Origin of the sequence: Mesorhizobium sp. ESP7-2 (genome assembly GCF_020164715.1) — a bacterium.
Lineage (GTDB): Bacteria > Pseudomonadota > Alphaproteobacteria > Rhizobiales > Rhizobiaceae > Mesorhizobium.
Map to the genome: position 1 here is coordinate 56,402 of NZ_JAIUGQ010000006.1, position 114,565 is coordinate 170,966.

The following is a 114,565-nucleotide window of genomic DNA, read 5'->3' on the forward strand; positions in this document are numbered from 1 at the left end:
CGTTGCGAGCCGCGCGGCGCGATGGCGACCGCCACCATCGACTTTGGCGGGAGCGATGTCGATGTCGCCGCGATCCATTTGAGCTGGCCCTGGCCGAAGGAGCAATACTGGCAAATCGGCGAACTGGCGCAGCCACTGGCGGCGCTCGGCGAGACCGCGATCATGGCCGGGGATTGCAACGCCGTGCAATGGAGTGCGGCGGTGCGGCGGGTCGCGGCTCTCGGCGGGCTGAAACTCATGCCTTCAGCCGGTCCGACCTGGATCCACCGGACACTGCCCGACTTCCTGCGCCGCTATGCAGGCCTGCCGATCGACCAGGTGTTCAGCAAGGGCGGGCTGACCATCCTGTCTTCGACGCGGCTGGAGGATACCGGCTCGGATCATCTGCCGGTGCTGGTCGAGTTCTCCGTCCGCACGAGCGACAAGCAACCCCATGACGAGCATGAGAGCGCGCTCGCGGCACGCGACGTTCCAAACAGGCCGCGCGGCTGATCCGAAACGGAGCCAACGCTCGCAGTGCGCACCAGTCAAGGCTTGGTCAGCGCGTCGACAAGGTGCTCGACATGGCCGCCGCCACGATGCTCGCGCGCGTCGAAAGCGTTCTGCTTGGCTTCGTATTCGGCATAGATGGTGTTGATGCGCCGCCTCGCCTCGAGGTGTGTGCCCGTGCAGAACCAGTTGTCCGGACGCTCCAGGCCGGCAAGCGCAGTCTCGGTGGCCCGCATCATGCCTTTCGCAATCCGGCCATGGGTGTGCTCGTGCTTGCGGACGCCGGCCATGAAACGGTCCCAGCGCTTGCGCAGACCTTGGCTTGTCGGCGAGAGCCGCGGGAAGGTGTAGGTCAGGTCGAGTGTGCCGTTGGCCTGTCGCAAATGACAGGCCCCATCCTGGCGGCTGATGTCGAGATCCCAATGTACGGTGTAGCCGGTTTCGGCGATAGCGCGCGTCATATAGCCGTGCTTGGGTCCCTGCCGATCCATGGCCTCGATAAGGTCGGCCCCGGTCTTTCCGGCAACATCATAGCTACGCACGTGAACGACGAGCCTTGTGCCCGCCGATGCGGCTGACACACAGGACAGCACACAGGCCGCGGTGAGCATCGTCAGGCTGGTCAGGCGCATGTCCGCCTCCCCTTTGTCAGTGGCCAAGCAGACCACACTCGGCGCTGCGCTTCAACGGGCTTGAGCGAAGCCGCCCGTTTCGCAACGGCGAGAAACAGATCCGCTGCCGCTCGCATGGCCGGTATTTCTTCCGCCGGGTCGAGACGGCCTGCCGGCGCTCGGCTCACATACCTTGGTAGACCGGTCCTTCACCGCCTTGCGGCGGCACCCAGTCGATGTTCTGGTTCGGGTCCTTGATATCGCAGGTCTTGCAGTGGACGCAATTCTGCGCGTTGATGACGAAGCGCACGTCCTTGGCTTGCGGATCGGCGGCGGCGTTGCCATCCTTGTCCACCCACTCATAGACGCCCGCCGGGCAATAGCGCGTGGAAGGTCCGGCGAAGACATCGTGCTCGGAGCGTTGCTGCAGAGCCATGTCGCCGACGATCAGGTGCACCGGCTCGTTTTCCTCGTGATTGGTGTTGGACAGGAACACCGAGGAGAGCCGGTCGAAGGTGAGCACGCCATCCGGCTTCGGATAGGCGATCTTCTTGTGCTGGGCGGCAGGCTCGAGCGTGGCATAATCGGCCTTGCCATGCTTCAGCGTGCCGAAGGGCGAGACGCCGAACAGCGTGTTCAGCCACATATCGAGGCCGCCGAGGCCGACGCCGATGATGGTGCCGAAGCGCGACCAGAGCGGCTTGACGTTGCGCACCTTCTTCAGGTCCTTGCCGATGTCGGTCGCCCGCCAGGCTTCCTCGTAGGCGGAAAGCTCGTCATTGGCACGGCCGGCGCCAATCGCCTCGGCAACATGATCGGCCGCCAGCATCCCCGACAGCACCGCATTGTGGGAGCCCTTGATGCGCGGCACGTTGACGAAGCCCGCCGCGCAGCCCATCAGCGCGCCGCCGGGGAAGGACAGTTTGGGCACCGACTGCCAGCCGCCTTCGGTGATGGCGCGCGCGCCATAGCCCAACCGCTTGGCGCCTTCGAAGGTACCCTTGATCGCGGGATGCGTCTTGAAACGCTGGAACTCCTCGAAAGGCGATAGATACGGGTTCTTGTAGTTGAGGTGGACGACGAAACCGACCGCCACCTGATTGTCCTCGAGGTGGTAGAGGAAAGATCCGCCGCCGGTCTTCATGTCGAGCGGCCAGCCGAAGGAATGCTGCACCAGACCCGGCCGATGGTTCTCCGGCTTGACCTGCCAGAGTTCCTTGAGGCCGATGCCGTATTTGCCCGGCTCGCGGCCATCGGAGAGTTTGTATTTGGCGATCAGCTGCTTGGCGAGCGAACCGCGCGCGCCCTCGCCGATGAGCACATACTTGCCCATCAGCGCCATGCCCGGTGCGAAGCCCGGACCGTGCGTGCCGTCCTTCTCGACGCCCATGTCGCCGGTGACGACGCCGGTGACGGCGCCCGCCTCGTTGTAGAGCAGGCCGGTCGCGGCAAAGCCTGGATAGATCTCGACGCCAAGCGCCTCGGCCTTGCCGGCCAGCCAGCGGCAGACGTTACCCAGCGAGACGATGTAGTTGCCGTGGTTGTTCATCAGCGGCGGCATCAGGATGTTGGGCAGGCGGAACGAGCCGGCGGGGCCGAGCACCAGGAAATGGTCCGCCGTGACCGGCGTCTTGAAGGGATGACCATCCTCCTCGCGCCAGCCGGGCAGCAGCCGGTCGATGCCGATCGGATCGACGACGGCACCCGACAGGATATGGGCGCCGACCTCGCCGCCCTTTTCCAGCACGACGACGGAAAGCTCGGGATTGACCTGCTTGAGGCGGATGGCCGCGGCAAGGCCGGCCGGACCGGCACCGACGATGACCACGTCGAATTCCATGCTCTCGCGTTCGATATCGCTCATCAACCCCTCCGCACTGGCTTGCCGCAGTTGGCGTATCTTGCTGGCTCCCGCGCTGCATAGCGCATCAATTGGCGACAGGAAACCGGCGCATACGTGACAATGCGGATTTGGCCAAAAAGTCGCGCATTCCGCGGCAGGCAAGCCGTTTCCGCGCGGCGCGGCCCCTCAAGCCCATGTTTTTTATTGTTCGACGGCTTGCTTATCGGCCATACTTCCCGCCATGCGCATTCCCGGGCCAGGCGGCTTCTCTTCGACGCGCTTTCCATCAACGCCCGGCCGGGCCTGCCGGGCGATTACTTTGGCCCTTCTGGCTTTGGCGCCGGGTCATGCCGTCGCGGATGAAGTGAAGGTCTGGGCGACAGGCGCGTACTCGTTCTCCGACGAGCTTGGCGGTTTCCGCATCACCGGAGCCTCCGGCATCGGAACCAAGGACGATCCGCTGGTCATCACCGAAGAGCTGAATTCGGCGACACCCGTGACGCTGACCATCCGCACCACAAAGCCGATCCAGACATTCGGCAAGGCGGGTGAGTTCGCCAACGGTATCATGTATATGCGCCTTGACGTGCTCAACAACAGCGGCCAGGCCTGGATCGAATTCCAGTTCGAGCTGCAGGAAATACTGGACCAGCCGAGCGTGTTCGGAGACGGGCTTTCGTTCGACCAGCGCAACAAGACGCCCGACAATATCTGGTCGAGCAATTTCGCCGATTTCGATCGCGAGTTCGAACCCTATGACCGGCTGCTGTTCAAGAACGGCAAGGTCGATCCTACGAGGACCGCCAGCTTCGAGTTCCTGATGACCGACTACACGCCGCGATGGACCTTCTATCTCGTGCAAGATCCACGCATACCCACCGGCTAGGCCGCGACGTCGCCTTGGGATTGGCTATCGCCACGCCTTCCGAGGTTGCAAATCGATGCCGCCCGGACGATGGTGCGGCCATGACTGCCGCCTCTCCCAACAATCCGGTCGATCTCGCCGATCTGCTCGCCTTCTATGCCAGCGCGGGTGTTGACGAGGCTTTGGAGGATGCGCCGGTCAACCGGTTCGCGGAGGCCGCGCCGAAGCCGGCGGAGCGCATGCCGACGGCGACGCCACGCGAAAGCAGCGCACCGGAACCGCCCTTGGCTCCGCCGCGCCTCGATGGGCGCGCAGTGCCGGATGCTCCGGCCCCGCGCCCGTCGACCTCGGCCGTGCCCGACGAAGCGCAGGCGGCGCTGGCGCGCCAGTTGGCCACCGCGGCAGTGTCCCTCGACGAGCTGCGCCAGCACATGGCCGCTTTCGAGGGCTGCAATCTCAAGGCCACCGCCAAGAACCTCGTATTCGCCGACGGCAACCCACAAGCCGCTGTCATGCTGGTCGGTGAAGCCCCCGGCCGTGACGAGGACATTGAAGGCCTGCCCTTCGTTGGCCGCTCGGGCCGCCTGCTCGACCGCATGCTGGCTGCGATCGGGCTCGACCGAGGCTCGGTCTACATCGCCAATGTCATTCCCTGGCGGCCGCCCGGCAACCGCACGCCGACGCCGCACGAGACCGAGATCTGCCGGCCGTTCATCGAGCGTCAGATCGAGCTGGTCAATCCCAAGGTGCTGATCAATCTCGGCGGTCCGTCGGCCAAGACCTTGCTCAACACCTCGGAAGGTATCCTGCGGCTGCGCGGCAACTGGCGCATCCACACCACGGCGTCCGGCATTGCCATTCCGGCCATGCCGACATTGCACCCGGCCTATCTCTTGCGGACGCCCGCACACAAGAAGCTGGCATGGCGGGATTTTCTCGAGGTGAAGGCGAAGCTGCGGGCGCTCTCCTAGCGATGACTTCGCAGGTAATTGAAATGCTTTGGCCCGCAGCCTAACCATTCTCCCATGACAACGCCTCAAACCTCCGCCGGCAGTCTCATCCGCGAATGGCGTACGCGCCGCCGCATGAGCCAGCTCGATCTCGCCATGGAAGCGGAAATTTCGCAGCGGCATCTCTCCTTCGTCGAAAGCGGTCGCGCCGCGCCTTCGCGCGACATGGTGCTGCATCTGGCCGAGCAGCTTGCGATCCCACTGCGGCAACGCAATCAATTGCTGCTGGCCGCGGGCTTTGCGCCGAGCTTCGGCGAACGGTCGCTCACCGATACGACGCTGGCACCGGCGATGGCGGCGGTCGAGATGGTGCTCAAGGGGCATGAGCCGTTTCCGGCATTGGCGGTGGACCGGCATTGGAACCTGGTTAAGGCCAACGCGGCAATCGGGCCATTCCTGGCCGATATTTCCGAGCCCTCATTGCTCCAGCCACCCGTCAATGTGCTGCGGCTCAGCCTGCACCCAGGTGGTGTCGCGCAGCGTATAGTGAATCTCCTGGAATGGCGCACTCACCTGCTCGAACGGCTGAAGCATCAGAACGATGCCGCTGGCGACCCGGTGCTGGTCGCATTGGAGCAAGAGCTTCGCGGCTACCCCTCCGGCCTGAAGAGCAGCCGGCCGGCGCCGGTCGAGCCGAATGCCATCGTCCACCCGCTCAGGCTTGCCCATGGCGACACGGTGCTTTCCTTCATCAGCACCATTACCGTGTTCGGCACGCCGCTGGATGTCACGCTGTCGGAACTGGCGATCGAGTCGTTCTTCCCGGCCGACGAACAGACACGGGCGGTGTTGGTGCGGTTGGCGAAAGAACGGTCGGAACGGTCGTGATCACCCCTGTGGCAGGGCCGCCTTGCGGGTCCTCGTGCGTTCCAGACCCAGCTGCCGTTCGCGCCAGATGATGAAAATGCCGGCTGCCACCACGATCGCACCACCGATCAGCGTGCCGGACGAGGTCACGTCGCCGAAAACGAAATAGCCGACGACGACACCGAGGATCATCGAGGTATATTCGAAAGGCGCCACCACCGAGGCTTCGGCATGGCGATAGGCCGCGGTCATGAGAATCTGGCCGAGGCCGCCACAAAAGCCGGCCATGATGAGCAGTGCTGCTTGCGCCGGCGTCAGCGATTGCCAGCCGAAGGGCAGCGTCAGCAGCGAGAGCACGCTCGCGGTCGACGAGAACCACAGCACGATGGTGGCCGTCTTCTCCGTCTGCACGAGATTGCGCACCAGCAGCATGGCGACAGCCGAGATTGCCGCGGCCGCCAGCGCGGCCATGACGCCCAGGACCTCCTGGTCGTCCAGCCCTCGATCCGAACTGAGCAGTGTCAGTTCCGGCCAGGAAATGATGAGCACGCCAATGAGGCCGATCGCGACGGCGCTCCAGCGATAGACGCGGATCGTCTCGCCGAGGAACACCGAGGAGAACACCACGACCAGCAGCGGCTGTGCATAGTTCAGGGTGATCGCCTCCGGCAAGGGCAGCCTGGTTAGCGCGAAAAAGCCGAGCCCCATGGCACCGACGCCGACGACGCCACGCGCGACGTGGTTGAAAGGACGTTTCGTGGCGAATGCCGTGGCCAGATGTCCTTTCAATGCCAGGAAGGCAATGATCGGAAAGATGGCGAAGAAGGAACGGAAGAAGACGATCTGCCCGGCAGGCACGTCGCCCGCCGCCTTGATACAGGTTTGCATGCAAACAAAAACCGCCACGGAGACGATCTTCAGCACGATGCCTCTCAGCGTACCGTGGCCGCCGGTGGTTTCTGGCCGCGCCTCCGCCCTTGATGTCACTTTGGCCGCGCGTCTCTGCCCGCGATCGAGGGCACGTAGCGGGTCTCGAAATGGCAGAACGGGAAATTGTCGGCGCGCCGAACGAAAGCGCCCATCCCGAATTTCGGTGTGACGGCGGTCATGACTGCCTCGCGACGGTGAAAGGATGGCCTGAATTAGGCTCTGCCGCAGTTTTGTCGAGGGGCTGTTTCGTGTAAAGAGCGCGGACTTTGAATTTTTTGGACCAGTCAAAACATGTCCGGTCCCCGGAAAAGACAGGAAAAGCCAGGGAATGCGCACCGACACAGGCCAAGTCTTCAAACTCGAGGACTATCGCCCCAGCGACTACCTCATTCCGGAGACCAACCTTGACTTCCGTCTTTCGCCACAGGCCACGGTCGTCACCGCGATACTGACCGTCGAGCGCCGCGAGGGCATATCCACGTCGGCTCCGCTGGTGCTCGACGGCGACGGGTTGACGCTCAAGCGCGTCGAGATCGACGGCAAGACGGTGAGACCGGCCGATCTGCTGGCGAGCCCCGACCAACTGACCCTGCTCAAGCCGCCGGCCGCACGTTGTTTCCAACTGCTGATCGAAACCGAACTGGCGCCGGCCGGCAATGAAGCCCTGATGGGCCTTTACCGTTCGAACAACGTTTACTGCACGCAGTGCGAGGCGGAGGGCTTTCGCCGCATCACCTATTTTCTTGATCGCCCCGATATCCTGTCCGTCTACACGGTGCGGATCGAGGCGCGGCGCGACGAGGCGCCGCTGCTCCTGTCCAACGGCAATCCGGTCGAGAACGGCGATCTCGCCGATGGCTGGCACTACGCCAACTGGCACGATCCCTTCCCCAAGCCGTCCTACCTGTTCGCGCTGGTGGCCGGGAATCTCGGCCAGGTCGCCGACAGTTTCGTCACCATGTCCGGCCGCAAGGTCGAGCTCGGCATCTATGTCGAGCCCGGCAAGGAGGCGCTCGCCGGCTACGCGATGGACGCGCTGAAGCGTTCGATGCAATGGGACGAGGAGGCCTTTGGCCGCGAGTACGACCTCGACGTCTTCAACATCGTCGCCGTGTCGGATTTCAACATGGGCGCGATGGAGAACAAGGGCCTCAACATCTTCAACGACAAATACGTCCTGGCCGACCAGGAGACGGCGACGGACGCCGATTTCGCCAATATCGAGGCGATCATCGCGCATGAGTATTTCCACAATTGGACAGGCAACAGAATCACTTGCCGCGACTGGTTCCAGCTTTGCCTGAAGGAAGGGCTGACGGTTTTCCGCGATCATGAATTCTCCGCCGACCAGCGCTCGCGCGCGGTCAAGCGCATCGCCGAAGTGCGCACGCTGCGTGCGCACCAGTTTCCCGAGGACCAGGGTCCGCTGGCACATCCGGTGCGGCCGCGCCGCTACCGCGAGATCAACAATTTCTACACGGCCACGGTCTACGAAAAAGGCTCCGAAGTGGTGCGCATGATCCGCACCATTCTCGGGGCTGAGGCCTTTCGCGCCGGCATGGATCTTTATTTCGAACGCCACGACGGCGAAGCCGCGACCATCGAGGACTTCATCAAGGTGTTCGAGGAGGCGTCCGGCCGCGATCTTTCGCAATTCGCGCTCTGGTACCATCAGGCGGGCACACCCAACCTGACCGTGAGCTCGACGCACAATCCGGCCGCACAGGAATTCACGCTCGAGATCGAGCAGTCGGTGCCGCCGACACCGTCGGAAAGCCGCAAGCGGCTGATGCATATCCCGCTCGCCTTCGGCCTGATCGGCGCCGGCGGCGAGCCGGTTCGATACAGCGGCGTCGAGGGCGCCAGCGTCGAGGACGGCGTCATCCATATTCGCAAGCGCCGTCACATGGTGCGCTTTTCCGGCGTTGCCGAACGACCGGCGGTGTCACTCAACCGCGGCTTTTCGGCGCCGGTGACGCTGTCGGTCGAGCAGAAGGCGGCCGACCAGTTTTTCCTCGCCCGCCACGACAGCGACGCCTTCTCGCGCTGGCAGGCCTTCAACACGCTGCTCACCGATGCGCTGATCGCTGCCTTCCGCCAGATCCTTGGCGGCAAACAGCCGGACTTCGCTCCGCGGCTGACGGAGCTTGCCGGCAGCATCGCCAGCGACGAGACACTCGAGCCAGCCTATCGAGCTCTGGCTCTGGCGCTGCCCGGCGACGCCGACATCGCGCGTGACATCGGCAAGAACATCGATCCGGACGCCATCCATTCGGCTCGCCAGGCGCTTGCGCTGGCGATCAGCACGGTCAATGGCGAGGCATTTTCCCGCCTCTACGACAGCCTTGCCGACCAGACCGCCTTCAGCCCCGACGCGGCAAGCGCCGGACGACGCGCCTTGCGCAACATTCTGCTGGATTATCTCTCGCTGCTGCCCGGTGGAGCGGCATTGGCGGCCGGGCATTTCCAGTCCGCGACGAACATGACCGACCGCGCGGCCGCATTGGCCGTGCTCGCGCATCGTCACCACGGATCGCCGGAGGCGGAAAAAGCGCTGGCGGCTTTCGAAAAGACATATGCGTCTGACCCGCTGGTCATGGACAAATGGTTCCAGATCCAGGCCAGCGTGCCGGGGCCACAGGCGGTGGACACCGTTCGCGCCCTGACCGCTCATCCGGGTTTCTCGATGGGTAACCCGAACCGTGTGCGCTCGCTGATCGGCACATTCTCCAGCGCCAATCAGACCGGCTTCCACCGCGCCGACGGAGAAGGCTACCGTTTCTTCACGCAGACTGTGCTCGAGGTCGAAAAGCGCAACCCGCAAGTGGCGGCAAGGCTGGCGACCGCGCTCAGGTCCTGGCGTTCGCTCGAACCGGGCCGGCAAGCCAAGGCCAGGGAAGCGCTGGTTTCGATCGCCAATGCCGAAGACCTGTCGGCGGACCTGCGCGACATCGTCGAGCGCACGCTGGCGTAGGCGCCCTGTCCTTCCCGACGGGGCAAGGCCGAGCCGCCGCACTTCCAGAAGCCCGCTATTTTAGTCGATTTTTAATCTTTTTTCGCCGGACCACTGGACAAGGCGAATCACCTTTGATTCTTTAATGGCGATTCGGAAGTGCGGTGTTGCCGGATCACCAGCACATAGAAATGCGGCATACTGGAAATCGGGGAGTGCCATTTATGGCGAAGGCGGACGCGTGGGGCGCGCCCGGAGGGATAGCTTTTGCGCGCCGTGAGACGCGCGGCGACGGCCTTGCCGGGAATACGCGGCTCATTGCCGAACCGGCCTACAAGCGGCTTCTGGCGGCCGAACCGCTCCTGCGCCGGTCGATACCGGCCCTCATCATCATCTTCCTGATCGTCATCGCGGCGCTGCGTGTGCTCTCGCTAATGAACGAGCGTGATGATGTCGAGCGCGACGCCAAGGCGGTCCTGACGCTGGCCGCCGCGCAGCTCGCCAGTTCGCTCGCCACCACGTCGGACACGCTGCCGGGCGCCACCCAGGACCTGCTGGAGACTACCAGCCGCCAGGGAGCGATGGGCCGCAGCCATGTGCTTGTCATCACCGACAGCGCCTTCAGGATCACCGCGGTGACGCCGCGTTCGGTGCCCTGGCAAGGCCATTCGCTCGACAGCCTCGTCCAGGGCGGCCAACCGCTGTTCATGTTCGGCGATCGCGCCGGTGTCATGGAGGTCAACATCGGCGGGCAGGACTGGTATGCGGCGGTCAGCCTGTCCAGGGACAGGAAGGGAGCCGCCGCGGCGCTTGTGCCGCAGGAAGCGGTCTTCGACACGTGGCGCAAGACCGTCTCGTTGAATGTCACGCTGTTCGTGCTGACGGGCGGCGTGCTGATCATCATCCTCTATGCCTATTTCGGGCAGGCGGCGCGCGCGCAGGCAGCCGACCGCATCTATCTCGAAGCACATCAGCGTATCGACATGGCGCTGGTTCGCGGCCGTTGCGGCCTGTGGGACTGGGACATGGTGCGCGGCAAGATGTACTGGTCGCGCTCGATGTACGACATGCTCGGCTACGAACCCTGCGAGACGATGCTGTCCTTCGGCGAGGTCGACGAGATCATCCATCCCGAGGACGGCGACCTGTTCGAGCTCGCCAACAGGATCGTAGCGCGCGAGATCGACCACATCGACCAGGTGTTCCGGATGCGGCATGCCGATGGCCAATGGGTGTGGATGCGCGCCCGGGCACAGGTCATGGATCCGGAAGCGCCGGAGATCCAGCTGATCGGCATCGCGGTCGACGTCACCGAGCAACGGCATCTGGCGCTGCGCTCCGAAGCGGCCGATCTTCGCCTCAGGACCGCGATCGAGAACATCAATGAATCTTTCGTGCTGTGGGATTCGGCTCAGCACCTGATCATGTGCAATTCCAAATACCAGCAGGACAACGGGCTCTCGGATCGCGACGTGATGCCAGGTGTGACGCGCGCGTCCCTGGAAGAGCGGATGCTGGCCTTTGCTTCGGAGCGCCGGCTTGCGAACAGCAATGGTCCGCAGGGCGGCGCCACGTTCGAGCGGCAGCTGTCCGACGGCCGCTGGCTGCAGGTCAACGAACTCAGAACCAGGGATGGCGGCACCGTCTCGGTCGGATCCGACATCACCCAGATCAAGCTGCACCAGGAAAAGCTGGTCGACAGCGAGCGCCGGCTGATGGCGACGATCCATGATCTCAGCCTCGCACGGCGGGCCGAAGAGGAACGGTCGCGCGAACTGGTCGACCTCAACCGCAAATACATGAAGGAAACCGAGCGCGCCGAAGCGGCTAACCGGGCCAAATCCGAGTTCCTGGCCAACATGTCGCATGAATTGCGCACGCCGCTGAATGCCATCATCGGCTTCTCCGAACTGATGGAACAGGGGCTGTTCGGCCCTCTGGGCTCGGAGCGCTACGAGGAGTACGCCACCGACATCAACAGCAGCGGCAAATACCTGCTCGGCGTCATCAACGACATTCTCGACATGTCCAAGATCGAGGCCGGCCAGTTCTCGCTGGACCAGGAGCAGATCGACCTCGGTCCGCTGATCAGTGAGACGGTGCGTGTCGTCTCGCTTCAGGCGGCGCAAAAGGCGATCACCGTGGAAACGCGTATCGCCGACGCGCTGACGCTGTTCGCCGATCGCCGGGCGATCAAGCAGATCGTCATCAACCTTCTGTCCAACGCTGTGAAATTCACCGGTCAGGGCGGCCACATATCGGTCAGAGCCCGCAACACGTCGGGCGCGCTGGTGCTGACGATCGAGGACAATGGCTGCGGTATCCCGAAGGAAGCGCTCGGCAAGCTCGGGCGTCCCTTCGAGCAGGTGCAGAACCAGTTCTCCAAGAACCATGCCGGCTCCGGCCTCGGCCTTGCCATTTCGCGCTCGCTGGCCGAGTTGCAAGGAGGCGCACTGAAGATCCGTTCCACCGAAGGCGTCGGCACGATCGTGTCGGTGCGCATTCCGCTGAAGAAGGCAACATCGACGATCAAGGTTGCGGCCTGAGCGGCAGGCCTCGGCTGACGGCGCCGGAGCCTGCGTCAGCCAGCCTCACGGCATGCCGTTTTCGTCGTCGCCTCCTTTACGATGGCGGCCAAAGCGCCCGCTCTTCGGCAGCTCGCGGTTCTCGATCTTTCCGTCGTTGTTCTTGTCGAGTATCGCGAAAAGCTTCTTTTCGCGGCCCGTGATGTCGTCTGATGTCAACGTGCCGTCGCCCTTGCTGTCGTACCGGGCGATGATGCGCCTGGCCATGCGTTCGAAGCGCGCCTTCTCCAGTGCGTCGGCGAGTTGGGCGACAGTCAGCTTGCCGCCATTGTCGGCGACAAGCTTCTTGAGCCGCGCGTCCACGACATTGGAGAACTGGTCGAACGTGATGGTCCCGCCATTGTCCTTCATTGCCTTGTCGAGCCGCATCATGGTGCGCTCACGCATGTTCGCGCTGTCGACATTCTCGGCATAGGCACCGCCGCCGACGGCTCCGGCCAGGGCGATGAAGGCAAGTGCGAGCTTGGTTGTCTTTCTCATGGTTTTCTCCTGTTGCATCGTCACCCCCGATGCGGTCGAACGCTCGTTGATCACGAACCCCCGGCACGAAGCAAAAGGTCGAAATCCTTCCTGACCTTTTGCGACGTCTCCTTGAGGTGTGCCTCCAGCACACCGAAATCCGGCAGGTCGGTGACCGCCAGAAGCAGATCCGAAAGCCCCGGCGGAACGTCGTCACGTTCGAAGGGTCCGGTAAGGCACAGCCGCGTCATCTGGGTCAGCGCCAGATACAGGGCGTAAGCATGGCCAAGGTCCTGCCTGATCCCGGCATTGGCGAAACGGGGCGTCAGGCGGGACAGGATCTCGGCCGTGCCGGTGACGCGCGGCCCGGCCTCGACCTGTCCGGTGATGACAGCCACCTGTGCTATGAATTCGAGATCGATCAGACCGCCGGGAATCAGCTTGATGTCCCACAGGTCGCGGGGCGGCTTTTCCTGCTCGATCATGGCACGCATGTCCGACGCCTCGGCCCTCACCTTTGCCGCATCGCGCGATTGGCTCAGCACCGCGGCAACTTCCGCCTCGACCTCGCCGCACAGGCTGGCGTCACCAGCAATCGGCCGCGCCCGCGACAGGGCCATGTGTTCCCACGTCCAGGCCTCCTGGCGCTGGTATTTCTTGAAGGCATCGATGTGGGTGGCGACCGGTCCCTTGTTGCCGGAAGGCCGCAGCCGCAGGTCGAGTTCGTAGAGCACTCCTTCCGCCGTCGGCGCCGACACGGCCGATATCAGCCGCTGCGTCATGCGGGAATAATAGTGCGACGGCGCCAGCGGCTTGTCGCCGTCGGAGTCCTCGGCATCCGCATCGTGGTCGTAGAGCAGAATGAGATCGACATCCGATCCGGCGGTCAATGCGCGGCTGCCGAGCTTGCCCATGCCGAGCAGCGAAACCACGCCGCCGGCGATCGTGCCATGACGCACCGCGAATTCGGCGGTCACCGCTTGCAGCGCAGCCGCGATGGTCAGGTCCGCCAGATCGGAGAAAGCGCGGCCGGCGCGGGCCGGATCGATCGAGCCCGCGAGCAGCCGCACACCGATCAGGAATTTCTGCTCGGAAGCAAATATGCGCAGCCTGTCGAGCACCTCCTCATAGGCCCTTTCGCCTTCGAGGAAGGCGGAAAGCCGTGCCGAGAGATAGGCGCGGTCGGGAAGCTCGGTCAGCAATGCCGGGTCGAGCAAGCCGTCGAAGACATGCGGCCGGCGGGTGATGATCGCCGCCAGCCGGGGTGCCGCGCCCATGATCGTCGCCATCAGCCTGAGCAGTGCGGGGTTCGACTGCAGCAATGAGAACAGCTGGATGCCGGCCGGCAGGCCAGCAAGGAACTCGTCGAAACGGACCAGCGCCTCATCGGCCCGGCGCGTCTGGCCAAAAGCCTTGAGCAGTGCCGGCGTCAGTTCCGTCAGCCGCTCGCGCGCCTCCGCCGACCGGGTGACGCGATAGCGGCCGAAATGCCAGCCGCGGATGACACGGCAGATATCGCTTGGCCGCTGGAAGCCGAGACCGTGCAGGGTCCGCAGCGTGTCCGGGTCGTCGACGTCACCGGTGAAGACCAGGTTGCCGATGCCGGCCGAAAGCTCGGGCGCGGTTTCGAACAGCGCGGCATAGTGGCGCTCGACCTGCTGTAGCGAGGCACGGAACACCCCGGCAAACGCGGCCGCGTCGGCAAAGCCCAGCATGCGGGCGATGCGCTCCAGCCCTTCATCCTCTTCCGGCAGCATGTGCGTCTGCTCGTCGGCAACCATCTGGATGGCGTGTTCGACCCGGCGCAGGAACCAGTACTGGCGGGCGAGCGCGTCACGCGCGTCTGATGTAATCCAGCCTCGGGCGGCGAGCTGGCCGAGCATCGGCACGGTTTCGCGGCCGCGCAGCTCCGGGAAGCGGCCGCCGGCGATGAGCTGCTGGGTCTGGACGAAGAACTCGATCTCGCGGATGCCGCCGCGTCCAAGCTTGACGTTATGCCCTTTCACGGCGATCTCGCCATGGCCCTTGTGGGCATGAATCTGGCGCTTGATCGAATGGACGTCGGCAATCGCGGCGTAGTCCATATATTTGCGCCAGATATAGGGCTGGAGCTCCTTGAGAAAGGCATCGCCCGCGGCGAGATCGCCGGCGACCGGGCGCGCCTTGATCATCGCGGCACGCTCCCAGTTCTGGCCGCGCGCCTCGTAGTAGCGAAGCGCGGCTTCAACCGGAATCGCCAGCGGGGTCGAACCGGGGTCGGGACGCAATCTCAGGTCGGTGCGGAAGACATAGCCGTGCTCGGTGCGATCCTGCAGGATGCGCACCAGCCGGCGCGTCAGGCGCGAGAACAGGTCGGTAGCGTCGAGAGGATCGACCACGGCGGGCGCCTCCGGATCGAAGAACACGACGAGGTCGATGTCGGAGGAGAAATTCAGCTCGTGCGCGCCGAGCTTGCCCATGCCGAGCAGGATCCAGCCCGATTGATGCGACGGGCTGTCCAGGTCGGGCAGTTTGAGCTTGCCCTGGCCGTGCGCGTCACGCAGCAGGAAATCGACGGCCGCGCGGGCGCAGGCGTCGGCGAGATCGCTCAACCGCCTTACAGTCAGCGAGGTTTCGGCCTCGCCCGAGAGATCGGCGAGCGCGATCAGGAAATGCGCCTCGGCCTTGTGCTGGCGCAGTTTCATCATCAGGCCGGATTCCGAGACCGTTTCGGCCAGCGGCGCCTGGTCGATCGCGGCGGTGATCGCCTTCAGGCGGGCCTCGATCGGCAGGTCGAACAGGCCATCCAGGATTTGCGGCCGGCGGCGCGCGGTATCGCGCAGGAACGGCGAAAGGTCGAAGACGGCGGCCAGGAAATCCTGCGCCGTCCCCTTGCCGGCCAGGAATTTGGCCGCGCGTATCAACCCTTCTTCGCGCGCTGCATCCGCGATTTCGGACAGTTCCTGCCGTGCCCGGCCCTCGTCGAGCGGAGCAAGCGGGGTTTCCAGGCTCAGCAGCCAGCCTGTATTGCTCCGCTTGGCAACGGCCGCCATCAGTGGTCCTCCCGCGCGGGGAAACTCATGACCACGGATAGTCCCGGATTGCCAGACAACAGGTCAAGCCGGCCGTAATGGAATGTCATGACCGCCTTGGCGAGACTGAGGCCAAGGCCCGAACCAGGCTGCGAACGGCTCTTCTCAAGCCGCACGAAGCGTTCCGTCGCTCGGGCGCGATCGGCATCGTCGGGAATGCCCTGGCCGTTGTCGGCGACGGAAAGCCTGATCTCGCCATGCGTGCGTTCGAGCGCCACACGGACCGCCGGTTTGGACGTCGAATCGGTCGAATACTTGATCGCATTGTCGACGATGTTGGAAAGCGCCTGACCGATCAGTTCGCGGTTGCCGTCGACGACAAAAGCACCGTTCACCTCGGCGTCCAGCGAAACGCCAGCCTCCTCGGCCACCGGCTCGTAAAGTTCGACCACATCACGCACGGCCTCCGCCAGATCGACGCGGCTGGTGTGCTCGGAAGAATACCCAGCCTCCAGCCGGGAGATCATCAGGATGGCGTTGAAGGTTTTTATCAGCTGGTCGGACTCGGCGATGGTGCCTTCCAGCGCCTGCCGATAATCCGATGTTTTCTGCTTGCCGGAAAGCGTCGCTTCGGCCCTGTTGCGCAGCCGGGTCAGCGGCGTCTTCAGGTCATGCGCGATGTTGTCGGATACCTGCTTCAGCCCTTCGTTGAGCGTGGAGATCCTGGCCAGCATGACATTGAGGTTTTCCGATAGCCGGTCGAACTCGTCACCGGCGCCGGTCACCGGCAACCGGCCACTGAGATCACCGCCCATAATGCGCCGGCTTGCCTCGGAAACCCCGTCGATACGCTTCAATGCCGCGCGGCCAACAAAGAACCAGATCAGGATGCCGCCCACCCCCATCATGCCGAGCGCCAGCACCAGCGAACGGCGGATGACGGCACGGAACCGCTCCGGTTCGCCGAGATCGCGGCCGACCAGCATGATCATCTGATTGGGCAGCCGCAGCACCAGGGCAATGGCGTTGTGGCCCTTCTCGCCCTGCGCCTGCGTGTCGCTCTGGTCGGGCTGTGCCGTCCCCTTGTCGGCAGGCAAATTGCGTAGACGATCGAGCTCTCCCTCGCCAAAGCGCTGATATGAAAAAGGGCTGGTGGTCCAGCCTTCGTTTTCGAGAACTCCCGGCTCCAGACTCTGCACGTTACCGGTCAGGATCTGGCCGTTGGCATCGGCGATCAGATAGAGGTTGGCGCCGGGTTGGCGCGAGCGGGCCTCGACCACGCGGACCAATACCGGCAAGCCACCGCGCTGATAGGCGCGCGCAAGGCCGAGCACTTCGTCGTTGATGGTCTCCTGCGTCTGCGCGGTTAACATGCGCGCCGAGAGCGAAGTCATGTAGAGGACGAGCAGCACCGCGCAGAGTGCGAAGAGCAGGAGATAAAGCGCCGAAAGCCGTGCGGCCGTCGTCTTCATGATGGCGGGCACGGAAAGCGCCATGCTGCCGCCTAGCCGCCCTTCAGCATGTATCCGGCGCCGCGAACCGTATGCAGGATCGGCTTGTCGAAGCCCTTTTCGATCTTGCCGCGCAGCCGCGAGACGTGGACATCTATGACATTGGTCTGCGGATCGAAATGATAGTCCCAGACATTTTCGAGAAGCATGGTGCGCGTCACAACCTGGCCGGCATGGCGCATGAGATATTCGAGCAAGCGGAATTCGCGCGGCTGCAGCGTGATCTCGCGTGCCGCCCGGCGGACAGAATGCGACAGCCTGTCGAGTTCAAGGTCGCCAACCCGGTAGACGGTCTCGGCCTCCTTGGCGCTGGCGCGTCGGTTCAGCACCTCGACACGCGCCAGAAGTTCGGAAAAGGCATAGGGCTTGGTCAGATAGTCGTCGCCGCCGGCGCGCAGCCCGGTGACACGGTCATCGACCTCGCCCAGCGCAGACAGGATGAGCACTGGCGTCGTGTTGCCCCTGGAACGGAGAGCGGCAATAACCGACAGGCCGTCGCGGCGCGGCATCATCCGATCGATGACCATCACGTCATAATCACCCGCATCGGCAAGCGCGAAGCCGGTCTCACCGTCACCCGCGACATGCGCGGTATGACCCGCTTCCGTGAAGGCTTTCTGCAGATAATCCGCAGCCTCGCGATCGTCTTCTATGACGAGAATCTTCATAGGGCCGTTATACGCGATTTCGCTGGAAGGTTGAGTAGCCGGCATCTGCATTTTAGCCTTTGCCAAAACGCATCGCGATCAGGATGATCGAGAGCGTACGCGATAAAATCTTTGTTCCGTGGCGTCGTTACGCCGGACATGCCAGTTCCCGGTCATGTCGTCATCCCGCAACCACCGAACCGACCGGCTTCGGGCACGAGGGCGTGATGGGCAGCCATATGCGGGGCGCGGCAGCGGGCGATGGGAAGCCCGCTGCCGCTGAAGAAGAGCGCGATGACTGACTAACGGGCTCTCCTTCTTGCTTTCCCATGCGGCGACTCGGGGGTGTTGAAACCGCCGCATTGGAAAGGTCGTCTCAGCCCTTGGCCACCGGCACCGCGACGAAGCGGTTGTTGTCGTCACGGGTGATCTGCATCAGCACCGCCTTGCGTCCGGATTTGACCGCATCGGCCATGGCCTTGGTGACGTCTTCGGTGCCGTTGACCTCCGCCGAGTTGACCGCGGTGATGACGTCGCCCGGCTGGATGCCGCGGTCGGCGGCGGTGCTGTCGGGGTCGACGTCGGTCACCACCAGACCCTTACCGTTTTCGGACTTGGTGACGGTGAGGCCGAGATCAGCCAGCGTGTCCGGCTTTGCCGGAGCGGCGGGTTGCTGCTGCTGCTGATCGCCCGACGCCTGCTTGTCGCTGGCGGGCAGCTTGCCGAGATCGACCTTGACCGTCTGGCTCTTGCCGTCACGCCACACGGTGACGTCAACCGATTTGCCCGGCGAATAGGCGCCGATCAGACGGGCGAGTTCCTTCGGCGAGGCAACATCCTTGCCATCGACCTGGGTGATGACATCACCTGCCGTGATGCCGGCCTTCTTGCCGGGGCCATCGTCCTGGGCGCTCGAAACCAACGCGCCATTGTTGGACTTCAGACCGAGCGATTCGGCGATGTCGGAAGTGACCGGCTGGATTTCGACGCCGAGCCAGCCGCGCTGGACCGCGCCGTTCTTCATCAAGTCTGCGACGACCTGCTTGGCGGTCGTGGCGGGAATGTCGAAGGCGATGCCGACGCTGCCGCCCGAGGGCGAGAAGATGGCGGTATTGATGCCGACCACCTGGCCGTTGAGATTGAAGGTCGGGCCACCCGAATTGCCGCGGTTGACCGAGGCGTCGATCTGGAGGAAATCGTCATAAGGGCCGGCGCCGATATCGCGGCCGCGCGCCGAGATAATGCCGGCGGTGACGGTGCCACCGAGGCCGAACGGGTTGCCGACAGCCACGACCCAGTCGCCGACGCGAACCTTGGAATCGTCGGCGAAGTCGACATAGGTGAACTTGCCGCCGCCATCGACCTTGAGCACGGCGAGGTCGGTGCGCGGATCGGTGCCGACCAGCTTGGCGTCGAGTTCCTTGCCGTCATTGGTCACCACGGTGAAAGCGGTGCCCTCGTCGACGACGTGGTTGTTGGTTACGAGATAACCGTCTTCGGAAATGAAGAAGCCCGAGCCCTGTGCCACCGGACGCGGCTGGTCGTTGTTGCGATCGCGGTGACCGAAGCGGCGGTGACCTTCGTCGTTCTGGCCACCCTGGTCACCAAAGCCGCGGAATTCCTTGAAGAAGCGGCGCAGCTGCGGATTGTTGGGAAGATTGTCGAAACCGCCCTGATCGCCCGAACCGTCATCGGCTGTCGGTTGCAGCTTGGCCTTGACCTTGACGCTGACCACGGCTGGCGAAACGCGCTCCACGACATCGGCGAAGCTCGGAACCTGCGGAGCCTCGACACGTACGGCGTCAGCCAGAACGGGGCTGGTTCCACTGGTCAGCGCGCCAACACCGATCGCACCGGCGACAGCGACGGACGCGACGGCAGCCAGAAGACGCTTGCGGGTGCGGGAATATGAATTGGGGGCAATATTCATGGATCTCTTATCCTCTTTCAAGCGGACGCGCCTTGATCGGCATCCTCAGGAAACGAGAATTAGAACGGCGGACATTACAGCGCCATTTCCGACACATGAAACTTTGGTAATGTTAGCGGGCGACTGGGCGGTCAGTCGCGGTGCAGGATCGCGTCCAATGCCGCCTGCTCGTCGGCTGACAGGGATTTCGTCGCCAGCGTCCGGCGCGATCGCGCGCTTAGAGCAATGAACACACCTCCCACCAGCAGCAGCAGCACCGGCGTGCCCCAAAGCAGGGCATTCCTGAGATCAAAACGTGGCTTCAGAAGCACGAACTCGCCGTAGCGGGAAACGACATAGTCCATCACCTGCTGGTCGGTATCGCCGGCGACGAGGCGCTGGCGCACCAGGATCCGCAGGTCGCGAGCAAGGTCGGCGTCGGATTCGTCGATCGACTGGTTCTGGCAGACCATGCATCGCAAGCCTTCCGATAGCGCCCGGGCTCTCGCCTCGAGTGCCGGGGCCGCCAGCATCTCGTCAGGCTTCACCGCCATTGCCGTGCCGGCGAAGAGCAATGCCAGCAGCAGGACAATCGACATCAGTGAAAACCTTGCCTTCATGACAGGCCCGCCGGCACCACCGCCTGCTTGCGACGGCGCGATGGCGCGCCGACACGCAGGCGTCTGTCCATCAGCGACATGGCCGCACCCACCATCATCACCAGGCCGCCGCCCCAGATCAGCGTCACCAGCGGCTTCCACCACAGGCGCACCACGACCGAGCCGTCCTTGCCCTCGTCGCCGAGCGAAATGTAGAGCTGGGAGAGGCCGATCGTCTTGATGCCGGACTCCGTCGTCGTCATCTGCCGCACGGGATAGAAACGCTTGGCGGAGCTGATTTCGCCGACAGCGCTGCCGCTGACGCCGATCAGCTCGAAACGGCCGCGATCCTCGCTGTAGTTCGGTCCCTGGGCAGGATAGAGGCCGACGAAACGAACCGTGCGGCCGGAGATTTCGACGGTTTCACCAGCATGCATGGACAGGATCTTCTCCGTGCCAAAGCAGAGCGTGCCGACAATGCCGAGCACCGTCAGGCCGAGGCCAAGATGCGCGAAAGCGGTCCCGAACACCGAGCGTGGCAGACCAACCAGGCGTCTGACCAGGACCGGCGCGGCGACATTGCCGACCCCGGCTTTGACGGCGATGTCGGTTAGCGCACCGAGGATCAGCCAGACGGCAAGGCCGACGCCAAGCGCAGCAAGCACCGAAGCGCCGTCGATGAACAAGGCGGTGACCAGCGTTGCCAGAAGGGCGGCCGCGAACGCCACCATCAGACGCTGCGCGACGCCAAACACATCGCCGCGCTTCCAGGCCAGCAGCGGCCCAAAGGGAACCATCACCAGCAGCGGCACCATCAGCGGTGCGAAGGTAAGGTTGAAGAACGGCGCTCCGACCGAAATCTTGTCGGCCGAAAAAGCCTCGACCGCCAGCGGATAGAGCGTGCCGACCAGCACGGTGGCGGTCGCCGTGGTCAGGAACAGATTGTTGAGGACGAGTGCGCCTTCGCGCGAAATCGGATGGAACAAGCCGCCTGCCGTCAACTTCGATGCGCGCAGCGCAAACAGTGACAGCGAGCCGCCGATGAACAGCGTCAGGATGCACAGGATGAAGACGCCGCGCGTCGGATCGGTGGCAAAGGCGTGGACGGAAGTCAGGACGCCCGAACGCACCAGGAAGGTGCCGAGCAGCGACAGCGAGAAGGTCAAAATGGCGAGCAGCAGCGTCCAGATCTTCAAAGCCGAGCGCTTTTCCATGACGATGGCCGAATGCAACAGCGCGGTGCCCGCCAGCCACGGCATGAAGGAAGCGTTTTCGACCGGGTCCCAGAACCAGAAGCCGCCCCAGCCGAGCTCGTAATAGGCCCAGTACGATCCCATGGCGATGCCGCCGGTCAGGAACATCCAGGCGACCAGTGTCCATGGCCGCACCCAGCGCGCCCAGGAGGCATCGATGCGCCCCTCGATGAGGGCCGCGACCGAGAAGGAAAAGCAGATCGAGAAGCCGACATAGCCGAGATAGAGCAGCGGCGGATGAATGGCGAGGCCAAGATCCTGCAGGATCGGGTTGAGATCGCGGCCTTCGATGGGCGCCGGGTTGAGGCGGATGAAAGGATTGGACGTCACCAGGATGAACAGGAAGAAGGCAGCGCCAATGGCGCCCTGCACCGCAAGCACGTTGGCGCGCAGCGTCGCCGGCAGGTTGGAGCCGAAAGCGGCGACAAGCGCGCCGAAGAAGGTCAGGATCAGCACCCAGAGCAGCATCGAGCCTTCGTGATTGCCCCAGGTCCCGGTGATCTTGTAGATCAGCGGCTGAAGCGAATGCGAGTTCTCCCAAACGTTCGCCAGCGAAAAATCGGAGCTTGCATAGGCGCTGGCAAGGGCTGCGAAGGACAGCGCGGTCAACGCAAAACCAGTCACCGCGACCGGACCGCCGACTGCCATCAGGCGCTGGTTGTTCAGCCGCGCGCCAAACAGCGGCACGATGGTCTGCACCAGTGAAAGCGCGAACGCCAGAACCAGGGCGAAATGTCCGGTCTCAACCATTCCCGCGACTCACGCTTGCTCTCCCACCGGGGTTACTCACTCTTGCTCTCCTGCCAGACACCCTTGGCCTTCAGCCCGTCGGCAACTTCCTTGGGCATGTAACGCTCATCGTGCTTGGCCAACACGCTGTCGGCGACAAAGACGCCGTCGGCGCCGAAGGTGCCCTCGGTGATGACGCCCTGCCCTTCGCGAAAAAGATCGGGTAGGATGCCGGTATAGCTCACCTTGACCGATTTGTGGGTGTCGGTGACGGAAAAGGCGACCGTCGCGCCCTGGCCGCGCTGGATGGTGCCTTTTTCGACCAAACCGCCGAGCCTGATGCGCTGGCCGGGCTGTACGCTGGCAGTGGTCAGATCGGCCGGCATGTAGAAATAGGACGCTTTCTGGCCAAGCGCGTAGAAGGTCAGGCCGGTGGCGGCGGCGAGGAAAGCCAAGCCGCCCACAATCACCGACAATCGTTTCTGCTTGCGCGTCATGTCAAGTTCTACTCCGTCGCCGTCAGGCCGAGCGAGGCGGCAAAGGCGGTGAATTTCCTGGCTTCGTCGCTGTTGGCTCCAAAGACCGCAATGGCGCGGCCCAGCGCATCGCGTGCCTGATCGGTCTTGCCCAGCACGACATAGGAACGAACCAACCGCATCCATCCTTCCGGGTCGCGCGGATTTTGACGAAGTTTGTCGTCGAGGCCGGCGACCATGGTGTTGATCATGGCTTCCCTGTCCTGCGGCGACATGGAGGATGCCGCGTCGACATCGGCGGCATCGGGGCTTTTCGCGGCCACGCCGGAAGCGACTTCGGGGCCGCCGGATTTGGCCAATGCCTGTTCGACGGCGCCCCGCCACGGCGAATTCGGCGGCAGCCTGCCAAGCATCGCTTGCCACGCGGCGGCCGCTTCCTTGCCGCGGCCCTCCTGTGCCAACGCCATGGCCAGATAGAAACTGGCTTTCGCGTTGGCCGGATCGAGCTTCAAGGCCGCCTCGAAGGCATGCTGGGCATCGGCCGAAACGATACCGCCCGCGGCACCGGCTATCGCCTCGCCGAGGCCGGCCTGGCGGGCGGCATTGTCGCCGTCCAGGCGTATGGCGTTGCGGTAGGCCGCCGCGGCGTCGGCAAAGCGCTGCATGCGCAGATAGACCGGCGCCAGCACATCCCAGCCCCGCCCATCGGAAGGATTGGCAGCAAGATGGGCTTCTGCGCGCGCCACCAGCTCATCGACCGAGCTGTCGGCCGGGTTCTTGGCCAGCCGCTCGCTGAGCGGCTGCGACGGCAGGTCAGGCGAGCCGATCTGGCTATAGAGCCCCCAGCTGACCAACGGCACCACCAGCACGGCGGCGGTCGCGACGAGCCGTGCCGTGACCGATGCTGATCTGCCAGATGTCTTGTCCGCCATATCCGCGTTGCCCAGGCGAAGGATGCGGCGGGCGATCTCGGCGCGCGCCTCGGCCGCTTCAGCGGGCCCGATCAGGCCGCGTGCGGCGTCGCGGTCGAGTTCGGCCAATTGATCGCGATAGACTTCCAGATCGTGATCGCCGCTCGATGACGCGTCCTTGGAGGCCCCAGCCAGCGGCAAAAGCACCGCCAGGCTGGCGCCCAGCGTGAGAATTGCGGCTATGACCCAGAACAGCATGGTTCTTCCAATAAAGGCAGAGCCTTGCCCTGCCAACACAGGCATCCTGCGACGCTTTGACGGCAGGCGCGCCGAATGTCCTTGATCGACATCAACTGGCCGGATCGCAACCGGATCCGGCCGGCTAGGTCAGTGGTGTCCAACTGCCGTCGGCATTGCGGCAGGCCGTTCCGTGCGCCGTGACACTGGCGCTGCCGGTGAATACCGTCTGCGTGTACTGGCGGCAATCCTGCGAACCAACGCGGTAAGGCTGGGCTGGAACGACCTCGCCATGGCGCGAGGCCTGATCGCCCTTCCACGTCACCTTCTGGCCGCTGGTGTTGTATTCGAGCGCCTTGTATTCGGCCTCGAGCGCGCTGCGCTTCTCCGTGTCGCTCAGGCCATTGCCGATCGACCCGCCAATGAGACCGCCGCCCATGGCGGAAATGATCGACTTGGTGACGACCTTGCCGCCCGCCGGGGGCGTCGAGGCCGGTGTCGCCGCCACGGTCGAACCCTTGCCGCTCAAGGTGGTGCAGCCCGATACGGCCAGCAAGGCGGAAACAAGCGCGACGCGAATCTTCATGCCAACAACCGGTATTCCTGAGTTGGAGCCTGCCATGGATGCGCGGCGAGCATCATCTGAGAAGTGGGCGTGGCCATAGTGTTGATATTTGTCGGAAATTTGGCCGCCGCCGGCCAGTACGAAGTCAATCGATATGCCGCCATAGCATGCGCCGCCCATCGGTGTCGATTGGCCTGGGGAAACGTCACTGAAGGCTCCGCAATCGCACCACTGCCTTTAGTCCGCCCATGCCGGAGCGTTCCAGCACCAGGCCGCCGCCATATTCGTTGACGAGGTCGGCGACGATGGCGAGGCCGAGACCCGTTCCCGGTTTTGTCTCGTCCAGGCGCCGTCCGCGCTTCATGGCTTCGCGCGCCTTGTCCTCGGGAATGCCAGGGCCGTCGTCCTCGATGCTGATCTCAAACAGGTTGTCACCGCTGCCGGTCAAGGGTGCAACCGTAACCGACACCGCGCTCCTTGCCCATTTCATCGCATTTTCGAGAAGATTGCCAAGCAGTTCCTCGAGGTCTTCGCGTTCGCCGGCAAAGACGATCTCCGTGGCCGGCAGCGACACCGACAGGTTGGTTTGCGGGTTGAGCTTCTGCAAAACGCGCACCATGCGCCGCACCAGCGGTGTCACCGGCGTGCGGTAGACGACGCTGTCGCGCTGCGCCGCGACGCGGGCGCGCTGCAAATAGTGGTCGATCTGCTTTTGCATCGAGGCGGCCTGCTCGGCGATCAACTGTCCCTTGGCGCCACCAAGCGCCCGGCCCTCGTTGAGCAGCACGGCGAGCGGTGTCTTCAGCGAATGGGCGAGGTTGCCGACCTGAGTCCGCGAACGTTCGACAATGCGTTTGTTGTTTTCAATCAATGCGTTGGTTTCGTTGGCTAAAGGTTCGATCTCGGCCGGAAAGCGGCCATCGAGCCTCTGCGCGGTGCCCTCGCGCACCATGGCGAGTGCGTTGCGGACCCTGCGCAGCGGCTGCAGCCCGAGCAGGATGGCGATGGCGTTGATGGCGATCATGCCGATGCCGAACAGGCCGAGATAGGTTAGCAAGCGGCGCTGGAAGGTCCCTATTTCCTGCTCCAGTTCGGTCTTGTTGCCCATGACGCGGAAGCGCGCGGCGCGGTTCTTCGCATCGAGAACGAATTCGCTCTCGAACACGACCAGTTCCTCGCCGTTGATGCCTTGCGCGGCATAGCTGCGCTGGAAATTGGCATTGAAGGGAACATCCGCCACGCCGGGCGACGGGATGGTCCGGGTCATGGACGAAGAATGAAGATCGCCATGCACCCCTTCCGAAGCGGGCTCGACGGACCAGTACCAGCCCGAATTCGGTTCCGAGAAACGGAGGTCGCCAAGATCCGGCGAGCCGGTCAGCGCGCCGCTGTCGGAAATGCCGACCGAGCCGATCAGGTTGAACAAATGCGCCGACAGCAGGCTGTCGAAGCCTCGCTCGCTGGCCTGGCGGTAAAGCGTGGTGATCAGGGTGAAGATGACGACCAGGGTGAGGATCGCCCACACCGTGGAGAAGGCGATGACGCGGAACGTCAGCGAGCGCGGCCAAGCGCGCAGCGAAAGCCGTCTGCCCACGGTTGGGTTGGTAGGGAGCGGTTCCGCCTTACGCCTCCGGCTCACGCATGCGGTAGCCCATGCCGCGCACGGTTTCGATCATGTCGATGCCCATCTTCTTGCGCAGCCGCCCGACAAAGACCTCGATCGTGTTGGAATCGCGATCGAAATCCTGGTCGTAGAGATGCTCGACCAGTTCGGTACGCGAGACAACCTCGCCCATATGGTGCATCAGATAGGCAAGCAGCCGGAATTCGTGCGAGGTCAATTTCAGTGGCACGCCGTCGACATCGGCCTTCGAAGCCTTGGTGTCGAGGCGCAGCGACCCACAGGTCAGTTCCGACGAGGCATGGCCGGCGGCGCGGCGGATCAGAGCCCTGACCCGTGCCAGCACCTCCTCGATGTGGAACGGCTTGCTGACGTAGTCGTCGGCGCCGGCGTCGATGCCGGACACCTTGTCGCTCCAGCGGTCACGCGCCGTCAGGATCAGCACTGGCATCTTGCGGCCGCCGCGACGCCAGCGCTCGACCACGCTGATGCCGTCAATCTGCGGCAGGCCGATGTCGAGCACGACGGCATCGTAGGGCTCGGTGTCGCCGAGGAAATGACCCTCCTCGCCATCGAAGGCACGGTCGACGACATAGCCGGCATCGACCAGCGCATCCGAAATCTGGCGGTTGAGATCCTTGTCATCCTCGACGACGAGTACGCGCATGCGGGGACCAATGCCTGTTGGACTGAAGTTGCAGATATAGGCCGATTCCGCCGACCTGGGAAACGGAGCCCTGTAGGAAGGGAAGACTGCGTCAGTTCTGTGGAACGACGATTTCGGAGCGGCGCGGACGCTGGCCGTCCTTGCCGGGCACGAGCACGACGATGACGCAGACCGGCTGGCCGCCACGCGTCGACGCCGAGGCCTTGGCGAGCGTCCCGCCATTCTGCTGGGCCACCTGCTGACCGATCGCATAGCAGTCGGATGCGGCCAAGACGATCGGGCTGGGCTGGTCGGGCGCGATCACCGGTATCGCCATTGCCTGCGACGCAAACAGCCCGGCCGCACTAAGCGCCAGGGTCGCGGTTCGGAAATGGGAGCGAAGCGTTTTCATGACCGGCGTTGTAACGCATCGGTGCTGAACGTGAAATGAACGGTGAACGGCCCTGAAACCATGCTCGCCACACCCCTGCAACGCGAGACAGACAATCCGGATTTCACCGCCCCACCAGTGAAACCCGCGAAAGCGCAGTTTAGACTCCGTTTCGATGATATTGAAAGCGCGTCAGGCTTTTTCCTGCGTCAGCGCACGGAATCGCAGCAGACCGTGATGGACAAGCAGTTCCTCATCATAACGCGCCTCGGTGAATTCCAGCGACAGCCGCGTCTGGCCACGCGGGCCGATCACCAGCACCGCGTCAGCAAGGCGTGCTTCGATGGCGGCCATGATGGCAAGCGTTTCGGCTTCGCCATGGGCCTTCGACCAGACATGCAGCGTGATCAGCTGGTCGTCATTGTTCTCGGCGCCGGTATCCCAGTCGAAGGCAGAGGTCTGGCCTGAAGTCACATAGGGAAAGGCGGCGTTATCGGTTGGCCGCTCGAGCAGTCCGGCGCCGCCCAGCAGCGCCGACAGCGACGCGTCGCTTTTCAACCTGAGGAACAGGGCCTGCTGCAAATCACCGGGCGCGGTCATATGTCATTCCCCTCGCCTGTCGCGGCTGCACCTATCGCAACCTAGTCGCCATGAACGGATTCCGCCAGAGTTGGAGCAACGGCAAGCTCTGGATCAGCTGATCCTATCGACAACGCCAGCCATGGCGTGAGTCCCGGTGTAAAATGTGAACGCTTTTTCCGATTAACGAGATGCGGCATGGGCACGCTCCGATCTGCTATCGCAGGCAGATCACCTGTCTTTGGAGACGGCCCATGAATGTCGTACCCGCTGGCGCCGGCAATTGCGCCCTCCTCGATACGTCGCGCCTGTGTGTCTGCACGGACCGCATCCAGGAGACGAGCGACGTCGTCACGCTGGTCTTCGAGCGCGTCGACGGCCGGGGTTTCGACTTCCGTGCCGGCCAGTCCACCACCATCCGCTTCGGCTGGAACGGTGAACAGTTTTCCCGCGTCTTCACCATAGCCTCGCCACCAAGCCGCCCGCAGCGTATCGCTTTGACGATCAAGGCCGCCAAGGACGGCAAGGCAACTCGTATCCTCCACGATCATTTCGGCGCAGGCGCGACGGCCGAGATCGGTGAAGCCGGTGGCATGTTCACGCTTGAGGGCCGTGCCTTCCAAAAGGCACTTTTCCTTTGCGCGGGCAGCGGCATCACCCCGTTCATGTCAATGCTGCGGTCGCTCAGCGATGCCGGCAGCGATCTCGATATCTGCCTCATCCAATGTGCGCGAACGCCAGGCGATCTTCTTTTCGAGGACGAACTGCGAAGCTTTGCCCAACTGCCTGGGCTGCGTGTGGAGACCGTTTGCAGCCAGCCATCCGGCGCCTTTGGCGCCGGCGGCCGGCTTGACATGACCAAGCTGGCCGAACTCGTGCCGGACGCGGCAGAACGGAGCGCCTTTCTATGCGGGCCTACGGCGTTCATGGAAGCGATGCGCCGCGACCTTCTTGAGCTTGGGGTACCGGCACGCGAGATTTTCGAAGAAGCCTTCGGCCCAGCGCCGTCGGGCGCCATCAAATCTGCAGCTGACCGGGGACAAGGCGGCGAGGCAAGAAGCATTCTTTTCCAGCGTTGCAGCATCAATCGTGTGGCCGGCGCCGGTGAGACCATTTTGGATATTGCCGAGGCCGCCGGCATCCATGTCGAGACGTCCTGCCGAATGGGCCTGTGCGGAACATGCAAGGTCATGCTGGCAAGCGGCGCGGTGGACATGAACGAGATGGGGGGCCTTTCAGATGCCGAGCGCGAGGCAGGCTTTGTCCTTGCTTGCTGCAGCACACCGACCAGCGACATCGCTGTCGACCTGTAACCACCTGCGTCGCGGCGCCTATACCGTCATTAGCTTGAGCGCCTTCAGCAAGCGGGCATGGGTGTGTGAATGATGATGCCGCACGTGCACGGCGGAATAGATCAGATGGGAGATTCTTGGCGCGTCGGCGACGAGCTCCGCCACCTTCTCCTGAAGCAATTTCGTCGCGACCGCCGCGGTGACGAAGGCCGTACCGCCCTGGCTTCTCAGCAGATGGGCGACAGCGCCGCCGTTTCCGGTCGAAACCGGGCTGCTTTCCAGTTCGGGCAGCATCTGTTTGTGCGCGCGATCGAAGGATGCGGAGTAGTTGGCGCGAATGTAGTCCGCCGGCGTGATGTCACTGAACGCCACGCCGCGCGTGGAGACCATCACGAAGCTCTCCTCGGCGATCTGCTCATAGTGAATGTCGGGAAGATGCTGCGGCGAATAAAGGACGGCGAGATCGAGGCTGCCGGTCGTGAGGTCCAGGATCATCTGGTTCGAGTAGTCGATCTCGACATAGATTGCCAGCTTGGGCATCGTCGCCCTCACCCAGACCAGCCATTCCTGCAGGACGCGCTCGTAAAGCTCGAACTGAATGCCGATGCGGATGAGACGGTCGAACTTGCCGACCGACTGGATTTCGCGGCGCGCATCCAGCCATCTGAGCTTTACCGCGCGCGCATGCTGCTCGAAGCGTACACCGGCGGCGGTGGGCTCCGTCCCGCTCTTGTTGCGAATGAAGAGCTGTTTTTCCAGCAGCGTCTCGAGCGTGCGAATGCGGCTCGAGACGGTGGACTGGGTGATGCCAAGCCGCTCCGCGGTCCTGTTGAAATTCCGGGTCTCGATGAGATCGAGGAAGGTATCGAGCAATTCTATCTGCATTCCGGCCATCAGCGAACGAGGCGATCCCAATCGGCTAGCGCCTTTCTGCCCTGGCAGGCAATGGGTAATCGGATTCTTCGATTAAACTTCGGCCGGCGACTGCGTTGCGGCCGACTGCGCCGAAGTCCACTGTTCGTGCATCCAACCCTCCTCGGCAGGTGATGCATCAATGTTTATCGTCGACACGGACGTGCACAACTACTGGTCCAGTGCTGAAGTCCTCCTGCCCTATCTCGAGCCCTACTGGCGCGATTTCATGGTCCGCGGCGAAAAGCCCGGCCCGGCGGGCAGCTTCCCGCATGGACATCGCCCGTGGCTCCATCCCGAAGGATTTTCCCGGCATGACATCAAGCCGCAGACCGAGGACGACAACTACCTGATCATGAAGGAGAAGCACCTCGATCTGTACGACATCGACGTTGCTATCCTCACGGCCGACGAACCGCTGGAAGCCTCGACACTGGCCAACTACCACTATGCCAATGCGCTGGTCAGCGCCTATAACGACTACATGATCGATTGGTGGCTGCCCAAGGACAGACGCTTCAAGGGATCGATCATCATCTCTCCGACCGATCCACATGGGGCGGCGGCCGAGATAAGGCGCCTGGGCGGACACAAGGACATCGTCCAGGTCCTTGCAAGCCACGGCTCGCAGCGCCCCTACGGCGATCCGTTCTACCATCCTATCTTCGAGGCTTGCGCGGAGGTCGGCCTGCCCTTCGCCATTCATTTTGGCGGCCAGGGAGGCGTCAATCACAATGCCGTCGCCAGCGGCCCGACCGCTTACTACTGGGAGACGCATGCGCTGCTCAGCCAGCCGGCGATGACCCATGTGGTCAGCATGATCTCCAACGGCGTGTTCGAGAAATATCCCGACCTCTATTTCGTCGTCATCGAATGCGGCGTCTCTTGGGTGCCTTCGTTGATGTGGCGGCTCGATGCCAACTTCAAGGCCCTACGCAAGGAGACGCCATGGCTGAGGATGCTGCCGTCGGAATATTGCCGCCGCAACATCCGCTTCAGCACCCAGCCGCTCGAGCAGCCGCAGAATGTGAAGCACCTCTGGGAGACGCTCGAGCATATGGACGGTCAGAACACGCTGCTCTTCGCGTCCGACTATCCCCACTGGGACTTCGACGCACCGACCAATCTCCACATCCCGCCGGCATGGCGCGACAAGGTGATGGGGCTAAACGCGCTTGAAGTCTACAAGCGTATCGAGGCACCGGCGGCAACCGCGAGGGTCGCATGATGGAGGCAGCTGTAGCCCCCTCCCGGACTTTTGCCTGCAAGGTCGCCGAGGTAACGACCGAGCGGCCGAAGATCGTCACCTTCGGCCGTATAAGCGTCGGCATCTTCGAACTCCACGACGGCTATGCCGCCCTGCTGAACATATGCCCGCATCGCGCTGGACAGCTTTGCGAAGGGCCGGTCTGCGGAACCACCAGACAAACCAACAAGACCGAGTTCGTCTATGAGCGGGCCGGCGAACTCGTTCGCTGTGCCTGGCATGGATGGGAGTTCGAGATCCGGTCCGGAAAGTGCCTCGTCGACGACCGGCTCAAGGCACGAACCTTCCCCGTCCACCGGGACGGCGAAGATCTTTATGTCGAACTCGGTCGATAAGCCGGATGAGGTGTTCGGCGGATCGAAAACAATGCAACGCGGCGACTGATTAGAGGCACCGACCATGGAAACCGTAAAATTCACGCAGATGAAGGATGGGGACCGCGAGGACTACGCGTTTCTCACCGAACACGAGATCGAATATGCCGATGGCACTGCCGATCGGCTGCTCGCCGCCATGGTCGAGCTCGACAGATCCCTGTCGGGATACAAGGTAACGCGGCTCGGCCACTCCCTACAGGCAGCAACCAGGGCCTGGAATGCCGGAGCGGACACCGACTGGGTGGTATCGGCCCTGCTCCACGACGTCGGTGACATCTATGCCCCCTACAATCATGACGAATATGCCGCGGCCATCATCCGGCCATTCGTGCGCGAACAGTGCACCTGGGTGGTGGAGAAGCACGGCGATTTCCAGCTGCTGTACTATGGCGAACATGTCGGGGCCAATCCGAACAAGCGGGAAACTTTCCGGGGCAGCCCATACTTCGACGACTGCGCCGAATTCTGCGAGAAATGGGACCAGTCGAGCTTCGATCCGGATTATCCGACCCTGCCGCTGGCGTTCTTTGCCCCGCTAGTGAAAGAGGTGTTCGCGCGCAAGAGCTACGACCCGGCGGTGACAAGGGCCGCGGTCCGCGCGCCCCTGTCGGATGAGCGCGCCGCTGCCGCCCGGTCCGGGACGTAGTTTCTGCTCACCACACTCGACAAGCGAAGCATGGATGGACTCGTGCTTGCCTGGTCATGTAGGCTAACCACCATGGCATGGCCAACATAACGGAATGTTCCCTGCCGGCTTTGATCGGCAGCGAGCTATTTCTTCGATTCCCGGAGCTGACCATGCTCGATCCAGAAAAGGCCAGGGCCGCGTCGCATCTGCTGGTAAGTCATTGGGACAACGGCACCCATCTCGCCGCTATACCCGAAGGGCTGCGGCCGAAGACACGGACCGAAGGCTATGCCATCCAGGCCCATGTCATGGATCGTTCGGCGGCCCCGCTTTTCGGCTGGAAGATCGCGGCAACCAGTCTTGCCGGTCAAAGGCATATCAACGTCGACGGCCCGATGGCCGGGCGCCTGCTGGCAGAGAAAGCGATCGAGGTTGGCGGGACCGTTTCGCTCGCGACGAGCAAGATGCGTGTCGCCGAGATCGAATTCGCCTTCCGATTCGGCCGCCAGCTCCCACCTCGCCCGGCACCTTATGAAATCGCAGAAGTGATGGACGCCGTGGCGAGCTTGCACCCGGCGATCGAAATACCGGACTCGCGCTACGACGATTTCTGCGCCGTCGGAGCGCCACAGCTCATCGCGGACAATGCCTGCGCCAATTTGTTTGTCATCGGCCAGCCCACGCAAGACGAATGGCGCGACGTGAACCTCGCAAAGCACCCGGTGGCCGGAATTGTTTCGGACAAGTCGCGACACGACGGAACCGGCGCGGCAGTCCTCGGCGACCCCCGCATCGCGCTGACATGGCTGGTCAATGAGCTGTCGGGTCTAGGTATAGCGCTTCAGCCGGGACAGGTGGTGATCACCGGCACTTGCGTGACGCCGATACGCGTCGAGGCCGGTGACGAGGTCATTGGCGATTTGGGCAGGTTTGGCAAAGTCTCGGTGCGGTTCGTTTAAGGCTCGCCGCGCTGCCGGACCACGACGCTTCTCACCGCCAGAACCAGCACCGTGATGATGATCAATATCACGGAAAGCGCCGCGATCGCCGGGTCGATGTTGTCACGCAGGCCCATCCACATCAGACGCGGCAGCGTGATGGCGTTGACCGAGGTGATGAACAGGGTGACGCCGATCTCTTCCCAGGAGAGCACGAAGGAGAGCAGTGCCGCGGTGACGATGCCGAATTTGATGTTGGGCATGATGACGCGCGTGGCGCGCTCCCAGACACTTGCGCCAAGACCCCGCGCGGCGAGGTCGATGCGGCGGTCGAGCTGGCTGAGCGAGACCAGGATCAGCACGGTCGCGAACGGCACCGTCATCACCGAATGCGCCATGGCGACGCCGAGCCAGGTGTCGTAGCCGAAGAAGGAGCTGACGCCCGAGATCGAGGTGAGCAGGAAGTAAAGCGTCACCGCCGAGACCACCGGCGGCACCACCATCGGCAGCAGCACGAAGCCGACAAGGGTCGCGGTGAAGCGCGGCTGGAACATCCAGACGCCGAGACTGAAACAAAGCGCCAGCACGGTTGAAAGGACGCTGCTGACGATTCCGACCCGGATCGAAAGCAGGATCGACTGGAGCCAGCGCGGATCCTCGATCAGCGAGCGGTAGTGGCGCAGCGACAATTCGCCCGTCGGCATCGCCAGCATGCGGCTGGGCGTCAGCGACACCGGAATGACGGCCAGCAGAGGCATAAGCAGGAACAGCGCCACCAGCACGGCGAGGATCAGCGAGACGGGTCCGGGGCGATAGGTCGGCATCAGATCAGCTGCTTCGGTCTGACATAACGGAACAGGAGCGCCATCAGCGCGCCGACGAACAGTACCAGCACGACGCTGATCGCAGCCCCCAGCCCCCAGTCCGGGCTCTGGAATATCCGGAGATAGATCAGCTCGGCGATCATCACGCTGCGGCCGCCACCGAGGATCGCCGGTGTGACGAAGAAGCCAAGCGAGAAGACGAAGACGATCATCGCGGAGCCGATGATGCCGGAGCGCGTCATCGGCACGAACACCGTCCAGAAGGTGCGCATGCGGCTGGAGCCGAGGCCGCGTGCGGCGAGCAGCACGCGCTCGTCCAGGCTGCGCATGGCCGAGGCCAGCGGAAAGACCGCGAACGGAATGAGGAAATGGGTCATGCCGACAATGACGCCGAACTCGTTGCGCACCAAAGTCAGCGGCTCGGAGATGAAACCGATCGACTGCAGCCAGGTGTTGATCAGGCCGCGATTGGACAGAAGCGCCACCCAGCCGAAGGCTCGCGTCAGCACCGAGATCCAGAACGGCACCAGGATGCAGAATTCGGCGACGAGGCGCTGCGCCGGGCTGCCGCGGACCCAGACGACCGTGATGGCATAGGCGGCGGCGACCGACACAATGGTGACGATGGCGGCGATACGCAGCGTGCGGATGAACACCGACTGCACCAGATCGTCGGTGAGCAACGCCCCGTACTGGCCAAGCCCAGGCGTCGGCAAGGTGAAGCTCCACTTCACCACGCCGAGAAACGGCCAGGCATAGGCAAGGCCGAGAAACAGGAGCAGCGGCGCCATCAACAGCGCCGCGCCCATCCTGTCGGAGAGAACGCCTCTCATGTCAGTTCAGCATCCCCGAGGGTCAGGCGGAGATGATCTTGGTGTATTCGTCGAGTGCGGCACCGTAGTTCTTGGCGTACCAATCCATGTCGAGCGGGATCTGCTTCTTCATGTTCTCGGGATCGACGGGGTTGATGCGCTTCTTGTCGGCGGGGATCAGCGCGTCGGCGGCCGGATTGGCCGGACCCTGGCCGAGCTTGTCGAACATGACGAGTTGCTTTTGGGGATCCTGGGCGCTGGCGATGAACTTCATCGCGGCGTCCTTGCCGCCAGGGTTGTTCTTGAGCACGGCAAGCGCGCCGGGCGAGATCAGGCCCTGGTCCCAAATGAACTTGATCTTGCCGCCGGAATCCTGCTCGATCAGCGAGGCGCGCGTCGACCAGACGATCGCCATCGAGGCTTCGCCATTGAGCAGCACGCTCTGGCTCTCGGCGCCGCCGCCCCAATAAGCGACGACGTTTTCCTTGAAGGCGGCGATTTTGTCATGCGCCCGCTTCAAGTCGAGCGGGTAGAGCGACGCCGGCGCGATGCCATCGGCCAAAAGGGCAGCTTCCCAGCTCGACACGCCCCATTTGTAGAGGGAACGCTTGCCTGGGAATTTCTTCACATCGAAGAAATCGGCCATGCCGGTCGGTGCATCCTTGCCGTATTTCTCGGAATCGTAGGCGATGACATAGGAGAAGAAATAGGTCGAGGCGGCATAGTCCCAGCCGAAGCCCGGCCGCATCTTTTTCTTGTCGACGATGTTGTAGTCGATCGGCTCGAGCATGCCTTGCGCGCCGAGCGTGATGGCCGAGAACGGGTCGACATCGACCAGGTCCCAGGTCGGGGCGCCGCTTTTGAACTGCGCGGCGATCGCGCCTTCGGTCGGGCCCGAGCCGTCCATCTTGACGGTGATGCCGGTGTCCTTGGTGAAAGCCTGGCCATAGGCCGCGTCATAGGCCGTGATGGCGTCGCCACCCCAGTTGACCAGAACCAGTTCCTTCGCAGCGGCGAATGCGCCGCTCGAACGCAGCAGCAACGGCGTGCCGGCGAGCACGAGCGCCGCCAACTGCGTGAACTGCCGGCGCGAGATCTCACCGCGTATCGTCCTTTCGGACAGCGTTTCGATGGCCTGTTTCTTGGTGTCGTTCATGTCAGTTCCCCTTTGTTTTCGTTGATTTTAATCCGGAAGCCGGTGCGGCGGATCAGGCCGCGCCGGCGGTCATTGTCCTCCGTCCGGAAGGAGGAAACCCTTTTCAGCCGGCCATGTCAGCCAGACGGAATTGCCCTTGCTGAGAGCAGCCGCCGCGACCTCGTTGGGCACCGAGACGGTCACTTTTGCACCCTGGCGCGTTGTGAGGTCGAGCTTGGTTGCCGCCCCCAGATAGGTCGATGCTATCGCCGTCGCGGCGATACCGTTCTCTCCGGCGGCGGCCTCGCGCGCTATCGACATGTGTTCGGGGCGGATCGCCAGAATGGCGTTGGCACCGACAGTGGCCGGATTGCCACGCAGGCTGACGGCGCGGTCTTCGCACAGGCCGGTGGCGCCATCATCGGCGCTGCGCACGCCTTTCAGCGGCAGCATGTTGATCTCGCCCAGGAATTCGGCGACGAAGCGATTGTCCGGCCGGTCGTAGACTTCGTCCGGCGCCCCGACCTGCAGCAATTTGCCATGGTTGAAGATGGCGACGCGAGAGGACAGTGCCAGCGCCTCGCTCTGGTCGTGGGTGACGAAGACGAAAGTGGTGCCGGTCTCCTGATGCAGCCGCTTCATCTCGGCCTGCATCTGGCCGCGCAGGCTCTTGTCCAGCGCCGAAAACGGCTCGTCGAGCAGGAGCACGCCCGGCTCGAACACCAGCGCGCGGGCAAGCGCGACGCGCTGCTGCTGGCCGCCGGAAAGCTGCGACGGCAATTTCTTCTCGTGGCCGATCAGACCGACGCGCTCGATCATCTCGCCGACGCGTTTCTTGATCTCGACGGCCGGTTTCTTGCGGACCTTGAGCGGGAAGGCGATGTTTGCCTCGACGCTCATATGCGGGAACAGCGCATAGCCCTGGAACACCATGCCGGCGGCGCGCTGCTCTGCCGGGCGGTCGGTGATGTCGGCGCCGTCGCTGAAAAGCCTGCCCTCGCTCGGCTGCACGAAGCCGGCCAGGATCATCAGGAAGGTGGTTTTGCCGGAGCCGGAGGGGCCGAGCAGTGTCAGGAACTCGCCGCGGCCTATATCGAGCGTCAGATTGTCCAGCGCACGGAACGAGCCAAAGCTCTTGCCGATCCCAATTGCCTTGATCTCTGCGGCCCGGCCGGGTTGCTGCATCCTGCCTCTATCCTTCCGTTGAGCCAAATCGTAGGCAGGGCCGAAGCTCACCGCAACCGAATAGTTTTCGCCTGATCGGCAAATTTGATTCACGTCTGGCGGGTTTTACGAGATAGCGGGACGGCGGAGCCGTCAATTTCGCTCGTGGCGGGATCGGCCGACCTCAATACGTCGCCAGCCTGCTTTCCAACAGCTTCGCTCTCAACCAACCGCTGAAGGCATTGAGCACCGGATGCCCCGCCTTTGCATGCTCGAAAACCAGGAAATACGAGCGTGGCGAGGGGACCGACGCCTCGAACGGCTTGACGAGACGGCCTTCGCTCAGCGCCCGGCGGCCGGTCAGTTCGTCGCCCATCGCAATCCCCTGCCCGGCGACCGCCGCCGAAAAGACGAGGTTCATGTCGGAAAAGAAGATACCGCCCTCGGTGTCAGGATTTTCCACCTTGGAAAGCGCCAGCCAGCGTGCCCAGTCCTCGGTGTCGCCAAGATGGAGCAGATTGGCGCGCAGAACGTCGGCGGGTTTGGAAAATCCACCGACCTTGTTGAGCAGTGTCGGGCTGCAAAGCGGCGTGAACGAGACCTCACAGAGCAACTCCACCGCGCGGTTAGGCCAGTTGCCGACGCCAAAGGCGATAAAGGCGTCGGCCTCCGGATTGCTGACATCGTCGAGCCGCCGCGGCGTAAGCACCGAGAGCGCCACATCCGGATACATCTGCTGGAACTCGCCGATATGGGTGCACAGGAACATCGAGGCGAAGCCCGGCGGGCAGGAGACGGCGAAGGAGCCGCCAACCCCGGCACCACTGTTGTGCGTTCCCGCGTCGCCGAGCACCGTCAGCGCTTTCCTGACATCGGCCGCGTAGCGCTGGCCGCGCGGCGTCAACGCCACGCCCTTGCCGATGCGTTGCAGGAGATCGAAGCCGAGGTCGCGCTCCAGCAAGCGCAACTGATGGCTCACCGCGCTGCGGGTCAGGTGCAGTTCGTCGGCGGCGCGCCAGACGCTGCCATGCCTGGCGAAACTGTCGAGGGCTCGTAGCGCCTGTGTGGATGGAATTCTCAAGAGGTGAACCGAATTTGCACGAACCGGGAAAACATATCACTTTTTGGCGAGCCGCTTCACTGCTTTCTTCTAGAGCATGGACAAACCGGTGACGACATCGGCGCAAGAGACAGCGCTTGCCTGCCTCGACGGCATTCAGCCCCTGCTGTCGGCCTGGACACGCACCATCTTCGAGTTCGGCGAGACCGCGTGGCGCGAGTACCAATCGGCCGCCTGGTATGTTGATCGGCTCACGCGCGAGGGATTTACGGTCGAGGAAGGCTCGGGCGGCATGCCGACCGCCTTCTGCGCCCACTGGACGAATGGCGCCGGACCGACCGTCGGCATGTATGCCGAATATGATGCCGTGCCCGGCAATTGCCAGGAGGCAGTGACGGTGAGACAGCCGCGCCCTGGCCTTGGCGCCGAGGCCGGCGGGCATACCGATCCGCATTCGGGGCTCGGCATAGCGAGCCTCGGCGGCCTGCTCGCGACCAAGGCCGCCATGCAGCGCGATGGCATTCAAGGCACGCTGCGCTTCACCGGCGAGCCGGCCGAAAAGGTGCGCGGTTCGAAGCCGATCCATGCGGCAAAAGGCTATTATGACGGTCTTGCCGGCATGATCTCCTTCCATCCCTTCTACATGCTGCCGCTCTGCAATACGGCGCGCTGGGACACGCATTGCGGTGCGGCCTACGCGATGATCTACCGGTTCGTCTGCGACGAACCCGAAAATTGGACGCGGGCGGCGGGCGACGGCGCACCGATCCCGCAGGCGCATTCGGCGGTCAGGGCACCTGGCGCCAACGATGCGCTGATGACCATGTACATGGCCTCCAAGGCGTTGCGCGATTCCATGCTGCCGCATCAGGGCGGCTGGTCGATCAGCGAGGCGATCCTGACGGCGGGCCAGGCCACGGCCGACAATCTGCCGGCGGGCCTGGCCGAGATCCAGTACATGATCCGCGTGCCGACCATTGGTATGGCCGAGCAGGTGACGGCGGTGCTCGACCGCAACGCCGCGGCCGCGGCCGCGATCAGCGGCTGCCGCTACGAGCAGCACTGGGTGTCGAAGTCGCGGCCGGGGCTGGCCAACCACGCCATGGCCGGGATTGCCTACGAAGCCCTGTCGACGGTCGGGCCGCCGCACTGGGACGAGGCCGCCAGGACGGTCGCGCGCGAAATCCAGGTCAATGCCGGCGGCACCGCGACCGACAACCCCTTTATCGACGAGTTGGAGCGGCTGATTGCCCCACAAGAGGCCGAGGCGATCCTGCGCCGCGACCTGCCGCCCTCCCAGGTCAATTCGACTTCCGACGACTATACCGACATGAGCTGGCACGCGCCGACCGCGCGCTTCTATGTCGCCCGCCCGGCGCTCCGTTCGGCGAATGGCAGTGCCTATCCCTCCTGGGTGATGAATGCGCTGGGCGGCATTCCCGCGACGATCGACCCGATGGTCATCTGCGCCGCCAAGACGGTAGCGCTGGCGGCGCTGCGCCTGCTCGAGGACAAAACCGCCCGTGAGGAGGCGATGAACGAGTTCATCGCCCGTACCGGCGGCGGCATCGGCGGCTCCACCTGGATCGCGCCGCTCTGCGACTACGAGCCGCCGATCAATTTCCGCTGGCCGGAATATGTCACCACCGCGCGCGGGCGCGACTGGTGGATCCCAAGCAACGCATGACCGACCAACCCTTGAGAACAAGCTACGAGGAGAACCGCATGACCGTTCATGACCGCATCATCGCCGAGCCGTTTTCGCTGCAGCGCCGCAACCCGGCCGGCGGCACCAAGCCGCTGACCGTCTGGGGCTTCGCCAACGAGACCGACGTCTTGACGGACGTGCTGCTCGGATCGCCGAACTTCCTGCGTCACCTCTCGACCAGCTCGCTCTCGCGAAAACATCTGCGCGAGGCGCCCTGCAACGTCCAGATCGCGCAGGCGCAGCACAAGGATCTTGTCGCGGCCTACGAGCATTTCGGCGTCAACATCCATTGGCACGAGCCGACGCCGGAACTGCCGATGCAGGTCTATTCCCGTGATTCCAGCGTCATGACGCCTTATGGCGCGATCATCACCGCCATGGCCAACTGGTGGCGGCGCGGCGAGAATTACGCGGCCATTCGCACCTATGAAAAGCTCGGCATCCCGATCTACGACATGGTCACGGCAGGCACCTTCGAGGGTGGTGACTTCAATGTCATCGAGGACGGCGTGGTGCTGATCGGCTGCGGCGGCGCCCGCACGCAGGAGGAAGGCGCCCGCCAGGTGCAGGCATGGTTCGAGAAAGAAGGCTGGGAAACACGTATCGCCTTCATCGACGAATATTACGTCCATATCGACCTGATGGTGGTGCCGATCGCCGAAAAGCTCACCGCCGTCTGCCTCGCCTGCACCGAGCCCGGCATCGTCGACTGGCTGAAGGGCAAGGGTCACGAAATCATCGACGTTCCCTTCCAGGACACGATGGCGCTCGGCTGCAACTTCATGTCGCTGGGCAAGGACCGGGTGATCGCGCCGACTTCCAGCAAGACGCTGATCGAAAAGCTCAAGGCGCGCGGCTTCGAGGTCGCGGCCGTCGACATGAGCGAAATCTCCAAGACCGGCGGCGGTATCCATTGCATGGCGCAGGCGCTGAAGCGCGAAGCGGCCTGATAGTTCGGGGAGGCAAATCCCCCTCGCCCGCCAGACCCAGAATCTGGCGGGCGAGGAACCGGCCCGCCGGCTACCTGGCTCTTCCATCGACAAACCTTGCGGCTGTGTCCTCGCCGCCCTTGTGGGTGTCGGCAAAATGGATGAATAGTCGGAACAGGGCGCCGCCCTGAAATTGCCCGCTTGCGGTTTTCAGGTCGCGCCAGAGCCGAGCCGGGTTTTTGAATGGTCAGCCCTGAACCGCGCAAGAGAAGAGGTCCGATCGCCTCCCGCCTTCTGGCGCTGGACGCGTGGCTCGATTCCTCGCTCTATGAGATCGGCTTCAAGGCGCGTCAGTTCTGGGAAGCGGCGACGATCTTCTCGCGGCGCTTCCGCCTCAAGGGCTGGCGCCGTGGCGTCATCGAACTGTTGAGCGAAGGGTTTACACTCGGCGCCGGCGGCATTGTGGTGATGCTGGCGCTGGCGATACCCGCTTTCCAGGACACTACCGGCGACTGGCGCGCCCAAGGCGACTTCGCCGTCACCTTCCTCGACCGTTACGGCAACGAGATCGGCCAGCGCGGCATCATCCAGCGCGATTCCGTGCCGGTCGACGAGATGCCGGACCACGTCATCAAGGCGGTGCTTGCCACCGAGGATCGGCGTTTCTTCGAGCATTACGGCATCGACGTGCTCGGCCTGTCGCGCGCGATCTTCGAGAATGTGCGGGCAAACTCGGTCGTCCAAGGCGGTTCCAGCATCACCCAGCAGCTGGCCAAGAACCTGTTCCTGACCAACGAGCGCACGTTCGAGCGTAAGATCAAGGAAGCCTTCCTGTCGCTGTGGCTGGAGGCCAATCTGTCGAAGAAGGAAATCCTGCAGCTCTATCTCGACCGCGCCTATATGGGCGGCGGCACGTTCGGCATCGAGGCGGCGGCGGACTTCTATTTCGGCAAGAGCGTCAAGGACCTGAACCTTGCCGAGGCGGCGATGCTGGCCGGCCTGTTCAAGGCACCGACCAAATACGCGCCGCACATCAACCTGCCGGCGGCGCGCGCACGTGCCAACGTAGTGCTGTCCAACCTCGTCGATTCCGGCTTCATGACCGAAGGCCAGGTGCTGCAGGCAAGGCTGCATCCGGCCGACGTCGTCGATCGCGGCGAGCAGAAAAGCCCGGATTATTTCCTCGACTGGGCCTTCGACGAGGTCAAGAAGATCGCCAAGCCCGGCCAGCACTCCCTGGTTGCCCACACCACATTCGACGCCAACATCCAGAAGGCTGCGGAGGAGTCCCTCGAGTTCCATCTGCGCCAGTTCGGCAAGGAGTACAACGTCGCCGAAGGTGCCGTGGTGGTCATCGAGACCAATGGCGCGGTGCGGGCGATCGTCGGCGGCCGCGACTATGGCGCCAGCCAGTTCAATCGCGCCACCAAGGCGCTGCGCCAGACCGGCTCGTCGTTCAAGCCCTATGTCTATGCCACGGCGATGGAACACGGCTTCACGCCGAATTCGATCATATCAGGCGGGCCGATCAGTTGGGGCAACTGGTCGCCACACAATTACAGCGGCGAGTCGGCGGGCAATGTCACGCTGATCATGGCGATGGCCAAGTCGATCAACACCGTGCCGGTGCGGCTGGCCAAGGATCATCTCGGAATCGCGCCGATCAAGGCATTGGCGGAATCGTTTGGCGTGGAATCGCCGCTCGAAGGGCACAAGACGATGGTGCTCGGCACCTCGGGCATGACCGTGATGGACCAGGCGACGGGCTACAGCGTCTTTGCCCAGAACGGCTTCGTCGGCTCCCGGCACGGCATCACCCAGCTCGTCACACGCACCGGCGACGTGGTGTATGATTGGACCAAGGACGCGCCGCCGCCGCATCGCGTGCTGTCCGAGCAGGCGCTGAAGTCGATGAACACCATGCTGACGGCAGTACCGGTGATGGGCACGGCGCGGCGGGCGCAAATTCCCAACATCGTCGTCGCCGGCAAGACCGGCACGACACAATCCTACCGCGATGCCTGGTTCGTCGGCTTCACCGGCAACTACACGGCTGCCGTTTGGATGGGCAATGACGATTTCTCGCCGACCAAGAACATGACGGGCGGCTCGCTGCCGGCGATGGTGTGGCAGCGGCTGATGGTCTACGCGCACCAGAACATCGACCTCAAGCCGATCCCCGGCATCGACAAGCCCTTCGTCGACGAGGAGATCGCGGCCAAGGCCGCCGAGGCGCAGAAGAAGACCGAGGAGCAGGCAGCGGCCGACGCCGCCGCCGAGCGGCCGCCAGTGCTGTCCAGCCGAACCACGCAGACGCTGCGGGACATGAGCCAACTGTTCCAGACGGCGCCCAAACTCGACGCCCCCACTCCACCCGAAACGCTTTCGGCCCTGTGACGTCCGCCCGGCAAGACAAGACCGGCAGGCAAATCCATCACGCCGGCTTGCCACAAGGCCCCGCGCCGCGATATCCCCGAACGGCAATCCTTCGCGCACCCGGCCCTTCATGCTCAAGAACGCCTTCCTGATGCTGATTTCGCTTGCCATAGCCGTTGGCGGGGGCGGCGCCAGCGTCTGGTACGCGCTGAAGATCCAGGACGGCGTCGGCGCGATCAGGATCGGCCAGTGGACCGCCTTCCCCGATATCGGCACACCGGCGGCAGATCCCTATTCCAAGGCGCGAGTGGCGCGTGAGGGCGTGCTGGCGCTCGGCCGCGCCGAAGGCCTATCCTTCGTGGCGGAAAACGATGCCGCCGGCGACCAACTCAAGCGGGAATGCACCTACAGGATCGAGGGTGGATTTCCGACAGCCCGGTTCTGGACGCTTTATGCCGCCGATCAATCGCTCGGCGTCGTCGAGACCGGCAAATCGCGGCTTGCGGCGCTTCAGTCCTACGCCGTGCTGCGCCAACCGGACAATTCCGTGATCATCTCCGTCGGCCATCACCCGATGCCGGGCAACTGGCTTCTGACCGACGGTTCGGGAAGGATGTATTTCGTCCTGACCTTCTACGACACGCCAATCGCCAGCAGCACCGGCCTATCGGACGTTTCGCTGCCCAGGATCGTGAGGGCGGGCTGCGATGCGTAGTTTGCGAGCCGCCTTGCGCAGGCTTCTGCATGCCATTCTGCTCGGCCTCGTCGGCGCCGGCATCGTCCACATTATCGTCCTGCTTCTGGTGCCGGAATTTTCGGAACGTGACGCCTGGTCGCGTCTCTCCATGGCCTCGGATCTCTACAGGATGAACCGGCTGGATGCCGAAGCCGGCGGCGCGCCGGTGGTGAAATCGGTCGACCCGCTGTTCTATGCCACGGCCTGCCGCTTCGACCTCGAGGAAGGAATGGTCCGGATCAAGGCGCCGGGAGACGTCCCCTTCTGGTCGGTGTCGGTCTATGACCGCAGCGGTCACAACATCTATTCCTTCAACGACCACACGGCGACGGGCGGCAAGCTGGATGCGGTCGTGCTGACGCCGGCGCAGATGATCGACGTGCGCAAGGACCTGCCCGAGGACCTGCAGGGAGCGATTTTCGTCGAGGCGCCCATCGACGAGGGGATCTTCGTCATCCGCAGCTTCGTGCCGGACGAGAGCTGGAAGCCGATCGTGTCGCGCTTTCTCGATCAGAGTTCCTGCGAGCTGCAGGATTTCTAACCCGCTGACCGGAGGTCCGGAGGCCTGACAGACAAGGCCAAGGCTCAGTGGTGAGGCACAGGCGTCCGTGGCGATCCCGGCTTGTCTGGCCCCGCAGGCCGGACTTCGCCGGTGTTGGACCGCTCATAGCGGATGCCGGGAAATATGATCACGGCCGCCGGTATTTCGGTGGTTTGCTTGGCTCGATTGGTCGGTGCCGCACGCGGCACGAAAGACAGTACCATGCCCATGGTTCGCGCATTCCTCTCGGTTTCCCCGGAGCACAACGCAACGCCTCCAAATATCATTAAGGCCGGCAGAGGGTTAACGGAGCGCTAACGGATCGCCGCTAACTTGATCTTTGTTGCCAGGTCGGAAAGTTCTGACCGAGGCAATCGCGAAACCGACACGGTCCCGGTGGCGCGAGGCCAGGTGTGTATCTGTTGTCAGGCGTATCCTTCGTGTCATCTTCGGATTTCAGGCAAATCGCGATAAGGACGGAATCGGGAAAAGCCGAAAGGTTGTTCCGCGCCGCCGTGTCGGCATTCTGCTCGCTGACCCGCCCGTCGCGCCGCGAGATCGGCCAACTCGAAGACCTGACGCTGCCGCTGTTCGACGATGTGTCCGTCGAATCGCGGCGCTACGTGGCAGCCGCCCTTTCCGAATGCGAATATGCGCCCGCGGCCCTGGTGCGGCGCCTCTGCGAGGAACCGGTCGACATTGCCGCTCCGCTGCTCATCCGCTCACGCGCGGTCAGCGATATCGACCTGATCGCGCTGATTGGCCGGCACGGGCTGCCGCATGCACGCGCCATATCGCGGCGCAAGGACCTGAACCCGACCATCGCCGATCTGATCAGGGCGCTCGAACGACCGACCCTGGTGCGGGTGCGGGATCCGGAAGCGGCCCCGGCGCAAAGCCTTGTGAAGACGCAAGCGACGGCGAACAGCGCGGAAACTCAGCAGACGCCCGGCGTTGCCGCCGAGAACGCACGGCGCAGGCTGCGCTCCATGATGCATACCGGCGACGAAACCTTGGCGGCGAAGGTCGATGCGTTCCCAGGTGCGGATACTTATGTCAAACTGCGCGAGACGGCACTGACGGGAAACGCCGCGTTCTTCCAGACCGCGCTAGCGGACGCCCTCGACATTGATTTCTCGATCGCGCGATCGCTGACCGCCAACCAGAATTATGCGCCGCTGCTTGCGGCGCTGCGTTCGCTCGACTTCAGCGAGGACCGGGCATTCCTGATCACGGTTGCCGTCTATCCCGGCCTGTTCCCGCATCCGCAGGCCATCCGCACCTATCTCGACCGCTACCGTCTGCTGCACCGCGATACGGCCCTGGACAAAGTGCGGGGGTGGAAAACCGAAACCCTGTCGACGGCGGCTCGCGACGCTTCGCCGACAAATCGCGACAGCCGCAAGGCGTCCAACAGCGACGAAGCCGACGCCCCCGGCCTCAGGGCGTCTTCACGGAAATAAGCTCCTCGACGGGAACACTCCCGGCCTCGATCTCGACCACCCAGATGTCGGGATCGAATTTTTTCTCGCGCGCAAGTCTCGCATCCAGCACGGCGGCATCATCGCTGGTGGCGAGAAGGCTGAAAAAACGGTCCTCTGGCTTGGCCGAATCGTAGCTTGTCTGCGGTGCCGGCCCGTAGAGAGCCGTTTCACCCATCCTGCCCCGCGCCAGGATGAACACAGCCCCGGCCTCGGTCGCACCGCGATTGACCACGGCGGCAAATCCGCCGGCGCCGAAAACCCGGCGCAACAGGGCCGACACCCACAAATCAGCGGTTACGCGCATGGAAGACTCCCGACGACATGCGGGCTCTCTATCGAAATTTCGTAAGCAGGGCGAGCCGTCGTTTCGGCCGTCAGTTGGTCAGGCCGATCTCGCGCATCTTGACATAGACGATCTCGTCGGGCTCGCCGGTCTGCGGCAACCCGAACAGCGACTGGAATTCCTTGATCGCCGCCTTGGTGCGCGCACCGACGACACCATCCAGTTGCATGTCGTCATTGCCGAAGGCCTTGAGCCCAGCCTGGATCTTGACGATGCGGGGATCAGGCCCCTGCGAAGCGGCATTCGTCTGTGCCTCATTCGTCTGCAAGGAGACGGGAACGGCGGCCGGCGCCACATCGGGACGAGGCTGCGGCTTGGGCACGGCGGCGGTCTTTGGCGTTGCCCCCAGCTGGTCCAGCAGCAGCGCGTCGATCTCGCCCGAAGCGTTCAGCCCGACCTTCTGCTGGTAGGCCTGTATGGCCTTGCGCGTGTTGGGGCCGGAAATGCCGTCGACGGTGCCTGAATAGAAATCGAGATCCTTCAATATGCCTTGCACCTGCTCGACCACCGGATCGCCCTTGATCGGGGCGGGCGCGGCATTGGATCGCACGATGTTGATCGTCGTCTCCGGCTCGTCGGCTGCGGCGTGCGGAAAGCCCTGGAAATTACGGGTGGCGAAAAACGCCCCGGCGTTCGGGAAAGGCTGATACCACAGCGCGTTCGCCGAGACGTAGAACAGCGTCACCAGGAATGCGGTCGATCCTCCCACCAAGACGGGATTGCGCGAAATCATGCCGCCGACGGCGATGGCGCCGTCCTGAAAGGCGTTGCTGCGGCGTTTGACCGCCTTAGCCTGTTTTGCGGAGCGAGCCATTTGCATCCCCTTTCGCCCTCGTCACCGGCATCGTCAGCACTCCGGTCGGGTTGGCGGGGCGTCCCTTCGGCCCGCTGACCGGCAGGCTGATGGTCACCGTGGTGCCCTCGCCCGGCATGCTTTCGATCGACATGGTCCCTTCGTGCAAGGCCACCAGCCCCTTCACCAGGGAAAGGCCAAGACCCGTCCCCTCGAAACGGCGGGTATAGTCGTTCTGGATCTGCATGAAGGGTTTGCCGAGATTGGCGAAATCCTCCTCGGCAATGCCGATGCCGGTGTCCCTGACCCAGAAATGCAGACGTGAGCCGATCCGCTTGGCGCCGACGACGACATCGCCGCCGTCGGGCGTGAACTTGATCGCGTTGGAAACGAGGTTGATGAGCATCTGCTGTACGGCGCGGCGATCGGCATTGATATCGCCTGCGTCAGGGGCGATCTGAGTCTGCAGGTCGATGTTCTTGGCCTGCGCCTGCAGCCGCATCATCGACTGGCACATGTCGACGGCTTCCATGAACCGGAACGGCTCCGGTTCGGTGGCATAGGCGCCCGATTCGATCCTCGATACGTCGAGTATGGATGTCACGACCGCCAGCAAATGCTGGCCCGAATCGCGCACGAGGCCGACATATTCCTTCTGGCGCGGGTCCTTGAAGGCGCCGAACATCTCGTGCAGCAGCATGTCGGAGAAGCCGATAATGGCATTCAAGGGTGTGCGCAGTTCATGGCTCACCACTGCAAGGAAGCGGCCCTTGGCCACTTCGGCGGCGGCGGCCGTCTCATTGGCTTGCGCCAGTTCTTCGCGCAGCCGCGCGGTCTCGTCATTCTCGCGCAGGACAAGCGTGAAGACGTCGCTTTGTTCCTCGCCGCGCAGCAGTTCGAGGGCGAATGGCTGATAGTTGTCGGCCACGAAACCATTTCCGGCGTGAGCGCCGTTGCCAGTCTGAGGCAGCCTGATGCGCAATTCGAGGCGGCGCGACAGTGCGCCGTCACGCATGTCGGCCAGGGCGCTGAGATAGGAGACACGGTCCGACAGGTGGACGCGATCGAAGAGGCCCGTTCCGGACAACAGCTCAGGCGGCAATTTAAGAAGCGTGCGCGCTTTTGCGGACGCATCCACGACTTCGCCGTGGCGGGCAACCCGCAAGACCACCGCGTCGATGATGTCTTCCAGTCGGTCACCGGCATCGACCGTATCGGCCGCGCCGGCGGCGCCGCGAAACGCCGATATGCGCGGGATGAGGGTCAGCGCCCAGGCCAACGGCACCAGCCAGTGCCAGGCGGCGATGTGCGCGTCCGCGAATGGAAGGAAGGCGGCCGACAGGGACTGAAGGGCGATGGCGATGACGGCCGAGGCGCCTCCCCACAATGCCGCACGCCGCGAGGCGCCGATCCAACAGGCTTCGAATGGCAGCGCAAGCGCAAGCATGGCGACAGGTGAACTCAATCCGCCGGCGGCACCGATGAGACCGCCAAGGGCAATCGCCGCCATCGCCAGGGCGACGGGTCCCGCGGCGGCCATCTTGCCGGTCGCTGCTACCAGCAGCGCGACGAACCAGCACAGCCCGAAGGCCGCGAAAATGGCGGCCATGGTCACGGCCGCCCCCATGCCCGATGTAACCAGCGTGACCGCGGCACCCGCTGCAAAGAACGGCGCGGCCAGCATGACCCCGATGAAACGGCGCTGGCGCTCGCGGTCGCTCCGCCCGAGAACGCTGGGATGAACCATGCGTTCACAACCGGCCGCCATTGCGCCAGGCAATTCAGCGTATCTGGCCTCGATCGGCATCAACTCAACGCACTCGCACTCGTCGTGAACAGCTCTGCTTTCGCAGATTGTCTTGGTTGGCTTTGAAACTCGCATTCAGCGTTTAAGGAATGGATAAGGCAGGGCCGACCAAGGCCGGCCCTGCGGCAAATATCGGGATGACGGCGGCCAAAAACCCGGGCAAATGCAGCCATAGTAAACGGAGGGTTATTCGCGAACGCCCGCCATCAGCGGTCCAGAAGCAGGAATTGGATCGCCTTCGTTTGCGAAAAATATCGTATAAACAATTACATAGATGGTTATCGGATGGTAACGAGAATCGTTCCGATACGAAACAAATCGACAGCAAAAACGCTTCGTTTCGAGTTTGCCTAAAATTTGAGGAAAATTCTCGGCGATCGTGCAAGCCGTCCTTCGTGCCTGTGTGCCAACATCCTGCCCATAAAAGAGGTCATGCCATGTGATGCATGATCCGGTCACGACGAGAGGCGAGGCATGTTCTTCCTGATAAGAATGGCTTTCTGGTTTTCACTGGTGCTGCTGGCGCTGCCACTGGGTGTCGGGTCCGATGAAACGGGCCAGGAAAGCGTCGGGCCCATCCAGGCCCTGTTCGCGGCGCGCGACGCTGTCGGCGACATCGCCGGGATATGCGAACGCAAGCCCGATGTCTGCGAGACGGGCAAATCGGCGATGCACACCATCACCGCACGCGCCAAGGAGACCGCCAAGATCGCGGCCGCCATGCTGGACGAGAAGTCCGCCGGCCCCGACACATCGACAATGACGGGCAGCGTGCCGGAAGAAATCGTCCTGCCCGAAACGGTCAATCTGCCGATAAAGAATTAAGCCGTCTCGACGGCGCACCGCGGACCGTCTGCCCTCTCGACGCCCGCGGTGTCCTTGTTTTTTCCGTGACGCGGCGCTGCCGCGTCACTATATCCGGGTCATGACGACCACGATCCAGACGATCCGAGACGACTTCTCATTCCTCGAGGAATGGGAGGACCGCTATCGTTACGTCATCGAGCTTGGCGAAGCGCTGCCTCCCTTCCCCGATGCGGAGCGCAACGCCGTCAACAAGGTGCCGGGTTGCGTCAGCCAGGTCTGGCTTACCACCGAACGGGGTCCGGGCGCCGATCCCGTCATCACCTTCACAGGCGATTCGGACGCCCATATCGTGCGCGGACTGGTCGCGATCATGCTGGCGCTGTTTTCCGGAAAGGCGGCCAGCGAAATCCAGAAAACCGATGCTGAAACGACGCTGAAGGCACTCGGCCTCGACGAGCACCTGTCACCCCAGCGCGCCAATGGCCTTCGCTCGATGGTCAAGCGCATCAAACGCGACGCCGAGATGGCGCTCGCGCAGACTGCCTGACAGGCTTTCTGCCTGCGATCTTCTTTGTTTTGACGCAATTCCAAAAGCGCGTCGCGTCGAAACGGATTCAGGCGACGCGCTTTAGGTCTTTGTTTTTATGCATGTCGTCTTCCCAAAACCGAGGTCACTTTTGGGCGACATGCATTAGGGAAAGCACAACGCGCTTTTCCCGGGAAAACCGGTTCACACTTTTCCTGGAATTGCTCTCGCCCGCAAAATCAAACGGCGCCCGAAGGCGCCGTTTGATTTCAGTTCTAATCCGGCAAGCCGCGACTACCGCGCCTTGCGCTTGCGGCCAAGGCCCATCTTCTTGGCAAGCTGGGAGCGGGCCGCCGCGTAATTCGGGGCAACCATCGGATAGCTTGGGTCCAGGTTCCACTTTTCGCGATACTGATCGGGCGTCAGATCGTAGTGGGTCATCAGGTGACGCTTGAGCGACTTGAACTTCTTGCCGTCCTCAAGACAGACAATGTAGTCGTCATGAACCGAGCGCTTCGGGTTGACAGCCGGCTTCTGCTTATCGGCAGGCGGCTGCTCGACGGTTCCGCCCACACGCCCGAGAGCGGCATGGACATCGGATATCAGGTTCGGCAGTTCGCCGACCGGCACGGGATTGTTGCTGACATAGGCAGCCACCACATCGGCGGTTAGCTCGATCAGCGCATCATTGTTTCGGGAAGGTGTTTCGACAATATCCATGGTCTTCAGGCCCCAACAAGAGTTACGTCGGTCTGTGCCCTTTTTTACAATCAGGGCATTGCACGAATTTTGCGCAGATAGAGCTGCGACGATTCGTGTCACGGGGACATCAATGCGACCACACGTCAAGTAAGTCAATTCGCTCCGCGCATTATATTTAGGAATGATGATCAACTATTCCGGGATCAGCTTCAATCTTTCGTGCGCCATGTAATTTTTCGATATTTCGGTCGCCAAACCGACAAAGGCTGACGTTGGGTCAGCTAACCGTTACATTCGCGATAACTCACAAAGCAAGTTTCAATGCTCCGGTTTTCTTGGCGGCCAAACCGACAAGCTTGGTTGTTCATATCTGTTCACAAAACCACAGGTTGCCAACCCATTGCGCACTGGCCACTTGCCAAGCCGCGAATACGGTCGCATGAGACTGGCCGGCAAAGACCAGAGTTAGCAAAACAACGGCGAAGGCCGCAGTAATACGAGACCGAATGGTCATCTTCTCTCCTCCCGGCCATCTCATGGGCCGTCACCACCTCTACGCCACGGCTCTTGAACCGCCCTGATCGGCGTGTTCATTCGTCGTTCAAGATATTTCCAGAGCGAGACGCAATGACCAGGACTTCCCGATTTCCAATCGTCAACCCGCCTGCCCCCGAAAAAAGGCCGGTCTCCGACACACATCACGGCATCACGCGAATCGACGAATATGCATGGCTCAGGGCGGATAACTGGCAGGAGATGTTCAGGGATCCTTCCTTGCTCGATCCTGGGATCCGCGCCGAACTCGAAGCCGAGAATGCCTACCAGTCGACCCTGATGGCCGACACATCGGATCTGCGAAAGCAGCTTTTCAAGGAAATGAAGGGCCGCATCAAGGAGGACGATTCTTCCGTCCCCATGAAGGATGGGCCTTACGCCTATGGGTCTTCCTTCAAGCTCGGCGGCGAGCAGCCGCGCTATTTCCGCATGCCGCGCGATGGCGGACCCGAGCAGATTCTGCTCGACGGCGACGCCGAGGCCGAGGGCAAGGCCTATTTCCGGCTCGGCGGCGTCGATCATTCGGCCGATCATCGCAAGCTCCTGTGGGCATTCGACGACAAGGGTTCCGAATTCTACACGCTGCGTGTGCGCGACCTTGCCGACGGCAAGGAACTGGCGGACCAGATTCCCGCCACCGGAGGTTCGGGCGTGTGGGACGCGGGCAATGACGGGTTCTTCTATACGCGTCTCGATCCAAACCACCGGCCGTCGAAGGTTCTGTTCCACGCACTGGGGCAGGCCCCTGAAAACGACCGCCTGATCTACGAGGAAACGGACCCTGGCTTCTTCATGAACGTCGATGGGACCCGCAACAATCAATGGATCATGATCGGCATCAATGACCATGAGACTTCGGAATACCGCCTGCTGAGCGCCAGCGATCCGTTTGCCGAACCGAAGCTGGTTTCGGCGCGCGAGACCGGCCTTCAATATGAGCTGGAGGAAGGCAGCGACATCTTCTTCGTCCTGACCAATGCGGACGGTGCCAAGGACTTCAAGATCATGACGGCGCCGGCGAGCGATCCGGTCCGCGCCAACTGGCAGGAACTGGTGCCGCATGAACCGGGCCGGCTGATCCTGTCGGTGATCGGCTTCAAGGACCACATGGTCCGGCTCGAGCGCAAGGAAGGCCTGCCGCGTATCGTCGTGCGTGAGCGCGCCAGCGGCGAAGAACATCTGATTTTCTTCGATGAGGAAGCCTTCTCGCTCGGCCTTTCAGGGTCCCTGGAATACGACACCGAGATGATGCGCTTCTCCTACTCGTCGATGACGACGCCGTCGCAGATGTTCGACTACAACATGCGTACCCGTGAGCGCGTTCTGCTCAAGACCCAGGAAGTGCCGTCCGGCCACGACCCCCATCACTACGTCACGAGGCGGCTGATGGCGCCCGCGCCCGATGGCGAACTGGTGCCGATCTCGCTTTTGCATCACCGCGACACGCCGCTGGACGGCTCCGCGCCTTGCCTGCTCTACGGCTACGGCTCCTACGGCATTGCCGTGCCGGCCGCCTTCAATACCAACTGGTTCTCGCTGGTCGACCGCGGCGTGGTATTTGCCATTGCCCATGTCCGCGGCGGCAAGGACAAGGGTTATGGCTGGTACGATGACGGCAAGCGGGCGCACAAGATGAACACCTTCACCGATTTCATCGCCTGCGCCCGCCACCTCGTTGCCGAACGCTATACCACGCATGACCGCATCGTCGCGCAAGGCGGCTCGGCCGGCGGCATGCTGATGGGCGCCGTCGCCAATATGGCGCCGGATTGCTTCGGGGGCATCGTGGCCGAGGTTCCGTTCGTCGATGTGCTCACCACCATGCTCGACGCGACGCTGCCGCTGACCCCGCCGGAATGGCCGGAATGGGGCAATCCGATTGCGTCGGCCGATGATTACCAGACGATCGCAGCCTATTCGCCCTACGACAATGTCGCCGCGCTCGACTACCCGCCGATCCTGGCGCTCGCCGGTTTGACCGATCCACGCGTCACCTATTGGGAGCCGGCCAAGTGGGTGGCGCGGCTGCGTGACCGCAAGAGCGGCGACAATCCGGTGCTGTTCAAGATCAACATGGATTCCGGCCATGCCGGTGCGTCCGGCCGCTTTTCCCGGCTGGAGGAGATCGCCTATACTTATGCCTTCACGCTGAAGGTGACGGACAAGGCATAGCTTACGGATGAACGCCGCGGTGATCGATCTGTCCACATTGATAGCCTACATCGCGGTTGTGTTCGGCTTTGTCTTCATTCCGGGTCCTGCCACGCTGTTGACGATCGCGCGCGCGACAAGTTCGGGAACGAGGGTCGGGATCGCCACCGGCGCCGGGATCGCGGCCGGCGACGTGTTTCATACCGTCATGGCGATGGTCGGCATCTCGGCGATCATCGCCACATCGGCGACGCTGTTCAGCATCGTAAAGTATATCGGCGCGGCCTACCTCGTTTACCTCGGCATTCGCGCCATCATCGAGAAAGCGCCGACCGATCCGACCGCCGGCGCGCTTGCAATCTCCGCCGGCAAGGCGTTTCGACAGGCCGTCCTGACCGAGGTGCTCAACCCCAAGACCGCGCTTTTCTTCCTAGCGTTCCTGCCTCAGTTCGTGCGGCCCGAAAACGGATCGGCGATGGTTCAGTTGGCCGCATTGGGGATCATCTTCGTCGTGCTGGGTCTATTCAGCACAGTGGTGTTTGCCGTAAGCGCAGGGCGGCTCGGCAGTTTCCTGCGCCGAAATCCGACGATGCTGAAATGGCAGGGCAAGGTTGTCGGCGGCATCTATTGCGCCTTGGGTGTCCGCCTGGCCTTGCAACAGCGCTGAGGCCAGGCGGCCCAGGTTTGCCGGCAGGCATGATGATCATGATTTTTTGAGTTCCGCCCGGCTGATTTTCGCTCGCAATTGCGACGGTCGCGCGCTACCCAAAGCACGATTTTCCCGGGCAACGAAGCCCGAACTCGCACAAGGGTCCATTATGCTGCTCGTCGACGTCTATCTCGACAAATCGCCGATCCAGGGCATCGGCGTGTTTGCCAAGAACCACATTGCCAAGGGCACGCTGGTCTGGAGGCTCGACCCCCGGTTCGACCGGATCATCGACGTCGAGACCTATGAGAGCGAGACCGGGCCGGTGAAGAACTATCTCGACCGCTATTCCTACCCCGACCGGCGCGATCCGGCCTATATCGTCTTCGAAGCCGACGACGCCCGCTACATGAACCATGACGACGAGCCGAATTGCGATGTCTCGTCGCCCGAGGAAACCTACGCCTTGCGCGACATCACCCCGGGTGAGGAATTGACCTGCAACTACCACCATTTCTTCGAAACGGGCTTCGATTTCCTCGGCGATCGCCACCTGGAATCCGAAGATTAGTTCGTGCTTTTCTTGCGGGCCGGATAGCCGTTGGGGTGCGGCGGCACCGCTTTGAGATAGGCGGCAATCGCCGCACGGTCGTCCGCCGTCAGCTCGGCCATGTTGCGCTGCACGTCGACCATGGCTCCGCCGACGGAATCGAAATCTGGCGTGAACCCGGTTTCGAGGTAGTTTGCGATGTCGGACGCGGACCAGCTGCCGATACCCCCCTCGCCCGAAGTGACGTTCGCCACGACGCCCGAGCCCTCGGCGGCCACGGCACCGGCCAGCCATTGGCCCGTCCTGATGCCGCCAGCCAAGTCGCGCGGCGTATGGCATTCGCCGCAATGACCCGGCCCTTCGACCAGGTAGCGGCCTGCCATCACGGGTTCCGGCGTGCCATCAGGCAGGGGAATGACAGGCTGGTCGCTGAGATAGAGGCGCTTCCACAGGCCGATGCCTCGCCGGATGTTGAACGGGAACGCCAACGAATTGCCCGGCGCCTTGCCGGCGACGGCGGGAAGCGTCTTCAGGAAAGCGTAGAGGTCGGCGACATCAGATAGTTTCATGCGCGCGTAAGAGGCATAGGGGAATGCCGGATAGAAATGCTCACCCGTGGGCGAAACACCCTTCAACATGGCATTGGCGAGATCCTCGACCGACCATGCGCCGATGCCATCCTTGGGATCTTGCGAAATGTTGGGCGGAACAAAGGTGCCGAACGGCGTCTTGAGTTCAAGCCCGCCCACGAGCTGAAGCCGTGCATCGCCCTGCGACCCGGGTTTCGCGTGGCAGGAGGTGCAGCCGCCGGCATAGAAGATGCGCTTGCCGCGGGCAACATCGCCGGGGCCGAGTTGGGCCAGGGCGGTTGCTTCCAGCCTGACCGGCGCCGACAGCAGCCACCCGGCGGCCGCGCCGGCGATGCCAAGAACGAGGGCTGCGCCGGCGAGCTTCCTCAGCCATGCCATGGCTGGCGATTTAAGCCATGCCATGTCAGGCGATCAGCCCTTCTTAACCCTGTAGCCCTGATGGCAGGTGCCACAGTCCGAGCCGATGGTTCCGATCTGCGTCTTCAGCGCGTCGACGTCGGCCGGAGCGGTTGCGACCGTGGCCTTGACGTTGGCGAGATACCTATCCTCGGTCGCCTTGAAGCCGGCCATGTCTTCCCAGATCTTTGGCGCCGCCGTGGTGTCGCCGGCATCGCTGCCCTTCGGGAACAAGGCCTCTACGTCGAATTTCTCGGCATTTACCTGCAACGCCTGCAACTGCGTCAGCACCGCGGCGGCATCGAAGGGCTCCTCGCCTTTGGCCACTTTCGACAGGCCGCCGACGATCTTTCCGCGTTCCTTCATCAGAGCCTGCCGGTCGAGGATCGGATCGGCAAAGGCGGCCGACGCGGCGAGCGCGAGCATGGAGATGGCGATGACAAGCTTTCTCATTCATTTAGCTCCGTGAGAAGGTATTTCAGGACAGGACGTTAACGGATGCGGGAGGAGGAATATTCCCTTCTCTCCGCATGGATTTGGACGACCCTACAGCATGTCGCGGCGAATAGGATTCGCACGACCTGCTGTAAGCTTCTGATTTTATGCATGTCGTTGTCCCGGAACCGACGACACTTCCGGGCGACATGCATTAGCTGCGGTGGGGCTTCGACATAAAAGAAAAGGCCCGGGGGTGCCGGGCCTTTCGGAAGATCGATCAGGCATTTGCCTTTTGGTAGAGTTCGAGCACGTGATCCCAGTTGATCAGGCTGTCTACGAAGGCCTCGAGATATTTCGGGCGAGCGTTGCGGTAGTCGATGTAATAGGAGTGCTCCCAGACGTCGACGCCGAGGATCGGCGAGGCGCCGTGAACGAGCGGGTTTTCGCCGTTCGGCGTCTTCGAGATCGCCAGCTTGCCGTCCTTGACCGAAACCCAGGCCCAGCCCGAACCGAACTGCGTCGTGCCGGCGGCGATGAAATCAGCCTTGAACTTGTCGTAGCCGCCGAGATCGCTGTCGAAAGCCTTCTGCAGCGCGCCAGGCAGCTTGTTGCCGCCGCCGCCCTTCTTCATCCACTTCCAGAAATGGATGTGGTTGTAGTGCTGCGCGGCATTGTTGAAGAGACCGGCATTCTTGCCGAACGACTGCTTGACCACTTCTTCGACGGAAAGATCGCCAAGGCCGGCTTCGGCGGCGAGCTTGTTGCCGTTGTCGACATAGGCCTTGTGATGCTTGTCGTGGTGATACTCCAGCGTCTCTTTCGACATATAGGGCTGCAGGGCCTCATAGTCGTAGGGCAGAGCGGGCAATTCGAAAGCCATGGGTAGTACTCCCTCGTGGAAAATCCGGTGTGGATACCGGAGTAAGATAGGTCGGGGTTGAGCTGGAACAACTCCGGAAGTGGAGCGTCGGTTCCCTTTCTAAGCGGGTTCCCGAGAACTGTCACACGCTTTTCCCGCGGCCAACCGCGCAGCGACAAAAAGGCCGGACTGGCCGCCTCAGCCAGCCGAGGTCGAATGCGCCCAATCCCAATAGAGTTCGCGTGCCTTCTTGGCCACCGGGCCAGGTTGCAGGTCGCGGTCCTCGATGCGGGTGATCGGCACCACCTTGGAGTGGTTGCCGGTCGAGAAGATTTCGTCCGCTTCGAGGAAATCCCGCACCGACAGCGTCTTTTCGGTCGTCCTGAACCCATAGTCGCCGAGCAGCGCCATCGTGCGCGAGCGGGTAATGCCGGACAGGAAGGTTCCATTGGGCGCCGGCGTCAGCACATGGCCGTCCTTGACCAGGAAGATGTTCGAACTTCCGGTCTCCGCGACATTGCCCAGCATGTCGAGCACAAGCGCATTGTCGAAGCCGCGCGCCTTGGCCTCGAGGATGGCGCGGCCGTTGTTGGGATAGAGGCAGCCGGCTTTGGCGTTGGTCGGCATGGTTTCGATGGTCGGGCGCCGAAACGGCGACACGGTCACGGAAAAGCCTGTCGGCGAGATCATCGGCGATTCATAGAGGCACAGGCAGAAACGGGTCGAGGCGGGATCGGCCGGCACGCCCATGTAGCCGCCATGCTCGGCCCAGTACATCGGCCTGATGTAGACCGCCGTCTTGCCGTCGAACTTCTTCAATCCGTCCCAGGTCAGCCCGACGATCCGCTCGGGCGTCATGTTCGGCGCCAGTCCGAGCGCGGTCGCCGAGGCATTGACGCGTGCGGCATGAAGTTCGAGATCGGGCGCGACGCCCTCGAACCAGCGAGCTCCGTCGAACACGCTGGTGCCGAGCCACATGGCGTGGCTGCGCGGTCCCAGAATGGCGACATTGCCTTCATACCAATCGCCATCGACGAAAGTCCATGTCGCGGATTGCGCCGCCGCAGCCAGTGTCATCGCGTTTTCCTGTTCCGGTCAATCTTGTGTGACAACATTGGATGATGCTTTGGTCGCTGCCGTCAACCAGCATCGGGGAGTTTTGTTGAGGCCAGCGACGGGTGCGAGGCAATCAAGGCTTGCACCTTGTCCCGCCTCGCCTCAAAACTGTTGCCATGCAATACGCCGCCTATGTTTTCGACGCCTATGGCACGCTGTTCGACGTACACGCGGCCGTGCGCCGCCATGCAGACGCGATCGGACCGGACGGCCAGCTCCTGTCCGAAGTCTGGCGCGCCAAGCAACTCGAATACTCCTGGGTGCGCACGCTGATGAGCGCCTATGCCGATTTCTGGCAGTTGACGGAACAGGCGCTGGAGTTCGCCTTGCGCAAGGTCCCTTCGGCCGATCCGAGCCTCAAGGCGAAACTGCTGGAAGCCTATTGGAGGCTGGACTGTTATCCCGAAGTGCCGGCCGTGCTGAAAGCGCTCAAGGCTTCGGGCGCCAGGCTGGCGATCCTCTCCAATGGCTCGCCCGAAATGCTGGAGGCGGCGGTCAAGTCCGCGGCACTCGACCAGGTCCTGGACGACATCTATTCGGTCGATGCGGTGCGTCGCTTCAAGACCGATCCAGCGGTCTACGACATGGTCGCCACCGGCTGGCGGCTTTATCCCGGCGCGATCTCCTTCCAGTCCTCCAATCGCTGGGACATCGCGGGCGCCACCAAATTCGGCTTCCGCACGGTTTGGATCAACCGCTCCAACCAGCCGGAGGAATATCGGGACTTGCCGCCGGCCCTGATCCTGCCGTCACTGGAGGCACTCGTATCCGGCGCCTGATAGACCTGTGGCTCCAACGCCACAGTGGCGGCGCAGTCACAGCTTCGCCTTTGTTTGTCCACGTTCGAGCCAGAATCGGAACCGCCTATCGCCTCAGGTGTTGTCAGGCACCCGCGGCCGACGTCGGCGTGTTGACGCTTTGTTGCGATCTGAGTCTTAAAGAAGGCAGCCATGTCCATAACCGAAATCGAATCTTATCGCCTGAGCCGTCGCGGCTTTCTCAACGCCGCAGCCCTGGGCGCCGCCTCGATCGCGGTTTCGGCATGCGCCACCACGGGACCGGGGCCAGCCGAGCCGCCGCCGCCAACCTATGTCGAGCCTCCGCTCGCCGACTATGCGTCGATGTACGCGGCTGTCAGCGATGGCGGCTTCGATCTGCCGGCCATCCCCGTCGACAGGATCGATCCGCAGTTCCTGCGCCAGATTGTGCCCGATCCGACCGGACAGAAGCCGGGGACCATCGTCGTCGATACGACGGGCCATTTCCTCTATCTGGTTCGCCCGGGCGGCCAGGCCATCCGCTATGGCGTCGGCCTCGGGCGCGCTGGCTTCGAATGGTCGGGCGACGCGGTCGTCCAGTGGAAGCAGAAATGGCCGAAATGGACGCCGCCGGACGAGATGGTCGCTCGCCAGCCGGAATTGAAGCAGTACAGTGCCGACAATGGCGGCATGCCCGGAGGCTTGAAGAACCCGCTCGGGGCGCGCGCGCTCTATCTCTTCCAGGGCAATGTGGACACGCTCTATCGCCTGCACGGCTCGCCGGAATGGCGTTCGATCGGCAAATCGGTGTCGTCGGGCTGCGTGCGCCTGATGAACCAGGACATCATCGACCTTTATGATCGCGTGCCGTCGAAAACGCCGGTCATCGTCACCAGCGACGCCCGCCAACCGATGGTGGCGACGGCCAATCACAAGGCCATCCCGATCGACGCCGGCGTGCCGGACGGATCGGTCCTGCTCGGACCGGTCAAAGCGGTGACGGACGCGATTTTCTGAGTTGATCGATATCCAAGGCGGCGAACCACGCCGCCTTGGAGTTTGAGCCATTGGTGTCTGTTCTCAGCCTGGCAAATAGGCGCTGCTCCAGGAAACGCTGGCGGCACCCGACTTCAGTATTCTGTCGATTTCAGCATCGTCATAGCCGACGGCGGCGAGAACGGTGCGTGTCGAGGCGCCGTATTTCTCTGCCGACGCAAGAGCATAGACCTTTCCCTCGCTGGGCCGGACGGCGAAAGGATCAAGTTGGGTCACCGCGTGGCCGCTCGGGTGATCCGGGAAGACGGAGAATGAGTAACTGCCATATTCGGTACCAGGCCTGCCGTCCGCCATCCTTGCGTTCCGGTCCCGGATCGTCTCGATGTTCTCGCAAGGCGATGCACCGATATCAGCCTCGACAAGGCGCTGTTGCCAAATCTCGGCCGGTTCGGTCATGAATATCTTGGCCAGATGGGTCTCCCGGTCGGGCTCCGGTATCGAAGCCAGCCCTGTCAATCCCTCTACTGTCTCGAAGCGTGGTAAGTCGGCGTCCGACGCACATAGCAGGATCGAACCACCGGACGCCGTTTCATAAAGCCGGGACAATGGGTCGAACCCTTTTGTCTCGCGGCCCGCCGGTTCGTCGAATGGTCGGCGGCCCTCATAGTCGTAGCAGAAGGGGATCTGCGCCAGCCCTGTCAGCGCCGACAGCGACGTGCGTGGCCGGCCGACAACGCCGGTTGTGGATTTCTGGAAAAGCGCGGCAGCCACGCCGACAGCGGCGCCAAAGCCGCACATGACGTCGATGGTGCCGACATGGGCATGTTCTTCCGGCGTCTGCATCGATCCCCCAAACCGAAGCATGATGCCGGTCGCCGCCTGAACCAGATCGTCATAGCCAAGATAGTTGGTGCGCGGTCCGACGCGGACGCCACTGAAGCAATCGAGCTGACAGAAAATTGCGTCGGGGTTGAGGGCTCTCATCCCTTCGAGGTCGAGTCCCATGACTTCGACCTGACGGTCGGTGGCGTTCCAGACGACGACATCCACGGACTTGACCAATCTCTCGAATGCCTCGCGCCCGTCAACGGTTGCGATATCCAGCAGCGCGGATTTTTTGCCGCGCATGTGCGACATGCCAAAAATCACCGTGTTCCAGCAGTCGTAGAACGGTTTTGCCGGATCGATCTTGATCACCTCCGCGCCGAAGCGGGCGAGGTACGCGACCGAGTGCGGGCCCGCGATGACGTTGCAGAGGTCGAGTATCTTGATGCCGTCGAGCCAGCCGACCGAGGCATTGGCGGTTGGAACAGGCGGGAGCTGCCGTTTCACTTCAGCCAGCCTTGCCTGGGCCTCGGCCACGGTTACCCAGCTACGCGGCACCGGGTTCAGCATGGCTTGCGCACTTTCCTGCAGCCATACCATCGGCCCCGGCTGGATCATGCGGCCCAGTATGGGATCGTCGACCTCGATCATCAGGCCAGTTGCCCTGGCATGATCGTCGGCGATCCATTCCTGCAGCCAACGCTGCGGTGCTCCCGGAAACAGCCCCTCGCCGAAAATGCGCTCCCATTGCGCCGCAGTGCGGGTCAGGAAAACCGCTTTCATCCTTGCGGCAATCTTGTCGGCCCAGAATTTCGGCAAGGGATAGACGCCGAGCGACGCGTCCGACGACCATTCCGAGACGGGAAGATAGGTGTCGTCTTCCTCGCGGAGCCCTTCACTCACGAGTTCATCGTAAAGGCCCAGCGTCTGCAGGCAGCGTTTGGCGTGGTTCTTGTGGCTTGGGCAGACGACGTAGAACATCCGACCGTCGCCGCACATGTAGCTGCGATAGAAGGGATCGAGGAATTCCTGCAAGTCGCCGTAGGACATGTCCATCGGCAGGCCTTCCTTGCGGCGCCGTTCGATCTCCCGTTCGCGCTGCGTCTGATAGCGAAGCGGATAGTCTTCGATCCTGATGGAGTTGTAGGATAAGCCCTCCATCACCGCGCTGGCGAGCGGCACTTCGATATGGTCGCCGTGTCCGGTCCGCTGGCGGCTTTGAAGAGCCAGAACGGTTGCGGAAGCCGCGAGCATGGTGCCATAGGCGGAGGCCAGGGGCAGCGGCGAAAAGGACGGATTGATCCCCATCAGCACCCGGTTGAGACCCATGTCCGTGAAGACGCCGGACGAGGCCGCGATAACGGTTTCGAAGGCGCGCCAGTCGCTGCGCAGCTGATCGTTCGAGGCGAAGCCGGGGATCGATACCGTGATCAACTCGGGACGGGCTTTTCGCAGCGCTTCGAAGTCGATGCCGAGCCGGGCCAGGACCTTCGGCCTGAAATTCTCGATGACGATGTCGGCCTCGGCAACCAGCGCGTTCGCCTCGTTCAAGCCCGCAGCGGTTTTCAGGTCGATCGTGACGCTCAACTTGTTGCGGTTGAGAATTGCATTGGCCGGATTGTCCCAGAGCGGACCCGAGGGGGGATCGACATGAACGACACTCGCACCGAGATCGCCCAGGATCATGGCCACCGCGGGACCGGCGATGTACTGTCCGAAGTCGATGATCTTGATGCCGGACAGCGGCAGTGCCGAACGCGAAATCGATGTCATGGTGGTGATCTCTTGCTCAGTGTCCGTGTCGCTGCGCGTCGTCGATGATCCAGCGCGCCGCCTTTTCGGCGATCATCATCGTGGGAGCACTGGTGTTGCCGCTGGTGATCGTCGGCATCACGCTGGCGTCGACAACCCGCAATCCCTCGATGCCGCGGACACGCAGCCGACTGTCGAGAACGGCCATCCCGTCGTCGTTGTGCCCCATCCTGACGGTTCCCACGGGATGGAAGATGGTGTTTGCGATGTCGCCCGCGAGTTTCGCGAGATCTTCATCGCTCTGGAATTCCACGCCGGGCTTCCATTCGACGGGATTATATCTTGCAAGCGCCGGCTGGCCGACGATCGACCTAATCTGCCTGATGCTGTCGGCGGCAATCTTGCGATCTTCCTCGGTGCTCAAATAATTGGGGGCTATGGCGGGCGCTTCCCCGCGCCGAGCGGAGCGGACCCGCACACTGCCGCGACTGGTCGGATTGAGGTTGCAGACGCTGGCGGTGAAGGCCGGGATGGTGTGCAGGGGTTCGCCGAACGCGTCGAGACTAAGCGGCTGCACATGATATTCGAGATTGGCGTGCGCCTGGCCTGGATCGGAGCGTGTGAACGCGCCGAGTTGCGATGGCGACATGCTCATCGGCCCGGTGCGCTTCAAAGCGTATTCCAGTCCGATCATAGCCTTGCCGGCAAGACTGTTGGCAAGCGTGTTGAGTGTTCTGGCATTGGTGACCTTGAAGACGGCGCGAATCTGCAGATGATCCTGCAGATTTTCTCCAACGCCTGGGAGATCAAGCTCGACGTCGATGCCGGCCCCCTTGAGAAGCGCCGCCGGGCCAATTCCCGAGAGCTGCAATATGTGCGGAGAGCCAATCGCCCCGGCCGACAGGATGACCTCACATTTCGCCTGCACCGATATCAGCCGATTGCGCCTGTGCAGGAACAATCCCGTGCACCGCTTGCGCCCATCCGGCGTGGTTTCGATGCACAGCCTGTCGACTTCGGCCTCCGTCCAGATCGCCAGGTTGCGGCGATGGCGAACCGGCCGCAGAAAGGCTTTCGACGTGTTCCACCGCCAGCCGGATTTCTGGTTGACCTCGAAGTAACCGACACCTTCGTTGTCGCCGCCGTTGAAATCGGAAGATCGGGGGATGCCCGCCTGAACAGCGGCGTCGGTGAAGGATTCGAGAATGTCCCATTTGAGACGCTGCTTTTCGATGCGCCACTCGCCGCCGTGGCCATGCATGTCCGAGAACCGGCTGTTGTCGCCTGTGGCGGGGTCGGCGCCGTTGTCGAGGCGATAGTGATCCTCATGCGCCATGAAGTCCGGCAGCGATTTTTCCCATGACCACTCGCCGTCGCCGGTGACTGCCGCCCACTGATCGTAGTCGCGAGACTGGCCGCGCATGTAGATCATGCCATTGATCGAGGAGCAGCCCCCCAGGACCTTGCCCCGGGGATAACGCAGGGAGCGGCCGTTTAGACCCGCCTCGGGCTCGGTGTTGTAAAGCCAGTCGGTACGCGCATTGCCGATGCAGTAAAGATAACCCACGGGAATGTGAATCCAGGGGTAGCTGTCGTTCCGGCCAGCCTCGATCAACAGAACCCGCCTGGTGGGATCACTGCTGAGACGGCTGGCAAGCAGGCAACCCGCCGATCCGGCGCCGACCACTATGTAATCGAAAACGTCAATATCCGAGCGAACGCCGCGCGCCTTCATTCCCGTCAATCCTCCGCGAAATGCGATGAACAGCAGCGCCGCGCCGCGTTCACAAGGGCACTGCAAGCCGGGTGTTTCTTATAATTCCCATCGCCCGCGACCATCATCGACATGCCTCCCATGCCACAATGCGGCTATCCGCTTGCTGAATCCAATGATAAATTGAAGAAACGATTATAACGGAAATTTATATGGACCATCTGGATTTCAGGTTGGTGAAGGCGTTCGTTACCGTGGCGCAGGAAGGCAACGTCACCAAGGCGGCCGAATTGCTGAATCTCACCCAGCCCGCCGTCAGCCTTCAGCTCAAACGGCTTTCCCAGGACGTCGGAGTGACATTGTTCCATCGGACCGCCGGCGGACTTGAATTGACGCGCGACGGCGCGCTGCTTGCGGCCAAAGGCCAGCAGGTGCTGGCCCAGGCGGCCGAGTTCAGACAGACCGCCAGGCATCTCAGCACGAAGCTGCGCGGCAAACTCAGGATCGGTACGATCATCGACCCTGAATTCACCCGCCTGGGCGCGTTTCTGCAGGCTCTCGCCGAAAGCGGCCCGGGCATGGAGACAGAACTTCGGCAAGGCATGAGTGGCGAGGTCGCCATCCGGCTGAAGCGCAACGAACTGGATGCCGGCTTTTTTCTCGGCGATCTCGACGATTTCGGCACCAGCACCGATGCCGCCGACACGCAATCCGAGGCCCAGTTCTTCATCAAGCCATTGTCACGCATGACCTATCGCGTCGTGGCGCCGCCTGGCTTTGCCGGCATGGTGGCAGGGCGGGACTGGAAGGAGCTTGCCGAGCTTCCCTGGATCGGCACTCCATCGGAATCGGTCCATAACAGGCTACTTGCGAGGCAATTTGGCGGCCTCAAGCAGAATATCGTCGCCCTGGTCGACCAGGAAACCTCGATGCTGGCGATGGTTCGTACCGGCCTCGGGCTGAGCCTCTGCCGGGAATCGATCGCGCTCAATGAACGGCAGGCAAACGGCCTGGTTATCGCAGACAGGGTCAAGCTGGAGACTAGCCTGTGTTTTGCCTGCTTGTTCGCGCGGCGATCCGATCCAAATGTCTCTCTGGCCTTCGACGTCATCGAGCGAATCTGGCGCGGTGAACATTAGACACGCCTTCAGCCCGGCGCCGAAGCTGCCGAGGGCTTTGAAGCCGTCGGTCAAGGTCGCCTGCGAAGGCATCCACGGTCCGGAGCGGCTTAACGTCCCCGCGAAAGGCTCCCCAGAATCCCGCGCACGATCGCACGTCCGACCGACGAGCCAACCGAGCGTACCACCGACTTGATCGCGGCTTCCGCCACCGTCTGGCGGTTGGAAGGGCGCGGGGCCGGGGCGCGCCGGCCGCCGGACTGCGGCGCTGGATCGTCATTGCCGAAGCCTGGAATGGTCCAGCGCGAGCCGCCAGTGCCTGCCTGCTGCGCCTGCGCCTCTGCGTCCTGCGTCTCCTTGGCCTTTTTCTGCAGCATCTCGAAGGCCGATTCGCGGTCGATGACCTGGTCATACTGGCCGGTGACTGGGCTTTCCCCGATCAGCTTCTGCCGCTCGGCGGGGGTGATGGGTCCAAGCCGCGACGACGGCGGACGGACCAGCGTGCGCTGGACCATCGACGGAATACCCTTGGCCTCCAGCGTCGAGACCAGCGCTTCGCCGGTGGCAAGCTGGGTGATGGCGGTGGCGCAGTCGAAGTCCGGATTGGGCCGGAAGGTTTCGGCCGCCGTCCTCACCGCCTGCTGCTCGCGCGGCGTGTAGGCGCGCAGCGCGTGCTGCACGCGGTTGCCGAGTTGGGCGAGGACCTTTTCGGGAATATCCAGAGGGTTCTGCGTGACGAAATAGACGCCGACGCCCTTGGAGCGGATCAGGCGGACCACTTGCTCGACCCGATCGATCAGCACCTTCGGCGCCTCGTCGAACAAGAGGTGCGCCTCGTCGAAGAAGAACACCAGCTTCGGCTTGTCGGGGTCGCCGACTTCGGGCAGTTCCTCGAACAGCTCCGACATCAGCCAGAGCAGGAACGTCGCGTAGAGGCGCGGATTCATCATCAGCTTGTCGGCGGCCAGCACGCTGATGGCGCCGCGACCGTCACGGGTCGTGCGCATGATGTCGGAAATCCGCAAGGCCGGCTCACCGAAGAAGTTCGCCGCGCCCTGCTGCTCCAGCACCAGCAGCGTGCGCTGAATGGCGCCGACAGAGGGTTTCGTTACATTGCCATAGCGGGCGCTGATCTCTTCGGCGCGCTCCGCAATGTTGGCGAGAAGCGCCTGCAGGTCCTTGAGGTCGAGGAGAAGCAGGCCCTCTTCATCGGCAATGCGGAAGGCAATGTTCATGATCCCTTCCTGTGCGTCCGTCAGGTTCATCAGCCGCGACAGGAGCAGCGGTCCCATTTCCGAAATGGTCGCGCGGATGGGGTGGCCCTGCTCACCGAACAGGTCCCAGAAGATGACCGGAAATTCCTGGAAGTCGTAAGGGTCGAGCTTGACCTGTTGTGCCCGCTTGACCAGGAAATCCTGGGCAGTGCCCATCATGGCGATGCCGGAAAGGTCGCCCTTGATGTCGGCGCAGAAGACCGGCACGCCGGCATTCGAAAAACCTTCGGCCAGGATCTGCAAGCTGACGGTCTTGCCGGTACCGGTGGCGCCGGTCACCAGGCCATGGCGGTTGCCATATTGCAGCAGCAGATTTTCGGGGCGCTGATAGCTGTCGTCGGGCTTGCGGCTGGCGCCGATGAAAATACTGGTATCGTCAGCCATATGTCCGGTCTCCGCAAACTGATGTGTCTAAAGCCAGCCTTTGCCCGAAAGGTATAGTGAGGCCGTTGCACAGCGACAATGACAATTGTCCAACGCGGGCCAATCATCCAATCGGGTAATCGTCCAATGGGGTAATCGCCAGGAGCGGATTTTGGAACTTGCGAATTTCGATGGTGTTTGGCAATCGTTCATGGTCCGCCTACGCAAGCCGCCCTATATCAGGTGGATCGAATATCAGGTGAGAGGGATTCGGGCCTTGGACGCGCATTGCGATAACCGACCGGGGACCGTAGACTGGGCTGTCCGGTCTGGTGCGGCCACATAGAACGAGGACGATGAATGGGCGCCGGAGCCTTGACCAGGGATGTTGAGCCAACGGATGCGCAGCGTCAGCGATGGCTGGCCTTGGCGGAAAAGGCGTTGGCCGGCGCACCCTTCGAGGAAAAGCTGGTCTCGCACACCGACGACAACATCCGCGTCGAGCCGCTCTATGACCGCGCGACCGGAGCCGAACCGATCGTGCGCGCCAATCCTCAATCGCCCTGGATCGTCAGCCAGCGTGTCGACGACCCCAATGTCGATCGCGCCAAGGGCCAGGCCCTGGAAGACATCGCGCAGGGGGCGACGGGACTGTCGCTTGTCTTCGAGGGTGCCCCGAACGCGTTCGGCTACGGCCTGCCGAGGACGGCGCAGGCACTGGAGACGGTGCTGGAGGGCGTGCCCCTCAACAGGATCCAGATCCGCATCGACACCCACCCCTGGAGCCGCCCCATGGCTGACTGGCTGGTGGCGTTCCTGAGCAAGCGCCGCTCCGATCCGGCAAAGCTCAATCTTTCCTTCGGCATCGATCCGGCTGCTATCCTCGCCGGCACCGGCCGGCTGCGCATGTCGATCGAGGCGCTGCAGGAATCGATGCCGCAATCGCTGGCGCATTTCTTCTCGATGGGCGTCCCCGGTGTGCTTCTGGAGGCGGACGGTCGCGTCTTTCACAACGCCGGCGCCACGGAAGCTCAGGAACTCGGCATCATGCTGGCTTCGGCGGTTTCGTATCTGAGAATGTTCGAGAAGGCGCGGCAGCCGCTCGTCTATGCCGCGCCTCATATCGGTTTCGCGCTCAGCGTCGACCAGGACCAGTTCCTGTCAATGGCCAAGGTTAGGGCCTTGCGCAGGCTGTGGGCACGAGCCCAGGAGGCCTGCTCGATCCCCAATTCCACGGCCAACATCCATGCCGAGACATCATTTCGCATGATGACGGCATTGGACCCCGAAAACAACATCCTGCGCACGACGATCGGCTGCTTCGCCGCGGCGGCGGGAGGCGCCGATTCGATCTCCATCCTGCCGCATACGATCGCGCATGGCCTGCCGGCTGCTTTTGCCCGCCGCGTCGCGCGCAACGCGCAGCTGATCATGGCCAATGAAAGCCATGTCGATCATGTCGCCGATCCCGCCTATGGCTCCGGCGCCGTCGAAGCGCTTACGTCAGACCTTTGCGAAGCAGCGTGGGCAGAATTGCAGACGATCGAGGCAGAGGGGGGCGTGCTGTCCAGCCTTCGGGACGGACATATCCAGCAGCGCGTCCGCACTGCCGCCGCCCAGCGCGGCATTGCCTTCAAGTCAGGCGAGCGGGCCATCATCGGCGCCACGCTTCACCCCTTGAAGAGCGAGCGTCCGGTCGAGACGCTGAACGCAGAGCGGCGACCTGCCTTCACCGAGGGTGTCGTCCTGTGCGAAGCGCTGTCGCCGGTCCGCATCGATCAATCCATCGGGGCCGCTTCTTGATTCCGGATTTCAGTCAGATCGGCTGGGTGCCACCCCGCCGCGCACCGGTCGAGGTCAAGGGACAGCGGACGACGCCGGAAGGTCTTGTCGTCAAGCAGTTGTACAGCCAGGGCGACCTCAAGGGGTTGCCGCATCTCGACACCTATCCGGGCCTGGCGCCCTTCGTGCGCGGCCCCTACCCGACCATGTATGTCCAGCAGCCCTGGACGATCCGGCAATATGCAGGTTTTTCGACCGCCGAGGAGTCCAACGCCTTTTACCGGCGCAACCTTGCCGCCGGCCAGAAAGGTCTTTCGGTTGCCTTCGATCTCGCCACGCATCGCGGCTATGATTCAGACCATCCGCGTGTCGCCGGCGATGTCGGCATGGCGGGCGTGGCCATCGATTCCATCCTCGACATGCGGCAGTTGTTCGACGGCATTCCGCTCGGCGACATGACCGTGTCGATGACTATGAACGGCGCGGTTCTGCCGATCATGGCGCTCTACATCGTGGCGGCCGAAGAACAAGGCGTCGCGCAGAAGGATTTGGCGGGGACCATTCAGAACGACATTCTGAAGGAGTTCATGGTCCGCAACACCTACATCTATCCGCCGAAGCCCTCGATGCGGATCGTCTCCGACATCTTCTCCTACACCTCGAAGAACATGCCGAAGTTCAATTCGATATCGATCTCCGGCTATCACATGCAGGAGGCAGGCGCGACCGCCGACCTGGAACTCGCCTATACGATCGCCGACGGCATCGAATATGCCCGCGCCGGCGTCGCGGCAGGGCTCGATATCGACCGCTTCGCGCCGCGCCTGTCCTTCTTCTGGGCGATCGGCATGAACTTCTTCATGGAAGTGGCAAAGCTCAGGGCCGCACGCCTATTGTGGGCGACGCTGATGAAAAAGAACTTCGCGCCGAAGGACGAGCGGTCGCTGTCCCTGCGTACCCATTGCCAGACCTCCGGCTGGTCGCTGACGGCGCAGGATCCCTACAACAACATCATCCGCACCATGATCGAGGCGATGGCCGCGACCCAGGGGCATACACAGTCGCTGCACACCAATTCCTTCGACGAAGCAATGGCGCTGCCGACCGACCATTCGGCGCGCATCGCCCGCAACACGCAACTCATCCTGCAGAAGGAATCCGGTACCACGCGCATCATCGATCCGTGGGGCGGTTCGGCCTATCTCGAGCGGCTGACGCACGATCTGGCGGCGCGTGCGCTTGCCCATATCGAGGAGGTCGAGGCTCTCGGCGGCATGGCGGCGGCGATCGAAAAGGGCATACCCAAGCTGCGCATCGAGGAAGCCGCGGCCCGCACGCAGGCGCGCATCGATTCCGGCGAGCAGATGCTGGTCGGCGTCAATGCGCATCGCCCCGGAACCGATATCGAAGTCGACGTTCTGAAGATCGACAATGCCGAGGTCAGGGCCAGGCAACTCTCGAAGCTGCAACGGCTGAAAGGCACGCGCGACGTCGCCTCCGTCGAAAGCGCGCTGGATGCGCTGACCCGTGCCGCACAAGGCCAGGAGAACCTCCTGGAGTTCGCCATCCGCGCCGCGCGCGCCAATGCCACTGTCGGCGAAATCTCGTTCGCCTTGGAAAGAGCCTATGGGCGCCATGTGGCCGCGGTGCAGACCATTTCCGGTGTCTACCGCAAGGCGCTTGGCGACAATCCTGTGGTCGATCGGCTGCAGGACAAGCTTGATGCCTTCGAAAAGAAAAACGACGGCAAGCCGCGCATTCTCGTCGCCAAGATGGGACAGGACGGCCACGACCGCGGGCAGAAGGTGATCGCCACCGCCTTCGCCGATCTCGGCTTCGACGTCACCGTCGGCGCCATGTTCCAGACGCCGGAAGAGATCGCCAGGCTGGCTGTCCAGCATGACGTCCACGTCATCGGCGCCTCATCACTGGCAGCGGGCCACCTGACGCTGATCCCCGAATTGCGCGACACGCTGAAGAAGCTCGGCCGAGGCGACATGCTGATCGTGGCCGGCGGCGTGATCCCGCCGCAGGACTACGATGCGGTGCTGCGAGCGGGTGCTGCGGAAATCTTCCCACCGGGCACGGTCATCCCGGAAGCGGCGGAGCGGCTGCTGGATCGGCTGCTGGCGCGTTGAGCGAAACATTGTAGCGCCGGAAAGGTTGTGTCACAATGACGAACGCAACCAAGGGTAACAGCCGTGAAGACTATTGTCCGCAAGCTCGACGACGGATCAGGTGTCGTGATCTTGCCGCAGGAAATGCTGGACAACCTGAACATGCGAGTAGGCGATCAATTCCAGATCATCGAAACCGATGACGGCGTCATTCTAAGACCGGTGAGAAGTGACGACGTCGAACGGCAGATGCGCGCTGCTCGTGATGTCATGGACCAGTATGAGGCCGCATTGCAAAGGATGGCCAAGTAGACGGACCTAGCTTGCGTCAACTCTCCGAGAGCTTGACGATCTCCCACTCCTTGCCGTTGACGCTGGCGACGTCGCCGAGCTTCTTGCCAAACAGCGCGACCGCCATCGGCGAGACATGCGAAATGCTGCCCTTGGCTGGATTGGCTTCGTCCTCGCCGACGATCTTCCAGTGCACCTTCTTGCCATCATCACTTTCCAGCGTGACTCCCATGCCGAAGCGGACGACATCGCTGCCGGGCTCAGGCACGGAAAGCTCGGCACTCTCGCGCCGCGCGGTCCAATAGCGAAGATCGCGCGACACGACCGCGATGCGCTCGCGGTCGGCTTTCCGCTCCGCTTTCGCCATGATATCGCGCAGATCGGCCAGATTGTCCTCGATCTGCGCCAGGCCGCGCTCCGTCACAAGGTTACGGTGCGTGCTGATCGGCCGCTCGCCAACGCCGGCGATGGCATTCTCGCTGTCTTCTTCGCGGGTAAAAGCTCTGCTCATTGCCTGAACTTAGGCGCCGAGTAGCTGCTCGGCAAGCCATTGCCGCTGAGAAGAGGCGCGCCGGACGTCTGGCATGATTCCTGCGGTGTCGGGGCTGAACACTGGGATTCTGTGCCGATGTTGAACAGACGAACGTTGCTGACGCAAACCGCCGGCTTTGCCGTCATGGGCCTTGCGCTCGGCAAGGCGACAGCCGCCAGCCTGACGGGCATCGAGAAAGCCTCGATGCGCGGCTCGATCAACGCCACCGAACTTGGCGTGCAGCCGGGTACGTTTGACGACCAGAGCAAGGCCTTCGCCAAGCTGCTGCGCGACGCGAACGGCCGCGACATGCCGGTCTTCCTGCCGCCCGGCACCTATGTGGTGTCCAATCTCTCGCTGCCCGGCCGCGTGCGTCTTTCCGGCGTGCCGGGTGCCACGCGGATCGTCTACGGCGGCGACGGCCATCTGTTCATGACCGAACAGGCCGACCATATCGAACTCAGCGGGCTGGTCTTCGACGGCTCGAACCGCTCGATGGGCGACTACGCACAGGGGCTGCTCGATTTGCGCCGGGTCGCGCACCTGGTGGTGGATAACTGCCAGATCACAGGCAGCGGCAAGAACGGGCTGGCGCTGGAACATGCGGTGGGCCGGATCGAGCGCTCGGACATATCCGGGGCCGCCGATGCCGGCATCTATTCAGTCGAAGCCGGAGGCCTGGCAATTTCAGGCAACACCGTCTCCGATTGCGCCAATGGCGGCATCCTGGTGCATCGCTGGCAAGCGGCGGAAGACGGCACCATGGTCACCGGCAACCGCGTCGAACGCATTGGCGCGCGCAGCGGGGGTACCGGCCAGAACGGCAACGGCATCAATGCCTTCCGCGCCGGAAATGTCGTCATCTCGGGCAATGTGGTTTCGGACTGCGCTTTTTCGGCGATCCGGGCCAACAGTTCCAGCAATTTGCAGATATCGGGCAACACCTGCTCACGCTCGGGCGAGACCGCGGTCTATTCCGAATTCTCGTTCGAGGGCGCCGTCATCAGCAACAATATCGTCGATGGTGCGGCCAACGGCATCTCGATCGTCAACTTCAACGAAGGCGGCCGCATGGGTGTCTGCTCCGGCAACATCGTGCGCAATTTGTCGACCAGCGGCCCCTACACAGCGGACCCGCCAGGGTTCGGTGTCGGCATTGCCGTCGAAGCCGACACCATCGCTTCCAACAACGTCATCGAGAACGCGCCGCTCTATGGCATGTCGATCGGCTGGGGGCCGTATCTGCGCAATGTCGTGGCCACCGGCAACATCATCCGCAAGGCAGGCACCGGCATCGTCGTCAGCGTGGTCGAGGGTGCCGGCACTGCCGTCATTTCCGACAATGTCATCGATGGTGCGCTGAACGGCGCTGTTGTCGGGCAGCGCTGGGCGGAGCCGGTAACTGCTGACCTCACCCAGACCAGCAGCAGCGGTTATGCGCATCTGTCCGTCGAGCGCAACCGCGTCAGCTGATCGCTGCTTTCAATTCAAGGCCGGCGTCGGCCTCAGCGCCCCGACCTTGGCGCCAATCCGGCTTTCGATCGGCGCGTTCGCCAGTTCGAGCAGCTTCGCCGCCAAGGCCTCGTCCGCCCGCAGCAGCCTGGCGAGCACGGCGGCAGCGATGGCGTCGCCGGCGCGCCCGGCACCGTCATCGCATTTGACGGCGATACCGAGGCCGAGTTCCGGAATTGCGGCACAATGGACGCCCTCGGCTCCGCCTTTCGCAAAGATTCGGCCAGGTGCTGCCTCCATCAAGGCAAGATCGGCACGGCCGGTGCCGGCGACAAAGAACGGTTCCGCCATGCAGGCAGAGAGAAGGCGCTTCGCAGCCTTTGCCCGTTCCGGGCCAAAGCCCTGTGCCGTGGCCATGCGCGCAAAGCCGCGCGCGAAACTCCTCAGCGGCACCGCATAGGTCGGGATCGAGCAGCCGTCGATCGCGCGTTCGTCGACACCATGGACAGCGCCGGTGACTGCCTGCATGGCGTCGCGCACCATTTCCTGCAGAGCGTGATCCGGTCTCACATAACCGCGATGCGCGATGCCTGAATGGACGCAGGTGCATAAGAATCCGGAATGCTTGCCGGAACAATTGTTATGCAGCGCATTTGGCGAACCGCCGGCACGCGCGAGCGCAATCTCCGCGCCATGGTTCGAGGGCCAGTGGGTCCCGCATTCGAGCGCCGACCCGTCCAACCCAGCCCTGGCCAGCATGGACCGCGCCAGTTCGACATGCGCAGGCTCGCCGGAATGGGAGGCACAGGCCAGCGCCAGTTCGCGGTTGCCGAAGCCGTACGCATCGGCAGCACCCGTTTCGACAAGCGGCAGGGCCTGGATCGCCTTGACGGCGGAACGGGGAAAGACCGGCTTCGAAGTGTCGCCGATCTCCAGGACCGGCTTGCCGTCGGCATCGAAGACGGCGACGGCACCGCGATGGGCGCTCTCGACAATGGCGCCGCGCAAAACCTCGATCAGAACCGGATTTGTCATGTCACCTCCCGCAAAATCAAAATTTTACAGCGTCCTTCGCCCCCCCAACGGCGCGCGGCGCTGTAATGCGGGCGGTCTATCTGATCCGGTCCAGAATGGAAACGTAGTTGGCGACAGCCGCACCGCCCATGTTGAAGATGCCGCCGAGTTTCGCTCCCGGCACCTGGATGCCGCCGGCTTCGCCGACAAGCTGCATGGCGGTCAAGACATGCATGGAGACGCCGGTGGCGCCGATCGGATGGCCCTTGGCCTTCAGGCCGCCGGAGGGATTGACCGGCAGGCGGCCGTCCTTTGCCGTCGTGCCATCCAGCGCCAATTTGGCGCCCTCACCGGGCTTCGCCAACCCCATCGCCTCATATTCGATCAATTCGGCGATGGTGAAGCAGTCATGCGTTTCGACGAAGGAGAGATCATCGAGCGTCACGCCGGCATTCTTCAGCGCGCGGGTCCAGGCCTGTTCGCAACCTTCGAAGGTCAGGATGTCGCGCTTCGACATCGGCAGGAAATCCTGCACATGCTCGTTGGCGCGGAAGGCGACGGCACGGCGCATCTTCAGCGCCGTTGCCGTGTCGGCAAGGATAAGGGCTGCGGCACCGTCGGAAACCAGCGAGCAGTCGGTGCGCTTCAGCGGACCGGCGACGAAGGGGTTCTTTTCGCTCTCCTGCCTGCAGAATTCATAGCCGAAATCCTTGCGCATCTGCGCATAGGGATTGTCGACGCCATTCTTGTGGTTCTTGGCGGCAATCATGGCGAGCGCATCCGACTGGTCGCCATAGCGTTGAAAATAAGCCTGCGCGATCTTGCCGAAGACGCCGGCAAAGCCGGCCGGCGTCTCGCCGTCCTCGGGCAGATAGGACGCCTTGAGCAGGTTCTTGCCGATTTCCGGCCCGGGCGTCGTCGTCATCTGCTCGGCTCCGACCACCAGCACGATCCGGGCGGCGTTTGCGTCGATGGCGCGAATGCCCTGCCGGACGGCGGCCGAACCGGTGGCGCAGGCGTTCTCGACGCGCGTGGCCGGCTTGAAGCGCAACCGGTCGTCCGCCTGGAGCACCAGACTTGCCGTGAAATCCTGCGGCGAAAAGCCGGCGTTGAAATGGCCAAGCACGATCTCGTCGACCTCGTCTGGACCGATGCCGGCATGATCGAGCGCGTCCGTCGCGACCTTGACGATCAGGTTTTCGAGCGTTTCACCCTCGAGCTTGCCGAAACGCGAATGCGCCCAGCCAACGATGCATGCGGTCATGGCGGTCTCCATCCTTGGCGCCAGCCTCGCCCGTGGCTCGTGGCGTGCTTCGCCTTTATTGTTCAAATATAAACATTCTTGCCCGGACCGTGAAGGGCCGCAATGCAACAATCGCTTGGTGCAGGTCGCGCGAGCGTCGATTTTTTTATTGATTGACGCGTCAATAAAAAATAATCTCCCCGCAAAATCGGAAACAACATGCCAAAAGTCGGAATGGAGCCATTGCGCCGCAAGGCGCTCATCGACGCGACGATCTCGGCGATCGGCGAGCGTGGCTCGCTTGACGTGACCATGTCCGAGATTGCCGGGCGCGCTGGTGTGTCTTCAGCTCTTGCCCATCACTATTTCGGCGCCAAGGATGAGCTGCTGTTCGCGACGATGCGGCACATCCTGGCTGAACTGACCACCGACATGCGCCGCGCGCTTCAATCCGCCACTTCCCCGCGCGAGCGCGTCTCGGCCGTGGTCGCCGTCAATTTTTCCGACATCCAGTTCCAGGCGGAGACCATCGCCGCATGGCTCGCCTTCTATGTCGAGGCGCAGCAGTCGTCCTCGCTGCGCCGGCTACTTAGAATCTACGCAAGGCGGCTGCATTCGAACCTGATGAGCGGATTGACCGGCATCCTGCCCAGGACCGAAGCCGACCGCGCCGCGGAAGCGACGGCGGCGATGATCGACGGGCTCTACATCAGGCGCGCGCTGAAGGATGGCGTGCCCGACGCCGCGACCGCGATCGCGCTGGTCGAGGATTATCTCGAAACCAAACTTGGCGGACGGCACAAACAGTGACAGCGAAGCGACCCAATTTCCTGATTATCATGGTCGACCAGCTCAACGGGACCTTTTTCCCGGACGGCCCGGCGGAATTTCTGCACACACCGCATCTGAAAGCGCTGGCCGCGCGTTCGGCGCGCTTCGCCAACAACTACACCGCCTCGCCGCTCTGCGCACCGGGCCGTGCCTCGTTCATGAGCGGCCAGTTGCCGTCACGCACCGGTGTCTATGACAATGCGGCGGAATTCACCTCGTCGATCCCGACCTTCGCCCATCATCTGCGTGCCGCCGGCTACTACACATGCCTGTCGGGCAAGATGCATTTCGTCGGACCGGATCAGTTGCATGGGTTCGAGGAGCGGCTGACCACCGACATCTATCCGGCGGATTTCGGCTGGACGCCGGACTACCGCAAACCCGGCGAGCGCATCGAGTGGTGGTATCACAATCTGGGTTCGGTGACCGGCGCCGGCGTCGCCGAAACCACCAACCAGATGGAGTATGACGACGAAGTCGTGTTCCTCGCGTCGCAGAAGCTCTATCAGCTTTCGCGCGAACAGGATGATGCGAGCCATCGGCCCTGGTGCCTTACCGTCTCGCTGTCGCATCCGCACGATCCCTATGTCGCGCGAAAGCAGTATTGGGATCTCTATGAGCATTGCCAAGCGCTGGACCCGGAAACCGGGTTCATCGCGCATGACGATCAGGACACGCATTCCCAGCGGCTGTACCACGCCAGCGACTATCCCTCTTTCGACATCACGCCCGAGCAGGTGCGTCGTTCGCGGCGCGGCTATTTCGCCAACATCTCCTATGTCGACGACAAGGTCGGCGAACTCCTGGACGTCCTCACGCGAACGCGCATGCTCGACGACACGATAATCCTGTTCTGTTCGGATCACGGCGACATGCTCGGCGAGCGGGGCCTGTGGTTCAAGATGAGCTTCTTCGAAGGCTCGGCGCGGGTGCCGTTGATGATTGCCGGCAAGGGCATTCGTGCCGGGCTGATCGAGGCGCCGGTCTCAAATCTCGACGTGGCACCAACGCTTTGCGACCTCGCCGGCATCGATATCGAGGCGATCGCGCCATGGACCGACGGCCAGTCGCTGCTGCCGCTCACCCAGGGCGGGCAGCGCACGGCACCGGTATTGATCGAGTACGCCGCGGAAGGCTCCTATGCACCCTTGGTGGCAATCCGTGATGGCAGATACAAATTCGTCCATTGCGAACTCGATCCGCCGCAATTGTTCGATCTCGAGGCCGATCCGCTCGAGCGGGACGATCTCGCCGACGACCCTGCCAATGCGAGCCTGGTGGCGGCATTCATGGAAAAGGTGCGGTCGCGTTGGGACATGGCCGGCTTCGACGCCGCCGTGCGCGAGAGCCAGGCACGCCGCTGGGTCGTCTATCCGGCGCTGCGCAACGGCGCCTATTATCCCTGGGATTTCCAGCCGCTGCAGAAGGCGTCCGAGCGCTACATGCGCAATCACATGAACCTCGACAATCTCGAAGAGAGCAAAAGGTATCCGCGAGGCGAATGATGGCAGACCTTCTCGTCCCTTCCCTCGATCATCTCAGAAAGGCCTATGCCGTCACCTCCCAGGCGACGCAGGTCACGCCATTGCTGGAATCGGCGGCGCTCGCCAAGGAAACCGGTGCGGCCCGCGTCTTCATCAAGCCGGAATCGCTGCAATGGGCCGGATCGTTCAAGGTTCGCGGCGCCTATTGGCGGCTGAAGCGGCTTTCGCCCGACGAGGCGAAGAAGGGCGTCGTCGCCTATTCCTCCGGCAATTTCGCGCAAGGGCTGGCCGCGGCCGGCCAGGCGCTCGGCATTCCGGTGACCATCGTCATGCCAATCGATGCGCCGGCCGCCAAGCGTGACGCCACCGCAGGCTACGGCGCGCGCGTCGTGCTGACCGATCACGGCGATCGGGCCCGCGAGGAAGTAGCCGCCGCCAAGGCGCGCGGGATCGCGGAGACCGAAGGCCTGGCCCTGCTGCATCCTTTCGACGATCCGGAGATCGTCGCCGGCCAGGCGGGCGCCGGCCTCGAAGCGCTCGATCAATTGTCCGCCAAGGACGCCAGCGCTGATCTTTTGTTTTGCTCGGTCGGCGGCGGTGGGCTGATCGGCGGCGTTTCGCTCGCCTTCCATTATCTGTCGCCGGCGACCGAGATCATCGGCGTCGAGCCCGAAGGTTTCAACGGCATGGGTTCCTCGCTGGCGCATGGCAGCATCGAGACCATGCCGATCGGCCCGAAATCGATCTGCGACGGGCTGATGTCACGACGGCCGGGCGACGCGCCGTTCGCGGCGGTCAAGACCGCGGGCGTTCGCGGCATCACTGTCGACGACCAGTCGGTGCGCGGCGCCATGCGGATCGCCTTCGAGCGGATGAAGCTGGTGCTTGAGCCGTCTGGCGCGGCATCACTCGCGGCACTGCTCGGCGGCAAGGTCGATGTGAAGGGCAAGACCGTCCTTGTGGTTGCAACCGGCGGCAACGTTTCGCTCGCCGATTTCATCACGCATATAAACGATGGGCGCATTTGAACCATGCTTGAAGCGGATTTCGTCATCATCGGCTCCGGCTCCGCCGGCTCGGCCATGGCCTATCGCCTGTCTGAAGACGGCAAGCATTCGGTCATCGTCATCGAATTCGGCGGCACCGATCTCGGACCTCTGATCCAGATGCCGTCGGCACTGTCGATCCCGCTCAACATGAGCCTCTACGACTGGGGCTTCGCCAGCGAGCCGGAGCCGCATCTGGGCGGCCGCGTGCTGGCGACGCCGCGCGGCAAGGTGATCGGCGGCTCATCCTCGATCAACGGCATGGTCTATGTGCGCGGCCACGCCCGCGACTTCGACCATTGGGCAGAACAGGGCGCCGCCGGCTGGGCCTTCGCCGACGTGCTGCCCTACTTCAAGCGCATGGAGGATTCGAACGGCGGCGAGGATGGCTGGCGCGGGCACGGCGGCCCGCTGCATGTGCAGCGAGGCTCGCGCCGCAATCCGCTCTATGGCGCCTTCGTCGAAGCGGGCCGCCAGGCAGGGTTTGAACTGACCGACGACTACAATGGCGCCAAGCAGGAAGGCTTCGGCCCGATGGAGCAGACCATTCTGGGTGGCCGCCGCTGGTCGGCGGCATCAGCCTATCTGAAGCCGGCGCTCAGGCGCAAAAACGTGAGTCTCGTCAAAGGCTTTGCGCGCCGGGTGATCATCGAGAATCAACGCGCCATCGGCGTCGAGATCGAAGCTCACAAACAGATTCAGGTCGTTAAGGCGCGACGTGAAGTGATCGTCGCGGCATCGTCGATCAATTCGCCAAAGATCCTGATGCTGTCCGGTATCGGGCCGGGCGGGCATTTGCGCGAAAACGGCATCGCCGTCGTGGCCGACCGGCCCGGCGTCGGCGGCAACCTGCAGGATCATCTGGAGCTCTACATCCAGCAGGAAGCGACCAAACCGATCACGCTGAATTCAGTGCTGAACCCGTTCTCCAAGGCGATGATCGGGGCGCAATGGCTGTTCTTCAAATCGGGCCTTGGCGCCACCAATCATTTCGAGGCCGCCGCCTTCGTGCGCTCGCAGGCAGGCGTCGACTATCCCGATATCCAGTACCACTTCATTCCGGCGGCGGTTCGCTACGACGGCAAGGCGGCGGCGAAGTCGCACGGCTTCCAGGCGCATGTCGGGCCGATGCGCTCGAAGTCGCGCGGCTCGGTGACGCTGCGCTCGCCCGATCCGAAAGCGAAGCCGGTCATCCGCTTCAACTACATGTCGCATCCGGACGACTGGGCGGAGTTCCGCCACTGCATCCGCCTGACCCGCGAAATCTTCGGCCAGTCGGCCTTCGATGCCTATCGCGGACAGGAACTCTCGCCGGGCAGCCATGTCCAGTCGGACGACGATCTCGATGTGTTCATTCGCGACCATGCCGAAAGCGCCTACCACCCCTGCGGCACCTGCCGAATGGGCCGCGCCGATGATCAATCGAGCGTGGTCGATCCGGAATGCCGGGTCATCGGGGTCGACGGATTGCGGGTCGCCGACTCCTCGATCTTCCCGCGCGTGACCAACGGCAACCTCAACGCGCCGTCGATCATGACCGGCGAGAAGGCATCCGATCACATCCTTGGCCGCACACCGCTCGCGCCGTCCAACCAGGAACCGTGGATCAATCCGCGCTGGCAGGCGTCTGACAGATAGGCCATGATCCGCCGATAGAGTGAGCCGCCCGACAGCCGATGCGTGGGGGCGAAATGATTTGGAGATTTCCCATGCGCGCCCAGCCCACGGCTTCGCACTATGTCAACGGACGCTATATCGAGGACGAAGGCGGCGCGCCGCTACCGGTCATCTATCCGGCCACGGGCGAGACCATCGCCGTGTTGCGTTCGGCGACGCCGAACGTGCTGGAACTCGCCATCGAGGCCGCACGCGCCGCACAGCCGGCCTGGGCGCGGCTTAAACCGGTCGAGCGCGGCCGCGTCCTACGCCGTGCCGCAGACATCTTGCGCGCCCGCAACGCCGATCTTGCCCGCATCGAGACGCTCGACACCGGCAAGGCGATCCAGGAGACGCTGGTGGCGGACGCCCCTTCGGCAGCCGATTGCCTCGAATATTTCGCCGGCGCGGTCGCCGTCTTCAACGGCGAAGCTGTCGACCTCGGCGGGCCCTTCGCCTACACGCGCCGCGAGGCGCTTGGCGTCTGCGTCGGCATCGGCGCGTGGAATTATCCGATCCAGATCGCCGGCTGGAAATCGGCGCCGGCGCTCGCCATGGGCAACGCCATGGTCTTCAAGCCATCGGAGAGCACGCCGCTTTCGGCGCTGGCGCTGGCCGAGATCTACTCGGAAGCCGGCCTGCCCGACGGACTGTTCAACGTCGTGCAAGGCTATGGCGATGTCGGCGCCGGGCTTGTCGGCCATGATGTCGTCGCCAAGGTCTCGGTGACCGGCTCGGTGCCGACCGGGCGCAAGGTGCTGTCGCTGGCGGGGTCCAAGATGAAGCACGCGACGATGGAACTCGGCGGCAAGTCGCCGCTGATCGTCTTCGACGATGCCGATCTCGAAAATGCCATTGGCGGCGCCATGCTCGGCAACTTCTATTCGGCCGGCCAGATCTGTTCCAACGGCACGCGCGTCTTCGTCCAGAGCGGGATTCACGACCGCTTTGTCGAGCGGCTGGTCGAACGGACCAAGAAAATCCGCATTGGCGATCCGCTCGATCCGGAAACGCAGATGGGGCCATTGGTCTCCAAGTCACAGCACGAGAAGGTCGTCGGCTATATCGCGGCCGGCAAGCAGGATGGGGCGACGCTGGCCTGTGGCGGCAATGTGCCGTCGCTGCAGGGCTTCCAGGGCGGCTTCTTCGTCGAGCCGACGGTGTTCACCGGCGTCACCGACACGATGCGGATCGCCCGCGAGGAGATTTTCGGCCCGGTCATGAGCGTGCTGAAATTCGATGGCGAGGACGAGGTGATCGAGCGCGCCAACGACACCGAGTTCGGCCTTGCCGCCGGCGTCTTCACACGCGACCTGCCGCGCGCCCACCGCGTCATCGCCGAGTTGCAGGCTGGGACCTGCTGGATCAACGCCTACAATCTGACGCCGGTGGAAATCCCCTTCGGCGGCGTCAAGCAATCCGGCATCGGCCGCGAGAACTCCCTGGCGGCACTGGCGCTCTATTCGCAGCTGAAGTCGATCTATGTCGAGACCGGGGACGTCGCCAGTCCGTACTGATCCCGCCTACTTCTCCGTCGTGCCATCCAGATACTGGGTCAGCGCACAGACCAGGTGATAGAAAATGCTCGCCGGCACGTCCGATGCCAGCGAGCGGCCGCGCTCGTCGATGCGGTCGATCCACAGACCGAGCGGCGCCGGGTCGATGTGCCAGCGGAACAGCCGGCCGACGCGCGCCTCGATCTCCGGCTTCAGATCAGGGCCGCCCGAGCCATCCAGTGCGATCGCCGCCTTGAGCGCCTCGGCCTGCGGCCAGCTGCGCGATATCAGGTCGAGCGGCAGGCCCTGCCGCGAGACTGCCCCATAGGCAAGGCCGGTGGCACGGTTGAGGCCGTTGGCGATCGCCGAGGCATAGAGTTTTCGGGCAAAGACACTCAGTTCGGCCTGGCCGCTGCGGTCGGCGAAATCGACCAGCAGCGATGCCCATTCGAAGTGGTGGCCAGGTTCGGTCCAGGTCCCCTTCTCTCCCAAGACCGGTTTCCATTCGGCATCGAAATACTCGCCGAGCGTCCAGCTCTCAGGGTCGAAGAAATGGCTGCGGAAGAGGTCGATGATGCGCGCCGCACGGCGCAGATGCGCGCGCTCGCCGGTCGCCTGGTACCAGGCCAGGAAAGCTTCGAGCAGATGCATGTGCGGGTTGGAGCGCCGCTCGCCAGCCCCGCTCGATGTCTCGAGGAAGCCGGTCATACGGCTGTCCTCCAGATGCGCATCGAGGAAGGCGAAGGTTTCTTCGCCGAGCCGCAAGGCATCGGCATTGCCCGACATATGCGCATGCGCCAATGCCAGCAGGATGCAGGCATGATCGTAGGCGTCCTCGACCGGGTCGGCGACGGACCCATCGACATTCAGTGTGCGCACCCAACCGCCCCGTTCGGTGCGGCCCTGCCCCGCCATGAAGTCGATGCCATGCGCGATCAGCCGGTCGGCCGGGCCGGTCCAGCCGTGGCCCTTGGCCACCGCGAAAGCATAAACCTGCCTGGCCTGGGTACGCATGCGCTTCGGCTTCAACAGCGGGGAGCCGTCGAAGCCAAGCGCCTCATGGAAGCCGCCGTGGCGCTCGTCGACGCCTGATGTCGACCATAGAGGCAAGGTCTCCTGAAACAGCCAGTGATGCACGCGCCGCCGCCAGGCGCCGCTTTCGATGACGCGGTCATGCGCCGGCGTGAATCTGGTTTCCAGCCGTCCCGATTTTTCGAGTTGTTCGACGATCTTCTTGACGTGCTGGCTGTGACTGACCGGGGCGACGAAAGTGGCATCCGAGGTCGAGACGATGGCAACGTCCTTCATGCCGATCGCCGACAGCAGGCGGCCGTCGCTGCGGATATAGGAATTCTCGCAATCGATGGCGACGACATCACCGACGATGACATTGCCCTGGCCGTCGGCGGGACCGACATCGAGGAGCGATTGCCAGGAGCCGAGATCGTTCCAGCGAAAGCCGGCCGGCACCATGGCAATGTCTTTTGCCCGCTCCATGATGGCATAGTCGATCGAGTTCGATGGGATGGCCGTGTAGAGCTCCAGCGGCATATAGAGGCCGGACAGGTCCGATGTCGCCGCCCTGTAGGCCGCTTCGGTGGCGTGCCAGATATCGGGCTGGAAGGCCTCGAAGGCGTCGCGCATGGCACCTGCCCGAAACAGGAAGATGCCGGTGTTCCAGTAAAAATTTCCCGCCTTGAGATAGTCATTGGCCGTCGCAAGGTCGGGCTTCTCGACGAAACGCGAAACGTCGAACACACCGCCCTTCTCGGCCGATACCTCAATATAGCCATAACCGGTTTCCGGCTGGGTCGGCTTGATGCCGAACACCACCAGGCGGCCGGCGCGCGCGGCCTCGGATCCCGCCTCGATACTTTGCCAGAATTGCTCTGCCGTCGCAATTTCATGGTCCGAGGGCACCACCAGCACCAGGGTGTCGCCGAATTCCGACAAGGTGCGCAAGGTCGCCAGCGCGACGGCGGCGGCGGTGTTGCGTCCCGCGGGCTCGAACAGGGGACCGCCACCGGCAAGATCGAGACCGGCCAAGTCGGCATGGACACGATCGGCGTGACGCTCCGAAGCGATCAGGAAGATCGGCGTCTCGCCAGCCGCTCTCGCCGTCAGGCGGCGCAAGGTCTTGGCCAGCATGGAGCCATCGCCCGACAGATCGTGGAACTGCTTGGGATTGTCCTCACGCGACAGCGGCCATAGCCGGGAACCGACGCCGCCGCTCATGACAAAACTGACGATCCGCTCGGTCATTCAGGTCTCGCGCTCGGGAATTGGAGGTCGATTGGGTAGCACAGACGCCCTTTAAGCGGTATTTGCCCGATTGGAAATCCGCTCGGCCGCCAGTTCGATAAAGGCCTTGACCAAGGGCGAAAGGTGGCGGCTGCTCGGATAGAGGACATGCAGTCCGCCGGCCGGTGTCGTGTAGTCATCGAGAACGCGCTGCAGGCGCCCCTGATCGATCAACCCTTCGGCCATCGCCTGGGGCAATTGTGCGATGCCGAAGCCCGCGAGCGCGGCCGCAACCACCGCCTGCATTTCATTGGCGGCGAAGCGCCCCGCAACCACGGCCGTCTCCTGGCCTTGTGGTCCATCCAGCACCCAGTGGGCAACTGACGCCGATGAACCCGCGATGACGCATCGATGGCGCGCTAGATCCGCCGGACTTTCCGGCATTCCGTATCGTGTGAGATAGTCGGGGCTGGCGCAGAGCAGCCTGCGCGTGGCGCCGAGCTTGCGGGCGATCAGCGTCGAATCCTGGAGGGTGCCGGTGCGGAAGGCAAGGTCGATGCCGTCCTCGACCAGGTTGAGCTTGTCGTCGGTGAGGCGAAGCTCGACATTGGTCTTTGGATACAACTCCAGAAAGTCGACCACGGCGCGGATGAGGAAGTAGCTGCCAAAACCTACTGGGGCCGAAACGCGGATGGTGCCCGACGGTTCTGCCCTCGCCTCCGCGAGACGCAGATTCGCCTCCTCTATCGCCCGCAACCCTTGGCTGCTCTGCTCATAATAGGACCGCCCGGCGTCCGTCAGGTTGAGGCTGCGTGTCGTGCGCTGCAGCAGGCGCACGCCGACCTCGCGTTCCAGCGCGGCGACACGGCGGCTGACCGTCGTCTTCGGCATGGCGAGCAGGCGTGCTGCGGCGGTGAAGCTGCCGGCTTCGACGACGCGAGCAAACACGACGACATCATTGAGATCAATCATTGTGCTCACATGTGGGACAAAGTTTTCCAATTATAGGCAATTATGCATCAATCGGACAGGGCGTAATTTTGCTCCGGACAAACAAGTCAGACAGAGAAGAAGGAGCAGACGAAATGACCAGCAAACGTAGCGTTCTTGTGACCGGCGCCACGGGCCAGCAAGGTGGCGCGGTTGCGCGTGCGCTGTTGGCCCGGGGCCATCGCGTCAAGGGATTGACGCGCAAGCCGGACAGCGAGGGCGCGCGGCAACTGGCGTCGGCCGGCGCCGAGATGGTGGCCGGCGATCTCGCTGACGCGGGCTCGGTCGTGAGCGCTGCAAAAGGCGTCGACACCATGTTCCTGATGGGCAACAGCTATGAAGCCGGCCTCGAGGAGGAGACCCGTCTGGGGATCCTTGCCGCCGATGCTGCGAAGACCGCCGGCGTCGGACACCTGATCTATTCCTCCGTTGCCGACGCCGACAAGAAGACAGGCATCCCGCATTTCGAAAGCAAATATCTGGTCGAGCGGTATATCGAGCAGCTCGGCGTTCCCTATTCGATCAGCGCGCCGGTGGCCTTCATGGAGAATGCCGTTGCGCCGTGGTCGATCGGTGCGCTCAACCAAGGCATCCATGCCTTCGCGATGCCGCCCAAGCGGGTGCTTCAACTGGTCGCCCTGGCGGATATCGGCGCTTTCGTAGCCGCCCTCGCCGAGCGGCGGGAACGGGTATTCGGCAAGCGCTTCGATTTCGCCGGCGACGAATTGTCGGGCGAAGAACAGGCCGCAATCCTGTCCGGCGCCATCGGCCATCCGATCCGCTATCAGGAAATACCGATCGCGGTTGCTCGTCAGCAAAGCGAGGACGCTGCGCTGATGTTCGAATGGTTCGACCGCGTCGGCTACGACGTCGACATCGCCAGCTTGCACAGGGAATTTCCGGAGGTGCGCTGGCACGGCTTTGCCGACTGGGCGCGCGCGTTCGACTGGAGCGTTCTGACGACCAAAGCGCCAGAACGCTGAACTAGCCAGAACGCTGAACTAGAAAGTCTGGTTATAGGCGCCGACTTCCGGACTGCGGCGCAGCACGGCGTCGACGGCATCGAACATCTGCCGGCGACGCTCGGACGAGACCGGGCTTTCGACGACCACGACCAGTTCCGGCTTGTTCGACGAGGCGCGCACCAGACCCCAGGTGCCGTCCTCGGCAACGACGCGCACGCCATTGACGGTGACGAGGTCAACGATCTTCTGGCCGGCGAAACTGGCACCGTCCCGCTGCATCGCCTGAAAATCGGAAACCACCCGTTCGACGACGCCGTACTTCACCTCGTCCGCGCAGTGCGGAGACATGGTGGGCGTGCCGAAGGTGAGCGGCAGCGCACGGTAGAGATCGGCCATCGAACTGGCCGGGTTGCGGTCCAGCATCTGGCAGATGGCGATTGCCGTGACCAACCCGTCGTCATAACCGCGCCCGATCGGAGGGTTGAAGAAGAAATGACCTGACTTTTCGAAGCCGGCGACCGCGCCGAGTTCGGCAACGCGGCGCTTGATGTAGGAATGGCCGGTCTTCCAGTAGTCGGTAGCCGCGCCATTGGCGCGCAGCACCGCGTCGGTGTTGAACAGTCCGGTCGACTTGACGTCGACCACGAAGGTCGAACCCGGATGGAGCCGCGAAATATCCCGCGCGAGCATGACGCCGACCTTGTCGGCAAAGATCTCGTTGCCTTCATTGTCGACGACGCCGCAGCGGTCGCCGTCGCCATCGAAGCCCAACCCGACATCGGCCCCCGTCTCCAGCACCTTGTCCCTGATGGCATGCAGCATCTCCATGTCTTCCGGATTGGGATTGTAGTTTGGAAACGTATGATCAAGCTCGACATCAAGCGGGATCACTTCGCAGCCGATCCGTTCCAGCGCGTCAGGTGCAAAGGCGCCGGCAGTGCCATTGCCGCAAGCGGCAACCACTTTGAGCTTTCGTGTTAAGCGCTTGCCCCTGGTCAGGTCGTCGAGATAGGTGGCGCGAAAATCGCGGACGAAATCATAAGAGCCGCCGCCTGTAAGGTCGAAATCGCCGGCCAGCACGATCGCCTTCAGCGCGCTCATCTCCTCGGGCCCGAAGGTCAGCGGCCGCGCCGCACCCATCTTGACGCCGGTCCAGCCATTTTCGTTGTGCGAGGCAGTGACCATCGCCACCGACTGCGTCTCCAGCGCGAACTGCGCGAAATAGGCCATCGGCGACAGCGCCAGGCCGATGTCCTTCACCCGTGCGCCGGCCGCCATGAGTCCGGAAACCAATGCCAGCTTGATGCCAAGCGAATAGGAACGGAAATCATGTCCGGTGACGATGTCGGGTCCAACGCCGAGACGGCGGATCATCGTGCCCAACCCCATACCCAGCGCCTGAACGCCGATCAGGTTAAGTTCGGGCGGCACCGTCGAACCGGGATGGCCGAACCACCAGCGCGCATCGTATTCCCGAAAACCGGATGCCTTGATCAGCGCCGCGGTTTCGAATTCGAAGCTGTTGGGCCATGCTTCACCAACGATTTTTGGGGGCAAGACAGCAGAGCTCCAGGCTGCAGAAACACAATCTATCGACGCAGCGGCTTAGCACACAAGGCTTTAAGCCGCGTTTATCCCGGATGGAAATCCGGGCTTTCCGGCACTGCCCGACGAAAGCGCACGAAATGCGACAGAAGTGCTGCCAATGCCGCTTGCAGGAACGAAGTGTGGCGGCTATAAGCCCGCGGTCTGGTCACGGAGTGTAGCGCAGCCTGGTAGCGCACCTCGTTCGGGACGAGGGGGTCGCAGGTTCAAATCCTGCCACTCCGACCAGTCAAAACAATGGGTTAGCAACACGGCATTTCCGCTACCCCACAGATATCCCCACAGAAACAGATGCCGCGGCCTAGCGCTTGCGCAACAACACCGGCACGACGTGGTGAAAAGCGATTCCCTCATCGCGGTGTTCACCCCCGGAAATCGCTGCAAACCATGCTGCCGCAGCGCCAAGCGCGGAGCCTGCAGCAGTCGCAAAGCCAAATATGGCAGCTATATGGGCTGAAAGGCGCATCGTGCTTTCGTTGACAGCGGGATTGGCTATGGCGGCCGCGCCGTGGCCAGCAATCATCGCCAAGAAAAACGCTGCTCCGAGTGTCGCTAGAGCCCAGACTGCGATGCCGTGTATGCCATCGCGGAATTCGCTTTCGCTTTGGTTGCTATCTTCCCAGCGCGTGCGCATTCGTCCAGCTACATAACCGCCGGCTGCGGAACTTGCTATGGCGACGATAACTACCCACAGCCCGGCCACGAGCACATTCCAAGAGGCGCCCCCGTTGGGAAGAGTTGGAGAACCCAGCCCCAAACCAGCACTTGACCCGAATTGCAAAAGAACCACTGAAGTGGCGCAAGCAATGACACCCCCGCCGAATATGCCTCCCCATTCAAGATAGGACGATGTAGCCCCTTTTGGGGTCACTGCAACGCTTTCCGTCGGGGCTATTTTGGCCATGATCTTACCGAAGTCCAAAAAGTGACAGAATGAACAAAACGCCCACCACGAGGCCGACAAGATAGATTATTCCGTTCACGGCATCCTCCTCCTGGTTGCGGACCGTAAGACAAACGTGTCCGCAATGTTTTGGTTGTAAAAGAGCCGGGCTTGGAAATATGGATGTCGGTGATAAGTGGAAATTCTGCCATGAAATCGGCATCCCCAGTGATGTACGCATTTAAGAGCGGCAAAGCTGATTTAATGACATCTATTGCGGGCGGCCCGTCCGTTCCGTCACTGAAGGATCGTGCAGGGCCGATTCCGTAGAAGGCAGAAAAAGGCAGAGGCTCACGCCTGCCTCTTCGCCGTGCCTACGGCTCCCCACAAGTGAGATCGAACCCAACCCGATTCCGTCGAGATGGGTTCGATCGTAGCGCTCCGTCATAACGAAGCAGGATCGAGGGCTACATTCGGTGCCGCAGCAGGATCAGGTCCAGTTTCCCGACCTCGTCCGCGGATTCGGTTTCAGCGTCGATTGATTGCGCGTCCCCGGTCGCGGTCGATCTCGCCTGGCACGTATTCGCCTGCATTGACGTCGAAGCCGGTCCAGCCGTCGGCCTCGTACATCCTGCGGCGTTCAGTCAGGTCGACCGATCGGGACTGACCCAAGATCTCCTCGGCGTTCGGCACGAGCTCGTCCTGCACCTTGGCCGTCACCAGGGTGCCGCCGCGGCGTACACCTTCCGCATACACGTGTGCATCGCGCTCGGGCACGCCCGAGTCCGTCAGGGCGCCGATGATGCCGCCGGCCGCCCCACCGGCGACGGCACCGGCCACCGCTCCCACGGCGGTGGCGGCGAGCCATCCGGCCGCGACCACGGGGCCAACACCAGGGATGGCCATGACGCCAAGCCCCGTGAGCAGGCCCCCGGCACCGCCGACCACAGCTCCGATTCCCGCACCGCTGCCCGCATCTTCGGCGGCCTCGGAACGGTTTGTGTCGTACCAGTCATCCGAGTTATTGGCGACGATGCTGATATTGGAATGCGGAACGCCCGTCGCCTCGAGCTCGCCGACCGCATCGGCTGCGTCGTCATAATTGTCGAAAAGTCCGGTTACCGTTTTCATGTGATTTCTCCTGATCCATGCTCACTTGCTTGCAACGACGTTGCCCTGGTAATCGACCCCAACGTTGAGGTTTTCGCCTCCTTTGGCGGCCTGACCGCGCCAGATGCCCTGGTCGTCCTTGGTAAGCTTCGACACGTTTTTATATCCCGCATTCTCGATACGGCTCTTGGCCTGGGCTTCGGTGAAGCTGTTTGCGCCCGGCACGAGAGCGGCGGCGTTCGGAGTATTGTCGGTCTTCACCGCCGGCGTTGTCGCTCCGGTGATGTCATCCTGCCCGGCGGCGATCTTTTCGATCGTCTGCTGGTGCATCTTCAGCGTACCGACCGTCTGCTGGGCGAAAGTCTTGAGTGCCGCGTTGTCACCACCGCTGGCATAATCTTCAAACAGCTTGACTGCGTCGTCATGCGCCTTGCGCTGCATGTCGACATAGAGTGGATCGATCGGCTGCTGCGCGTTCTTGAGCTTGTCCAGATCCGCTTGGTGCTGGGCGTCGAGCGCTGCCGGTACTTTCAATTTTTGTTGGTTGGCGACCGCTTCCAGCTTGGCGTTGGCGGCGCCGTGGTCACGGATCATCATCTGAGCAAAATCCTTGATGCGCTGGTCCTGGGTCTTGCCCAGGGCAATCTGGCTCGAATCGACCTCGAACTTGCCGCCTACGGCAGCCTTGTCGACAAAATCCTGGGCACTGTCGGCAGCGAAGGCAGGCATTGCGAGAACAACGGAAGCAGTGGCGAAGGCGGCAAGAAGGTGTCGTGTTTTCATCGGCTTTATCCTTTATCAGTGAGCGAATTTTCGCTGCGTTCCTAACAAGCCAAAATGCGCTTTGTTCCCCGCGTCCAGATGACACGATGGCGGACCAGGCGGCGCCAAAGACCGCCGTGGAGGCAAGCGGTTTCCAGGCGCCGCCATTCCAAACGCCGGGTGCGCGGGAACAAATCGACGGTCGCAGAGTTGGGAGCGGTCTGCGCGACGCCGTCTCCTTCGGCAGGCTTCGTAAAGTGACAGGGGCAGGTCTCGGAGGGGCAGGTGCTTACAGGCCGTTTCAGAAAAACGGTCGTCATTCAACCGGGCCGAATTGAACGAGACAGGGTTGTCGTCCCGGTGTCCGATGCCGCTGAAGTGCTGCTGCGGGACTGGCCAAAGCCGACATCCGAAATGTGTCTTGCCGCGATCAGGGCGTGCCTCGCCGTGATGCGTGGCGAAAAAGATCCAAAGGTCGCGAGACAGGCGTTCATCGTTGCGGCCAAGGACGCCAGGATCCTGCTTGAGCAAATCTAGGCATTGCAAACCTCCGCCGCGGATTTGGCAGAGTTCGGTTGGAAATTGGAAAGAGAGAGGTCATGGCGAAGATGTCAAATCCTACTCCTGCCTCTGCCAGAGGAGAGATTCAGGCGGGAGCGACGCAGGACAAAACGCCGGGATTCGATCCCGCCATTGCCCCGCTGGAAACCGACGCCGAGGCGGCCGACACACAAAATCCGGTAGCTGAAGCAGAGCCGCCACGTTCCCGGCCAAAATTCGAGAACGACGCCAGCTTCGCCAATGCGATGCGGCCGATCGAAGGCGAACCGGAACTGCGGCCTCGCGGCAACTGGCCGCTCTTGGTCATAGCAGCTGTCGTTTTGGTGGCAGCCGCGGTTTTTCTGGCCGCGAGCATGCTGCGCTGAAAATTCACGACGATGCGCGGCGATGACCTATTCGCGAAGATCGGGTGCGCTCTTCATGCCAGAGAGTTCGGTCATCGGGCACAGCAGCCGCGGGCGCGCCGGGTCGGATGTCGAGCTTGTCCCAAGGGATGCGGTACAGACCATCACGGCGGCGCAGCCGAAACAGATCGAGCACCGCCACGCGACGAAATCGTCGTCATCCCGTTCGGCGCAGATTTCCTCGATGTAGCCGATGCTCTTGCCTCGTTGCGATAGAACGCATCGCCCAGCTAGATGTTCGAGATTGACGTTGGTCATCATCAAGCTCCCGGGATGCGTCCGATGACATGATCGCGCAGCCAGTCCTGCCAGGCGAAGATCGACGTCTGACGCACATCCACATTGAACTCGATATCGATACCGATATCCTGCACCTTGTGCCAGGCGATCCGATGCGGCTCGCCATGGCGCTTGCCGCCCAGCTTTGCCGCGAGTTGCGCCATCCACCGCCCGGGTCCTGCGCCGAGGCGGCGCGCCAAAGTGATGGAGCCAAGTTCGATCGCAACGATCCTTGGCGGCTTGCCCTGCCGCAACTCCGCCACCAGCCCATCGATCTTGCCTTGACCTGTTCGCGGTCAACCACCTGCTTGTCCAGGAGATCACGCAGCAATTTCATCATGTGCCTCCGAATATCTGCAGCGGAATCGTCACCACAGCCAGCACAAAGCCGAGCGCGATCATGAAGATGACCGCGGCATTGGAGAAAATACCGTTGCGATGCGCGCCGACATAGCGTCGTTCAGCAGAAACAGCAGTGGAACCACGGTCATCGGCAAGCTGGCCGCCGTCAGCGCCATGGAAAAGATGGTGAGCCTCAGCGGATCGAGACCAAGCATGATGGGGATAGCGGCAAGAAACAACGATACCGTGTACACCGCGCTGAACCCTGGGTTGTCGCGCGGCTTGCGATCCTCGCCCCACGTCCAGCCGAAACCTTGAGCCACGAGGTAAGCCTCTGCAGCTCGACTTCGAGAGCAGCGCCGAGGCAGGTAATGGCGAGAGAGGCTATGAGCAGGACGAAACCCCACAAGCCGAATACTGGGATCAGCATCAACGGCAACTGGTGATAGTCCTCCACCTGGTCGAAGCCGTGCGTCGCCAGCATGAGGGCGGCCACGATCAGCACGCCTACCGAAATGGTCCCCCCGAACGCCATCCCAGTCCCGCTATGGCCCGATTGGCACGGAGATAGCTCTTGTCCCACTGGTCCTCGATGGCCCCGGAGGAATAGAACAGGTATGGCGATATCGAGGCGCCGAGGCTGGCCAACTTACATCACCACAGCACGTTCGCTCAGGCGGAGACTCTCGACCAGCCGACCTTGATTTCGACTACCACGTTCCACCAAAGACGAGCGCCCGCCGGCAAGCCGACGGGCGAATTTGATCAGGCAACCCAGCAAGGTAGCTGGCGGTCAGTGGCGGGCCGCGTCTTCATCGCGCTGATTGCCGCCAAGTGCCGCGGCAACGCCGGCGATGAAAGCACCCACGATCATCGAAAGGGCGCCGACCAGCGCAAAAGTGGCGCTTGCCTTTCGGGCAGTGTCCGCGGCGGCCTTCGCCTTGTTCTTGGCGTCTTCTATTCCTGCGAGAACCGTGCCTACGCGCTTTGCGGCATCGGCCTCCGAAAGCCCGGTGCGGGATGCGACCAGTTTCGCAAGATAAGTCTTGTCGTCGGCCGATACCCCTCCCCTGGAAGCGCTCGCGACAAGGATGTGGGTCGCCTGGGCGGTCGCGCCGGCATCGTTCTGGCCAGCAGGAGCGGCGGTTCCGCTATTGGCTGGCCGGAACAGCGCATCGACGAAGTAGCCCAAGCTGTCATTGTCACCCGCGCCGCCCGCGGCATTCGTGACGGCCGAAGTAGCGCCCGCAGCCATGCCCGAGACGACGTTGGACGTGGCCTGCACATCCGCCCCGACTGTTGCCGATAAAGCCGAGCCGAAGACCCCCGCAACCAGCAGCGTTGCTAAGGCCCAGGCAAGGAAGCCGTGCGCGGTATCGCGAAAGTAGACTTCATCATCGTGAACGCCGACCCATTTTGTGCGCAGGCGGCCGGTAAGATAACCGCCTAACCCGGCCGACAGCCATTGTACCACGACCAGCCATACGGCGGCCGAAACCGCGAAAGTGGTGACCGACGCGCTTGCGCCGGTCCAGGGTGAAATCATCGTCAGTCCCAGTCCCGAGCCGATCAGCATCAGGATTATCGTCAGCGTCGACGCAGCAAAAGCGCCCGCAATGATCGGGGCCCAGCTCACGGCTGATGACGACGACTCCCTTGAGCCGGAAACTTCAATGTCAGCAATTACAGGGTTCATCTGACGCTCCTAGCGTGCGAACAGCATGAGCAGAATGATTATCGGGATTGGAACTCCCAGCAGCCAAAGCAATATACCGCGTCCCATGGCAACCTCCTGTATTGTCGAGACGAATACCAATTCCCGGAACCGGCTTTCGTTCCAAAGGTCTAGTCACCCAGATCAAGGACAGAATAGACAAGGTTCGTTCAGCTGATCTGGCGCCTCCCATTGCATTCGTTTCCCGTCCCCCGGCCAGGAGCGCGGCCGATCGGATGAGGCGGCAACTCAGCCTTTCCGCCATCAGACCTGCGAGACCAGCAGCGTCATCAGGCTGCCGACGATCATACACCGTCCGAGACAGCCGGTTTCGGTGAATTGCGCTATTTTCCCGTTACAGCTAGCGCATTTGGTCGGCGGGTCGACGACGCATGACGGCATATGCCGTCTGGCAATTGCGTTTGCCGCATCTCGGAAGGTCGCCGCCCAGGATCTGCTGGTCCCTGCCGGGCCAAGTGCCGCGCTCACCATGATAGACCAAATCTTTCCGCGCGGCGGCGAGCGCCCCCGAAGTGATCACCGTCCCAGCCCGACCCCGTGCCTCGTCGAGTAGAAGATCACAAAATATTTCGCCGGGAACGTCGCTTGACTCTGTCGGTTCTGGTTGCTCGAGGAAGTCGAAACGCCTTCCTCGAATTTCGCTAACTTTGAACACTGGGCGAACGCCGTTCTGTTTGGAACAGCAAGCCAACCGAAGGAGAGACATTGATGGTGAAGAACAGTTCGTTCGGCGCTGCGAACGGCCTGGAAAGCCTGTTCGTGGATGGCCTGAAAGACATCTACTATGCGGAAAAGAAAATTCTAAAGACGCTGCCGAAGATGGCCAAGGCGGCGCAATCGGAAGAGGTGAGCGCAGCCTTCGAAAAGCATCGCACCGAGACGGAAGGTCAGGTCGACCGGCTCGAGCAAGTTTTTGAAATGCTAGGCAAGCAGGCCCGGGGCAAGACGTGTCCCGCAATCGACGGGATCATCGAAGAGGGTTCGGAAATCCTCGAGGAATACAAGAACGAGCCGGCACTCGACGCGGGCCTCGTGGCGGCTGCCCAGTCGGTCGAGCACTATGAAATGGCGCGCTACGGCACGCTGATTGCGTGGGCGGAGCAACTGGGCCTGAAGGATGCGCTGCCCTTGCTGCGCCAGACTCTCAAGGAAGAATCCGCCACCGACGAAACCCTTACTAAGCTGGGCGAAAGCGGCGCGAACGAGCGGGCCTTGCAGGCGGCCGCCTGAGGCGCCTCGCATACTCTCGGTTCGCGTGCCAAAAACTGGCGATGCGGCCTCGGTCTCCCGACCGAGGCCGCGGTTTTCACCTAAGGACGTATGCTGCCTTGTGCACATTAATCAGCATTCGCAATTGATTGGACCGTTCTGGGTCTTGGCCCGGCGGCCCTGTGCCGAGTGCAGTTGCCACGACCGGGCGACAACTGCGCTGCCGGGGTGAAAGAGCAAGGCGCGGGATTGATTCTGGACGTAGCAACTCTCCTCATCTGTTTTGAGAACCGTCAGATCGGTGACCTAGCGCCATCAGATCGTAACACGACAGTTTGCGCATTAGTGTCAGGACGAAAGGTCCGATGTCAGCCAACAGCCACGGCGGCTCACGGCCAGCATCTCGGACAAGATGCGCCGCGCCCTGCAAGCCGCAATGGAAGCTTGGATGCGGCAGGCTTGTCACGGCCGGGGCGCTTCCGCTCGGCGGCAAAGCCGATCATCTCGCGCAGCAGATCGGCATCCGGGGTCTTCTCCACGAGCGTGCGCAGGTTCATCATGTCGTCGGTCATCGGTGGTCCTTCCGAAATGGGGTTGGCGTCAACAACCAAACCCTACCGGAAAACGCCGATGACCACCGACACGCCGCTCACTCGCTACAGCGCTACTAACGGCGCGCTCGCGAGCGGCTTCGTAACCGCCAGCTACACCACTTGATGGGACACGACCAACAAAATCGCTCCTACAAGCGAAACATTTACCCGACATCGAAGGTGTCAGCATTTGCTTGGGACGAGCCGCCTCAGATCAGAACACTTGCGGATCGGCAGGCTTCGAGTCTCAGATTCTCAGAATAGGATCGTCTGGCGCCCTGCGGACTGAAGCCGGCAAACTCGAGACACCGCGGTACCAACAGAGACGATGGATTTTTGAGGTACAAGCTTCAATCCTAGGCTCCGCCCGCGGCGGGAAGAGCCAGGGGGCCCGGTGCTGGCTCTGGAACCCGGTCCCGCAAGCCGCCTTTTGCGAGGGTGCGGGGACTGCCCGCCGTCTCATTCCCAAATCGCAAGCTCAGAAATGTTCCAAAAATAAAACCAGCGGCAGTTCACTCTGCACCGGAACATCTGCGCCCTGCAGCCGTTTGCCCTCGTGTTCAACAAGGAGACTTCCGAGCATGGATTGGAACCGCGTGGAAGGGAACTGGAAGCAGGTTAAGGGCAAGGTCAAGGAGCAGTGGGGCAAGCTTACCGACGACGATCTCGACCGCATCGGCGGCAAGCGCGACCAGCTAGAAGGCAAGATCCAGGAGCGCTACGGTACCGAGAAGGACCGAGTTCGTCGCGATATCGACGAATGGTATGCCCGCCAGGGCTGGTAGCGTGCGGGGGCGAGGGAGCCGCAGCCTTCAGTCCGGGCTCAGTCGCGACCAGCTTTGTCCTTCATTGCGGTATCTCCCATTCACGTCGCCGGTGCCTCAAGCTTCGCTGCCTGGTATACCATGCACCACCACACGATCTCATCCTTCCAACTTGGCGTTAAAGTGTGCCAGATCGGGAGAAGAAGCCCGGTCCTGGCCTATCGCATGGCGACTTTGCGCCTCCATTCAGTCGTACCGTGCAGCTGAGATGGAAGTCGTACTCGTTCGCTAGTTCGGCGATTAGGACCGTGGCGACAGCTGCACTGAGGAAAATAGCGCGCTCCAAGCGAATTGCCGCGGCGCACGGGCAATGCTTGTTGGGGTGTCTACAATTACTGGGCGCCGGACGGCCATTCGGGCAGCGGAGCCAGGCCGCGGTTGAACTGCTTCCATCACATGGACTCATCTATCACGCAGCAGGCACGAAGCATGGCGTGGGCCCGCCGAAGCGAGACCAGATAGCACTATCCTAGCAGAAGCATTGTGCGAACCGAACCGCGGCCCGGCAGCAATTGGCCGCTGTTCATTGCAGCCGTCGTTTGGTGGCGGCCATGGCACGAGCATCCCGTCGAAACGCCCAGACCAACGGCCACCGGTAATCTAATCCAGCCTTAGATGACGGCCACCGAAGGCCAAAGCCGGCACTTGATGCGCCACAAGAACAGTCTCCCCACGACCGAAGCAAATCATAAGTTGATCTGGAGTGCGCCGCATGCCGGTCAATCGAACGCCGCGCGGGCGCGGATGGCGAGAAATGGAACGTGGCAAAGGGAGCAATGTCAGCCGACCCGAGCCTCATTCGATAGACCATGCCGGTTCGTTCAACCCTGCTCGCTCGCGCCTGCGGGATTCTCGATCCTGTATTCGTGGATTAGGCCGAGGACCTGACATCTTACCGCCTCGCGCGCTTCCGGCTGAATGAAGGGCATCAGCCGGTCGACGGTTTCGACGATCGCCCGCGGCAGATCCGCAACGGCATCGGTAAGCTCGCTGCCATGCTCATACATGTTGTCGGTCAGCTTCTTGTCCAGATCGGAAAGGATGCCCATCAGCACACTCCATGTCCGTGCTCTCACCCTCTGATAATGGCCAGCAAAGCGGAGATGTTCCGCGCAGGACGCGCCCAGACGGTTGCAGACGTCGTTTCCGATAGGCGCGTCACCGCAATGTCGTCTGGCCCGGGTCGCGTCCGGCTTTCGGCGGGATCAGCCTGCCGGCATTGGCACGGAACCCCTGACGAATTCTTCCAGATAAGGCAGCAATTCGAAAAGCAGGATCACGACCATCACGCAGACGATATAAGTCACCGGCAGCGGCTGCGATCTCCAGGCAAGATCAAAACGTGCGGTTTGCCGTCCTGTCCCGAACAGTGCAAGCAACGTCCCCAATGGAGGGAGACGACGCTGACCAGCCCCATTTACGGTGCGCGCCGTTGTGGCGTAGCGCACATCCCAGATCGCCGTCGCCTCGTGAATGAAGAAGGTGACGATCATGACGGCTACGACGAGGGCGTTCACATCGAGGAACATGGCGGCAAGCAATGGCACGCCGACCTCGGCGAACATCACGAGATGGATCAGCGATTCCTTGGCGCCCGCGGTCGACTCGATATGCGACGCGCGATGGCAGAGCCAGTCGGCAAAACCGGCGACCAACCAGACGGGGAGAAGAAAATACATCAGGATCAGAACGGAGGGATCTGACACACAACGTCCTCTCGTCTGAGTTCATATGAAAGATAGCGTCCCTGCTGAGCCAAGCTGCTGTTGCTAGAAAGCCGTCAATCACTGCTGCCCCGGCATTTCTGTATTTTCCTTGGGATTTTTCTGGATGCCCGCGGCCGGTGAGGTATCCGCCGGAGCGTTACCCCCCTGGTTCTGCTCAGGCGCTCGTTTCAGGGGCGAGGTGCGCCAGCCCATATCAACGTAATGAAAGCCGATCAGGAATCCGACGATAATGACGGCGGCTATCACCAGCGAAATTACCGCGTTGCGTCGCTCCATCGCGCTGCTCCCTTCCCTTGCCGAACAGCTAATGACCAAAATAGTTCCACAGCAGGTGCGAACCGATGCCGAGACACCGATGGTCGCCCGTACTGGCCTGGCAAGCGAGGATTGAGGGCGGCCAAATTGCACCAGCGACGTTCGTTTCGCACAATCGGGAACAATCAAGCAGGGGCGAGGTTTGGTAATGGCTTTCGCAAGGACGACCCGCGATGAAACCCGCCGTTACCGATCGTGTCGAAATCAAGAAATACGACCACCCGACGGGCGGGTGGGGATCCCTGTCCTCCCTGATCCGCAAGGCATATGGCGAAGGCCTGCTGATGTCTGGGATATGGAGCACGCTGCTCAAGCAGAACAAGGCGGACGGCTACATGTGCGTTTCCTGCTCATGGGCCAAGCCAGCGGAGCCGCGACCCTTCGAGTTTTGCGAAAATGGCGCCAAGGCCACCATGTGGGATCAGACGAAGCTGCGCTGCGGCCCCGACTTCTTCGCACGACATTCGGTCACCGAACTGCTCGATTGGCCGGATCGCGACCTGGAAAAGCAAGGCAGGCTCACCGATCCGCTGCGCTACAACGCTGTCAACGACCGCTATGAGCCGATCTCCTGGGATGAAGCCTTTGCCGAGATCGGCATGGAACTTCGGCGGCTCGATCCGAAGTCGGTCGTCTTCTACACATCGGGCCGGGCCTCGCTCGAAGCGTCGTTCATGTATCAGCTCTTCGCCCGCATCTACGGTTCGTCGAATCTGCCCGACTCTTCCAACATGTGTCACGAATCAACCTCGGTCGGGCTTCCCGAGTCGATCGGCTCGCCGGTTGGGACCGTGCAGCTCGAAGACTTTTCCAAATGCGACATGATGTTCTTCTTCGGCCACAACACCGGCGTGACGGCGCCGCGGCTGTTGCACCCGCTGCAGGAGGCTCGCCAGCGTGACGTGCCGGTGTTCACATTCAACCCCTTGCCGGAGCGAGGGCTTAGGCGTTTCAAGAATCCGCAGGACCCCGTCGAAATGTTGTCGCCAAGCCCCGGCACCAAGATGTCCAGCGACTTCTTCCAGGTCCGCAGCGGCGGCGACATTGCAGCGATGACCGGGATTGCCAAGGCGGTGCTGGCACTCGACGACGCGGCTCGGGAGAATGGAAATTTGCGCGTCCTCGATGTCGAGTTCGTCGCTGAACACACGCACGGTTTTGCTGATTTCGAAGCCTATTTACGCGCTGCCAAGTGGGACGACATCGTCACACGGTCGGGCATCGCGCGAGCGGATCTGGAGCATGTGGCAGAAGTCTACGGCCGCTCCAATGCGGTGATCGGTAATTATGGGATGGGTCTGACGCAGCACAGGCACGGCACCGAGAACGTCCAGATGCTGTGCAACCTGCTGCTGATGCGCGGCAACATGGGAAAACCCGGCGCCGGCATTTCGCCGCTACGTGGTCACTCCAACGTCCAGGGCCAGCGCACCGTCGGCATATCTGAAAAGCCTGAGCTCGTTCCGCTCGACAAATTCGCCGAATTCTATGCTTTCGAGCCTCCGCGTGAAAAGGGCCTCGATACGGTCGAGACCTGCGAAGGTGTCATTGCTGGCTCGGTGAAGGGCTTTGTCGGCCTAGGCGGCAATTTCGTGCGCGCCGTGCCCGAAACCGGCCTGGTCGAGAAGGCTTGGCGGCGATTGGGCCTGCATGTCGAAATCGCGACCAAACTCAACCGCAGTCATCTCATCCCTGGGGCGGTAACTTATCTGTTGCCCTGCCTGTCGCGGCTGGAGAGAGACCGGCAGGCAAGCGGCGATCAAACCGTTTCCATGGAGGATTCCACCGCCTGTATCCATGGCTCGTTTGGATCACGCCCGCCAGCTTCGCCAAATCTGCTTTCAGAGCCGAAGATCGTCGCCGAGCTGGCCAAGGCCACCGTGCCGGGCTCGAGTTCAATCCCTTGGGACGAGTGGGTTGCCGACTACTCGCGCATTCGCGACGAGATCGAGCGCTGCTTCCCACAACATTTTCGCCAGTTCAACAAACGGTTCCTGGCGCCTGGAGGCTTTCATCGCGACATCAAGGCATCGAAACGAGTTTGGGAGACGCCGAACAAGAAGGCCAATTTCAAGCTGCCGACGACGCTCGAGACGAACCCCGACATCGATATATCGGGGCGCAAGGTCCTGACGCTGATGACGGTGCGTTCCAATGACCAGTTCAACACAACCGTCTACGGTTATGATGACAGGCTGCGCGGCATCCATGGCACACGCATGGTCTTGCTGATGAACGAGGCCGACATCCAGCGGTTCGGGTTGAGCGCGGGGCAGCAGGTCGATCTCGAAACCCATGCAGATGACGGCGTGGAGCGGCGCGTGCGTGGCTTGCGCGTGACACCTTATTCCGTGCCTCAAGGCAACTGCGCCGGCTATTATCCAGAGCTCAATCCCCTGGTGCCGCTCTGGCATCGCGCCAAGAAGGCTCACGTGCCGGCCGCGAAGTCGGTCCCGGTAAGAATTATCGGCTGATATATGACCGAGACCAGAGGGGCATCCCCTTTCCACCTCGCCCACCATTTTGGCTGGCGGCAAAATCCTGAACAGGCAGCGGCGTCAACCCTGACCGCCGGTTGACCCCTAACCGCCAGATCGCTTCGGCAATGCCGGCTGCTTGGGTTGCGTGCCCTGCTGGTCCCCGCCAGTACTGGACTGTGGCGTCGGATCGGTATCCGTCGTCGGGTTCTTGTCGACCGGCTGGCTGTTCATCGTATCTGTCTTGGATTTGACAGGGTCGGCATTGTCGTTGCAGCCCGCCAAGGCAAGGAACGCCGCGACCACACATATTGACAACGCCGCTCTCATGCCGGCTTTTCCTCGGTGAACTCGGCTGAAGCAGCCTCCAAGTGGCCTACGCGGTCGAACCGCACCGAAAGCCCCTGTTTGACCGCACTCCGGGCCAGCAGATGATCCAGTTCGGCATCTTCTATGGGGCTCCGAACCACCCGACGAATGGCCTTGCATGCCAGCTCGGTCGACACGAAATCATACCTTCTGCTTCTGGCGAGAACATATTGTTCAACCAGCATCTTCACGCGCCTGAGCGCGATTTCATCGGCATAATGCATTTGGTGGTTCCTCCTGCGCGCCGAACTGCCGAACGGGTAGGTTGTTCCACCTGGTTCAAAACATGACCGCTCCTGACGGAAAGCCCGCGCTTCCCGGCCGGGGAGTGCGCGGGCTGATCAGGTTGAGGGGAACCCGATCGTGCCGCGTCAATCGGGGGGAGCAATGACGCCACACGATACCGAACACCAATCGACGCCAGTTGTTCCACTTTGACGTCTTCGAGTTGTTCACGCCTGAACGGGAGATCCGCTTTTGGCCACGGTTCCAGAATGGCGAGATCGGTCCGTCCTTCGTAATCCGTTGGATTGATCACGACAGGCTTTAAATCACGACTGTTTCCTGGCTGCGCGAAGCGACGCGAGCTCCGCCACGGCGGTGAGGATGTCCGTTTCGCTTGCGGGCTTTGCCACGAATTTGCAGCTTCGAAACGGGGCTGGAACATCGCGCTCCCCAAATCCCGTTACGAAGGCAAACGGAGTGCCGCGGGCCAGCAAGACTTCCGCGACCGGCAGGCTCGTTTCAGCGTTGAGTTGAATATCCAGCAACGCCACATCGACCTTGTCCGCCTCGACAAGTTGAAGCGCGGCGGCAACGGACGAAACAGGGCCGACCACCGGATAGCCCGCTGCACGCAGCTCAGACGCGACGTCCTCCGCGATCAGCCACTCGTCCTCGACCACCAGAACGCGCGATCTATCGCTCATGTCGCGTCCTTATGGTTTGCCGAAAAGGCGATCTGGATCTCGAGACCGTTCTTGCGGAAGGAGGTCTCGACATGGCCGCCGAGCCTGTAGCCGATTTCCCCCTTCAACAGGTTCAGGCCAAAGCCATCGTTCAACGGCTCATTGACTGGAGGGCCGTCCTTTTCGCGCCAGCCGAGCGTGAAACTGTCGCCATCCATCTCCCATTTGACGCCGATCCTGCCTTGGGGCTTGGACAAGGCGCCATGCTTGGCCGCATTGGTGGCCAGTTCGTGGATCGCCATACTGAGGGAAAGGCCCTGTTGCGGGCCGAGTTTTACGTCGTCGCCATCGAGGTCGATCCGTTCGATGCCGAACGGTTCGAGTTCCTGATGGAGCAATTCCTTGACCGAAGCCTCCTTCCACCTCTCGCGGGTCAGCAGTCCGTAGGCGCGGGACATGGCGTGCAGCCGACCGATCAGCGCGTCCACGAACTCTTCCTTCGTATCGGAACTGTCCCGCGTGCGGTTGGCAATGCTGGCGATCACCGCCAGCATATTCTTGACGCGATGGTTGAGCTCCGAGATGAGTACCTGCTGATGCTCTTCCGCCCGCGCCAGGGTGGTAACGTCGACCAGTGTCACCACGACGCCCTGTATCCTGTTGCCCTTGTCCCGATAGGGGTTGATACGGACCATGTGAAACAGACCCCTGGCATCGCGCGCAAGATGATGATCCAGGGTCTCGCCTGTCTCGAACACGTTGTCGATGTGCTGCTTCAACTCGGGATAATCGAGTTGGCTCGACAAATCAGTCAACGGCCGGCCGACGTCGGAGGGGCGCAGGCTGAAGAAGGACGAAGCCGCCGGCGTGAAGGTCCGCACCACAAGACTGCGGTCGAGGAAAATGGTCGCGATGTCGGTGCTTTCGAACAGGTTCCGCAGATCGCTGTTGGCGTGATCGAGTTGTTCTATCTTGCTGGTCAACTCCGCATTGATCGTGTTGAGCTCTTCGTTGAGCGACTGCATCTCTTCCTTGGACGCTTCAAGTTCCTCATTGGTGGATTGCGACTCTTCATTGACGGAGACAAGTTCCTCGTTCGAGGATTTCACCTCTTCAAGGGCGGTCTCGTATTCCTCTATGGTGGATTGGAGACGCTCTCTTACATCGCGCAGTTCCCGCTCGAGATCGGCGGTGCTGTCGCTGTCACGACTTCCGCCGGCCTCATCGGATCGGGCCTGCGTCGGTCCCGACGGCTCGAAGAGGACAAGGTAAAGCGGCTCACCATTGCCCCGCTCGGCGAGCGGCTCGATCGTCAGCCTGATCGGTTGCACGCGTTCCTCGTCTTCCTCGACGGCGAGGTTTTCCCGCACGACCGTGCGGCGTGTCGTGGTCGCTTCCCTCAATGCGGCACGCAGGTCCAGCCGGAGCCCGCGGCGCGCCATCGTCAGCAACTGCCGGCTGGGGATACCTTGCGGCGCTTCGAGATACCTGCCGGTCCTCGCCGAATAGTAGACGACGTCGCCTTCGGCGTTGACGAGGACATGCGGCGGCGCGAACCGCTCCAGCACCTGCGCCTCGACAGCCTGACGCAGCGGATAGCCGACCGTTGCCTTCTTCAAGCCAGCGGTTTCGGCGGGAAAAACGCCGGAAGGAACATCGCCGATCAGGGTCGGCAGCCTGATGTGCGGCGAGACATGCTCCCGTGCCTGGAAGAGGCGATGTTTTTTGTCGACGGTGGCAAACAGATTTTCGTGCTGCCCAACGCTCTCGGACGTGCCGAGGAAAAGATAACCCCCGGGCTTCAGCGAATAGTGAAAGACAGGAAGAACGCGGCTTTGAATGGCTGGGCCGAAATAGATCAGCAGGTTACGGCACGAAACCAGATCCATGCGCGAGAAGGGCGGATCGCGGATGACGCTATGTGGCGAGAAGATGCACAGTTCCCGGATTTCGTTGCTGAGGACGTAGCTTTCGCCATCGCCGTTGAAGAACCGCTGTTTGCGTTCCGGGGAAAGTCCCTGCATCAACGCTTCGGGATAGCGTGCCGCGCGCGCAACCGCCAGCGCCGGCTCGTCTATGTCGGTGGCGAAAATCTGGACGCGAGGCACGGCCGAAAGCGTTTCCATGTGTTCCCGCAGCAAGATCCCGATGGAAAACACCTCTTCGCCCGTGGCGCAGCCGGGAACCCAGACCCTGACAGTATCGCTCGCCGTCTTGCCGTCGAACAGCCGCGGTATGATCTTTTGTTCGAGCAATTCGAAGGCGTCGGAATCGCGGAAGAAGTTGGTGACATTGATCAGCAGATCGCGAAACAGGTTCATCACCTCGCGAGGGTCCTTCTTCAGCCAATCGATATAGGCGCCGATGGACTGAATCTGGGCGATCTGCATGCGCCGCTTGATCCGGCGCAGGAATGTCTTGGTTTTATAACCTGAAAAGTCGTGGCCGGAGTGGCTGCGCAAGATCCCGTATATCTGTTCGCGGACCTGATCTAGGTCTGCCGCATGGACGTCCTCGTCACTCGCCAGCCCGTCCAGCGTGTCGAAGCCGCGGGCGTAAGCCACGAGCTTCGCCCCAATCTCCTCGGCGGGCACGGCGACGTCGATGAGCCCGCTGGCAATGGCGCTCTGCGGCATGTCGGGATTGCGCGGACCGTAGCCGTCAGCCGCTTGCGCGACGGTGAGCCCGCCTCGCTCCTTGATGGCCTTGACGCCCAAGGTTCCATCGGAATCACCGCCCGACAGAATGACGCCGACCGCGTATTCGCCCTGGTCGTCGGCCAGTGCGCTGAAGAAAATATCGACGGGTTTACGCTCCTGGGTAAGCCCATTGGGCCGCCTCGGGTGCAAGACGCCATCCTCGATGACGAGAGTGACGTTTTCCGGCATCACATAGACGTGGTCCGGTTCAACAGCCACGCCGTCCTCGACCACCACCACGGGCATCTCGGTGTAGCGGTCGATAACCTCATGCAGCAGGCTGTTGCGCTTGGGGCTTAGATGCGTGATGACCACGAACGCCATGCCGGGCTGACTGGTGATGCCCTTGAACAGCCCTTCCATCGCGGGAATGCCACCCGCTGACGCGCCGACGCCGACGATGGGGAACTTGATGGATCGGGCTGTCACGGCATGTCCCTCTTTCACCGACCCGACATGATTCCCTCAAGATCGGTTCGGACAGGACACAACCATATAGCGCGCAGGCAGAATGGAACAAGGCAGCACGAATGACGTTGAACCCGACATCCATGGTGGTTCAATGACAAAACGCTTTGCTGGCCTGAAGCTCCTGGCACCTATGGCGCCAGGTTCGCCTCAATTAATCAAGTACCTCGATGCAGGGCCCGTCCCGGGTCGCATGCTGGTGCTTGCGAAACGATTGCAGGCGGCTCTGGATGATAGAAAATGGAAAGCAGCTTCTCTGCATCCTAAACTCCCTTCGAAGAAAGGATGACGACGTGCGCGATCTGCGGGGATTGCATATTCTGATTGTCGAAGACGAATGGGCGATGGCGGGAGATCTCGCACGGTTTTTCGGCAACATGGGCGCCATCATCCTCGGACCCGCGGCAACCGTCGAGCAGGCGGCCGAACATACCGACCAAGCCGAAGCTGCGATCCTTGACATCAATCTCAACGGCCGACACGTGTTTCCGATCGCGGACAAGTTGATGCACCGTGGCATCCCGTTCGTGTTCTTCAGCGGCGACAACGACATCGCCATTCCGGAACGTCTTCGCTACGCCACCAATTTGCGAAAATCCTCGGGCAGCAAGGCCGTGTTCAACGCCCTTTTTCCAGCGCAGGGGTCGGAACAAGCGGACATCGCCTTGCCCCCTTCGCCAGAAGACGTCTTTAGCCTTTTGCCCAAACTGCGCCTCGCGGCGCGTCTTCTGCTGGGAGACGTCAACGCATCGGACCGGCTCGTCGAGAGAACACTCGAGCAAGCCATCCGGGACATCGACCAAAGGCAGCTTGGCCAGTCCACTGAAAACTGGCTCAACGACATCATGCGAGAGGTGGCGAAAGCCCGCGGCGCAAAGCTCATGCATTGAATTTTATCCTCCGAGCCCGAGGCTAAGTCGCTCCCTTGGGGTTGCAAATGGAGCCGTCGATTGTTCCAGCGAATTCCAAGATTTTCTGGAGTCCGGCTGGATCGCCCGCAGGCTGGCGTTCTCAACCCTTGCGCTCACGCTCGACGAATTTGTTGAAGCGGCTGGCTTTTCCGTCGCTGGTCTTGGCCTGATACAGGAACGCCAGATCATTCTCGTCGAATATCCGGAAGAACTCGTCCCAATCGACGGGGTCGAATGCTTCCTCGGGCTCGCCGAAGTCGATCCGCAGTATGCCGCCCTCGCCCTTGGTGCGAACCACCGCCGGCCGGCCCTGCCGCTCCTCGGCCCATTTGCGAATTTCGTCGTGATTGGTGGTCGTCTGAGACTGCGACATTGAAATCTCCCTTGATGATTGGCTTCGCCGTAGCGGCGTCATGGCGGCCTCGAGCGCCCTAACAGTATTGCGGCGCCAATGTTCCACCATATGGGCCGATGGCGATGCGCTCGCTTCCGCCGACGCCCGCGAAGGGAACTTTGTTGAAGCACAGGGAACAAACCTTTTGCCGAAAAGTTCGGGGCGCCGAGGTCACTTGTCCGAGGAGTCGTCGTGAAACGCATATTGGTTACAGGAGGCTGCGGCTTCATTGGCCGCCACGTCACACAAGAACTCATCACTCAGGATTATTCCGTTCGCATTCTCGATGCCCTGCTGGAGCAGGTGCATGCGGGCGAAGCGGTCGCGCTTCCGCGCGGAGCCGAACTGCTCAAGGGCGACATCCGCGACCGCGAGGTCGTCGCCGAAGCGCTGAAAGGCGTCGACGCGGTCATTCATCTGGCGTCGGAAGTCGGCGTCGGACAATCGATGTACGAGATAACGCGTTATGTCGGCACCAACGATCTCGGCACGGCTACCTTGCTCGAGGCGTTGATCAAACACCCGGTCGAGCGGATCGTCGTCGCCTCCTCGATGAGCGTCTATGGCGAGGGCCTCTATGTCACGCCTCACGGCCGGCGCATCAATAACGCCCGGCGCAAGGCGAGCGATATCAAAAGCGGACAGTGGAATCCGCTGTCGCCGGAAGGCGAACCCCTTTCGCCGGTGCCGACGGACGAGGAAAAGCCGGTCGATCTCGCCTCGATCTATGCGCTGACGAAATACGCCCAGGAGCGCGCCGTGCTGATCTTCGGCGAAGCGTACGGCATCGATGCGGTCGCGCTGCGCCTGTTCAATGTTTTCGGAGCCGGCCAGGCGCTATCAAATCCCTATACCGGCGTGCTGGCCAACTTCGCTTCACGTCTCGCCAATGGGCAACGGCCGATGATCTTCGAGGATGGCGAACAGAAGCGCGATTTCGTTCATGTGCAGGACGTCGCCCGCGCCTTCCGCCTTGCGCTGCAGCAACGTCAGGCAAAGGGCCACGTCATCAACATCGGCAGCGGGCGGGCCTATGCGATCAGCGAAGTCGCGCGTTTGCTGGCCGAGGCCATGGGAACCCCGAGCCGTTCGCCCGAGCTGCTCGGCAAGGCGCGCTCCGGCGACATACGCAACTGCTTCGCCGATATTTCCAAAGCACGTGAGCTGCTCGGTTTCGAACCGGGGCGCCGATTGGAGAATTCTCTCGGGGATTTCGTCTCCTGGGTACGCAACACGGTCGCTGTCGACCGCGGCGCCGAAATGAAGCGCGAGCTCGAAGATCGCGGGTTGGTGTCATGAGCCCGGGCGCACGCGACCGTCGCGAAGCGCCGGTCGCCATCGTCGGCGGCAGCGGCTTCATAGGATCAAACCTGGCCGACAGCCTGCTGTCGGATGGCGAGCCAGTGCTGGTGGTCGACAATTTCAGTCGTCCCGGCGTCGAACAGAACCTTGAATGGCTGGCCCGGAAACATGGCGACCGCCTTACCGTCGAAACCGTCGATGTGCGGGACGCCAATACCCTGGCGCCCGTTTTGATGAGATCCAGGGCGATCTTCCATCTGGCCGCGCAAACGGCCGTCACCACGAGCCTGGTCCGGCCGGACGAGGATTTCGACATCAACCTCCGGGGAACGTTCAACGTGCTGGAAGCGGCGCGACTGAGTGGTGAGCGCATCCCGGTGATTTTCGCCAGCACCAACAAGGTCTATGGCAGCCTCCCCGATGTCACGGTTCGCGAGGACGGCGACCGCTACATAGCTTGCGACAGCGCCATCCAGGCCGGCGGCATCGATGAGACCCGAGGTCTGGATTTCTGCACCCCCTATGGCTGCTCCAAGGGCGCGGCGGACCAGTATGTGCTCGATTATGCCAAATCATACGGCATGCAGACGGCGGTGCTGCGGATGAGTTGCATCTACGGTCCGCGCCAGTTTGGAACCGAGGACCAGGGCTGGGTGGCGCACTTCCTGCTCAGTGCCCTGGCGGGACGGCCAATCACCATCTATGGCGACGGCAGGCAGGTGCGCGACATCCTGTACGTCGCCGATGCGGTCGCCGCCTACAGGGCCGTGCTGGACCATATCGACATCACCAATGGCCAGGCATTCAATCTTGGCGGCGGACCAGAAAATGCGCTCAGCCTGCGTATGCTGTTGAGCGAGATCGGCGGCCTGACCGGCCGTGAGCTTTCGATCCGCCACGATGGAGAGCGGACCGGCGACCAGCCCTTCTTCGTCGCCGATACCCGCAAAATCGAGACCGCGCTTGGCTGGAAGGCACACGTCGCGTGGCGCGAGGGCATTCGCCATCTCGCCGACTGGCTGCAGCGCCACCGGCTCGAGCCCCATTCCGAAGCCGTGAGGTGCGTCGCATGAGAATAGCCCTGGTCAACCCCTCCTGGACGTATGACGACAGCATCTATTTCGGCTGCCGCCAACCGCATCTGCCGCTGGAACTCGGCTATTCCAAAGCCCTGCTCGAAGCGGCCGGCCATGAGGTGCTGCTGTTGGACGGCCAGTTGCAGAAGCTCGACAACTCAGGGCTCTACGAACGTGTGGCTGATTTCGCGCCTGCGATGACGGTCGTCAGCACCGCGCCGACCTATCTGTTTTGGCGCTGCGCACCGCCGGAGTTGCGCGTGCCGGCCGATTTCCTCAATCGTCTCGCCGGGCGCGGCGGACGCACGGTCGCCGTCGGGCCGCATGGTTCGGCGACGCCGGCGCCGACCTTGCGCAAGCTAGGCGTCGACATTGTCGTGCGCGGCGAATGCGAGGAAGTCGTCGCCGACCTTGCCGGGCGCGACAATTGGAGCTTGGTCCCCTCGACCGCCTATCTGCGGGACGCCAAACTGGTTTCGAACGGCGGCGTCCATGCCAGTGCGTTTGTCGATCATCCGCCGCTGGAATGGCCATCCGACTGGATCGCCGCCCATTCGCATCACCATCACAGGTTCGATGACCAACAGCATGGGTTCGGCGCGGAGGTCGAGGCGTCACGCGGCTGTCCGTACAGTTGCAGCTTCTGCGCCAAGATCGATTTCCGCGATGCCTATCGCCGCCGCAGCCACGAAGCGGTGGTGAGCGAAATCGATCGGCTGATCGCCCAAGGTGTCGGCTACATCTACTTCATCGACGAAATCTTCCTCCCCCAAAAAGCGTTGCTGGAGGCATTGGTCGATCGCGACGTGAAATTCGGCGTACAGACCCGCATCGATCTTTGGAAACCCGAGCTGCTTGAATTGCTGGGCGCGGCCGGCTGCGTATCCATCGAAGCCGGGCTCGAAAGCCTGACGGTGGAAGGGCGCGCCATGCTGGCCAAGCGCTGCCGGCTGGGCACCGAGGAACTTGCCGCGCTGCTTGTCAAAGCCAGACGCCACGTTCCCTTCGTCCAGGCCAATCTGATCGGCGTGGTCGAGGACGATCCGGCACTTGTCGATCACTGGCGAACCCACCTGATCGACAATGGCGTGTGGGCCAATGAACCCGTCCCGCTTTATCCATATCCGAGTTCGCCCAGCTATCGCGAGCTTTGGGGCGAACCCGACGATCTCGCCTGGGAGCGCGCCCATGACCATTATCTCACATCGTTCCAGAAGTTCAGCGACATCCAGGAGAAGCGTCCGCGTCCGCTGGCGGAACTGGAGGCGGCATGTTGCGGACACTGAGGTCGCGCAAATGGCGCATCCTGATGACGGTCGACGCCATGGGCGGAGTATGGCGCTATGCACTTGACCTCGGCCGGGAACTGGTCAAGGGCGGCGACAGCATCGTGTTCGCCGGTCTGGGGCCGCAACCATCCAGGCAGCAGGCCGAGGAGGCGCGGTCCTTCGCAACGCTGATATGGTTGAACACGCCGCTCGATTGGATGACCCGCGACGCCGGCGATCTGGACGGCTTGCCGCGGGAGTTGCGTGCGCCGATGCGTGACCATGCCATCGACCTCGTGCACCTCAACGCGCCGACGGAGGCGGTGGGATTGGATGCGCCCTGCCCAGTCATAGTCGTTTCGCATTCATGCGTAACGACATGGTTCCATTCCGTCAGGGGACAGGCGTTGGACAGCGCATGGAGCTGGCAGAAAGAGTGCAACAGGCGCGGCTTCGAAAGGGCCGATGCGGTCATCGCGCCGAGCGGCAGTCATGCCCAGTTGCTTGAGACGTGCTATGGCCCGATCGCACGCCTCCACGTCGTGGGAAATGGCGCACGTCCGGTCCCGCACGTCGAACACCGCCAGCCGCTGGTCTTCGCCGCCGCCCGCTGGTGGGACGAGGGAAAGAACGTGGCGGCGGTCGACCAGGCCGCCTCCTTGACGCAATGGCCCATCTTTACAGCCGGTTCGATGCACGGCCCGAACGGCGAGCGTGCCACCGTCGACCACGCCGTTCCTCTCGGGGCACTGCCGTATGACGAGGTGCGCTCCTTGATGGCCCGCGCCGGCATTTTTGTATCGCCATCGCTCTACGAACCGTTCGGCCTGGCGGCGCTGGAAGCGGCTATGTCGGCAACGCCCCTGGTGCTCTCGGACATCCCGACCTATCGCGAATTATGGGACGGGGCCGCGATGTTCTTCGACGCGCGCGACCCGCATGATCTGGCTGCCTGCATCAATCGCCTTTCTAGCGATGCCGGGCACAGGGGGGAACTCGGTCAGGCAGCCCTCCGCCGCAGCCGCAGGTACACGCTGGCGAGGCAGGCAGTGGCCATGCGCGATGTCTACGAAAAGGCGGCGCTGGCCGTGGCTGAGCGCTGATCATGCGCTTCCTGTTCTACACCCACTCCCTCGTCTCAGACTGGAACCACGGCAATGCCCATTTCCTTCGGGGCGTCATGCGGGAGTTGGTAGCCCGCCGGCATCAGGCCATTGCTCTGGAGCCGGCGGACGGTTGGAGCCGGTCGAGCCTGCTGGCCGAGAAGGGATCCTACGCGATCGAACGTTTCCGCAAGGATTTCCCCGAATTGATGCCGGTGACCTATGATGCCGGGTTCGACCACGAAGCCTGGATCGCCGAGGCCGACGTGGTGATCGTCCACGAATGGACCGACCCGGAGCTTGTCGCTCGTATAGGCCGTGTCCGGGCCGGTGGCGGCAACTTCATCCTTCTGTTTCACGACACTCATCACCGGGCCGTGTCGGCCGCCGAAGCAATCTCGGCGCTCCGTCTGGAGCATTATGACGGCGTTCTCGCCTTTGGCGAAGCGCTGCGCGAGAGTTATCTGCGCGCCGGCTGGGGCAAGCGTGTCTTCACCTGGCATGAAGCGGCGGACGATCGCCTGTTCAAGCCCCACCCGGAGATCCACCGCACGTCCGATCTGGTCTGGATCGGAAACTGGGGCGACGACGAACGGACCGCCGAACTCAGGGAGTTCCTGATCGAACCGGTGCGCGATCTCGGCCTTGAGGCCACTGTTCACGGTGTGCGCTATCCCAAGCCGGCACTTGCCGACCTGGCCGCCGGTGGCCTGTGCTACGAAGGGTGGATCGCCAACGCCGAAGTGCCCAAAGCGTTTGCCGCGCATCGTGTCACGGTGCACATTCCGCGGCGCCCCTACCGTGAAAGCCTGCCCGGTATTCCAACGATCCGCATGTTCGAGGCACTCGCCTGCGGCATCCCGCTGATTTCAGCGCCATGGTCGGATGTCGAGCAGCTTTTCAGACCCGGCGTCGACTTCCTGTTTGCCGAGGATGGCATCCAAATGCGGCAACACATTCAGGCGGTGCTGGCCGATTCCGATTTCGCAACCTCCCTGGTGGCCTCGGGTCTTGAGACCATCCGTTCGCGACACACCTGCCGGCACCGCGTCAACGAGTTGTTCGACGTGCTGTCGCAATGCACGAATCGGCACACCACTCACCCGACCGCCGCAAAGGAAGCCGCCGCATGAAGATCGCATTCTATGGATCGAGCCTTTTGTCGTCCTATTGGAACGGTGCCGCGACCTATTACCGTGGCTTGCTGAAGGCGCTTTCCCAACTGGGCTACGAAATCACCTTCTACGAGCCCGACGTCTATGACAGGCAGAAGAACCGGGACATCGAGGCGCCGGAATGGTGCACCGTCGTCGTTTACGAGGCGACCGGGCATGCCCTGATACAGGTGGCGGCGCGTGCGGCCGAGGCCGACATCGTCGTCAAGGCGAGCGGCGTCGGTTTCGAGGACGAGGCGCTGCTGCGCGCCGTCCTGGACCACGCCCGCAGCGATGCGCTCACGGTATTCTGGGACGTGGATGCACCGGCCACGCTCGCCCAGTTGCGCGGGGAGCCGGACCACCCGCTGCATCACGCGCTGCAGGAAATCGACCTCGTATTGACGTATGGCGGCGGCGATCCTGTCGTTTGGGCCTATCGTGCCATGGGCGCAAACGAGTGCGTGCCGATCTATAACGCGCTCGATCCAGAAACGCATCACCCGGTCGCCGGCAATGCCCGCTTTGCCTGCGATCTGGCATTCCTCGGCAACAGGCTGCCGGATCGTGAAGCACGTGTGGGATCCTTCTTCCTCGATCCCGCGAGCCAGCTGCCGCGACAACGGTTTCTGCTCGGCGGATCGGGCTGGGGCGACAAGCCGCTCCCCGCCAATGTCGACTGGCTCGGCCATGTCGGGACCCGCGATCACAACGCCTTCAATGTGACGCCAAAGGCCGTGCTGAATATCAGCCGCGACAGCATGGCGGCCAATGGTTTTTCACCGGCCACGCGTGTCTTCGAGGCGGCAGGCGCCGGCGCCTGCCTTATCACCGATTCGTGGTTGGGCGTGGATCTGTTCCTGAAACCCGGCGAGGAAATCCTTGTGGCGCGCGACGGTGGCGATGTCGCCGAAATCATGCGGGCGCTGACCCCTGGTCGGGCAAAGGCAATCGGCCAGGCCGCACTTCGCCGCGTTCTCGCCGACCATACCTACGCGTTGCGGGCGACCGTGGCTGATGAAGTCTTCAAACGGCATTTGACGCATGGGACCGTGGAGGCAGCTGAGTGACCACGCAGTTGAATATCGTTTTTCTCGGCCTGTCGCTGTCCTCGTCCTGGGGAAACGGCCACGCCACCACCTTTCGAGGTCTGCTGAAGGGCCTTCACGATCTCGGCCACCGCGTTACTTTTCTGGAGCGCGATGTGCCGTGGTACGCCAATCACCGCGATTTGCGCGATCCGGATTTCTGCTCCTTGCGCTATTACGATACCGTACAGGAACTGCAACGCGACTACGCACGGTGCCTGCAAGAGGCCGACGTCGTGGTCATCGGTTCTTTCGTGCCGGAAGGGCGCGCAGTCATCGACATCGTCGCTTCACTTTGCAAGGGACAATTCTGCTTTTACGACATCGACACGCCTGTGACTCTGGCGAAGCTGTCGGCGGACGATTGCGACTATTTGAGCTGGCGCCAGATCCCCTACTTCGACATCTATTTCTCTTTCGCCGGCGGCCCAGTGCTTACCGATCTGGCGCAGACCTTCGGTGCGCGCCGCGCCGAGCCGCTCTACTGTTCGGTCGATCCGGAACGGCATTACCGCACCGCGGATTCGATCCGCTGGGATCTCGGCTATCTCGGCACCTACAGCATGGACCGACAGGCCACGCTGAATGCGCTCCTGCTCGAGCCTGCGCATCGCATGCCGGATCGGCGTTTCGTGGTGGCCGGCTCGCAATATCCCTCCGACCTCGACTGGCCCGACAACGTCGAGCGGATCGAACATTTGCCGCCGGCCGATCACGCCGCATTCTACAGCCGTCAGCGCTATACGCTGAACGTCACACGCAGTTCCATGATTGCCGCGGGATGGTCGCCCAGCGTGCGACTTTTCGAGGCCGCCGCTTGCGGCACGCCGATCATCAGCGATCGCTCGCCAGGCCTCGACAGTTTCTTTCCCGCATCGACGATCCACACGGCCAAGAAGTCGGATGATGTCGTCGCGATTCTGTCCCGGGAATCGGCTCGTACACGTCTCGCCATGG

Annotated in this window: 106 protein-coding genes and 1 tRNA gene (2 of these 107 cut by a window edge); 50 read left to right on the forward strand and 57 right to left on the reverse strand. The window is 62.6% G+C overall.

All coding sequences use genetic code 11. The annotated features are described in order from the left end of the window. A protein-coding gene (locus LB543_RS08305) for an endonuclease/exonuclease/phosphatase family protein (protein ID WP_224613786.1) crosses the window boundary here: on the forward strand, positions 1 to 492 show its 3' end. The gene continues 519 nt to the left of window position 1, outside the view; only the last 492 of its 1,011 coding nucleotides appear in the window; its start codon lies beyond the left edge, outside the window; its stop codon occupies positions 490 to 492. A gap of 35 nt (positions 493 to 527) precedes the next feature. Here the strand turns inward: LB543_RS08305 and LB543_RS08310 are convergent, their stop codons facing one another. Both LB543_RS08310 and LB543_RS08315 read right to left on the reverse strand, forming a co-directional pair. Then, a complete protein-coding gene (locus tag LB543_RS08310; RefSeq protein ID WP_140759209.1) occupies positions 528 to 1,121 on the reverse strand; it encodes a DUF922 domain-containing protein in 594 nt (197 codons plus the stop codon). Between the two features lie 163 nt (positions 1,122 to 1,284). After that, positions 1,285 to 2,964, reverse strand: a complete 1,680-nt coding sequence (locus LB543_RS08315) for an electron transfer flavoprotein-ubiquinone oxidoreductase (protein WP_224613727.1) — start codon at positions 2,962 to 2,964, stop codon at positions 1,285 to 1,287. Between the two features lie 220 nt (positions 2,965 to 3,184). On the opposite strand from LB543_RS08315, the gene LB543_RS08320 reads away from it, so the two are divergent. The 3 genes from LB543_RS08320 (at position 3,185) to LB543_RS08330 (ending at position 5,646) form a co-directional block, all read left to right on the forward strand. After that, positions 3,185 to 3,829, forward strand: coding sequence for a hypothetical protein (locus tag LB543_RS08320; protein WP_224613728.1), 645 nt, complete (start codon positions 3,185 to 3,187; stop codon positions 3,827 to 3,829). 80 nt (positions 3,830 to 3,909) lie between these two features. Next, a complete protein-coding gene (locus tag LB543_RS08325; protein ID WP_140810180.1) occupies positions 3,910 to 4,779 on the forward strand; it encodes a uracil-DNA glycosylase family protein in 870 nt (289 codons plus the stop codon). A 54-nt stretch (positions 4,780 to 4,833) separates the two neighbouring features. Further along, complete coding sequence (locus tag LB543_RS08330) at positions 4,834 to 5,646, forward strand: helix-turn-helix domain-containing protein (protein WP_224613729.1); 813 nt, start codon at positions 4,834 to 4,836, stop codon at positions 5,644 to 5,646. Here LB543_RS08330 and LB543_RS08335 read toward each other — a convergent pair whose 3' ends face one another. Further along, the gene (locus LB543_RS08335) at positions 5,647 to 6,612 is read right to left on the reverse strand and encodes a DMT family transporter (RefSeq protein WP_224613730.1); all 966 of its coding nucleotides are present in this window, start codon (positions 6,610 to 6,612) and stop codon (positions 5,647 to 5,649) included. It abuts the gene before it with no gap. Further along, entirely contained in the window at positions 6,609 to 6,734 is a 126-nt protein-coding gene (locus LB543_RS33875) for a hypothetical protein (RefSeq protein WP_263498631.1), read from the reverse strand. Before LB543_RS33875 ends, LB543_RS08335 begins: the two co-directional genes overlap by 4 nt. 149 nt (positions 6,735 to 6,883) lie before the next feature. Between LB543_RS33875 and pepN the strand changes: the two genes are divergently transcribed. Together pepN and LB543_RS08345 are read left to right on the forward strand one after the other, a co-directional pair. Next, on the forward strand, positions 6,884 to 9,529 hold the full coding sequence (gene pepN / locus LB543_RS08340) for an aminopeptidase N (RefSeq protein WP_224613731.1): 2,646 nt from the start codon (positions 6,884 to 6,886) through the stop codon (positions 9,527 to 9,529). 203 nt (positions 9,530 to 9,732) lie between these two features. Further along, a complete protein-coding gene (locus LB543_RS08345) occupies positions 9,733 to 12,054 on the forward strand; it encodes a PAS domain-containing sensor histidine kinase (protein ID WP_224613732.1) in 2,322 nt (773 codons plus the stop codon). Positions 12,055 to 12,099: 45 nt separating this feature from the next. Here the strand turns inward: LB543_RS08345 and LB543_RS08350 are convergent, their stop codons facing one another. From LB543_RS08350 to LB543_RS08415, 14 genes are all read right to left on the reverse strand, one after another. Next, positions 12,100 to 12,573, reverse strand: a complete 474-nt coding sequence (locus tag LB543_RS08350) for a hypothetical protein (RefSeq protein WP_224613733.1) — start codon at positions 12,571 to 12,573, stop codon at positions 12,100 to 12,102. A gap of 50 nt (positions 12,574 to 12,623) precedes the next feature. Continuing rightward, positions 12,624 to 15,584, reverse strand: a complete 2,961-nt coding sequence (locus tag LB543_RS08355) for a bifunctional [glutamine synthetase] adenylyltransferase/[glutamine synthetase]-adenylyl-L-tyrosine phosphorylase (protein ID WP_224613734.1) — start codon at positions 15,582 to 15,584, stop codon at positions 12,624 to 12,626. Beyond that, positions 15,584 to 17,059: an ATP-binding protein gene (locus LB543_RS08360; RefSeq protein WP_224613735.1), complete on the reverse strand. Its 1,476-nt coding sequence runs from the start codon at positions 17,057 to 17,059 to the stop codon at positions 15,584 to 15,586. Before LB543_RS08360 ends, LB543_RS08355 begins: the two co-directional genes overlap by 1 nt. Before the next feature lie 8 nt (positions 17,060 to 17,067). After that, the gene (locus LB543_RS08365) at positions 17,068 to 17,742 is read right to left on the reverse strand and encodes a response regulator transcription factor (RefSeq protein WP_023771592.1); all 675 of its coding nucleotides are present in this window, start codon (positions 17,740 to 17,742) and stop codon (positions 17,068 to 17,070) included. 355 nt (positions 17,743 to 18,097) lie between these two features. Beyond that, positions 18,098 to 19,651, reverse strand: a complete 1,554-nt coding sequence (locus tag LB543_RS08370) for a Do family serine endopeptidase (RefSeq protein WP_224613736.1) — start codon at positions 19,649 to 19,651, stop codon at positions 18,098 to 18,100. Positions 19,652 to 19,782: 131 nt separating this feature from the next. Beyond that, complete coding sequence (locus tag LB543_RS08375; RefSeq protein WP_224613737.1) at positions 19,783 to 20,250, reverse strand: cytochrome c-type biogenesis protein; 468 nt, start codon at positions 20,248 to 20,250, stop codon at positions 19,783 to 19,785. Continuing rightward, on the reverse strand, positions 20,247 to 22,232 hold the full coding sequence (locus tag LB543_RS08380) for a heme lyase CcmF/NrfE family subunit (protein WP_140759181.1): 1,986 nt from the start codon (positions 22,230 to 22,232) through the stop codon (positions 20,247 to 20,249). The genes LB543_RS08375 and LB543_RS08380 overlap by 4 nt, the downstream gene beginning before the upstream one ends. A gap of 32 nt (positions 22,233 to 22,264) precedes the next feature. Next, entirely contained in the window at positions 22,265 to 22,708 is a 444-nt protein-coding gene (gene ccmE, locus LB543_RS08385) for a cytochrome c maturation protein CcmE (RefSeq protein WP_140810166.1), read from the reverse strand. A gap of 8 nt (positions 22,709 to 22,716) precedes the next feature. Beyond that, positions 22,717 to 23,856 (reverse strand): c-type cytochrome biogenesis protein CcmI, encoded by a 1,140-nt coding sequence (gene ccmI / locus LB543_RS08390; protein WP_224613738.1) that lies wholly within the window; start codon positions 23,854 to 23,856, stop codon positions 22,717 to 22,719. A gap of 124 nt (positions 23,857 to 23,980) precedes the next feature. Beyond that, positions 23,981 to 24,421: a hypothetical protein gene (locus LB543_RS08395; protein WP_224613739.1), complete on the reverse strand. Its 441-nt coding sequence runs from the start codon at positions 24,419 to 24,421 to the stop codon at positions 23,981 to 23,983. Positions 24,422 to 24,605: 184 nt separating this feature from the next. Further along, complete coding sequence (locus LB543_RS08400) at positions 24,606 to 25,994, reverse strand: ATP-binding protein (protein ID WP_224613740.1); 1,389 nt, start codon at positions 25,992 to 25,994, stop codon at positions 24,606 to 24,608. 28 nt (positions 25,995 to 26,022) lie between these two features. Beyond that, positions 26,023 to 26,688 (reverse strand): response regulator transcription factor, encoded by a 666-nt coding sequence (locus LB543_RS08405; protein WP_224613741.1) that lies wholly within the window; start codon positions 26,686 to 26,688, stop codon positions 26,023 to 26,025. 91 nt (positions 26,689 to 26,779) lie between these two features. Further along, entirely contained in the window at positions 26,780 to 27,079 is a 300-nt protein-coding gene (locus LB543_RS08410; protein WP_140759169.1) for a hypothetical protein, read from the reverse strand. Positions 27,080 to 27,250: 171 nt separating this feature from the next. Beyond that, positions 27,251 to 27,658, reverse strand: coding sequence for a DUF3168 domain-containing protein (locus LB543_RS08415; RefSeq protein ID WP_224613742.1), 408 nt, complete (start codon positions 27,656 to 27,658; stop codon positions 27,251 to 27,253). A 233-nt stretch (positions 27,659 to 27,891) separates the two neighbouring features. On the opposite strand from LB543_RS08415, the gene LB543_RS08420 reads away from it, so the two are divergent. After that, positions 27,892 to 28,950, forward strand: a complete 1,059-nt coding sequence (locus LB543_RS08420; protein WP_224613743.1) for a flavin reductase family protein — start codon at positions 27,892 to 27,894, stop codon at positions 28,948 to 28,950. An 18-nt stretch (positions 28,951 to 28,968) separates the two neighbouring features. Here the strand turns inward: LB543_RS08420 and LB543_RS08425 are convergent, their stop codons facing one another. After that, positions 28,969 to 29,814, reverse strand: coding sequence for a LysR family transcriptional regulator (locus tag LB543_RS08425; RefSeq protein WP_224613744.1), 846 nt, complete (start codon positions 29,812 to 29,814; stop codon positions 28,969 to 28,971). A gap of 169 nt (positions 29,815 to 29,983) precedes the next feature. On the opposite strand from LB543_RS08425, the gene LB543_RS08430 reads away from it, so the two are divergent. The 4 genes from LB543_RS08430 (at position 29,984) to LB543_RS08445 (ending at position 33,072) form a co-directional block, all read left to right on the forward strand. Further along, on the forward strand, positions 29,984 to 31,069 hold the full coding sequence (locus tag LB543_RS08430) for an amidohydrolase family protein (RefSeq protein WP_140759163.1): 1,086 nt from the start codon (positions 29,984 to 29,986) through the stop codon (positions 31,067 to 31,069). Further along, on the forward strand, positions 31,066 to 31,443 hold the full coding sequence (locus tag LB543_RS08435; RefSeq protein WP_140759161.1) for a Rieske (2Fe-2S) protein: 378 nt from the start codon (positions 31,066 to 31,068) through the stop codon (positions 31,441 to 31,443). The genes LB543_RS08430 and LB543_RS08435 overlap by 4 nt, the downstream gene beginning before the upstream one ends. 64 nt (positions 31,444 to 31,507) lie before the next feature. After that, positions 31,508 to 32,131, forward strand: a complete 624-nt coding sequence (locus LB543_RS08440; RefSeq protein ID WP_140762958.1) for an HD domain-containing protein — start codon at positions 31,508 to 31,510, stop codon at positions 32,129 to 32,131. Positions 32,132 to 32,283: 152 nt separating this feature from the next. Then, a complete protein-coding gene (locus tag LB543_RS08445; protein ID WP_224613745.1) occupies positions 32,284 to 33,072 on the forward strand; it encodes a 2-keto-4-pentenoate hydratase in 789 nt (262 codons plus the stop codon). Here the strand turns inward: LB543_RS08445 and LB543_RS08450 are convergent. The 5 genes from LB543_RS08450 to LB543_RS08470 all read right to left on the reverse strand — a co-directional run bounded on the left by LB543_RS08450 (position 33,069) and on the right by LB543_RS08470 (position 38,067). Beyond that, a complete protein-coding gene (locus LB543_RS08450) occupies positions 33,069 to 33,875 on the reverse strand; it encodes an ABC transporter permease (protein WP_224613746.1) in 807 nt (268 codons plus the stop codon). The genes LB543_RS08445 and LB543_RS08450 overlap by 4 nt on opposite strands. Then, complete coding sequence (locus tag LB543_RS08455; protein ID WP_140762949.1) at positions 33,875 to 34,708, reverse strand: ABC transporter permease; 834 nt, start codon at positions 34,706 to 34,708, stop codon at positions 33,875 to 33,877. Before LB543_RS08455 ends, LB543_RS08450 begins: the two co-directional genes overlap by 1 nt. 22 nt (positions 34,709 to 34,730) lie before the next feature. Beyond that, entirely contained in the window at positions 34,731 to 35,843 is a 1,113-nt protein-coding gene (locus LB543_RS08460) for an ABC transporter substrate-binding protein (RefSeq protein ID WP_140810151.1), read from the reverse strand. A gap of 69 nt (positions 35,844 to 35,912) precedes the next feature. Further along, positions 35,913 to 37,007 (reverse strand): ABC transporter ATP-binding protein, encoded by a 1,095-nt coding sequence (locus tag LB543_RS08465; RefSeq protein ID WP_140810149.1) that lies wholly within the window; start codon positions 37,005 to 37,007, stop codon positions 35,913 to 35,915. A gap of 163 nt (positions 37,008 to 37,170) precedes the next feature. After that, on the reverse strand, positions 37,171 to 38,067 hold the full coding sequence (locus LB543_RS08470; protein ID WP_224613747.1) for a LysR substrate-binding domain-containing protein: 897 nt from the start codon (positions 38,065 to 38,067) through the stop codon (positions 37,171 to 37,173). A 76-nt stretch (positions 38,068 to 38,143) separates the two neighbouring features. On the opposite strand from LB543_RS08470, the gene LB543_RS08475 reads away from it, so the two are divergent. The 6 genes from LB543_RS08475 to LB543_RS08500 all read left to right on the forward strand — a co-directional run bounded on the left by LB543_RS08475 (position 38,144) and on the right by LB543_RS08500 (position 45,799). Continuing rightward, a complete protein-coding gene (locus tag LB543_RS08475; protein ID WP_224613748.1) occupies positions 38,144 to 39,733 on the forward strand; it encodes an amidohydrolase in 1,590 nt (529 codons plus the stop codon). Between the two features lie 38 nt (positions 39,734 to 39,771). Continuing rightward, the gene (locus tag LB543_RS08480; RefSeq protein WP_015318637.1) at positions 39,772 to 40,704 is read left to right on the forward strand and encodes a dimethylarginine dimethylaminohydrolase family protein; all 933 of its coding nucleotides are present in this window, start codon (positions 39,772 to 39,774) and stop codon (positions 40,702 to 40,704) included. A 222-nt stretch (positions 40,705 to 40,926) separates the two neighbouring features. After that, entirely contained in the window at positions 40,927 to 43,080 is a 2,154-nt protein-coding gene (locus LB543_RS08485; protein WP_140762932.1) for a transglycosylase domain-containing protein, read from the forward strand. Positions 43,081 to 43,189: 109 nt separating this feature from the next. Further along, complete coding sequence (locus tag LB543_RS08490; protein ID WP_140762929.1) at positions 43,190 to 43,774, forward strand: DUF1214 domain-containing protein; 585 nt, start codon at positions 43,190 to 43,192, stop codon at positions 43,772 to 43,774. Then, positions 43,767 to 44,336, forward strand: a complete 570-nt coding sequence (locus tag LB543_RS08495; RefSeq protein WP_224613749.1) for a DUF1254 domain-containing protein — start codon at positions 43,767 to 43,769, stop codon at positions 44,334 to 44,336. The genes LB543_RS08490 and LB543_RS08495 overlap by 8 nt, the downstream gene beginning before the upstream one ends. A gap of 440 nt (positions 44,337 to 44,776) precedes the next feature. Beyond that, complete coding sequence (locus LB543_RS08500) at positions 44,777 to 45,799, forward strand: hypothetical protein (RefSeq protein ID WP_224613750.1); 1,023 nt, start codon at positions 44,777 to 44,779, stop codon at positions 45,797 to 45,799. Here LB543_RS08500 and LB543_RS08505 read toward each other — a convergent pair. From LB543_RS08505 to LB543_RS08515, 3 genes are all read right to left on the reverse strand, one after another. Next, complete coding sequence (locus LB543_RS08505) at positions 45,777 to 46,124, reverse strand: DUF1491 family protein (protein WP_224613751.1); 348 nt, start codon at positions 46,122 to 46,124, stop codon at positions 45,777 to 45,779. The two genes, LB543_RS08500 and LB543_RS08505, sit on opposite strands and share 23 nt — an antisense overlap. Positions 46,125 to 46,194: 70 nt before the next feature. Next, positions 46,195 to 46,977: a peptidoglycan-binding protein gene (locus LB543_RS08510; RefSeq protein WP_224613752.1), complete on the reverse strand. Its 783-nt coding sequence runs from the start codon at positions 46,975 to 46,977 to the stop codon at positions 46,195 to 46,197. Continuing rightward, positions 46,952 to 48,703, reverse strand: coding sequence for a sensor histidine kinase (locus LB543_RS08515; RefSeq protein ID WP_224613753.1), 1,752 nt, complete (start codon positions 48,701 to 48,703; stop codon positions 46,952 to 46,954). The genes LB543_RS08510 and LB543_RS08515 overlap by 26 nt, the downstream gene beginning before the upstream one ends. Before the next feature lie 534 nt (positions 48,704 to 49,237). On the opposite strand from LB543_RS08515, the gene LB543_RS08520 reads away from it, so the two are divergent. Both LB543_RS08520 and LB543_RS08525 read left to right on the forward strand, forming a co-directional pair. Beyond that, positions 49,238 to 49,588, forward strand: a complete 351-nt coding sequence (locus LB543_RS08520; RefSeq protein WP_224613754.1) for a DUF5330 domain-containing protein — start codon at positions 49,238 to 49,240, stop codon at positions 49,586 to 49,588. Between the two features lie 100 nt (positions 49,589 to 49,688). Beyond that, positions 49,689 to 50,117, forward strand: coding sequence for a SufE family protein (locus tag LB543_RS08525; protein WP_224613755.1), 429 nt, complete (start codon positions 49,689 to 49,691; stop codon positions 50,115 to 50,117). 273 nt (positions 50,118 to 50,390) lie between these two features. Here LB543_RS08525 and LB543_RS08530 read toward each other — a convergent pair whose 3' ends face one another. Continuing rightward, complete coding sequence (locus tag LB543_RS08530) at positions 50,391 to 50,816, reverse strand: MucR family transcriptional regulator (RefSeq protein ID WP_027143963.1); 426 nt, start codon at positions 50,814 to 50,816, stop codon at positions 50,391 to 50,393. Positions 50,817 to 51,425: 609 nt separating this feature from the next. Here LB543_RS08530 and LB543_RS08535 point away from each other — a divergent pair. From LB543_RS08535 to LB543_RS08545, 3 genes are all read left to right on the forward strand, one after another. Continuing rightward, the gene (locus tag LB543_RS08535) at positions 51,426 to 53,525 is read left to right on the forward strand and encodes a S9 family peptidase (protein WP_224613756.1); all 2,100 of its coding nucleotides are present in this window, start codon (positions 51,426 to 51,428) and stop codon (positions 53,523 to 53,525) included. A 19-nt stretch (positions 53,526 to 53,544) separates the two neighbouring features. Beyond that, positions 53,545 to 54,171: a LysE family translocator gene (locus tag LB543_RS08540; protein ID WP_224613757.1), complete on the forward strand. Its 627-nt coding sequence runs from the start codon at positions 53,545 to 53,547 to the stop codon at positions 54,169 to 54,171. A gap of 151 nt (positions 54,172 to 54,322) precedes the next feature. Then, positions 54,323 to 54,724: an SET domain-containing protein gene (locus LB543_RS08545; protein ID WP_140762894.1), complete on the forward strand. Its 402-nt coding sequence runs from the start codon at positions 54,323 to 54,325 to the stop codon at positions 54,722 to 54,724. Here LB543_RS08545 and LB543_RS08550 read toward each other — a convergent pair. The 4 genes from LB543_RS08550 to LB543_RS08565 form a co-directional block, all read right to left on the reverse strand. Beyond that, on the reverse strand, positions 54,721 to 55,671 hold the full coding sequence (locus tag LB543_RS08550; protein ID WP_224613787.1) for a cytochrome c: 951 nt from the start codon (positions 55,669 to 55,671) through the stop codon (positions 54,721 to 54,723). The two genes, LB543_RS08545 and LB543_RS08550, sit on opposite strands and share 4 nt — an antisense overlap. A 33-nt stretch (positions 55,672 to 55,704) precedes the next feature. Continuing rightward, complete coding sequence (locus LB543_RS08555) at positions 55,705 to 56,142, reverse strand: c-type cytochrome (RefSeq protein WP_140762892.1); 438 nt, start codon at positions 56,140 to 56,142, stop codon at positions 55,705 to 55,707. 262 nt (positions 56,143 to 56,404) lie between these two features. After that, a complete protein-coding gene (locus LB543_RS08560; protein ID WP_140762889.1) occupies positions 56,405 to 57,007 on the reverse strand; it encodes a superoxide dismutase in 603 nt (200 codons plus the stop codon). A 177-nt stretch (positions 57,008 to 57,184) separates the two neighbouring features. Next, complete coding sequence (locus tag LB543_RS08565; RefSeq protein ID WP_140762886.1) at positions 57,185 to 58,063, reverse strand: branched-chain amino acid aminotransferase; 879 nt, start codon at positions 58,061 to 58,063, stop codon at positions 57,185 to 57,187. 155 nt (positions 58,064 to 58,218) lie between these two features. Between LB543_RS08565 and LB543_RS08570 the strand changes: the two genes are divergently transcribed. Both LB543_RS08570 and LB543_RS08575 read left to right on the forward strand, forming a co-directional pair. Then, positions 58,219 to 58,881, forward strand: a complete 663-nt coding sequence (locus tag LB543_RS08570; protein WP_224613758.1) for a haloacid dehalogenase type II — start codon at positions 58,219 to 58,221, stop codon at positions 58,879 to 58,881. A 171-nt stretch (positions 58,882 to 59,052) separates the two neighbouring features. Further along, on the forward strand, positions 59,053 to 59,877 hold the full coding sequence (locus LB543_RS08575; RefSeq protein WP_140506114.1) for a L,D-transpeptidase: 825 nt from the start codon (positions 59,053 to 59,055) through the stop codon (positions 59,875 to 59,877). Positions 59,878 to 59,940: 63 nt separating this feature from the next. On the opposite strand, the gene LB543_RS08580 is transcribed toward LB543_RS08575, so the two are convergent. After that, positions 59,941 to 62,454 (reverse strand): CoA transferase, encoded by a 2,514-nt coding sequence (locus LB543_RS08580; protein ID WP_224613759.1) that lies wholly within the window; start codon positions 62,452 to 62,454, stop codon positions 59,941 to 59,943. A gap of 16 nt (positions 62,455 to 62,470) precedes the next feature. After that, positions 62,471 to 64,168: a GMC family oxidoreductase gene (locus LB543_RS08585; RefSeq protein WP_224613760.1), complete on the reverse strand. Its 1,698-nt coding sequence runs from the start codon at positions 64,166 to 64,168 to the stop codon at positions 62,471 to 62,473. A gap of 191 nt (positions 64,169 to 64,359) precedes the next feature. Here LB543_RS08585 and LB543_RS08590 point away from each other — a divergent pair, with 191 nt between their 5' ends. Beyond that, a complete protein-coding gene (locus tag LB543_RS08590) occupies positions 64,360 to 65,286 on the forward strand; it encodes a LysR family transcriptional regulator (RefSeq protein ID WP_224613761.1) in 927 nt (308 codons plus the stop codon). A gap of 89 nt (positions 65,287 to 65,375) precedes the next feature. Here LB543_RS08590 and LB543_RS08595 read toward each other — a convergent pair whose 3' ends face one another. Then, entirely contained in the window at positions 65,376 to 66,923 is a 1,548-nt protein-coding gene (locus tag LB543_RS08595; protein ID WP_224613762.1) for a helicase HerA-like C-terminal domain-containing protein, read from the reverse strand. Between the two features lie 339 nt (positions 66,924 to 67,262). Between LB543_RS08595 and LB543_RS08600 the strand changes: the two genes are divergently transcribed. The 3 genes from LB543_RS08600 to LB543_RS08610 all read left to right on the forward strand — a co-directional run bounded on the left by LB543_RS08600 (position 67,263) and on the right by LB543_RS08610 (position 71,113). Further along, the gene (locus LB543_RS08600; RefSeq protein ID WP_224613763.1) at positions 67,263 to 68,705 is read left to right on the forward strand and encodes a methylmalonyl-CoA mutase subunit beta; all 1,443 of its coding nucleotides are present in this window, start codon (positions 67,263 to 67,265) and stop codon (positions 68,703 to 68,705) included. Then, positions 68,702 to 70,822, forward strand: a complete 2,121-nt coding sequence (scpA, locus tag LB543_RS08605; RefSeq protein ID WP_224613764.1) for a methylmalonyl-CoA mutase — start codon at positions 68,702 to 68,704, stop codon at positions 70,820 to 70,822. The genes LB543_RS08600 and scpA overlap by 4 nt, the downstream gene beginning before the upstream one ends. Before the next feature lie 63 nt (positions 70,823 to 70,885). Continuing rightward, on the forward strand, positions 70,886 to 71,113 hold the full coding sequence (locus tag LB543_RS08610; protein ID WP_224613765.1) for an AbrB/MazE/SpoVT family DNA-binding domain-containing protein: 228 nt from the start codon (positions 70,886 to 70,888) through the stop codon (positions 71,111 to 71,113). A gap of 16 nt (positions 71,114 to 71,129) precedes the next feature. Here LB543_RS08610 and greA read toward each other — a convergent pair whose 3' ends face one another. Beyond that, entirely contained in the window at positions 71,130 to 71,603 is a 474-nt protein-coding gene (gene greA / locus LB543_RS08615) for a transcription elongation factor GreA (RefSeq protein WP_140762856.1), read from the reverse strand. A gap of 117 nt (positions 71,604 to 71,720) precedes the next feature. Between greA and LB543_RS08620 the strand changes: the two genes are divergently transcribed. After that, positions 71,721 to 73,097, forward strand: coding sequence for a TIGR03808 family TAT-translocated repetitive protein (locus tag LB543_RS08620; RefSeq protein ID WP_224613766.1), 1,377 nt, complete (start codon positions 71,721 to 71,723; stop codon positions 73,095 to 73,097). A 9-nt stretch (positions 73,098 to 73,106) separates the two neighbouring features. On the opposite strand, the gene LB543_RS08625 is transcribed toward LB543_RS08620, so the two are convergent. Continuing rightward, entirely contained in the window at positions 73,107 to 74,111 is a 1,005-nt protein-coding gene (locus LB543_RS08625; protein ID WP_224613767.1) for an asparaginase, read from the reverse strand. Positions 74,112 to 74,187: 76 nt separating this feature from the next. Next, positions 74,188 to 75,354: an acetyl-CoA acetyltransferase gene (locus LB543_RS08630; RefSeq protein ID WP_140762845.1), complete on the reverse strand. Its 1,167-nt coding sequence runs from the start codon at positions 75,352 to 75,354 to the stop codon at positions 74,188 to 74,190. Between the two features lie 198 nt (positions 75,355 to 75,552). Here LB543_RS08630 and betI point away from each other — a divergent pair, with 198 nt between their 5' ends. The 5 genes from betI to betB all read left to right on the forward strand — a co-directional run bounded on the left by betI (position 75,553) and on the right by betB (position 81,867). Then, positions 75,553 to 76,143, forward strand: coding sequence for a choline-responsive transcriptional repressor BetI (gene betI, locus LB543_RS08635; protein WP_224613768.1), 591 nt, complete (start codon positions 75,553 to 75,555; stop codon positions 76,141 to 76,143). Continuing rightward, on the forward strand, positions 76,140 to 77,669 hold the full coding sequence (gene betC, locus LB543_RS08640) for a choline-sulfatase (RefSeq protein WP_224590608.1): 1,530 nt from the start codon (positions 76,140 to 76,142) through the stop codon (positions 77,667 to 77,669). The genes betI and betC overlap by 4 nt, the downstream gene beginning before the upstream one ends. Next, positions 77,666 to 78,676, forward strand: a complete 1,011-nt coding sequence (locus LB543_RS08645) for a threonine/serine dehydratase (protein ID WP_224613769.1) — start codon at positions 77,666 to 77,668, stop codon at positions 78,674 to 78,676. The genes betC and LB543_RS08645 overlap by 4 nt, the downstream gene beginning before the upstream one ends. A gap of 3 nt (positions 78,677 to 78,679) precedes the next feature. Beyond that, positions 78,680 to 80,332 (forward strand): choline dehydrogenase, encoded by a 1,653-nt coding sequence (gene betA / locus LB543_RS08650; protein WP_224613770.1) that lies wholly within the window; start codon positions 78,680 to 78,682, stop codon positions 80,330 to 80,332. 71 nt (positions 80,333 to 80,403) lie between these two features. After that, positions 80,404 to 81,867 carry a betaine-aldehyde dehydrogenase gene (gene betB, locus LB543_RS08655; RefSeq protein WP_224613771.1) on the forward strand — a complete coding sequence of 488 codons (1,464 nt, stop codon included), beginning with the start codon at positions 80,404 to 80,406 and terminating at the stop codon, positions 81,865 to 81,867. Positions 81,868 to 81,873: 6 nt separating this feature from the next. On the opposite strand, the gene LB543_RS08660 is transcribed toward betB, so the two are convergent. Next, a complete protein-coding gene (locus tag LB543_RS08660) occupies positions 81,874 to 84,108 on the reverse strand; it encodes a mannose-1-phosphate guanylyltransferase/mannose-6-phosphate isomerase (protein WP_224613772.1) in 2,235 nt (744 codons plus the stop codon). 51 nt (positions 84,109 to 84,159) lie between these two features. Continuing rightward, positions 84,160 to 85,059, reverse strand: a complete 900-nt coding sequence (locus LB543_RS08665; RefSeq protein ID WP_224613773.1) for a LysR family transcriptional regulator — start codon at positions 85,057 to 85,059, stop codon at positions 84,160 to 84,162. 113 nt (positions 85,060 to 85,172) lie between these two features. Here LB543_RS08665 and LB543_RS08670 point away from each other — a divergent pair, with 113 nt between their 5' ends. Beyond that, entirely contained in the window at positions 85,173 to 86,060 is an 888-nt protein-coding gene (locus tag LB543_RS08670) for an NmrA/HSCARG family protein (RefSeq protein WP_224613774.1), read from the forward strand. Positions 86,061 to 86,078: 18 nt separating this feature from the next. Here the strand turns inward: LB543_RS08670 and LB543_RS08675 are convergent, their stop codons facing one another. Beyond that, positions 86,079 to 87,599 (reverse strand): phosphomannomutase/phosphoglucomutase, encoded by a 1,521-nt coding sequence (locus tag LB543_RS08675; protein ID WP_224613775.1) that lies wholly within the window; start codon positions 87,597 to 87,599, stop codon positions 86,079 to 86,081. Between the two features lie 199 nt (positions 87,600 to 87,798). Here LB543_RS08675 and LB543_RS08680 point away from each other — a divergent pair. Beyond that, positions 87,799 to 87,875, forward strand: a tRNA-Pro gene (locus LB543_RS08680). Positions 87,876 to 87,948: 73 nt separating this feature from the next. Here LB543_RS08680 and LB543_RS08685 read toward each other — a convergent pair. From LB543_RS08685 to LB543_RS08695, 3 genes are all read right to left on the reverse strand, one after another. Beyond that, positions 87,949 to 88,611 (reverse strand): hypothetical protein, encoded by a 663-nt coding sequence (locus LB543_RS08685; RefSeq protein ID WP_181182876.1) that lies wholly within the window; start codon positions 88,609 to 88,611, stop codon positions 87,949 to 87,951. 447 nt (positions 88,612 to 89,058) lie between these two features. Next, a complete protein-coding gene (locus tag LB543_RS08690; protein ID WP_140764756.1) occupies positions 89,059 to 89,661 on the reverse strand; it encodes a general stress protein in 603 nt (200 codons plus the stop codon). Between the two features lie 21 nt (positions 89,662 to 89,682). Beyond that, on the reverse strand, positions 89,683 to 90,423 hold the full coding sequence (locus LB543_RS08695; protein ID WP_140810124.1) for a DUF4142 domain-containing protein: 741 nt from the start codon (positions 90,421 to 90,423) through the stop codon (positions 89,683 to 89,685). A gap of 264 nt (positions 90,424 to 90,687) precedes the next feature. On the opposite strand from LB543_RS08695, the gene LB543_RS08700 reads away from it, so the two are divergent. Then, positions 90,688 to 90,939 (forward strand): DUF982 domain-containing protein, encoded by a 252-nt coding sequence (locus tag LB543_RS08700; RefSeq protein ID WP_140810123.1) that lies wholly within the window; start codon positions 90,688 to 90,690, stop codon positions 90,937 to 90,939. 62 nt (positions 90,940 to 91,001) lie between these two features. Then, positions 91,002 to 91,328, forward strand: coding sequence for a hypothetical protein (locus LB543_RS08705; RefSeq protein ID WP_140764748.1), 327 nt, complete (start codon positions 91,002 to 91,004; stop codon positions 91,326 to 91,328). A 27-nt stretch (positions 91,329 to 91,355) separates the two neighbouring features. Here LB543_RS08705 and LB543_RS08710 read toward each other — a convergent pair whose 3' ends face one another. From LB543_RS08710 to LB543_RS08725, 4 genes are all read right to left on the reverse strand, one after another. Beyond that, positions 91,356 to 91,625, reverse strand: coding sequence for a hypothetical protein (locus tag LB543_RS08710; RefSeq protein ID WP_224598904.1), 270 nt, complete (start codon positions 91,623 to 91,625; stop codon positions 91,356 to 91,358). A 2-nt stretch (positions 91,626 to 91,627) separates the two neighbouring features. Continuing rightward, positions 91,628 to 91,909 (reverse strand): hypothetical protein, encoded by a 282-nt coding sequence (locus LB543_RS08715; RefSeq protein ID WP_224613776.1) that lies wholly within the window; start codon positions 91,907 to 91,909, stop codon positions 91,628 to 91,630. 135 nt (positions 91,910 to 92,044) lie between these two features. Continuing rightward, positions 92,045 to 92,311 (reverse strand): hypothetical protein, encoded by a 267-nt coding sequence (locus tag LB543_RS08720; RefSeq protein ID WP_224613777.1) that lies wholly within the window; start codon positions 92,309 to 92,311, stop codon positions 92,045 to 92,047. 470 nt (positions 92,312 to 92,781) lie between these two features. After that, positions 92,782 to 93,684 carry a hypothetical protein gene (locus LB543_RS08725; RefSeq protein WP_140810122.1) on the reverse strand — a complete coding sequence of 301 codons (903 nt, stop codon included), beginning with the start codon at positions 93,682 to 93,684 and terminating at the stop codon, positions 92,782 to 92,784. 747 nt (positions 93,685 to 94,431) lie between these two features. Here LB543_RS08725 and LB543_RS08730 point away from each other — a divergent pair. Beyond that, a complete protein-coding gene (locus LB543_RS08730; protein WP_140764742.1) occupies positions 94,432 to 94,953 on the forward strand; it encodes a ferritin-like domain-containing protein in 522 nt (173 codons plus the stop codon). Positions 94,954 to 95,321: 368 nt separating this feature from the next. Here LB543_RS08730 and LB543_RS08735 read toward each other — a convergent pair whose 3' ends face one another. Further along, the gene (locus LB543_RS08735; protein ID WP_140810121.1) at positions 95,322 to 95,504 is read right to left on the reverse strand and encodes a hypothetical protein; all 183 of its coding nucleotides are present in this window, start codon (positions 95,502 to 95,504) and stop codon (positions 95,322 to 95,324) included. Between the two features lie 602 nt (positions 95,505 to 96,106). Between LB543_RS08735 and LB543_RS08740 the strand changes: the two genes are divergently transcribed. Continuing rightward, positions 96,107 to 96,310, forward strand: a complete 204-nt coding sequence (locus LB543_RS08740) for a CsbD family protein (protein ID WP_140810120.1) — start codon at positions 96,107 to 96,109, stop codon at positions 96,308 to 96,310. 860 nt (positions 96,311 to 97,170) lie between these two features. On the opposite strand, the gene LB543_RS08745 is transcribed toward LB543_RS08740, so the two are convergent. The 3 genes from LB543_RS08745 to LB543_RS08755 all read right to left on the reverse strand — a co-directional run bounded on the left by LB543_RS08745 (position 97,171) and on the right by LB543_RS08755 (position 98,352). Beyond that, positions 97,171 to 97,398: a hypothetical protein gene (locus tag LB543_RS08745; RefSeq protein ID WP_181178809.1), complete on the reverse strand. Its 228-nt coding sequence runs from the start codon at positions 97,396 to 97,398 to the stop codon at positions 97,171 to 97,173. A gap of 156 nt (positions 97,399 to 97,554) precedes the next feature. Continuing rightward, a complete protein-coding gene (locus tag LB543_RS08750; protein ID WP_224613778.1) occupies positions 97,555 to 98,004 on the reverse strand; it encodes a diguanylate cyclase in 450 nt (149 codons plus the stop codon). 129 nt (positions 98,005 to 98,133) lie between these two features. Further along, entirely contained in the window at positions 98,134 to 98,352 is a 219-nt protein-coding gene (locus LB543_RS08755; protein ID WP_140810119.1) for a hypothetical protein, read from the reverse strand. Positions 98,353 to 98,564: 212 nt separating this feature from the next. On the opposite strand from LB543_RS08755, the gene LB543_RS08760 reads away from it, so the two are divergent. Next, the gene (locus LB543_RS08760; RefSeq protein ID WP_140764733.1) at positions 98,565 to 100,865 is read left to right on the forward strand and encodes an FdhF/YdeP family oxidoreductase; all 2,301 of its coding nucleotides are present in this window, start codon (positions 98,565 to 98,567) and stop codon (positions 100,863 to 100,865) included. Positions 100,866 to 100,973: 108 nt separating this feature from the next. Here LB543_RS08760 and LB543_RS08765 read toward each other — a convergent pair whose 3' ends face one another. From LB543_RS08765 to LB543_RS08780, 4 genes are all read right to left on the reverse strand, one after another. Next, positions 100,974 to 101,198, reverse strand: a complete 225-nt coding sequence (locus tag LB543_RS08765) for a hypothetical protein (RefSeq protein ID WP_140810116.1) — start codon at positions 101,196 to 101,198, stop codon at positions 100,974 to 100,976. Beyond that, positions 101,195 to 101,461, reverse strand: coding sequence for a hypothetical protein (locus LB543_RS08770; RefSeq protein ID WP_140764730.1), 267 nt, complete (start codon positions 101,459 to 101,461; stop codon positions 101,195 to 101,197). The genes LB543_RS08765 and LB543_RS08770 overlap by 4 nt, the downstream gene beginning before the upstream one ends. Before the next feature lie 327 nt (positions 101,462 to 101,788). After that, entirely contained in the window at positions 101,789 to 102,166 is a 378-nt protein-coding gene (locus tag LB543_RS08775; protein WP_140764726.1) for a response regulator, read from the reverse strand. Then, entirely contained in the window at positions 102,163 to 105,273 is a 3,111-nt protein-coding gene (locus tag LB543_RS08780) for a CheR family methyltransferase (protein ID WP_224613779.1), read from the reverse strand. The genes LB543_RS08775 and LB543_RS08780 overlap by 4 nt, the downstream gene beginning before the upstream one ends. An 82-nt stretch (positions 105,274 to 105,355) precedes the next feature. Between LB543_RS08780 and LB543_RS08785 the strand changes: the two genes are divergently transcribed. Then, the gene (locus LB543_RS08785) at positions 105,356 to 105,601 is read left to right on the forward strand and encodes a hypothetical protein (protein ID WP_181178808.1); all 246 of its coding nucleotides are present in this window, start codon (positions 105,356 to 105,358) and stop codon (positions 105,599 to 105,601) included. 4 nt (positions 105,602 to 105,605) lie between these two features. Beyond that, entirely contained in the window at positions 105,606 to 106,202 is a 597-nt protein-coding gene (locus tag LB543_RS08790) for a response regulator (RefSeq protein ID WP_181182875.1), read from the forward strand. Between the two features lie 121 nt (positions 106,203 to 106,323). Here the strand turns inward: LB543_RS08790 and LB543_RS08795 are convergent, their stop codons facing one another. After that, positions 106,324 to 106,596: a hypothetical protein gene (locus tag LB543_RS08795; protein ID WP_140764717.1), complete on the reverse strand. Its 273-nt coding sequence runs from the start codon at positions 106,594 to 106,596 to the stop codon at positions 106,324 to 106,326. Positions 106,597 to 106,809: 213 nt separating this feature from the next. On the opposite strand from LB543_RS08795, the gene LB543_RS08800 reads away from it, so the two are divergent. The 7 genes in view from LB543_RS08800 to LB543_RS08830 are tightly spaced (at most 2 nt apart) and all read left to right on the forward strand, a layout consistent with a single transcriptional unit that may run on beyond the window. Then, positions 106,810 to 107,916, forward strand: coding sequence for an NAD-dependent epimerase/dehydratase family protein (locus tag LB543_RS08800; protein WP_140764714.1), 1,107 nt, complete (start codon positions 106,810 to 106,812; stop codon positions 107,914 to 107,916). Continuing rightward, entirely contained in the window at positions 107,913 to 108,992 is a 1,080-nt protein-coding gene (locus tag LB543_RS08805; RefSeq protein ID WP_140764711.1) for an NAD-dependent epimerase/dehydratase family protein, read from the forward strand. The genes LB543_RS08800 and LB543_RS08805 overlap by 4 nt, the downstream gene beginning before the upstream one ends. Further along, entirely contained in the window at positions 108,989 to 110,281 is a 1,293-nt protein-coding gene (locus LB543_RS08810; RefSeq protein WP_140810113.1) for a TIGR04295 family B12-binding domain-containing radical SAM protein, read from the forward strand. Before LB543_RS08805 ends, LB543_RS08810 begins: the two co-directional genes overlap by 4 nt. Continuing rightward, positions 110,266 to 111,366, forward strand: a complete 1,101-nt coding sequence (locus LB543_RS08815) for a glycosyltransferase family 4 protein (protein WP_224613780.1) — start codon at positions 110,266 to 110,268, stop codon at positions 111,364 to 111,366. Before LB543_RS08810 ends, LB543_RS08815 begins: the two co-directional genes overlap by 16 nt. Positions 111,367 to 111,368: 2 nt before the next feature. After that, positions 111,369 to 112,499, forward strand: coding sequence for a glycosyltransferase (locus tag LB543_RS08820; RefSeq protein WP_140810111.1), 1,131 nt, complete (start codon positions 111,369 to 111,371; stop codon positions 112,497 to 112,499). Then, positions 112,496 to 113,590, forward strand: coding sequence for a glycosyltransferase (locus LB543_RS08825; protein WP_140810110.1), 1,095 nt, complete (start codon positions 112,496 to 112,498; stop codon positions 113,588 to 113,590). The genes LB543_RS08820 and LB543_RS08825 overlap by 4 nt, the downstream gene beginning before the upstream one ends. Beyond that, a protein-coding gene (locus tag LB543_RS08830; protein WP_140810108.1) for a glycosyltransferase crosses the window boundary here: on the forward strand, positions 113,587 to 114,565 show its 5' portion. Its footprint extends 125 nt past the window's final position; the window shows 979 of its 1,104 coding nt (coding positions 1-979); it begins with the start codon at positions 113,587 to 113,589; the stop codon falls past the right edge of the window. The genes LB543_RS08825 and LB543_RS08830 overlap by 4 nt, the downstream gene beginning before the upstream one ends.

Bases quoted from the DNA above. Each gene is read 5' to 3' on its own strand.
- LB543_RS08440 (WP_140762958.1), top strand. From the start codon at position 31,508: ATGGAAACCGTAAAATTCACGCAGATGAAGGATGGGGACCGCGAGGAC.
- LB543_RS08665 (WP_224613773.1), bottom strand. From the start codon at position 85,059: ATGATTGATCTCAATGATGTCGTCGTGTTTGCTCGCGTCGTCGAAGCC.
- LB543_RS08670 (WP_224613774.1), top strand. From the start codon at position 85,173: ATGACCAGCAAACGTAGCGTTCTTGTGACCGGCGCCACGGGCCAGCAA.
- LB543_RS08490 (WP_140762929.1), top strand. From the start codon at position 43,190: ATGCTCAAGAACGCCTTCCTGATGCTGATTTCGCTTGCCATAGCCGTT.
- LB543_RS08350 (WP_224613733.1), bottom strand. From the start codon at position 12,573: ATGAGAAAGACAACCAAGCTCGCACTTGCCTTCATCGCCCTGGCCGGA.
- LB543_RS08315 (WP_224613727.1), bottom strand. From the start codon at position 2,964: ATGAGCGATATCGAACGCGAGAGCATGGAATTCGACGTGGTCATCGTC.
- LB543_RS08725 (WP_140810122.1), bottom strand. From the start codon at position 93,684: ATGAACCCTGTAATTGCTGACATTGAAGTTTCCGGCTCAAGGGAGTCG.
- LB543_RS08630 (WP_140762845.1), bottom strand. From the start codon at position 75,354: ATGACCGCATGCATCGTTGGCTGGGCGCATTCGCGTTTCGGCAAGCTC.
- LB543_RS08530 (WP_027143963.1), bottom strand. From the start codon at position 50,816: ATGGATATTGTCGAAACACCTTCCCGAAACAATGATGCGCTGATCGAG.
- LB543_RS08820 (WP_140810111.1), top strand. From the start codon at position 111,369: ATGCGCTTCCTGTTCTACACCCACTCCCTCGTCTCAGACTGGAACCAC.
- LB543_RS08435 (WP_140759161.1), top strand. From the start codon at position 31,066: ATGATGGAGGCAGCTGTAGCCCCCTCCCGGACTTTTGCCTGCAAGGTC.
- LB543_RS08735 (WP_140810121.1), bottom strand. From the start codon at position 95,504: ATGACCGACGACATGATGAACCTGCGCACGCTCGTGGAGAAGACCCCG.
- LB543_RS08410 (WP_140759169.1), bottom strand. From the start codon at position 27,079: ATGAAAACGCTTCGCTCCCATTTCCGAACCGCGACCCTGGCGCTTAGT.
- LB543_RS08430 (WP_140759163.1), top strand. From the start codon at position 29,984: ATGTTTATCGTCGACACGGACGTGCACAACTACTGGTCCAGTGCTGAA.
- LB543_RS08710 (WP_224598904.1), bottom strand. From the start codon at position 91,625: ATGACCAACGTCAATCTCGAACATCTAGCTGGGCGATGCGTTCTATCG.
- LB543_RS08690 (WP_140764756.1), bottom strand. From the start codon at position 89,661: ATGAAAACGGTAACCGGACTTTTCGACAATTATGACGACGCAGCCGAT.
- LB543_RS08590 (WP_224613761.1), top strand. From the start codon at position 64,360: ATGGACCATCTGGATTTCAGGTTGGTGAAGGCGTTCGTTACCGTGGCG.
- LB543_RS08465 (WP_140810149.1), bottom strand. From the start codon at position 37,007: ATGCAGCAACCCGGCCGGGCCGCAGAGATCAAGGCAATTGGGATCGGC.
- LB543_RS08795 (WP_140764717.1), bottom strand. From the start codon at position 106,596: ATGTCGCAGTCTCAGACGACCACCAATCACGACGAAATTCGCAAATGG.
- greA (WP_140762856.1), bottom strand. From the start codon at position 71,603: ATGAGCAGAGCTTTTACCCGCGAAGAAGACAGCGAGAATGCCATCGCC.
- LB543_RS08460 (WP_140810151.1), bottom strand. From the start codon at position 35,843: ATGAACGACACCAAGAAACAGGCCATCGAAACGCTGTCCGAAAGGACG.
- LB543_RS08330 (WP_224613729.1), top strand. From the start codon at position 4,834: ATGACAACGCCTCAAACCTCCGCCGGCAGTCTCATCCGCGAATGGCGT.
- LB543_RS08560 (WP_140762889.1), bottom strand. From the start codon at position 57,007: ATGGCTTTCGAATTGCCCGCTCTGCCCTACGACTATGAGGCCCTGCAG.
- LB543_RS08580 (WP_224613759.1), bottom strand. From the start codon at position 62,454: ATGACATCGATTTCGCGTTCGGCACTGCCGCTGTCCGGCATCAAGATC.
- LB543_RS08480 (WP_015318637.1), top strand. From the start codon at position 39,772: ATGACCGTTCATGACCGCATCATCGCCGAGCCGTTTTCGCTGCAGCGC.
- LB543_RS08730 (WP_140764742.1), top strand. From the start codon at position 94,432: ATGGTGAAGAACAGTTCGTTCGGCGCTGCGAACGGCCTGGAAAGCCTG.
- ccmI (WP_224613738.1), bottom strand. From the start codon at position 23,856: ATGCTGTTCTGGGTCATAGCCGCAATTCTCACGCTGGGCGCCAGCCTG.
- LB543_RS08585 (WP_224613760.1), bottom strand. From the start codon at position 64,168: ATGAAGGCGCGCGGCGTTCGCTCGGATATTGACGTTTTCGATTACATA.
- LB543_RS08365 (WP_023771592.1), bottom strand. From the start codon at position 17,742: ATGAAGATTCTCGTCATAGAAGACGATCGCGAGGCTGCGGATTATCTG.
- LB543_RS08380 (WP_140759181.1), bottom strand. From the start codon at position 22,232: ATGGTTGAGACCGGACATTTCGCCCTGGTTCTGGCGTTCGCGCTTTCA.
- LB543_RS08360 (WP_224613735.1), bottom strand. From the start codon at position 17,059: ATGGCGCTTTCCGTGCCCGCCATCATGAAGACGACGGCCGCACGGCTT.
- LB543_RS08570 (WP_224613758.1), top strand. From the start codon at position 58,219: ATGCAATACGCCGCCTATGTTTTCGACGCCTATGGCACGCTGTTCGAC.
- LB543_RS08355 (WP_224613734.1), bottom strand. From the start codon at position 15,584: ATGGCGGCCGTTGCCAAGCGGAGCAATACAGGCTGGCTGCTGAGCCTG.
- LB543_RS08805 (WP_140764711.1), top strand. From the start codon at position 107,913: ATGAGCCCGGGCGCACGCGACCGTCGCGAAGCGCCGGTCGCCATCGTC.
- LB543_RS08515 (WP_224613753.1), bottom strand. From the start codon at position 48,703: ATGGTTCATCCCAGCGTTCTCGGGCGGAGCGACCGCGAGCGCCAGCGC.
- LB543_RS33875 (WP_263498631.1), bottom strand. From the start codon at position 6,734: ATGACCGCCGTCACACCGAAATTCGGGATGGGCGCTTTCGTTCGGCGC.
- betA (WP_224613770.1), top strand. From the start codon at position 78,680: ATGCTTGAAGCGGATTTCGTCATCATCGGCTCCGGCTCCGCCGGCTCG.
- LB543_RS08660 (WP_224613772.1), bottom strand. From the start codon at position 84,108: ATGACCGAGCGGATCGTCAGTTTTGTCATGAGCGGCGGCGTCGGTTCC.
- LB543_RS08575 (WP_140506114.1), top strand. From the start codon at position 59,053: ATGTCCATAACCGAAATCGAATCTTATCGCCTGAGCCGTCGCGGCTTT.
- LB543_RS08785 (WP_181178808.1), top strand. From the start codon at position 105,356: ATGGAACAAGGCAGCACGAATGACGTTGAACCCGACATCCATGGTGGT.
- LB543_RS08755 (WP_140810119.1), bottom strand. From the start codon at position 98,352: ATGGAGCGACGCAACGCGGTAATTTCGCTGGTGATAGCCGCCGTCATT.
- LB543_RS08770 (WP_140764730.1), bottom strand. From the start codon at position 101,461: ATGCATTATGCCGATGAAATCGCGCTCAGGCGCGTGAAGATGCTGGTT.
- betI (WP_224613768.1), top strand. From the start codon at position 75,553: ATGCCAAAAGTCGGAATGGAGCCATTGCGCCGCAAGGCGCTCATCGAC.
- pepN (WP_224613731.1), top strand. From the start codon at position 6,884: ATGCGCACCGACACAGGCCAAGTCTTCAAACTCGAGGACTATCGCCCC.
- LB543_RS08550 (WP_224613787.1), bottom strand. From the start codon at position 55,671: ATGGCATGGCTGAGGAAGCTCGCCGGCGCAGCCCTCGTTCTTGGCATC.
- LB543_RS08600 (WP_224613763.1), top strand. From the start codon at position 67,263: ATGGGCGCCGGAGCCTTGACCAGGGATGTTGAGCCAACGGATGCGCAG.
- LB543_RS08450 (WP_224613746.1), bottom strand. From the start codon at position 33,875: ATGCCGACCTATCGCCCCGGACCCGTCTCGCTGATCCTCGCCGTGCTG.
- LB543_RS08815 (WP_224613780.1), top strand. From the start codon at position 110,266: ATGTTGCGGACACTGAGGTCGCGCAAATGGCGCATCCTGATGACGGTC.
- LB543_RS08325 (WP_140810180.1), top strand. From the start codon at position 3,910: ATGACTGCCGCCTCTCCCAACAATCCGGTCGATCTCGCCGATCTGCTC.
- LB543_RS08645 (WP_224613769.1), top strand. From the start codon at position 77,666: ATGATGGCAGACCTTCTCGTCCCTTCCCTCGATCATCTCAGAAAGGCC.
- LB543_RS08475 (WP_224613748.1), top strand. From the start codon at position 38,144: ATGGACAAACCGGTGACGACATCGGCGCAAGAGACAGCGCTTGCCTGC.
- LB543_RS08525 (WP_224613755.1), top strand. From the start codon at position 49,689: ATGACGACCACGATCCAGACGATCCGAGACGACTTCTCATTCCTCGAG.
- LB543_RS08745 (WP_181178809.1), bottom strand. From the start codon at position 97,398: ATGGGCATCCTTTCCGATCTGGACAAGAAGCTGACCGACAACATGTAT.
- LB543_RS08520 (WP_224613754.1), top strand. From the start codon at position 49,238: ATGTTCTTCCTGATAAGAATGGCTTTCTGGTTTTCACTGGTGCTGCTG.
- LB543_RS08555 (WP_140762892.1), bottom strand. From the start codon at position 56,142: ATGAGAAAGCTTGTCATCGCCATCTCCATGCTCGCGCTCGCCGCGTCG.
- LB543_RS08510 (WP_224613752.1), bottom strand. From the start codon at position 46,977: ATGGCTCGCTCCGCAAAACAGGCTAAGGCGGTCAAACGCCGCAGCAAC.
- LB543_RS08565 (WP_140762886.1), bottom strand. From the start codon at position 58,063: ATGACACTGGCTGCGGCGGCGCAATCCGCGACATGGACTTTCGTCGAT.
- LB543_RS08485 (WP_140762932.1), top strand. From the start codon at position 40,927: ATGGTCAGCCCTGAACCGCGCAAGAGAAGAGGTCCGATCGCCTCCCGC.
- LB543_RS08320 (WP_224613728.1), top strand. From the start codon at position 3,185: ATGCGCATTCCCGGGCCAGGCGGCTTCTCTTCGACGCGCTTTCCATCA.
- LB543_RS08445 (WP_224613745.1), top strand. From the start codon at position 32,284: ATGCTCGATCCAGAAAAGGCCAGGGCCGCGTCGCATCTGCTGGTAAGT.
- LB543_RS08425 (WP_224613744.1), bottom strand. From the start codon at position 29,814: ATGCAGATAGAATTGCTCGATACCTTCCTCGATCTCATCGAGACCCGG.
- LB543_RS08535 (WP_224613756.1), top strand. From the start codon at position 51,426: ATGACCAGGACTTCCCGATTTCCAATCGTCAACCCGCCTGCCCCCGAA.
- LB543_RS08405 (WP_224613741.1), bottom strand. From the start codon at position 26,688: ATGCGCGTACTCGTCGTCGAGGATGACAAGGATCTCAACCGCCAGATT.
- LB543_RS08810 (WP_140810113.1), top strand. From the start codon at position 108,989: ATGAGAATAGCCCTGGTCAACCCCTCCTGGACGTATGACGACAGCATC.
- LB543_RS08825 (WP_140810110.1), top strand. From the start codon at position 112,496: ATGAAGATCGCATTCTATGGATCGAGCCTTTTGTCGTCCTATTGGAAC.
- LB543_RS08505 (WP_224613751.1), bottom strand. From the start codon at position 46,124: ATGCGCGTAACCGCTGATTTGTGGGTGTCGGCCCTGTTGCGCCGGGTT.
- LB543_RS08345 (WP_224613732.1), top strand. From the start codon at position 9,733: ATGGCGAAGGCGGACGCGTGGGGCGCGCCCGGAGGGATAGCTTTTGCG.
- LB543_RS08420 (WP_224613743.1), top strand. From the start codon at position 27,892: ATGAATGTCGTACCCGCTGGCGCCGGCAATTGCGCCCTCCTCGATACG.
- LB543_RS08760 (WP_140764733.1), top strand. From the start codon at position 98,565: ATGAAACCCGCCGTTACCGATCGTGTCGAAATCAAGAAATACGACCAC.
- betB (WP_224613771.1), top strand. From the start codon at position 80,404: ATGCGCGCCCAGCCCACGGCTTCGCACTATGTCAACGGACGCTATATC.
- LB543_RS08765 (WP_140810116.1), bottom strand. From the start codon at position 101,198: ATGAGAGCGGCGTTGTCAATATGTGTGGTCGCGGCGTTCCTTGCCTTG.
- LB543_RS08705 (WP_140764748.1), top strand. From the start codon at position 91,002: ATGGCGAAGATGTCAAATCCTACTCCTGCCTCTGCCAGAGGAGAGATT.
- LB543_RS08545 (WP_140762894.1), top strand. From the start codon at position 54,323: ATGCTGCTCGTCGACGTCTATCTCGACAAATCGCCGATCCAGGGCATC.
- LB543_RS08310 (WP_140759209.1), bottom strand. From the start codon at position 1,121: ATGCGCCTGACCAGCCTGACGATGCTCACCGCGGCCTGTGTGCTGTCC.
- LB543_RS08595 (WP_224613762.1), bottom strand. From the start codon at position 66,923: ATGGCTGACGATACCAGTATTTTCATCGGCGCCAGCCGCAAGCCCGAC.
- LB543_RS08775 (WP_140764726.1), bottom strand. From the start codon at position 102,166: ATGAGCGATAGATCGCGCGTTCTGGTGGTCGAGGACGAGTGGCTGATC.
- LB543_RS08740 (WP_140810120.1), top strand. From the start codon at position 96,107: ATGGATTGGAACCGCGTGGAAGGGAACTGGAAGCAGGTTAAGGGCAAG.
- LB543_RS08455 (WP_140762949.1), bottom strand. From the start codon at position 34,708: ATGAGAGGCGTTCTCTCCGACAGGATGGGCGCGGCGCTGTTGATGGCG.
- LB543_RS08495 (WP_224613749.1), top strand. From the start codon at position 43,767: ATGCGTAGTTTGCGAGCCGCCTTGCGCAGGCTTCTGCATGCCATTCTG.
- LB543_RS08370 (WP_224613736.1), bottom strand. From the start codon at position 19,651: ATGAATATTGCCCCCAATTCATATTCCCGCACCCGCAAGCGTCTTCTG.
- LB543_RS08625 (WP_224613767.1), bottom strand. From the start codon at position 74,111: ATGACAAATCCGGTTCTGATCGAGGTTTTGCGCGGCGCCATTGTCGAG.
- LB543_RS08620 (WP_224613766.1), top strand. From the start codon at position 71,721: ATGTTGAACAGACGAACGTTGCTGACGCAAACCGCCGGCTTTGCCGTC.
- LB543_RS08415 (WP_224613742.1), bottom strand. From the start codon at position 27,658: ATGACCGCGCCCGGTGATTTGCAGCAGGCCCTGTTCCTCAGGTTGAAA.
- LB543_RS08375 (WP_224613737.1), bottom strand. From the start codon at position 20,250: ATGAAGGCAAGGTTTTCACTGATGTCGATTGTCCTGCTGCTGGCATTG.
- LB543_RS08695 (WP_140810124.1), bottom strand. From the start codon at position 90,423: ATGAAAACACGACACCTTCTTGCCGCCTTCGCCACTGCTTCCGTTGTT.
- ccmE (WP_140810166.1), bottom strand. From the start codon at position 22,708: ATGACGCGCAAGCAGAAACGATTGTCGGTGATTGTGGGCGGCTTGGCT.
- LB543_RS08395 (WP_224613739.1), bottom strand. From the start codon at position 24,421: ATGAAGATTCGCGTCGCGCTTGTTTCCGCCTTGCTGGCCGTATCGGGC.